Raw genomic sequence first — 115,343 nt, forward strand, 5'->3', positions numbered from 1 at the left:
CACGGTGCTGGCAATGGCAAGACAGCTAGGCCTGCATGTCGTGGCCGAGGGCGTGGAGAACGAGCAGCAAAAAGAATTCCTGCTGCGTCGCGGCTGCCATGCGCTGCAAGGCTATCTGTTCAGTGCCCCGCAATTGGTGGAGCAGTGGCTGGAGCTTATTGAGCAGGATGATGGCGCTCAACCATAAAAGCCATCAACCGCACTAAACCAGCCTCAACGCCCCTCAGCCAGTTCAAAAACTCAACCCCAGGCGAAACAGCAAATAGGACAAGAATAACGTCAATATTTGCATATCGTATAGCGATCATATACACTATACAAATGATTAAGAGCTTCCGACACAAGGGTCTTCAGGCTTACTTTGAAACCGGCTCCAAATCCGGCATTCAAGCCAAGCATGCTGTCCGCCTCCAGATTCAGCTAACAGCCTTGCACGCTGCTACTCAAGCGGAAGATATGAACGCCCCCGGATGGAAGCTCCACAAGTTATCGGGCAAAAACCCCAAAGGCCAATCTGTACAAGATCACTACACAATATCGGTTAGCGGGAACTGGCGTCTAACCTTTTACTTTGAAGGCGAAGACGCTGTTTTGGTGGACTACCAGGACTATCACTAGGAAAACACTATGCGTATGCACAACCCATCCCACCCCGGCCCAGTCTTGCGGGAATACTTGGGCGAACTCAGTGTCACAGAGGCGGCATCCCGTCTTGGCGTAACGCGTGCAGCCTTATCGCGCATCCTCAATGGTTCTGCCGGTATTTCGGCAGACATGGCCTTACGTCTGCGCGACGCGCTTGGAACCAGCGCCGAGATGTGGATCAATATGCAGTCCCACTACGATCTGTGGCAGGCAGAACAAAAACCAAGGCCCAAAGTGCTGTCCTTCCATGGCCCCCGCCCATGCCTGAGCCACGACGAGCAAAATAGGAAGTAAATCGCTGTAAGCCATATGCTTTGTCAGCCTGATATCTGCCCAATATCATCAAGCCTGCTTCTCTCACATCAAGCATCCGGCTCTTTGTCCTGAGCAGGCGCGGCCTCTTCCGGCAAGACCCAATCCAGACGCTCGTGCTCTATATCCGTATGCAAGGGCTCAATGCCAGGTTGAGTGCGTTTAGCCCTGGCCGAGAGCTCGGCAAAGCGGCTGACTTTGCCGTACAAGCCTTGCTGGCCGGCCAGTGCAGTCACCGTGCTGTTGTAGTGTTTGCCCGCCTGCCCCAAGGTTTCGCCCAGCTTTTTCAGGCGCTCGGCCAGGATGGATACCTGGTTGTAGATATCACCTGCGCGCTGACTTAATTCATGGGCTTGCTCGTTGCTGCGCACCATCATCCAGATATTGGCTACGGTACGCAAAATAGGCAGCAAGGTTGTGTGCGAGACCATCAGGACGTTCTTGCCCAGGCCGTAGTCAAACAGGCCATGATGCTGCTGCAAAGCCTGCATATAGGCCGCTTCAATGGGCACGTACATGAACACGAAGCCGGGGCTGTTCAAGCCTGCCAAGGCGCTGTAATCCTTGGAGGCCAGATCATCAATATGATTGCGTAGCGCTTGCACATGCGCTTGCAGGCTTTGTTGACGTTCCTCGTCAGTCTCAGCGCGAATAGCGCGGTCGTAATCCACCAGGGATACTTTGCAATCGAGCACCAGATGCTTGTCCTGAGGCAGGTGCACCACGAAGTCAGGGTATCGCAAGCGGCCTTGCTCGTCGCGGGCCTGCCATTGTGTGTCAAAGTGGACACCTCGTACCAAACCGGCCACTTCCAGCGTTTTTTCCAGCTGAGTTTCACCCCAGTTGCCCGTAGTCTTTTTGTCGCCCTTCAGCGCCACCGCCAGGGAGTGAGCCTCGGCACTCATGCGCAGACCCATTTCCTGCATGCGCTGCAGCTCCAGACTCAAGGCAGTCTGGCCTTTGACGGATTCATCGTGCACTTGATTCACACGCAGCTGGAATCCTGCCAATTGCTCCCGGAATGGTCGCAGCATTTCATCCAAAGTGCGCTGACTATCCTGACGCAGGGTCTGTCCTTTAGCCTCCAGAATCTGCTGGGCCAAAGACTCGAACTGCAAACGCATCTGCTCGCGGCTATGCTCCAGGTCCTCTTGTATGGCCTGATTGCGCATCTCCTGAGCCTGCAACTGGGCATCGCGGCGTATCAGCTCTTTGTCCAGCTCCACTGCCCTATCCTGCGCATCCTGAGTCTGCTCCTGTGCATGGGCCAAGTCTTGTTCCAGACGTGCGCAGCGATCCGCCAAGGCCTGCTCGACAGGCGCACTCATGCGCGCCCTCAGCCACAGCCCGATCAGCAAACCCAGCGCCAAGGTGACCAGGGCAATCAGCACATCCAAGCCCCTCAAATCCAGCTCCATCCACCGTACTCCTGCCCAGCACCGCCCGCTCAGGAATGCCCTGGCGGGTCTGTCTGGCTAAGCCTGCTATTTAACCGTATAACGCTGGTAATTTATACACCCTTTTACAGTCTCTCTCGAAAGGGAGCGGGATGATTTCATCCAATCCGCATTCACATACCACCTTCAGCCATACAGTCACATCCAGATAAAACTGGACGCTAAATCCCGTATTTGGGGGACAAATCAGAAACGTCTGCTCGTTAGGATGGGGAGGTCTCTGATTTTTCTGTCTTGTCATGAACTGGATCAGCAATGCACGGATCGTGGCGATTTTCTCTGTCGTCTGCCTGCATATCGCCGCCTATGCCGTCCTGAACGCCGAGTTGGGCACCGCCAACTGGTGGAGTGGCAACCTTTACGATGCCGCCACCCGCTGGTGTGTGCCGGTATTCGTCATGGTTAGCGGCGCACTCTTGCTGGAGCCTCGTCACCAGGAAGGCATGAAGCTGTTCTATCGGAAGCGAGCATCGCGAGTCTTGCTGCCGCTGCTGTTCTGGACCGCTTTCTACTTGGGCTGGACGGCCTTCAAGCAGCATTGGTGGACGCCGGACGCGGACCCCTATCCCTATCTGGAGCGGCTGCTACAGGGTCGGCCTTATTTCCATCTCTGGTTTCTGTACATGATTGTGTTCCTGTACCTGTTTACGCCCTTTTTGCGTCGCATGGTCCAGAACACCAACTTGAAGCAGCTGGCTGCGCTGACCGGAGCGGCCTTTGTGCTGTCCGCCCTTAGCACCCTCAGCAATCCGGACTTGAACACCCACTCTGCGCCCTTCTTTACCTGGTTCCTGTCCTATCTGCCCTATTTCCTGCTCGGTTATCTGCTGCGCAAAGTACCGGTGAATGTGCCCCGCTGGCTGACTATCACGGTGCTGCTGGGCAGTATCGTGGCAACGGCCTGGGGCTTTTATGCACTGGCTATCACGCACGATAGACAAACGGGTGCGTACTTTTATGATTACCTGAGCATCACCGTCATCCCCATGTCCATCGCGCTGATTCTGCTGCTGCGTGACTGGGATCAGCCTTTGATCAATTCGCGTATCAGCGCCCATCTGGCGGAGCTGACCTTGGGGGTGTATTTGATCCACCCCTGGCTGATCGACCTGATGTACCGCTACCTGTTCACGGCACTGGATTTCAATGCGCTGTGGTCGATTCCGGTGCTGGCGGTAGCGATTTATGGCCTATCTCTATTGTTGACGGCGGGCTTCAAAGCCATGCCAGGCTTACGAGCGACGGTATAAGAGCAAAACTTGAAAAAAATGAGCAGGCTTCCAAGAGGAAACTTGCCCATCTACAAGCGTGTAACCATCGCTACTGACTATGAGCAGCAAGCTTGGCGGCACGAATCATTCCATACGCACGCTCAGCCCCCCCCCAGCTCATGACCGGCCACTAACCATTGATCGCCAGGGACCCGTCATTTACTTCAAGGCTTAAGGACGAAATGGGGCATCATCAATAGGCGAAGCCTCGCCTGTCAGGTGAGCCGCCAGAATCGCCGCGCTGCCGCAAGCCAAGGTGAAGCCCAATGCGCCGTGGCCTGCATTCACCCACAAGCGACCGGCCAGCTTGCTGGCCCCCACAACGGGCTTGCCCGAAGGCGTAGCAGGACGCAAACCGGCCCAGGTCTGCGCCTGCTCCAGCGGCAGGCCAGGGAACAGATCCTTCACCTGTTGCTTCAAAGTTGCCATACGGGCAGCGGGAATATCCAGGCCATCAAAACCAATGTCTACCATCGCGGCCATACGCAGCACTTCACCCAAACGGGCATACACAATGCGCTGTTCGTAGTCGGTCACACTGATAGCCGGCACGGCCTGATTCAAGCCTTCCAAGGGGAGACTCAAACTATAGCCCTTCAGCGGGTAGATCAGAGGACGGCCACCCAGCTGACGCAGTAAAGGCACCGTACCCATCCCGCTAGCAACAACAAACTGATCCGCCTGAATCTCGCCTTCAGCGGTTTGCACCGCACGAATATCGCGCCCTTCCATTACAAAGCGCTGCACCGGCGTGTTCAGCTTCAACTGGTAGTCGCTGTCGTTTTGCATGCGCTCGTGCAAGGCCACGGAAAACAGATAAGCGTCGCCCGCTTCTTCGCTAGGTGTGTATATCGCCCCCTGCAAGCGCGAGCCCAACGCCTGCAAAGAAGGTTCCAGCTCCAGCACTTGGGCTGCTTCCAGCACTTGTTGTGACGATCCCATATCCGCCTGCAATTGCGCCTGTTCACGGGCATGCTGGAACGGACCAGGGCTGCGGAACACAATCAACTTGCCATTGTTTTGATGGGCAAATTCCAGATTGAAGCGCTCTTGCCAGTCGTGCAGAATGTCGCGGCTCAGATAGGACAAGGTCAGCATCTGCGCGGTGGTACGGCGCACCACATCGCTCCGGCAGGCTTTCAGAAAATGCAGCAGCCAGCGCCATTGCTGGGGGCTAAGCGCAGGCTTGAAGCGCAGTGGCGAGTCTTTATTCAATAACCAGCGTGGCAAATCCTTGAACACACCGGGATCGGCCAGGGGGGCCACATAGCTGTAGCTCAGTTGTCCGCCGTTGGCAAAGCTGGTCTGACCGGCCACTTGCGAACCAGCTTCCAGCACCGTGACCTTCACCCCTTTTTGGCGCAACATGAACGCGGTGCTCATACCAATGACACCGGCGCCGATAATACATACATGCATGGAAATACCCCCCAATAACTGGCCTCTATTGTCTTGGGGGTCGCTGTAGAGCGCCAATGAATAGTTGGCGCACTCCATAACCCAGGGTTATGGAATCAACTTTCTGCTCAGTCCGGGAAACGGCATTCCAGCAGAGCCTGCCGGATGTGATCCAGCACACGCTCACGCGAGCCAGAACCGGCATCATCATGAGCCGTCAAAATGCTGACCGGAATCGGCAAAGGCTCGGGCAAGCGGTGTATGGCAAGGCCTCGGCCTTGCATGGCTCGGGCCGTGACCAGATCCACCAAGGCCTCGCCCACCTGTTGTAAAACCAGGCCACAAGCCACGTAATGGGTCTGCACACGCATGAAGGGGGCAACATCGGGAACATAGCTTTGCAGCAGATCCTCCACCATCGCGCCAACGGGATCGTCAGCATCCAAAGCGATGAAAGCACGCTCGGCCATCTCCTCCCAATGACGCAAGGGTGCAACGCCCGGCAAGGTAACGTGCACCAGCTCGGTATGGGCCAGCACCTGCTGTTGCACGCCGGAAGACTCGCCCTGATCAAAGCTCATCACCATATCCAGGTCGCGCGTTTCCAGAGCTTGCAGTAGCTCCCCGCTATGGTGTGTGCGCAGCTCGAAACTCATGGCCGGGTGAGCCTGACGACAACGGCTCAAGGCCACCGGCAATAGCTCCAGACCAAAAGCCGGGCTGCTACCGATACGCCACAAGCCTTCATGGTGGGAGCGCAGATTACGCGCCAAGCGGCTGACGTCGTCCAGATTCTGATGCAGACGCGCAACGTAGGGAGCCAGAATGCTGGCCTCACGCGTAGGGATCAGGCGGCCGCGCACACGGTCGAACAATCGAAAGCCCAGCTGCATTTCTGCGGTCGCCAACATTTTGCTGGCCGCAGGCTGAGAGATATGCAGCAACTGCGCCGCCTGCGTCAAGGAGCCGCCACGGCAAATCGCATCAAAAATTTCCACATGCCGCCACCGCATCGACTGGCCCTCCTGCTACGCGCTGGTCTGAAAACGACTTATTATCCTGCAACTTGGCCTGACATAAAACGCGTCAGTCCCCAGTGCTTACTTGGTATCCTATAGCCCTTTGAGTCTTTTGCCGTGCGCCAGGCGCCGGGCGAGCTTATGGCTGCCAATCCTTATAAGAAACGCGAACCCAATATCCGTGAACAAGTCTACGGCATGCTGCGCCAGGACATTGCCTTGGGCAAAATCGGTTTTGATGTGCGGCTGGTGGATAACGAAATTGCCGCCAGCTTGAATGTCTCGCGCATGCCGGTGCGCGAAGCCTTGCTGCAACTGAAAAACGAAGGGGTGCTGGAAGGAACATCGCGCGGTTTTGTATTGCGGGTCTACACCGCCCAGGATATTGAAGATATTTTCTCGGTACGCCTGTTGCTGGAACCGCCTGCCGCCAAGCTGGCTTGCGTCAATCAAAGCAGAGTGGGCATGCAGGCCATGGAACAGGCCTTGAGCCGTATTGAAGCTACCCATCAGCAAGGCGATCCCATCGACAATATTCAGGCCAACTGGGCGTTCCGCAGCGCCTGGATCAGCATGGTGCCCAACAAGCAACTGGTCGATACGATGGCGCGTCTGCATGACCAGGCCGATCAGGCCCGGATTGCCTGCTTGCAAGACCCTCAATTCCGTCTGGAAACCATGCAGCGGGCCAAGGGGATTTGTCAGGCCTTCAGTGAGCGTCAGGAAGAGCAGGCAGCTCATCTGATTATGGAAAATCTGGTCATTTGCTGCTCGGCTTACTGCCTCAAGCAGGCGGAGCTGCTGGCTTGATAATTCAGCATAAGCAGGAAGCTGCAAGGCAGGCTGTGATTGCCGCCGCCGATGCTTCCTGCTTAAGCACCGGCAATATAAAGCCCCGACTGTAACCCATATACAAGGTTTAGCCCTTCAGCCCAAAACTGTCTTGTGGGCTGAAGACAGTGTCCCCTCTTGGTTCCGGAACAGCCCACGCACAACAAAAAAAGGCGCCGTAGCGCCTTTTTTCTTCAAGCCATCACGTCTTAGTCCAGCGTGATTTCCAGGGCCTTGATGGTTGGTCCCATGGCCTGAGCATCGTGCTCGATCAGATCAGCAAACTCTTTGGGAGTGGAAGGCTCGATCTGGATGCCGAAGTCCACGAATTTCTTGACCACTGCATCCTCTTTCAGGACAGCCGTCAGTTGCTCGGTCAGGCGGGCCACGTCTTCATCAGGCGTACCAGCTTTGGCCGAAATACCCCACCAGATGGTGAATGCCACATTGGGGATACCGGCTTCGGCAATGGTAGGCACATCTGGACGCAGAGGGCTGCGCTCCGTTGTCGCTGCGGCAATCGCGCGCAGGCGGCCATCTTCCAGGAAGCCACGGCTGCCCGTCAGCACGTCAAAGATAAAGTCGATCTGGCCGCTGACGGCATCAATCAAAGCGGGGCCTGCGCCCTTGTAAGGCACGTGCACCAGACGAGCGCCGGTTTCTTTGCGCAGCATCTCGCCCAAAAGATGAGTGCCCGTACCCATACCAGGCGAACCGTATGTCAGCTCCTGCTTCTGGCCAGCTGCAACCAGATCCTGAACCGTCTTGAAGGGGCTGTCTTTATTGACCAGCAGGAACACCGGCGCCTTGGCAGCCAGCGTCATGGGGATCAGGTCGGTAGCCACGTCGTAATTCAGACGTTGGTACAGGTGGCGGTTCAAGGAGTAAGCACCGCTATCGGCCAGGAACAACACCGTACCCAAGGAGCTGGGGTTGGCGTTTTTCACCACATTCATGGCAACCTGGGCACCCGCACCCGGGCGGTTTTCCACAATGACTTTCTGATCAAAGCGTGTGCCCATTTCCTGAGAAATCACCCGCGCCAACTGGTCAGCCGCACCGCCCGGTGGGTAAGGCACAACCAGCGTCACATTCTTGTTTTGAGCATGGGCCTGTGCACCCAACATCAGCGCACAACACGTTGCTAATTTAAGCCATACCTTCATTGTTCTATCCCCGTTGCCCCTGTGGGCTTATTCAAAGTCGTTGTGAAGCACATTGGCTCAAACACGTGAGCCCGGCCTGCTTGTTGCTGATCAACTGTCGTCCATAAACCTGATCAACCGTCTTGCTGGCCATCCTGCTCCGGCCTGCAAAACGCCCCCTTTTCTGTCCTTGCTCCGCCCCTGGTTTGCGCGAAATACCACTGCCTGGTGAGCTCTGCTACTTCGGGTTTTTCCGGTGAAGGACAGGAATTTCAAAATAATATATTGCAGTATACTATTTGCAGGATATTAGTAATTTCACCCATGCATATCGGCTTGCCGCCTTGATCGCGCGTTGGCCGGGAGACAGATAGATCATGCACGCCCATTCCATTCCTGCTTCTGAATTGCCGCTGTTTTCAATACCTGCCACGCAACGCACGGTACCCGCCCTGTTGCGCCTGCGCGCAGAGCGCATGGGTGATGCTCCGCTGTTTTCAGACCGCAACACTCACTACACCGGCCAGCAAACCTTGCACAGGGCCGCTGCCAGTGCCAGCCGATTGAGCCGTGCCGGTATCAAACGTGGCGACCGTGTTGCCTTGCTGTGCACCAACCGCCACGAATTCCTGGATATGGTTCTGGGTTGCGGCTGGCTGGGCGCGATTGTGGTGCCTATCAATACCGCCTCGCGCGGGGCGCAGTTGCAGCACATCTTGTGCAATAGCCAGGCCAGTTTGCTGGTAGTGGAAACGGATCTGACGCCGCTACTGGCCGATGTGGACCTTGGCGCTACCGCCGTCCAGCAAGCCTGGTTGATTCAAGGCCAGGAAGCGGCACAAACACTGGCGGTGAGCACCTGCGATCTGCCTGCTTTGGGCGATTACTGCGAGCCTGCCGATATAGGCCCCGGCGATACGCTGGCCATTCTGTACACCTCCGGCACCTCGGGCCCTTCCAAAGGCGTTCAGTGCCCGCACGCCCAGTTCTACTGGTGGGGCATTTATACCGCCAGCAAGCTGGGCATGAAGCCCGATGATGTGCTGTACACCTGCCTGCCCATGTTCCACACCAATGCCTTGAATACGTTTTTCCAGGCTCTGGTCAGCGACGCCTGCATGGTGGTGGACAAGCGTTTCTCAGCCAGCCGTTTCTTTGACAATCTGTATGAAACCGGCGCCACGATTACCTATCTGCTAGGCGCAATGGTGCCTATCTTGCTATCCAAACCTGAGACGGCGGCAGAGAAGCTGCACAAGACGCGCATTGCATTAGGCCCCGGTGTTCCCGAGCAGTTTCATAGCCAGTTTCTGGAGCGCTGCCGCATGCATCTGCTGGATGGCTTTGGTTCTACCGAGACCAACTATGTCATGGGCCGTGGCATTCAGGAACAGCGCAATGGCTATATGGGCCGTGTGTCGGAAGGTTTTGAGGCTCTGGTCGTGGATGAGCACGACAATCCCTTGCCAGACGGTGAAGTGGGCGAGCTGTTACTGCGCGCCGATGAACCCTACGCCTTCGCGCTGGGATACTACGGTCAACCGGACAAGACAGTCGAAACCTGGAAAAACCTGTGGTTCCACACGGGTGACCGCGTCGTGCGCGATGCGGATGGTTACTACCGCTTTGTGGACCGCCTGAAGGACATGATTCGCCGTCGTGGTGAAAACATTTCCTCCTACGAAGTCGAGCAGGCTTTGGCCAGCCATCCTGCGGTCCATACGGTTGCTGTCTATGCCGCCAAGTCCGAGCTGGCCGAAGACGAGGTCATGGCCATGATTGTGTTGCGTCCGGATTGCACGGTCAGCTGCGAGGAGCTGCTGCAGCATTGCGAGCGCCGTCTGCCTTACTTTGCCGTACCGCGCTTTATTGAGTTTGCCCAGGTCTTGCCCACCACGGAAAATGGCAAGATTCAGAAGTTTGCCCTGCGTGATCGCGGCATTGGTCCCGACACCTGGGATAGAGAAAAAGCAGGCTATCAGGTTCGCCGCTGATGGCTGCCACAGGAATTCAATATGACGCCTAATTTCAATCTGGACACGGTGCGCCTGCTGGGCGCAACCGAGGTCACCTACACCCGGCGTGGTCAACTTGGCACCTCCGAGCTGCTGGCCCAGGCTTTCAAGCAGTCTCTTGCCGCAGCAGGTCTGAAGGCCAGCGACATTGATGGTCTGGGGGTAGCCTCCTTTACCCATGCACCGGATCGGGCTATTGATCTGGCCTGGAAGCTGGGCTTGAAGGTAGGCTGGATCATGGATGATAGCAATGGCGGCGCCAGTGGCCTGAATATTCTGCAGCACGCTATTCGTGCGGTTCAGGCGGGTGATGCCCGCTGTATTGCGATTGTGGCCGGGGATCATTTTCAGGCCAAGGACTTCCAGCAACTGGTCGAAAACTATAACCAGACAACTTACGATCATTTGCGCCCTTTAGGGGCTGGCAGTCCGAATCATCGCTTTGCCATGCTGACGGCGAATCAAATGCGCAAGCTGGGTTTGGAGCGAGAGGACTACGCAGCGCTGGTGATGCGCCAGCGGCTATGGGCCAGCATGAATCCGGGTGCTGCGTATCGCAGTCCCATGAGTCTGGATAAGTACTTGAATGCGCCTCAAGTGGCAGATCCTTTGACGCGACTGGATTGTGTGCCGGTGGTGGATGGAGCCAATGCCTTGATTGTGATGCGCGCGGATCATCCGGCGGCGCAGAATCAGCCTGCGATTACGGTAAAGGCTTTACGCAGCTTTCATAATATTGATGATCAGCAAGGCGATGGTTTGAGCACGGGTTTGGCGGCTTTGGCTCCGGCTTTGTGGGCGGACTCGGGGCTGAGTCCGGCTGATATGGATGTCCTCAGTATTTATGATGACTACCCCGTCATGGTTCTGGCTCAATTGCAGGATTTGGGCTTCTTTCGGGCTGATAACGCCAAGCAGTTTATTCACGAGTCGATTGCGACGGGACGTGTGCCTTTGAATACCTCTGGCGGGCAATTGTCGGCTGGGCAGGCCGGGGCTGCTTGCAGTCTGCATGGACTGGTGGAGGTGATGCGTCAGTTGAGCGGTCAGGCGGGGGAGCGTCAGGTGGCGCAGGCTCGTTACGGTTTGGTCACGGGATACGGCATGGTGGAGTATCGCTATGGCATGTGTTCGACGGCGCTTGTTTTGGAGGCCTTGTGATGAGCCCTTCTGTATTTCGTTGTGTGCAGTGTGATCATCGGATGTTTCCGGCGCGGTTCTTGTGTCCGAGGTGTCATGGGGATGAGTTTCTGGCTGAGGGGTGTGCGTCTGGTGTGGTCACAGAATTGACGCGTAGTGCCATCTCTGGCGAGGAGACTGGGGTGTATATGCTGGCTACGGTTGCCAGCGATGCGGGGCCGGTGTTGATTGCTCGTGTGCTGGATGAGGCTGTCCAGCGAGGGGATAAGGTCGCTTTGGCTTTGCGGGATGGCGGGATCTATGCTGATCCTGTGCGAGAGTAAAGGCAGTTTCTCAACTGCTTTCTTTGGAATGGCTCGATTGGATGGGGTTGGGTTTAGATGCCCAGAGTGTAGAGATCAGGGTGACTCAAGGTTTGGAGTCAACCACTGTTCGACGCGATGAAGAAGGTGGCTATAAGACGCTGATTAAGGGGCTGTCCCGGTGTTGGGGCTGGCAACTTGCCGGCGCTATGCGCCGGTGCCCTGGTCAGATAATCGCTACGGGCGCACCTTGAACTCGTCCGGTGGTTTGTCCCCCGGACAAACCACAAACGTCGGACTCAAACAGCAAGGTGCTTGCACCCCTGCGCAATTATCTGCCGGCGGCAAGTCACCTGATCCGCCCCAACACCGGGACAGCCCCTCAATCAGCTCACAGCATCTTTTATCGGACGATTGCTGATCGGGGTTTGAATGCTCCGACTTAGTGTTCTTAACGGGATCGCTGATCGTAGTAAAGGTTGATCGTGGAGCTGCTGGATGAAAGGAATTGCTTGGAAAGATGGGAGTAAGCAGTCACTGTCCTAAGCCCGTACTTGCCAATGTCTGAGTGCGCTTTACTACACAGGTTAAAAACTTAGCGGCTTATGCGCTTAAGCCTTAAAAACTGACTTGAACGCTGTCGATACACACACTGCCTGCGTCCTGCTCGGCTCCAGAATCGACCTCAGCAACAGGCAGAAAAATCATTTAAGTTTTTATGCGCCGCTTCCACATCAATCACTTTGCTGCACATAAATAGGCGGCAAAAAATGGTCAGCACTATCGAGCATAAAAAAACCTCAGTTTGGCATCTGCCGAACTGAGGTTTTTTAGTTTGGAAAGCTTTTCCAGACTCCAGCTTTCTTCGCGGGACAACATCCTTATTGTCCCGCTTTCAGACTGCCTGCTCTGTCTTAGCCGATCAGTCCTGGCAGGCCCACGGCAATCCAGGGAACGAACAAGACCAGGGCCAGGATGCCGACTTCTATGACCAGGAAGGGCACGGCGGCGCTGTAGATGTGGGGCAAGCGGATAGATGGCGGGGCCACGCTTTGCATCACGATCAGCAGCAGGCCGAACGGTGGGGTCAGCAGGCCAATTTCCAGTGCGATCAGGATCATGACACCCAGCCAGACGGTATCCACACCTGCGGCTAGGGCCAGGGGCATGAAGAAGGGCAAAGCGATCATCATCATGGAAATTTGGTCCAGCACCATGCCCATGACCAGCAGCACCAGGAGCATGCAGATAACCAGCACGAAGGGCGACAGGTCGTAGTCTTTGATCATGCCCAGGAAGCCTGCGCTAGCTCCAGAGAAGCTCAGCAGCTGGGCGAAGGTGGTGGAGGCGGCCAGGATGAACAGGATCACAACCGACACTTTGGCAGTTTCGATCAGGCTCTTCCACAGTGCTTTCAGGGTCAGGGCACGGTAGGCGATGGTGGCGATCACCGAAGCCACGACGCCGATCGCGGCCGATTCAGTGGGCGATGCCCAACCGGCCAGCATCGAGCCAACCACCGCAATAAAGATACCCAGCAATGGCACGACGTTGAACACGAAGGGTTTCCACAAGGCCCAGCCTTTCAGGCGAGTGGCTGGATCTTCGTCGCTCATGGGCGCGTCTTGCGGACGCAGGCGGCTGCGCACGACCACGTAGGCCAGGAAGCCTGCTGCCATCAACATGCCGGGCAGGATGCCGCCAATCAGTAGTCGTTCGATGGAAATGCCAGCCAGGCTACCCAGCATGACTGCCAGAGCCGAAGGTGGGATCAGCATGGCGATACCGCCTACGGCCATGATGGGGCCCATGGCCATGGTGGGGTGATAGCCGCGACGCAGCATTTCTGGCAGCATCACGCCGCCCATCATGGCGGTGTTGGCAATGGACGAACCCGACAAGGTAGCGAAGGTCGTACCGCCCAGAATACTGACGATGGACAGTTTGCCCGGCACGCGCGAGATCATGCGTTCAATGGAGTCGATGGCTTTGAAGGCCAATCCAGTGTGGAACAGCACCTCGCCCATCAGGACGAATAATGGGATAGGAGTTAAGGAAAAACTGCCAATAGAGGCGGTGGTGTTACGCGCCCATTGGGCCAAACCAGCCGCCTCACCCAGAAACAGCCACGCGCCCAGCAAATTCACGGACAGGAAGGCAAAGACCACCGGTGTGCCGATGGCCATCAAGAGAAAAAGTGATCCCAGCAGCAGGATCAAGGCCATGTGCCATTCCATGCTCAGACTCCTTGCTCAACAGGACGGGAAATCAGGCGGCGCAGGAATTCCAGCGCCAACATGGATGCACCAAACAGCAAAGGCAGATTCAGCCACCACTCCGGGAACACCAGGGCTTTAAATACCATGGCTCCTTGCTCGTGAGCATCCAGAGCGACGACGGCACATTGCCAGGCCAACACACCACAAACCACCAGACCCAGCAGGTTGGAGATCAGGTCCAGCAAGCGCTGGACAGACGTGGGCAGATTGTTGAACAGCACGTCGATACGGATATGACCGCCCAGGTACAGCACCCACGGCGCTGCCACGAAGGTGGCAATGATCAGCATGTATTCGGTTACTTCCACGCTGGTGGACAGCGCGTCGTAACCCAGGTTGCGCAGTACCACGTCGGCACAAACCAGCAGGCTCATCAGCCCGAAAGTCAGCGCCGCAACGGCTCCGCAAGCGTTCATTAACAGGGCGTAAGGACGCCCCCAGGTCGTGTTGGAAGGCTGGCCTTCCGGGGCAGTTGCAGCAGACATCGCGTCTTCTCCGCAGATCAAAGTCACTGAAAGGGCGGGCATCTTGCCGCCCGTATGGCACCATCAAAAAGTGGACACTGTCCCCAAGGGCGCAATGTCCACTGTCAAAAACTACGTAATCAGCAATCTTGTTTAAGGCTGATAACCACCAAACAGTTCACGCAGTTGCGCGGCGTATTTGGGGCTGGATTTATCGATACCGGCCCAGCCTGCTTCGTAAGCCTTGGTACGCAAGGCACGAGCCACTTCAGGTTCCAGAACCAAGGCTTGCACACCGGCTTGTTCGGTGGCCGCTTTTTCATCAATTGCCATCTGGTGTTCAGTCACGTTCTGCGACTCCATCCACTCGATTTGCTTACGCATGAAGGCTTTCTGGTCTTCGTCCAGTTTTTCCCAGCTCTTCTGGTTCATGAAGAAACCCACTTCCACGTTGTAGAAGCCTGGCTCGACACGGTATTTGGTCTTTTCATGCCAGCCCATTTCCATCACACCCACGGAAGGCCAGCCATAGCCGTCAACCACGCCGCGTTCCAGCGCGGTGTAGACCTCGCCCGGTGGAATCTGCAGCGGCGTTGCGCCAATTTCGCGGAAGAAGGACAGGTACACGGGCACGCCACGCAGCTTGAAGCCCGACAGGTCTGCCGAGGTCACAGGCTTGTTGGTATAGATGTGGTATTGCAAACCATCTGTCGTACGAGCCAGCCAGGTGATGTTGGCTTTCTCGCGGTGAATCTTGTCCATCAGCTCGTAGCCGCCGTTCTGACGCAGCTCGCTCATGGGTTTTTCTGTCAGCGTCAAAGCCAATGCTTCAGGCACCAGATTGGCGTGGAATACGGCTGTGGTATTGGCAAAATCAATCACGCCGGAACGTAGCGCGTTACCTACCTCGAAAGGAGGAATGGCCTCTGGACCACCAATCACGTTGATCTGCACCAGGCCCTTGCCTTCTGCGTTGACCTTGTCCACAAACTGTTTGAAGCGCTTGGTAAAGAAGGTGTCCATCGTAAAGACAGATACCGCTTTCAGCGTTACTTCCGCTGCCTGCGCGCCAGCCATTCCCAAAGCCAGCAAGGCCGCTGCCACCACCCGAGTTGTTTTATTCACCATGACGGAACTTCCGCAGAAAGGTTTGTTATGAAATTTTAGTTTAGATATAAATATATCAATAATCAATTATTTATAAGTCGGGGTTTTCACTAAGCGCGCTACGGGCCCATAAGGTCTGGCGCCGATATTGCACCTGAATTCTGTATGCGGACGGCCTGCTGTATCATCACAGACTTCTAGTTTTGTTGGCTTAAAAGGTATTACCCATGACATTTTCCGCTGTGCTGTTTGATTGTGACGGTGTGCTGGTAGACAGCGAGCCAATCACGGTTCGTGTACTGCGGGATATGTTGCAAGAAGAAGGCTGGGTGATGACTTATGAGCAGTGCTATGACTGGTTCATTGGCAAGGCGCTACCCGATGAGCTGCCCACCGTGCGCAAGATGACAGGTAAAGATCTGGACATGGAATGGGTGATGGCCTTTCGCATGCGCCGCAACCACGCTCTAACCAATGAAGTCATGGCCATTCCCGGTATTCAGGACACGCTGGATGCGATCTTGCGCGACAAGCCCGGCATGATTGCCTGCGCGTCTGGCGCAGACCGCGCCAAATTGGTGCTGCAATTAGGCCAGACCGGCCTGCTGGATTACTTCGGCACCCATATCTATAGCGGCGCTGAAACGCCACGCAACAAGCCTTACCCGGATGTCTATCTGGCCGCCGCTCAAGGGCTGGGCGTTGACCCGCAACAATGCCTGGTCGTGGAAGACAGCGTGACTGGCGCAAGTGCAGGCTTGGCCGCCGGTGCAACCGTGCTGGGCTACTGCCCGGTTCCTGATAAGGAAGAGGAATTGCGCCGCCTGGGTGTGCGTGACACCTTCCGCCGCATGGACGAGCTACCCGCTTTGATCGCCAAGTTGGAGCAGGAACGGGTACAAGGCTGATTCATAGCCAGGCAATCGAAAAGGCGCTGTGTTTTAGGCAGTTTCTTCAAAAGGTGGGATCTCCCTCTTTTGAAGAAACTGCCTAAAACACAGCGCCTTTTTTGCCGCCAGACCGTCTTAAGACTCGGTGCCGCCAATAAAAAGCCCCCTCGGGCGGCAGCAAACCGAAAAGCGTAGTGTGGGGCCTTTTTTCTGTTGCTTAGTCTTCCAGATGGAAGGTGTGCAAGATTCTATGCAGCACAGGGGCAATAATCAGACCAAAAGTCGCGGCCAGTACCAGACTGATATACGCGCCATAAATGGCAAAGAACACCTTGCCAGCCCATGTTTCAGGCAAGGCCATCGGCCCCAGCCCACCGACCATCATGGCCGCATTCAAGGCGGCATCGTGCCAGTGCACATTCTCTTCAAACCACATATGGCCCAATGCCCCCAGCATCAGAGAAAAGGCCACGAAAACAATGCCGATAAGGGCATGCGCCAACAGGCGCTTGGCAAATTGCCACCCCGTAATCAGGGGCTCATCACGTGACTCGTACATGTCATTAAAGAGTATTAGCCTGGACCGTTAAAGAAGCTAACCATTGGCTGACCTGCAAGGACAAGGCATCCGTGGCCTGCCCAAATGCTTCAACCACCTGTGGCACGGCCGTGCCGACAACATCCTGTTGAGCGACAAAGCGACGGGTCTGAATCAACTGGCCCGAGCGCTGATCGCGCACTAACGCATCAAACTGAATCCGTACCCGTGGGGCGCCCTGAATATATTCGACCTGAAAAGCTCCCAACGTCCCGCCCACTTCCACATCAGCGATGACAGATTCGGTATCCAGCACCACCGCCCGGAACTGAGCCGAGTCACGCAAGGCATCGGCCAGTCGATTACGCAACAAGGCGGGCACATCGTCGCCCCAGCGTACGCCTTTGTAGGCACTTAGCTCGTTACCTTGAGGCAGAACCGTAATGCGCGAGCTGGCCAGCAGGCGCTCGGCGTGGGGCCGGTTCACCTGAATAATCAGGCTCTTATGCGAAGCGGGCGCTTGCTGGGCCTTCAAACTGGTAGCGGGAAGCTGATAATACGTCAGGGATTCGGCCTGAGGCAGGACCGAACAGGCGGTGGACAAGACGGCCAGACCGACTAGCGATATCTGCAAGAAACGACGCACAACAGTGGGCATCATGGTGTGAACTCCTGTAATTTGTCGCGACCCAAAAGGTAGCCTGCTGGATTATCTTCCAGACGGGAGGTGACGGCACGGAAACCGGCCAGCACCTGACGCAATTCACGCAAGGCGGGTTCGATCTCGGTCAGACCCTGAGCACCCCGGCCAATAGCGGCCGAATTCTGCTCCAACAGCTTGTTCAAGCTTTGTGTGGCACGGCTGAAATCCTCCATGGATTTCTGGATGGCATTCATGGCTTGCGTGCCCTGGCGGTCTACCAGACCTTGTGTAGACGACAGCAAGGTGGTGGCTTGCTGGCTGGCCTGGGACAACTCCTTGACCAAGGATGGCACGCCTTCGCTAGCGGTCGAGAGCTGGCCCATCAAGGCTTCCAGCTTTTGCAAACTGGCGGACAGGGACTTGGAGTTTTCGGACGACAAGAAGGTATTGGCGTTCTCCAGCAGCTTGGAAATTTGCGTCATCAACTCTTCACCACCGGCCATCAACTGGGCCAGAGGGGAAGGCGAAGCCACAATCATGGGCAGGCCATCGCCGGTGGCTTCCAGCAAGGGGCTATTGGGTGTCCCCCCGCTAAGTTCGATCACGGATTGGCCGGTAATGCCGGCCAGTGCCAGGCGCGCCTGGGTATCTTCGTGAATAGGGATCGCGGCCTGAATTGACACTTGCGCACGCACACGCTGCAAATCGTGCGGATCCAGGCGCAGCGAGCGCACCTCACCAACCCGCAAGCCGTTGTACTGCACGGCGCTGCCACGAGACAGACCACGCACACCTTCCAGAAAGACAATATCGTAATCGCGGGTCTCGGCGTCTTGCCCCGCCTTGGCCAGCCAAAGCGAGAACAGGACAGCAGCCACAGCCACTACCAAGGTAAAGACCCCGATCAATACATGATGGGCACGCGGTTCCATTAACTATGCTCCTGACGACGGTTTTGGGCCTGTTCGGCGGCTCGTCCCCGTGGACCGTGGAAATACTCCCGGATCCAGTCGTTATCAACTTGCTCTACACGCGCCAATGTGTCGTTAACCAGCACACGCTTTTGCGCCAGCACGGCCACTCGATCACAGATGGTGTAGAGCGTATCCAGATCGTGTGTAACCAGAAACACGGTCAATCCCAGCGCATCGCGCAAGGTCAAAATAAGCTGGTCAAAATCCCCCGCACCGACCGGGTCCAGCCCGGCAGTGGGTTCGTCCAGAAACAGAATTTCCGGGTCCAGCGCCAGAGCACGTGCCAGAGCGGCACGCTTGATCATGCCGCCGGACAGCTCTGCCGGATATTTGGTGGCCGCGTTGGCCGGCAAACCCGCCAGAGACATTTTCATGGCAGCGATATGTTCTGCAGAAGACCGGGACAAGCCAATATGCTCGATCAGGGGCATGGCAATGTTTTCCACCACCGTCAGCGAGGAGAATAAAGCCCCTTGCTGGAACAGCACGCCTAAACGACGCTCCAGCCGCGAACGGGCTTCGGGTGACAGCGTGCCTATTTCCTGATCAAAAATGCGTACTGTGCCGCCAGTAGGTGGGCGCAATCCCAGAATGGAGCGCAGCAGCACGGACTTGCCCGTGCCGGAGCCGCCCACCACGCCCACGATTTCACCGGGATACACATCCATATCCAGATGCTCGTGCACGACGTGATCGCCAAAGCGATTATCCAGGTCACGTACTTGAATAATGGGACGAGCGGTGGCCTCTACCATCCCATCTCCATGAAAAACAGTGCTGCCAGCGCATCAATCAGGATCACGATAAAGATGGACTGCACCACTGCCGAGGTCGTATGTTCACCCACGGACTGCGCACTACCGGTCACTTTGAAACCTTCCTGACAACCGATGACGGCAATCAAAAAGGCAAAGATCGGGGCTTTGGCCATGCCCAGCACAAAGTGCCGCAAATCAATATCCTGATTGAAGATATTGATGAACATGGTGGGTGAAATATCCAGAATCAGGGCGCAGACCAGCCCACCGCCAAAGATCCCGGCCACCATCCCCACGAAAGTCAAAATAGGCATGGCCAGCAACATGGCCAGTACACGCGGAATGACCAGAATCAGCATGGGATTCAAGCCTTGGGCACGTAAAGCGTCGATTTCCTCGTTCGCTTTCATGGAGCCGATCTGCGCGGTAAAGGCACTGGCGGTGCGACCTGCCATCAGGATAGCAGTCAAGAGCACCGCAAATTCACGCAAAAAGGAAAAGCCGACCAGGTTTACGGTGTAAATGGTGGCACCAAAGTCCGCCAGCACCGTCGCCCCCAGAAACGCGATCACCGCGCCCACCAGGAAAGTCAGCAAAGCCACGATAGGGACGGCGTTAAAGGCCGTCTCTTCCAGCTGCGCCACAATCGACGTAACGCGCCACTGGCTGGGCCGCAGCATGTTCAGAATCAGGGTTTCCAGCGTCAGGCCGATAAAGCCCAGCAGCTCGCGCACATTGCGCGAAATATGGACCATGGACAGGCCCACGCGCTCGAACAAATCTGTAATGCCCCAACGCGCCGGAACCAACTGCTCATGGTCCATGCGGCTCATCGCCTTGGCAACGGTTTGCAATAATTGATGGCGCTCTTTGGACAAGCCTTGCGCACTGTCCAGCGCCGCCTGCACACGCTCGGCACCCAGCCATTCACAGAGAACTTGAGCTCCCGTGGTGTCCAGCGACTTCAGTTCGCTGAAATCCAAAGACCAACGGCCCTGCTTGTCACTGAGCGAGCGCAAACTGCTTTGCAGCGCTTCGTAGTGACGCAAGGACCAATCGCCTAGCAATTGCAGCTGGCCGGAGGAATCTGTACGAACATACAGAGGCACGGACGTATTCATGCGCATAGTCTAATGGATTTGCTCTGAGAGCTTCCATAGCGCCGACTACTTTTTCATGCTTTGTGGACAATTAAGCAGGCTGTAAGCAGGTCAAACAATCCGGCAACATTTCCGCTATATAAATGCGCCCATCCAAACCGGCGGACAGGCCGTGCCCGTACACGCCTTGTACCCGGCAACGCCCCACCAAGGTGCCCGAATCCGGATCGAACAAGGACAGACTGGCCGTTTGGTCACTAACTAACACCGTACCGTCTGTTTGCACAGCTACCGCCATGGGCTTGTGCATGGGGCGCAGCTCGCCCAGATAACGGCCTTGCGCATCCAGGTGCTGGACACGGTTGTTCTCCCGATCAGCCACCCAGACCGAGCCGTCGGCGGCACAGGCCAGCATATGGGGGGTGCTGAACTGCAAGGGACCAGAGCCCGGCGCGCCTAATGCCGCCAGCCATTGGCGTTGCGGGTCAAAGCGATGGACCACCGTATTGCCGTAGCCATCAGTGACCCATAAGCCCCCGTCGGCGCACTCGACCGCATGCGTGGGATGGTTGAAGGGCTCTTGCCAGCGAGGCTGCTCGGGTTTGCCCACACGCCATTGCTCATTGCCTTGGGCGTCCAGCGCCAGAACCTGATGCCCGTCCAGATCCGTGACCAGCACCCCACCTTGCGGCCGGGCGCTGATATGGTGCGGACACAGGATTTCCTCCAGGGGCCAGCGCGCCGACACCTGCCCATCCGGTGCCAGCACCAGCACGCAGGCCGGGCGACGCAGCAAGGCGGCGATGCGCCCATCAGCCAGCACCGCCACACTGGTGATACTGCTGATGTCCGCCTGAGTCCAGGCGCGCTCTACCTTGTAGCGCTGAGAACCCAGAGTTACGTAAGCCATTGCCATCTCCCTTCCCCCTTACATGGCGTTGGGCAAGACCATGACGATTTGCGGGAATATCGTCACCAGGGCTGTCGCCAGAACCAGCAACAGGAAAAACGGAAACGCCATGCGCACCAGCTCAAACAGATTGCGTCCGGTAATGCCCTGAATCACAAACAGGTTAAAGCCAATAGGCGGGGTGATCTGCGCCATTTCCACTGTCAGGATCAGGTAGACACCGAACCAGATTGGATCAATACCCGCCGCAATCACGGCAGGCAGCAAGACCGATGTGGTCAGGACCACAATCGAGATGCCATCCAGGAACGCACCCAGAATCACAAAAAACACAGTCAATACGGCAATCAAGGCGTATTGGCTCAGACCCAGGGAGCCGATCCAGGCGGCCAGATTCGCAGGCAGTCCGGTAAAGCTCATGGCACTGGTCAGGTAAGCGGCACCGATCAGGATGAAGGAAATCATGCAGGAGGTCCGTGCCGCCCCCAGCAAACTCTCCACAAAATTCTTCCAGTTAAGCGATCGTCCAAACGCAGCGATGACCAAAGAGCCGATCACACCCAGCACCGCGGCTTCGGTGGCGGTGGCGATACCGCCGTAGATCGAGCCGATCACCGCCATGATCAGCAGCACCACGGGCAAGAGCAAGCGCAGACGGCGAACTTTCTCGCCCCAGGTCAAGGTTTCGACATCAGCAGGCACACGGTCCGGGTGGCGCAAGGACCAGATCGCGATGTACAGCGAGAACAGGCACATCAGCATGATGCCGGGCAGCACACCCGCCACAAACAGGCGGATGATGGAAACCTGAGCAGCAACGGCATACACAATCATCACAATGGACGGTGGAATCAACAGGCCCAAGGTCCCTGCTCCGGCCAGGGAGCCAATGCTGATGCTGTCGTCGTAGCCGCGCGCTTTCAACTCGGGCAAGGAGATGCGCCCGATGGTCGCAGCCGTTGCCGCCGAGGAACCACTGACCGCGGCAAAGATACCGCAACCAAACGTGTTCACGTGCACCAGTCGCCCAGGCAAACGCTGTACCCACGGCCCCAGGCCGCTGAACATATCTTCAGCCAACCGTGTTCGATACAGAATTTCCCCCATCCAGATAAACAGGGGCAAGGCCGTCAAGGCCCAACTGGCCGAGGAGTCCCAGGCCTTGGTGGCAAAAATAATGCCTGCAGGCGCGTCGGCATACAGAAAGATAGACAAAATACCGCAAGCGATCAGAACCAGCGCCACCCACACGCCACTGGCCAGCAAGGCAAGCAGAACAACAAACAGCACTATTGCCTGAGATAAATCAGCCATGTTCAGTTGCCTCCAGTGTTTGACCTTGCGCCGCGTGCAGCAAGCGCCGCAACAACATCAGGGTCAACAATCCCAGACCAATCGGCATACCCAGTTGCGGAATCCACAGAGGTACCGCCACCATGCCCTGGGCCACTTCCTTGTAGATAAAGGACTCATAAACAAAATGAGCCGTCTCCCAAGTGCACCAGGCGGCCAGCACCAGACCAATCGTGGTGGCCAGCAGCTCGTACGGGCGATGCAAACGCTCAGGAATCACCTGCAGCAAAAGCGTGACGCGGATATGATCCCCGCGCAACATGGCATAAGGCAGCGCCAGGAAAATAGACGCCGCCATAAACCAGCCCGCAAAGTCATCCGAGGCGGGTATTTGCATGGAAAACAGGCGCGCCACAATCTGCGCAGTCACCACAACCCCGATCAAACACAGGAAGAATGCGGCCAGTGCGCCGCAGACTCTGGCCATACGCTCCAGAACGATCATGGACGCACCCCTTGCTTATGGTTGACGGTAAGCGTCAAGCAACTTCTGACCATCTGCACCGGCTTTCTTCAGCCACTCTTCGGTCATGGTTTGACCAATCGCGTGCATTTCGCTGGACAGTTTTTCGCTGAGATTACCCACTACCATGCCTTTATCCGCCATGGTTTGCGTCAACTTGGACGTTTGCTCGCGCGACATGGCCCAACCACGCTCCTCGGCACGTGCACCCGCATCCAGCACGGCTTTTTGCACAGTTTCAGGCAGGCGCTGGAAGGCGCGCTTATTGATGATCACAAAGCTTTGTGGAATGAAGACCTGGGCGTCGTAGTAATACTTCACGTAGTCCCAAGCCTGCGAATCCACCCCGGTTGCGGGCGAAGTCAGCATGGCATCAATAATGCCGGTAGAAAACGCCTGAGGCACTTCGGGTGTTTGCACCGTGGTGGGCACTGCTCCCATCAAGGAAACCAGGCGGCTGGTAGCGGGGCTGTAGGCACGGAAACGGACACCAGCCAGATCAGAGAGCTGCTCCACCGGCTTTTTGGTGTAGATGCCTTGTGGTGGCCAGGGCGAGCCATAGACCAGCACAATGCCTTGCTTGTCCAGACGCTCGGCCAGGAAGGGACGAGTGGCTTTCCACAGTTTTTCCGACTGATCGAAGGACGAGGCCAGGAACGGCACACTATCGACCTCGAACAAAGGATCTTCGTTGCCAATGGCCGCCACCAGCATTTCACCAGCCTGGACCACACCTTGCTGTACACCGCGCTTGACCTCGGGGCGCTTGAGCAGCACCGAGTTCGACTGCACGTTGATATTCAGTTCCCCGTTGGTGGCCGCCTTGATGTCTGCCGCAAACTCACGCGCGTTTTGCGTCAGGAAGTTGTTATCAGGCTGCTCGGTACTCATGTTCCAGTTGGTCGCCGCCTGCGCGGTGCCAGCCAGCGCCAGAACGCAAGCCATGGAAAGTAGTTTTTTGATCATGATGTCGCTTCTCCCAAGAATTGAGGTGATGGCCGCCTTATGAGCGGCTTGCATTCAGATCCCGTGACTGCAGATCCCACAACAAAGAAAACTCGGATACATCGTTGGTCGCCACCCCCAGATCCTGCTGCAAACGGGCAGCCAGGGTACGAGCGGCATTCAAGGTGGTCAGATCCGCCACCAGGTAGGGGTCCAGGCTGCGCTGCTGCGTATCCTCGGACGGCAAAGGGGTCGAAAGCTCTGGGTCTGGCGTCAGCACACGCAAGGCCAGCAGGCCATCGGTCTGTTCCAGATAGGCGGCACATTGACGTGCCAGGGCTTCCCGTTGAGCCACCTCCGGCACACGCACCAGCAAGACCACGGCCCCGGTGCCAACCCCTCCCAGCAAGGACACCACCATCACGCGCCGCTGGGTATTGCTCATGCGGGCAAAGTTGGTATTGGACCAATCCGTTTGCTGCTCAAAGGCCTTCTTGTATTCCGCCGTCCCAAAAACCCGCAGGGACTCGGTGCGATACAAGGCCAGATACTTGCGCCCGGCGCCTTGACGCACATAACGGCGCGACCATTGAAAACCCGGTATGGCAGCGCGTTCAGCCATGTGCTCGCGCTCATACCATTGATTGAAATCCTGCTCATGCTCTGGGGCGATGTCTGTCCAGATGAACAGTTCCCCCGGCGCATCACGATCAGTGTGAAAAGTAGCAGACACGACAGCCCTCCCGAATCAAGGTCATTGCACACTCTTTGTGGGAGTGTCCAACGGCTGCCAAGCAGATTCCAAACGGTTTATTTCAGCCTGGGGCAATAAGAAAAAGCGATCAGATCAAGCGAATGGCGCGGTATATAGATTATCAAGCAAGCCCACGCTCAGTACACATGCGCAGGCAAGGGGAAAACCCTCAAAGGCTAAATCGCGAAGACACGCGTATCTGGCGGGGGTAAAGCCAGGCCAGGATGCTGGGCAGCAAAATGGTGCATGCGCTCCAGCGCCACGCCAATCACCGCTTGAGCGGTCTGCGTTAAAGGGTCGGGCCGCCAACTGGCGACCAGGCGCAAATCAGGCAAGGCATGTTCGCAAACAATTTCCTGGTACAGACCGCTGTCCAGCTGACGGCTGACTGCCGCCAGGGGCAAGGTGGCAATGCAAGGCTGGGCTTCGATCAATTGCGTGCTGGCGGCAATTGAAGAAACGTAGTGAATCCGGGCCTGATCCACAGGCAAGGGCTCAAGCAGCTGCACCAAGGCCAGATGCGGCTGGGAACCACGAGGGAAGGTCACCAAAGGCCAGCGTTGCACCAGCTCCTGCAAACCGCTGCGTACCGGCATGGACTCATCGGCCATGCATACCCAGCCCATGCGCATGGAGCCCATGGGCAAGTTGCGTATGCCGTCCCCCATGATGGGGTCGGTCTGCAAGGCCACATCAATGGTGCCGCGCTTGAGCAGGTCGTGAAGGCGCAAGGTGGACTCGGCGGTCAGCTCAATTTCCAGTTCGGGGTAGAGCGCATGCAGCTGACGAATCAAATCCTTGAACCAGGTATGCACAATGGACTCGACCACGCCCAGGCGTACCCGACCACTCAAGCGGCTGGAACCTGCCAGAGCTTCACGTAAATCGTGCTCCATGCCCAGCATCTGCTCGGCGTACTGCATCAATTTTCGACCTGCGGGAGTCAGGCGTAGATCGCGGTGGCCCCGCTCGAACAGGGTTTTCTGGAACTCGGCTTCCAGGGCTGCAATCCGCCCCGACACGGCGGCTTGTGTCAGATGCTGCTTGTTCGCTGCCGCACGGAAACTACCCAAACGGGCAATCCAGATAAAGGTTTCTAAAAAGCGGATATTCATGCACCTGTCCTTTCAGGCTTCATCAGGGCGGCCAGATGATATTGGCTACGCAGCTCACCGGGAACGGACACGATCAGACCGGCACCATCACCCACAAAGGCCTGCGTGGGCAAAGCATGGCAATGGGACTGACCGGCGGCAATCCGCGCATGGCGCAACAAGGACACATGCGGGCGAAAACGACGCGGCGGCTGCGTCCAGCCTAAAGCACTCAGCTTGGCCCAGATCTCATCATGCCACTGCTGCAAGGCCGCCAGTGCCTGAGTTTGCGACTCGTCCGGCCCGGCCCACACTACCCTTGGTTTCTCGAATACATCCCGTATGGTCAGATCCAACTTGATCTGCGGCACCGTCCATTGCGCCATCTGTGTCGCCAAAGTCTGCAGATCCGACACACGGCTGCCGTCCAGAAACGCCAGGGTCAAGTGAAAGTGATCAGGCTGCATCATCCGCCCGCCATAAATCGCATGTGCGTGCAGCGCCTGCTCCGCCAGCCAGGCGCGGGTTTGCGCGTCTGGCCACCAGCCAATGAAAGCGCGAAAAACGTGTTCGGCACCTGACTGCTTCAGGTCCAGAATGGGCAAGGGAATCGTCATCAGCAAACCCTCAAACAAGGCAGATCAGAAAGCGGGGCGTCTAGCCTAGGCCCTGCACAGGCGACGCGCCAGATCGTACACAATATCCAGAGCCGGCAGTTGCGTGCGACCCGACAAACGCACCAAGGCATAGTGCCCGGACAAGGAAGAAGAAAAAAAGCCCAGCGGCACCAGATCACCGGCATCAATATCGCGCCGTACCGCCGCCAGCACACTCATCAAGACCATATCGCTATCCAGTACCACATCGCGCTGAATGCTGAAGCTATCACAACAAAAGCGTACAAAGCTGTCGGGATGGCCTTGGGCGCCAAACTCGGCAATCAGACGGTCAGTCAAATCATCACTGATCACGGAGCAGGCCACGGGATACTGGCTGATCGCAGCAAAGTCCAGCGACTCCAGCTGCAACAGCGGGTGGCCTTCGCGTACCAGCATATCGCCTTCCATGGCAGGCAAATACTCAATATCCAGGCCACGCACATCAGTCACCGCGCTGACGTCCAGCACCACCATATCGTAGTGTTCCCGGCGCAAACCTTCGATCAGTTCCAGCGTGCGGCCAATCACCGCGTCCACACGCAAACGCGGGTACTCGTCGAGCAGCGCCACCATGCACGGATGCAGCAAGACCGCGGCGGGGGTCGAACTTAAGCCCAAACGCAGACTGCCCGCGTCCTCGCCCTGCAGCAAGGCCAGCTCGCGCTGCAAGGCACGGCCTTCCTGCAAAACCCGGGGGGCTCGCTCCAGCAGTACCCGACCATAAGGCGTCAAGAAAATGCGCTGACTGCTGCGATCAAACAGCGGCACACCCAGCTCCTGCTCCAGAGCCTGAATGCTACGGCTCAAGGCAGACTGGCTTAAGTGGACAGCTTGCGCGGCCCGGTGAAACGTACCGTGTTCGCAAACGGCCACAAAGTGCCGCAGCTTGCGAAAGTCCATGCTTGTCCCCTTGCTGACGCTTGAACCGGCTTATGCACAGACCGCATCAACTTGATGATTTTTTGGCGTTTGAGCCGCGCATTGTACCTGCATAGAATGGCTTGGCCACTTGGATGGCCCTACAAAAACACCGGAGACAAACATGACTGATTCCCCAACGCCGCTGGGTACACGCCGCCGCTTTTTGAAAACCACCGGACTGCTGTCGCTGGCGGGTATGGCCCCTTCCCTGGGACGTCAGGCCTTCGCAAAAACCGCTCCCGGTCCGGGCACGGCTCAAGATATCATCATGGCCGACGCGTTGACTCTGTCGGGCTGGATCGCACAACGCCAAGTCTCCTGCCGCGAAGTGATGGTGGCCTATCTGGACCACATCGACCGTGTGAACCCCAAGGTCAATGCCATTGTGTCCCTGCAAGAACGCAGCGGCCTGCTGGCCCAGGCCGACAAGCGCGATCAGCAACTGAAAGCAGGTCAGTACATGGGCTGGATGCACGGCATGCCCCAGGCACCCAAAGATCTGGCGGCCACGGTCGATATTGTCACCACCAGCGGTTCACCGATTTTCAAGGACTATCTGCCCAAACAAGATGCCATTGTCGTGGAGCGCGTGCGGCAATCCGGTGCCATTCTGATCGGTAAAACCAATACCCCGGAATTTGGCCTGGGGTCGCATACCTACAACTCCGTGTTCGGTACCACCGGCAATGCCTACCAGCCCGATCTGTGTGCTGGCGGCAGCAGTGGCGGGGCCGCCGTCGCCCTGGCCACCCGCATGTTGCCCGTCGCTGATGGCAGCGACATGATGGGCTCCCTGCGCAACCCCGGTGCTTTCAACAACGTCTACGGCTTTCGCCCCTCCCAAGGCCGCGTGCCCTATGGCCCGTCCTCCGAAGTGTTCTTCCAGCAAATGGGCTACGAAGGCCCCATGGGCCGTACCGTGTCCGACCTGGCCATGCTGCTGTCCACCCAGGCCGGTTTCGATGCTCGCGCCCCGCTTAGCATCGGTCAAGACCCACAACAATTCGCCGGGAAACTGCAACGCGACTTCAAAGGCACCCGCATTGGCTGGCTGGGCGACTACAACGGTTACCTGCCTATGGAAGCCGGCATCCTGGACCTGTGCCAAAACGCATTGAAGAGCTTTGAAGCCATAGGCTGCACCGTTGAAGCGGCCCAGCCCGACTACTCCATGGAGCAGCTATGGCAAACCTGGCTGACGCTGCGCCACTTCACCGTAGCCGGAAGCGCACAGAGCCTGTACGCCAAACCGGAACTGCGCGCCCAAATGAAGCCTGAGGCGATCTGGGAAGTAGCGGGGGGCCTGAACCTGAGCGGGGCGCAGGTCTATCAAGCCTCCATCAACCGCAGCAAATGGTACGAAAGCCTGCGCAAGCTGTTCCAGACCTACGACTATCTGGTGCTGCCTACCGCCCAGGTCTTCCCCTTTGCTGGCACCACCCACTGGCCTGGCGAAATCGCCGGGCGCAGAATGGACACCTACCACCGCTGGATGGAAATCGTGATCGGCGGCTCTCTGGCAGGGCTGCCCGTCATGAACGTGCCTGCCGGCTTTAACGAAGCCGGATTGCCCATGGGCTTGCAGATCATGGGCCCTGCACAGGCCGACATGGCGGTGCTGCAACTGTCCTACGCCTATGAGCAGGCCACACAGTGGGTGCAAAAACGTAAACCTGCCTTGCTGACTTAAACAAATCTGATTACACACCCTCTATTTACAAAACCTGACGTTTTTAACTGTTTCAAAAACGCAAAACGATAGACGCCTAAAAACTCCATACCTAAGATAAGCAGAGCGGTCCGAATCCCAGACCGACAAACACAGAACAGGAGTAGCACGATGGGTATTATCTCCATGATTATTGTGGGCTTTATCGTAGGCTTGCTGGCACGAGCCATCATGCCTGGCGATCAAAAAATGGGATGGATAATGACCACCATCCTGGGTATTGTCGGCTCCTTTGTCGCAGGCTACCTGGGACAAACCATGGGCTGGTACGTGCCTGGTGAAGGCGCAGGCTGGATCGGTTCCATTGTGGGTGCCATCATCGTCCTGTTTATCTACGGACTGGTCAGCAAGAAAGCGTAAAACGCCGTATAAATACAAAACAGCAGCCTTGCAGCTAATGTGATTGGCGATCCGAAACATCACCACACACGGCTGCAAGGCTGCTACACAACCATTTGCTAGTCTGCATGAGGCTCGATTCGCCGATACCTGTCGATACGCGACTCTGACTCACAGAAAAAATAGACAATAAGTCATTGACCGCCAGCGCGTGAACACAAAAAGCCTGACGCTCCCGGAGCCAGTCATGCCCTACACCATCACCTTGAGTCGCATTTACGACGCCGTCCATGAGCCTGCCGGCAAAGCGGCCCGGGTACTCACAGACCGCCTCTGGCCACGCGGCCTGAGCAAAGGCGAATTGGGCGACATCCAGTGGCTGCACGAGGCCAGCCCCACAAGTGAATTACGCAAAAGCTTTCATAAGGACGATATTTCGCCCGAGCAATTCCAGCGTCGCTATCAGGAACAGCTAGAGCATGATCCTGATTCCTTGCTCTCCTTGATGAAGCTGGCTCGCAAAGGCGAACTGCAATTGCTAACCGCCACCCACGACCCGCAAACCTCGTACCTGACGGTGCTCAAACAGGCTGTGATTCAGGCTTTGCTTGAAGAAGATCGCATACACGACGGCAATGAACCCAGCTCGCCGGTTTGCTATGCGCACTTAATGAAAGATGAAAAGAAATAAGCCGGGGTTTGTTATTCCTGCGCCTGCCCGACAGCGTTAGCATTCGGCCCATTACGCGCCCCCAGCAAACGCTGCACCAAGCTCTGCACACACGTCTCCCGCCGCGAATCCGGCGCATAGTCTGAACGCAAGGTAGACCAGGTCGGATGTATCCGTGCCTGCGCCAGTTCCTCCGGCAGGCCTTGCGCCCGCCAGACATTCAATTCCCGCTGCAAGGCCTGATCGAAATTCTCGGCATCAATCTCGCCCAGGCGAATCGGCGTCTGTGCGGCATGACCGCGCCGCTCCAAAGCCGCAATCAAGCTTAGCTGCCGCACAGCCAGCAAACGCAGCACGGCATCATCCACGCTAAGTTCCGTCTCGCCCCGCAACTTGCCCATCAAACGCTGGCCCCACTTATCCGCGCCTTGCCACAAACCACCGGCCAAGGCGCCCAGCACCGTCCCGGTTCCCAGGCTCAGGCCACCTGTCATCACATCCAGCGTGGCGCCTGCCATGGCACCTGCGGCCACACCCTTGCCCAACTGCACGCCAAATTCCTTCAAAGCCTGGGGATCAAACAAGTCCATGCCCCAACGGCCGCCCTCGAAATGCAGCAAATCCGCCACTACATCCTGACGGCCAAAGCTGTAGCGCTTGAGCAAAGCCTGCACACTCTTGGCCTCGCGGGCCAACACCGGCTCCCTTAGCTGCTGTGCCGCCAGCTCCATGGACTCCTTGTCCGAGGGTGTACTGACACGCCAGGCCGCCACATCAATCAACAGCTCTGCCAGCAAGCGCAAGGCATCCCGACGCCGCAATACTGCCTGCTGCGCCAAATCCACCTTCAACTGCTGCAACACCCCCGCATGCGTCTCCAGCAGCACCGCCAGCTTGTCGTACAGCAAGGCCTCGCCATCCAAAGCCGGTGCCACCGTATCGAATTCCGCCAAGGCATGCAGGCCCAAGCGTGCCAAGGCACTGCGCCATTCCTGCACCCGCGCCTGCGGACTACGAACGAAATTGAGTACAGGCAGCAAAGGCCGCCCGCTATAGGCCAGCAAGGTCAGCTCGTCCTTATGCTTGCTCAAGACCGGATCGCGCGCATCCACCACATACAAGCCTGCATCGCAGGATTGCAGCTTGCGCAACACGCGCGCTTCTTGCTCGAAACGGCCCTGTGCCGCTGGGGATTCCAGAAAACGACGTACCCGCTCTGGCCCATCAATACGTTCACCGGCTTGGCTGAGCTGATCCATGAAGTCCAGCAAGGCCATGCTGTCTTCCAGACCAGGAGTGTCGAACAACTCCACCAAAGCCTCGCCGTCCACCGTCAGCCTGGCGCCTTCCACATGCCGTGTGGTGCCAGGGCTATTGCTGACCTGACCGAACTCCGTGTCCCGTGTCAGGGTACGCAGCAAAGAGGTCTTGCCCGTATTGGTGTGACCCACCACCGCCAGCGTCAAAGCCGCAGCACTCATGATGGCTCCTTCAAAGACAAGTCAGGCCATTGATCGTGAATCTGCCCAGGCGCAAAGCCTGCCGCCACCAAACGCTCATGCCAGCTACGACGGCGCGTTTGATCCGGATCGGCCATGGCTTCATCCAGCAACACCACATCGGACTGCTGCGCCAATTGTGCCCATTCAACCAGCGTTGCCACCACCCCGCGATCCGGCGTCTGAGCGGCATCACAGACCATCAACAAATGACGAGGGCTGGCAGACTGCAAGCGGCCCAGAATATCCAGACGCTCGGCCCGCGAGTCCACCCGCCCCAGATCCTGCATCTGCGCCTGCATGAAAGCAGGGGGCCAGCTATGTTCTGGTGGCAACTCCAACCCCACCACACACAGTGCATTGGCCGCCAAAGGCGTGCTTGGCTGGTTTTGAATGCGCGCCACTCTGTCGGGCGACGCCAATTCATCCACACCCGTCGGCTCGCTAACGGGCATCAAACGAGGACGCAGCTCTGCCAAACCCGGCAAGCTGTCGTCCAGACTCAAGCGAGCCGTGTGCTTACGCCATTGCCACAGGCTCCAGGCCAAAGCCAGCACACGAGGCAGCAAACCATAAGTCACCACCGCGCCCAATAACCAGCTGGACCACAGGGCCTGAGCCTGGGCGTCCAGCATTTGCAGGCCATCGCTGCTACGTATGGTGAGGGTATCGGGCAGGGCAAAGCCCAATAAGGAGGGCAGGACGCCCAGGCCTTCAACCAGCCAGACAAAGGTATCCGGCGTCAAAAGCGTGGTTTCCCAATTGAAGTGGTAGCGGCGTGAAGCCAGCAGTAACAGCAGGGTGCTCAGAGCCGACAAAAAGGCCAACACCCACAAGCTATGGCTGATCAGGCCTGCTAGCCAGGACTGGCTGCCCCGGCGCGCCAGCACGGCGGCAAAAGCCTGGGGAACCAGACTGGCATCGCCTTTGACGAAGCGGCGACTGAGCCACCACCAGGCATCCCCGGCCCAACTGCCTGTGCCGCTACTTTTGCCCGACCAGGCCAGGCTGAACAGCCAGAAAATAAAAGTCAGTATGTGCAGACCCAGCAACGCACCCAAAGCCGTCACTACATTCACGGCTCGACTGCCATCGCCCAATGCACCCGCGGCTGTACCGGCCCCGGCCAGCAAGGCCAGCACCGCCATGGCAATCAATAGAAGGCGGGCAACACGCCACCAGCGCGTCCAGGCTTGTTCCAGCCCATCGCGTCGCGCCAGCGCCAAGGCCCGAGCCGACACACGTTGGGCAAAGGAGCCGCCTGCCGCCCGCGCACGGCGCGATTCAGACAGGTCTTCAACAGGCCCCCACAGGGTCTCGCGCAAACGTATGGCTTCAACCAGAGTTTGCTGCTGCCAGGAGCCGACGGATTCAGACGGTTTCATGGCACTGGCCATCACTTAAAGAAGTACAGGTTCGTCAGGCAAGGCATTGACTGCCGCCACGCCTGGAGTCTGCGCCGGAGCGCCTTGTTGCAAGACGGTTTCAATCGCGCTGACAGCGGCCAGCAAACCAGACAAATACTCACGCGAAGCCAGATCTTTTTCCAACTGCTGACAGATCTGTGCCCATTGAGCCTGATCGGCCTTGATGCCCCGGTCTGCAATGATGTGGATACGGCGCTGACCCAAGGCCAGATACAGCAAGACGCCGGAGTTCAAGGGTGTGTCCCAGACACGTAAACGACCGAAGACTTCAAGGGCACGCTGGGCGCTATCGGCTTCATGGGCGGGCAAAACCGCTTCAATCGCCACGACCAGTTCACCACTATGGTTCTCTTCACCCTTGCGGATCTGCTCAGCCAGATGGCCCAACATTTCGGCATTGAAATGACGACGGCGCAGCCATTGGCCTTGCACCGATGCCCAACCCGACAATTCTTTCCAATTCACACTCATGTCGCTCCCCTGTGGCCTTACCAACTACCGGAAGCGCCACCGCCTCCGCTACCGCCACCACCGCCGCCGCTGCCTCCGCCAAAACCGCCGAAGCCACCACCACTGCTGCCACCATTCCCGCCAAAACCACCGGAGGAATAACCGCCCAAGCCGCCAATGACACCACCCCGGCGCGAGGCACGCCCGGAACTGGACTTGCCGCCTGCCCCAAAGAGTCGGCCAATCATGCTCAAGCCTGCACCGACAACAGCGGCAAGCAGGGCCAGGCCAATACTGCCCGACACCACCAGCGTGAACACACCAGCAGCAAAGGCGGCAAACAAAGGCGAAGCAAAAAATACAATCGCGCCTACAGCCAGCAAAGGCTCCCAGAACACACCTTCTTCACCCGACGAGGTGACAGGGGCATTTTTAGGAGGAGGGGGAAGCTCTTCGCCGTTGACCAGACCCACCAGACTATCGGCTGCGGCCTGGATACCGGCATAGAAGTTGCCTTCGATAAAACGAGGCGTCATCTGTTCGCGGATGATGCGCCCCGCCTGCAAGTCCGTGACCGCGCCTTCCAGACCATAGCCGGTCTGGATACGCATGCGGCGATCATCCTTGGCCACCAGCAGCAAGATGCCATCGTCCACTTTCTTGCGGCCAATTTCCCACTGATCAAAGACACGCAACGCGTATTGTTCGATGGTTTCTTCGCCCGTGGTAGGTACCATCAGAATCACGACCTGCGCGCCCTTTTCCTGCTCCAATGCTTTGAGCTGCTGGTTCAGGGCGTCTTTTTGATCCTGGCTAAGGGTGCCCGTGGTATCCGTTACCCACCCCGCAATGGCAGGAACAGGTTCAGGTTTGGCCTGCGCCTGCGTCCAGGGCCAGCACAGCAATAACAAGGCCATCAACAAACCACAGGCCCAGACCAGCCTGCCAGAACGTGCAGACCCAGGCCCAGCAGTCAGTGCAAGATCGTGCACGTTCATGACTCCACCTCCAGAATTAATCAATACCCAGCAGGAGCGGGGGTCGCAGGAATATCAAACTTGACCTCGGGGTCACGCGTGATTTCGCTCTGACGATCCACACCGTAGTTTTCCTTGACCTTGTAGCCAAACAGCTTGGCGGTAATCAGGGTAGGGAACTGACGGATGAACAGGTTGTATTCCTGCACCGTCTGTACATAACGGCCGCGTTCGGTGGCAATACGGTTTTCCGTGCCTTCCAGCTGCGTCATCAAGTCGCGGAACAGGCCATCGCTTTTCAGTTGCGGGTAGTTTTCCGACACGGCGATCAAACGCGATAGCGCCGAAGACAACTGATTCTGGGCTTCCTGGAAGCGAGCCATCACTTCGGGGTTGTCCAGATCATCCACTTTCATCTGAATGGTACCGACCTTGGCGCGCGCCTCGGTAACCTGCGTCAGCACCGCGCGCTCGTTCACCATATAGGCATTGACCGAGCTGACCAGCTTGGGCACCAGTTCGGCGCGGCGCTCGTATTGATTCAAGGTTTGCGACCAAGCGGCCTTGACCTGCTCGTCCAGGCGCTGGATCTCGTTATACCCACAACCCGACAGCAAAACCGCCACGCTGCTGATAAAGACCCATCGTATCCATGATGTCATGATTTTTTTCCTGCAAAAATAAGCAGATAAACAACAAAAACGGGTTACGACCCATTTGCTCGGGCACGTGCCAAACAGAGCCCGGCGGTCCGTGCACGCCAAGCGTAAACCGCGTACCGCAGCATAACAAGTACGTCTATGGCGGCGCTTAACAATTTCTGTCAAATCCGGCAGGGCAATCCGCCTGACCGTTTACGTTTGAAGCAGGTTGTTTTAACGCTACCGCTCAAAATGATACAAGATGGTCAATGAGGATTTTTACTAATTTCACGCTATAATGGCAGATTGCGCAGCGCACCAATCACTGCGCCTCTTGCAGCAGGCGGCGTTCTTGCCCCTGCCGTGGCATTGTCGCCATAACAAAACACCTTAGCCTGGATTGGTAGGGCCCCAAAGAGGGCTTTTGGGCTAGTCACTGGAAAATTCTTGGACTCTCAAATCACTTTTGCCTCTCTTGAGCTGGCAGAACCTCTGTTGCGTGCTGTAACCGACGCAGGCTATACCCACCCCACCCCTATTCAAGCCCAGGCCATCCCCAAGGTCATTGAAGGTGGCGACCTGTTGGCTGCCGCTCAAACCGGCACCGGCAAGACCGCAGGCTTTACCCTGCCTATCTTGCACCGTCTGCTGAACAACCCTCAGCAAAACCGTAAACCAGGCCGCCCACGTGCGCTGATCCTGGCCCCTACCCGTGAACTGGCCGCCCAGGTTGAAGAATCGGTACGTTTGTACAGCCAGCACACCCGTCTGCGCTCGATGGTCATGTTTGGTGGCGTGAACATCAACCCCCAGTTCCATGCGCTGCGCAAGCCCTTGGACATTCTGGTGGCTACTCCTGGCCGTTTGCTGGACCACGTGCGTCAACGCACCGTGGACCTGACCGGCGTGGAAATCCTGGTACTGGACGAAGCCGACCGCATGCTGGACATGGGCTTTATCCGCGACATTCGCAAGATCATCAGCCTGATGCCGGTTGATCGCCAGACTCTGCTGTTCTCGGCGACTTTCTCGGACGAAATCCGTGAACTGGCCCGTGGTTCGCTGAACAACCCTGACGAAGTGGCCGTTGCTGCCCGCAACACCACCAACGAACTGATTACCCAGCAAGTGATTCTGGCTGACCAGGCACACAAGCGTGATCTGCTGAGCCACATCATCCGCGAAAGCGGCTGGAACCAGGTTCTGGTGTTCTGCCGCACCAAGCACGGTGCCAATCGTTTGGCCGAAAAACTGTCCAAGGACGGTATGGCCGCTGAAGCCCTGCACGGCAACAAGAGCCAGGCGGCTCGTACCCGTGCGCTGGCCGGCTTCAAGAACGGCAAGGTTGTGGTACTGGTTGCCACCGACATCGCCGCACGTGGTCTGGACATTGATCAACTGCCTTACGTGGTCAACTTCGAACTGCCTAACGTTCCTGAAGACTACGTTCACCGCATTGGCCGTACTGGCCGTGCCGGTAGCGAAGGCGTGGCTCTGTCGCTGGTGGATCGCAGCGAAATGCGTTTACTCAAGCAGATCGAGCGCATGACCCGCAATCCTATCGAACGCATCGTGGTGGAAGGCTGGACGCCTCCTTCGCGCGCCGCTCTGGCTGAAGAAGCCAAGGAAGACACCTACGCAGAGCGCCGCTTCAACAGCGCTCCTGGCGCTCGTGCTCCTGGTGCCCGTCGCCCTAACGGTGGTGGTCAAGGTCGCTCCGCTGAAGGCCGTGGTGGCAATGGCGAAAGCCGTCCGCGCCGTCCTGGCAACGACAACCGCCCACGTCGCAGCGCCGCTCCTGGCGGTGCAGGCGGTGGCGCAGCCCGTGCTGGCCAAGGTCGCCCCGGTGGCCGTCAAGACAGCCGCGGCCCGAACCGCAGCAACCGCAGTTCCGCACAAGCCAAAGCCTAAACCCTGCAAAGGGACTGTGCCTGCCAAAGGCGGGCACAGCGCCCGCCTTTGAACCGAGCACACCATGGCACTGAGCACCTGGCTCGCCTTTTTTGCGGCTTCCTGGGTTATTTCGTTTTCACCTGGCCCAGGTGCGATTTCCTCCATGTCCTCCGGCCTGAAATACGGCTTCAAGCGTGGCTACTGGATGGCTATAGGCCTGAATATCGGGATCATGATCCAGATATTCATCATCAGCCTGGGATTGGGCCAAGTCCTGGCGCGCTCGGAACTGGCGTTCACCACGCTTAAATGGTTGGGTGCCGCCTACCTGATTTATCTGGGCTGGAAGCAATTGCGCACCGACGCCATGCCGGTGCAGGTCACAGGTCAGGAACCCAGCGACTTTCGTATTCGCGATTTGTTGATACGGGGTTGCCTGATCAATATCACCAACCCCAAGGGTCTGGTATTTTTGCTGGCCATCATGCCCCAGTTTCTGGACTTGAATCGGCCCATGCCGCTGCAATACCTGCTGATCGCCATGACCCTGTGCTTTACGGATCTGGTGGCCATGGGTTGCTACACGTCGCTGGCCGCTCGCATGTTGCATTTGCTGCGTCAGGCCAGCCATGTCCGGCTGCTGAACCGCGTGTTCGGTTCGCTATTTATTCTGGCAGGGACGGTATTGGCCAACGTGTCGCGTTAGCCTTGTGCACGCATCAGCTTGCCCCCAAGCTCTGCTTTACGGATAATTCGCTCACTGTTTTCCACGCGCCAGACTGGCGCTGCCACAAGGATTTTCAATGTCGTCCGGTGACATACGCTCTGAAGTCAAGAAACGCCGCACCTTTGCCATTATTTCTCACCCTGACGCGGGTAAGACCACACTGACAGAAAAACTGCTGTTGTTCGCGGGTGCGATTCAGATTGCAGGTAGCGTCAAGGCCCGTAAAGCCAGCCGTCACGCCTCCTCGGACTGGATGGAAATTGAAAAGCAACGTGGTATTTCGGTGGCCTCCTCGGTCATGCAGATGGAATACCGCGACTGCGTGATCAACTTGCTGGACACCCCCGGTCACCAGGACTTCTCCGAAGACACCTACCGTGTGCTGACCGCCGTGGACGCCGCCTTGATGGTGATTGACGCGGCCAACGGTGTGGAACCGCAAACCATTCGCCTCTTGCAAGTGTGCCGGGCCCGCAATACGCCCATCATCACTTTCGTGAACAAGCTGGACCGCGAAGTTCAAGAGCCGCTGGATGTGCTGTCGGAAATCGAATCGCACCTGGGCATGGAAGTAGTGCCGTTTTCCTGGCCTATCGGGATGGCACGTCGCTTTGGCGGTGTGTTCAATCTGCGCGCCAATCATATGCGTGTGTTCAAGCCCGGTCAGGAACGTCATGGCGAGGATGAAATCATCCCCGGCCTGGACAACCCTGTGATTGCCGAACGCTTTGGCGAGCCCTTTGCAAAGGCTCAGGAAGAAATCGAGCTGCTCAATGCTGCAGCGCCCGAATTCGACCTGGACCTGTTCTTGCAAGGCAAGCAAACTCCTGTGTTCTTTGGTTCGGCCATCAATAACTTCGGTGTGCAGGAAGTGCTGGACGCACTGGTTGACCTGGCGCCTGCTCCTGGCCCACGCGCCGCCTTGCAGCGCGAAGTACAGCCCGATGAGCCCAAGTTCAGTGGTGTGGTGTTCAAGGTGCAAGCCAATATGGACCCCGCCCACCGCGACCGTGTGGCCTTTGTGCGCGTCAGCTCCGGCCATTTCAAGCGCGGGATGAAACTGAAAGTGTCGCGTACCGGCAAGGAAATCCGCCCCAATAACGTGGTGTCCTTCCTGTCGCAACGCCGTGAACTTCTGGACGATGCCTTTGCTGGCGACATTATCGGTGTGCCCAACCACGGCATCCTGCAATTGGGCGACGTGCTGACCGAAGGCGAAAACCTGCAATTTACCGGGCTGCCTTTCTTCGCCCCCGAACTGTTCCAGTCCATTGAGGTCAAAGACCCATTGCGCACCAAGCAATTGCGTACCGGCCTGACCCAGCTGGGTGAAGAGGGCGCCATTCAGGTGTTCCGTCCCCATATGGCAGGCGGCATGATGCTGCTGGGCGCGGTTGGCCAACTGCAGTTTGAAGTGGTGGCCCACCGCCTGAAAACGGAGTACGGTGTGGAAGCGCGCCTGTCGTCCAGCCGCTTCAATATGGCTCGCTGGGTAACAGCCAAAGACCCCAAGGACATGAAGAAGTTTATCGAGACCAACGCGGGCAATATTGCTTATGACGTGGTCGAGGCCACTGCCTTTTTAGCAAGCTCGCCTGCGCAGTTGCGCGTGGCTCAGGAGCTGAATCCGGGCATTGAATTCCACGCATTACGTGAACATGGTGGACACGTTTTCGGGGATGCCGTCTAATTCTGTCACAAGAGCAGGGCCGACATTTCGCTACAATGACGGCTCTTTTCTTTTAATTACGCGCATCCGGCCGACCGGATTGCCCCTGATTCAACCGAGACATCGCTTATGCCCTGGCGTTTTATCATTGCTGTCTTGCTGCTGGCCGCAGGTGCTTCAGTGTGGGGCGGCCTGGAACTGGGGAACTGGCTAATCGCGCACGGCCCTGAAAAGTCCATGGCGGTCAGCACCCCCGACCCGTCAGACTTGCCTACGCTTGATGCCGATGGCAAACCCTTTACCGCGCAACCGCCGCAGCCTTTACCCAATGGCCGCCTGGGAGTGCCGCAAGCACCCACACCGATCGCTTGGGAAATTGACACGTCTACGCTGACGGAAGAAAAGCCACCTATTGCCTTGGCCACCACGTCCATTTCGCTGGAGCAGGCCATTCAAATTGCCATGACCGAGCAGAACCGGGAGTTGCAAGGGATTGCTCGTGTAAACCTGGGTGGCTCCGAGCCTATCCAGCCGGTAGATATAGGCACGCCCCCACCACCGCCACCACAAGATATTCAAGTGGCCGGCAACAATAACGGTGCCTGGCAGGCACAGCTGCAGCAAGAGTTGAATGCCTGTAGCCAAAAAGGCTTTTTCGATCGCCCAAGTTGTTCCTGGGATGCCCGCAACAAGTACTGCGGTCCGAACAATGCCTGGGGCAAGGTGCCTGGCTGCCCAAGCAAGTCCTTCTAAGCTGTCTGTAGTCGCTTCCCAGGCTACGCTGCCTTTGCAATTGAAGGCTTCGTTTCCAGAGCAGGAAGCTGCCAAGGACAATAAAAAAGCACCCGTTAGTAACGGGTGCTTTTTTTGGTCTGACCAAACAAAGACTTATTCGTGGTCGCCCATCTGCGATTGCAGGTAGTTTTGCAGGCCCACTTTTTCGATCAGCTCCAGCTGTGTACCCAGCCAATCGATGTGCTCTTCGGTGTCGTCCAGAATCTTCAAGAACAAATCACGCGACACGTAGTCGCGGGTGGACTCACAGTACTCGATAGCCTCTACCACGGTCTGACGGGCAGCCTGTTCCAGCTTCAGGTCACAGCCCAACAGTTCAGGCACGTTCTCACCGATCATGATCTTGTGCATGTCCTGCAGGTTGGGCAGGCCGTCCAGCATGAAGATACGTTCGATCAGCATATCGGCGTGCTTCATCTCGCCGATGGACTCGTCATACTCGTGTTTGCCCAGCTTGTTAAAGCCCCAATGGTTCAACATGCGAGCGTGCAAGAAGTATTGATTGATTGCTGTTAGTTCGTTCTTTAGCTGCTTGTTCAGATGCTGAATTACCACTTTATCGCCAAACATGCTGTTCTCCTGTAAATCTGACGGCGCTCCCCCCAAGGAGCCGCCGAGCCCCCACAAATGCTGCTCACGCCACAGATCGCACTCAGGCGCGATGCAGGCAAAAACACAATGGGGGATGAATGTGACAGGCTACCATGCACGCATGTGCCATGGCTTAAAAAACAGCTAAACACCCAGAAAGCGTTGCACTTTTGGGTTAGTAACAGGACCAATAACAATCATTCCCACTAACAATAGCGGGAATGGAAAATCCTGATCAAAAACACGCGCTTAGGCGCGACAAACAAGACGGCCGAACTCAGGGGCAGGGATCAGGCTGTCGTTGGCAGCGTAATCCACCCGGGCGGTTTCAAGACTGGCAATCATGGTCTGATTGGCATAGCGTCCGCCGGGCAAATAGTCCTGAGCCGTCTCCGCGCAACAGCCACAGCAAGACGCCACGCCAAGCTGACCTTGCAGGTCTGCCAGGCTGGAAGCGCCGCCACGTACTGCTTCTTGTACTTGACGCTCGGTGATCGCGTTACATATGCAGATAAACATGAGAACTATTATTATCAAGAAACCTGAAAATATCAAGAGTCATTCTCATTAAGAACTGTCTTTCCTCGATATAGCCCTGGGAATGGCTTGCAGCCTGCCCTTGCGGTCTTGGCCTGAAAACGACAGTCGCATCAATTCTGCAATAGATGGTCCATCAACAAGCGCGCGGCGGGCGACAAGCTATAGCGGCTACGCACGCACAAGGCCACGCGACGTGAGGTCCAGGGCTCCTTGATCACGCACAAGGCCAGGCCCAGGCTTTGTACATAGGACTCGGCCACAGAACGCGGCAACATGCCAATTCCAAGCCCCGCCTCAATCATGCGGCACTGGGCATCGTAACTGGTCACCTGCACGCGGCAACGCCAGGTGCGCTCCAGTTCGCTGGCGGCACGTAACAGCAGCAAATTGGGGTGACTGCCAGTGTGCATCCCCACATAGTCGAAATCCAGCGTGTCGGCAAAGGCCAACTCCCCCCGTCCTGCCAAAGGATGGGTAGCAGGCACCAGCAACACCAGCTCGTCCTGGCGATAGTCGTAGTACTCCACCTCGGCACTGCCTACGCCTCGAATCAGTACTCCCAGATCAGCATTATTATCGGCCACCGCCTGGGCGACTCCAGCACTGATACGTTCCTCCAAGGACACCCGCACTTTGGGGTGACGCGCCATAAAAGAGCTCAAAGCCTGCGGCAAAAACTGCGTGATGGACGACAGGTTGGCCGCAATCCGCACATGCCCAGTGGCCCCGCCGGCAAAGTCGCGCATCAGCGCGCCCATGGCATCCATATCGTCCAGCAGGCGCTGGGACATGGCCGCCAATGATTTGCCCGCTGCCGTCGGATACACACCCTTGTTGCTGCGCTCAATCAGGGCTGCGCCCAGTTGCTGCTCCAGATCGCTCAGGCGCTTGCTGACCGCGGCAGGCGCAATATGAAACTGCTCGGCCGCCCCCGAGATGGTGCCGCGTTCCAGCACCAATAAAAACAGCCGTAAAGATTTGGGATCGATGTTCATAAGCCAGTATTCCATCCTAGGAAGGGCGGGTCGACAAGCACTCTGCCATCATCAATTGCGATAGCACCATCGCAATTTGACGCTGTACTCACGTCATTAGCGATGACAGACTACGCACATAATACGGAACCTGATTATTTAAGTCAGGAATAGAGAGTGAGGGGAGAAACAAGATGCGCGACAGCGACAATCTGAAAGGGGGCTTTGACGGCACCCTGCCCATGGGGCAACAGCCGGCTTTGGTCGTTATCGATTTTCAACGCGGCTTTACCGAGCCTGGCTTGACGCCACTGGCCTCGAACTGCGACAGCCAGATCGAACAAACCAACACCCTGATTCGCGCCATGCGTGGCAAGGGTCGCGTTATTTTCACCATCATCGGCTACGAAGCCCATCTGGCCGACGCCAATCTGTGGCTGACCAAGGCCTCGTCCTTGCGCTGCCTGCTGCGTGGTTCGACTGCCTGTGAGCTGGACCCACGGCTGGACTACGACCCCGAACAAGACATCATCCTGTACAAGACCCAGGCTTCCGCCTTTTACGGCACGCCGCTGCCCGCCTTGCTGGCCCATCAGGGCTGCGACATGCTGATTGTGGCCGGTGCCACCACCAGCGGTTGCGTGCGTGCCAGCGTGGTGGACAGCTTGCAGTCGGGATTTGCCCCGTTCGTGGCTGAAGATGCGGTGGCTGACCGCTCGGCAGCCCAACATCGCAGCAATCTGATCGATATGGCCAGCAAGTACGCCGAAGTCCTGCCCTCGGCAGACTTGATCGCTCATCTACACACGCTTTAAACGCGCAACAAAAAAAGAAACCACAGGAGACTCTCATGAAAAAAGCCCTGACAGCGGCGATGGCCGCCTGCACCCTGGCGCTGGGCATCTCGCCCGCCCAAGCCCAAGAAGTTGAGCTGACTTTCTCAACCTATTTGCCCCCGGCCTACGAATACGCCTGGAAACCCATCGAGAACTTCGTTCAGACCGTGGAAAAAGAAAGCCAGGGTCGCATCAAGATCAACGTGTTCCACTCCGGTCAGCTGTTCGATGGCTACGAGGAGCTGCCAGCCTTGTCGCGCGGTGACGTGGATATCGTCAACATGACCAGCACGTACCCCAGCGGCACCGTGCCAGCGCTGAACATCTTTACCCTGCCATTCCTGTTTGACAGCACGGCCCACCTGAAGCGTGCCCTGGATCAAGGTCTGTTCAAGCTGGGTGCCGAGCAGGAACTGCGTGACACCCACGATGCCGTGGTGCTGGGCCTGGCCCCTTGGGACCCGTACGAGTTTTACAGCCGCAAGGCACCGATCAACTCGGCCGCGGACATCAAGGGCAAAGTCTGGGCATCGACCAGCTCCATGGACGCACGCGCCCTGCAACTGCTGGGGGGCTCACCTACCGGCATGCCGTCTTCCGAGCTGTACCTGGCCTTTGACCGTGGCGTGATCGACGCCACCCCACGTCCCTTGCTAACCGGCATTGGCCGCAACCTGTATGAAGTGGCCAAGTACCTGTCCATCGCCAACTTCGGTATCGATGTGTCCGTGCTGACCATCAACCGCAAAAAGTGGGAATCCCTGCCACCTGATCTGCAAGAAATCATCAGCAAGGCCGCCCACCAGCGCGACGAAGAACAGTTTGAGCGCGTGAACGCCTTTGTAGGCCAGGCCCTGCAACGCTACGAGCAAGCCGGTGTGACCATCAATCGTGTTGAGCCCGCTCAACTGGCCGAAATGCGTCAGCAAACCCAAGCCGCCATTGATGAATGGAGCAAGCAGGTTGAAAACGGTCCCGCTTATCTGGAACTGATCGAAAAAACCCGCCAGCCCTGATCACGCGTGACTGCGCGCCGGACCACCAGCCGGCGCGCATCCCTCGTGTGGAGACACCATGAATCCACTTATTCATTTTCTGGGCGCATTTGCGCGCGGTAGCAACCGGCTCGCCATTCTGGTGGCCGAAGTTGCACTGGCCGCTCTGATGATTGCCTGCACCTACGGCGTCATTGCACGCTACGTCTTTAATAGCCCCAGCATCTACATCACCGAAGTGTGCGTGTACTTGCTGCTGGTCTGCTCCTGGCTGTCCATCGGCTGGGTTCACCTGGAAAACCGCCACGTCAGCGTGGAAGCCTTCCACATGCGCTTCTCGCCACGCGGCCAGCGCCTGGCCACCTGCATTTCGCAGCTGTGCATCTTGTTCTTCTGCCTGGTGCTGCTGTGGGCCGGTATTTCCGTGGTGGAAACCGCGATTGCCCGTAACTACCGCTCGGCCTCCATGCTGCGTTTCCCCCTGTGGATTGCCTACGGCATGATCCCATTGGGTGGCACCTTGCTGGGCCTGGCTGCTCTGCGCCAGCTGTTCATCCCGAACAGTGTGGAATCCAACGACAGCATCAAGGAGTTCTGACATGGATTCCATGCTCATTTTCAGCCTGATGATGGCCTGCTTTGCCATCCTGATGGTTATCGGCACCCCCATTTTTGCCGCACTGGGTGTCGCCAGTGTTTCCGGCATTCTGATGAAATCCGGCCTGGGCGGCCTGGACGTCATTCCCGCCACCTTGCACCGCGGCATGGCCAGCTATTCCCTGATCGCCATTCCGCTGTTCATTCTGATGGGTGAGGTCATCGCCCGCACCAGTATCGGCGGCAAGTTGTATCAGCTGTTCTATCTGTGGCTGAACCGCCTGCCCGGTGGTTTGGCTGTAGCCAGTGTGGGCAGCTCGGCCGTTTTCGGTGCCATGAGCGGGGTCAGCGTGGCGGGTGCCGCCACGATTGGTCGCTTTGCCATTCCAGAAATGCTCAAGCGTGGTTACTCGCCCAGCCTGTCTGGCGGCACGATTGCTGCGGCCGGTGCCCTGGCTTTGCTGATTCCACCCAGCATTGGCTTTGTGCTGTATGGCGAAATGGCTGACCAATCCATCGGCAAGCTGTTCATTGGTGCCTTGCTACCCGCCTTGATGGTCACCGTCATGATGGTGATCTATGTCGCTCTGGTTGCGATATTCAAACCAAAGTCCGCACCGCGCAATTCGGAAGTCGTTACCTGGGCACAGAAACTGGCCGCCCTGAAAGACATCTGGGCCGCTTCCTTGCTGATTCTGCTGGTGCTGGGCACGATCTATCTGGGTATTGCTACTCCGACAGAAGCGGCCGGCATTGGTGCTGCAGGGGCATTCATCATTGCCATTGCCTACAAGGAAATGAACTGGCGCACGGCCTTGCAGATTCTGCGCTCCACCGCCGTCACCAGTGGCATGATTTTGCTGATTCTGGCCGCCGCGCTGCTGTTTGGCTACATCATGACGCGTCTGATGATTCCGCAAAAGCTGGTCACGCTGATTACGGCTTCGTCTCAACCGGCGTGGGTCATTCTGATATTCGTTCTACTATTTCTTATTGTGATCGGCATGTTCCTGGATATTGTTTCTCTTATCCTGATCACCACACCTGTTTTACTGCCTGTTATTGTGGCGCTGGGCTACGATCCATTATGGTTTGGCATTGTGATGATTATTGCCTGCGAAATGGCCGTCATTACGCCGCCGGTGGGTTTGAACCTGTATGTGATCAAGGGCATTGCCCCACAAATATCGCTACAGCAGATTACACGCGGGGCTCTGCCCTTTGTGGCACTGGAAATTTTGGCGATTGTGATTTTGACAATCTTCCCCGAAATCATTCTTTGGTTACCCAGAACGCTTTAAAAAATAAAACCCGCTTCATGCGGGTTTTTTTATTTTCCATCCACGTTTTTTACGATGGCAGCATAATATTTGATTGCTTTTCTACTTTCTTTTTCTATCCCAGAATCAATAACTGGAGGAAACAGAAATGGATAAGAACAGCTTTACCGAACCCCCGCTCAAAGGCATCAAAGTCCTGGAGCTGGGTTCCTTGATTGCCGGCCCCTATGCCGGCAGCCTGCTGGCCCAATTCGGGGCCGATGTCATCAAGATCGAACCGCCCGGCAAGGGCGACCCGCTGCGCCGCTGGCGGCAGTTGCACAAGGACACCTCCCTGTGGTGGCGCGTACAAAGTCGCAACAAGCGCTCCATTGCGCTGGATCTGCGCCAGCCCGAGGGCCAGGAAATTGCCCGTGAACTGGCCTTGCAAAGCGACATCGTCATTGAAAATTTCCGCCCCGGCGTGCTGGAACGCTGGGGCCTGGGCTGGGAAACGCTGCACGCACTGAACCCACGCCTGATCATGGTGCGCGTCTCCGGTTATGGACAGGACGGCCCCTATCACCGTCGCCCCGGCTTTGCCGCCATCGCGGAATGTATGGGTGGCCTGCGTTATGGCACCGGCTATCCGGATAGGCCCCCTGTACGAGCCGGTGTCAGCCTGGGCGATACGCTGGCTTCGCTGTACGGCACGATTGGCGCGCTGCTGGCCATGCACCATCTACGTCAGGAAGGCGGGCAGGGGCAGATGATTGATGTGGCCTTGTATGAATCTGTCTTTGCCATCATGGAAAGCCTGATTCCAGACTATCAACTGAACGGTCATCAGCGCGAACGTACCGGGGCCAGCCTGCCCGGCATCGCCCCCTCCAACACCTATCCCACCGGCGACGGCAAATGGGTAGTGATTGCCGCCAATAGTGACGCCATTTTCATCCGTCTGATGCAGGCCATGAACCGTCCTGATCTGGCCAGCGATCCGCACCTGTCCGACAACGCCGGACGGGTGGAACACAGCGCCATGCTGGACCAGACGATTGGCGACTGGACAGGGGCCCGCAGCCTGGAAGAGGTGTTGAGCGTGCTGGATCAGGCTGAAGTCCCCAGCGGCAGCATCTACACCGCCGCCGACATTCTTGATGACCCGCATTACCAGGCCCGCGGCATGCTGGAGAAACACACCTTGGAGGACGGCCAGGAACTGACCATACCCGGCATCGTCCCCAAGCTAAGCCGCAGTCCCGGTGCCACCCAATGGTTGGGGCCGGAGTTGGGTGAACACACAGACAGCATCCTGCAAGAACTGGGCATGAGCCCGGAGCGCCGCCAAGCTCTGCGTGAACAAGGAATCGTGGAATGAGTACCGTTTTATTAACTGATGTCACCTTGCGTGACGGCCTGCAAATTGTGCCACGCTGGGTGCCTACGCCGGACAAGCTGCGTATCGCGCAAGCACTGCCTCGATGCGGCGTGCGCAAGATAGAGCTGACGTCCTTTACCTCGCCCAAAGCCATCCCATCCCTGGCGGATGCCGACGAGCTGGCTAGCCTGACCGCGCGCGCGCCCCAAGTCTGCTACACCGCCCTGGTTCCCAATCTGCGCGGTGCACAGCGTGCTTTAGCGGCCAATATGGACGAGCTGAACTTTGTATTTTCGGCCTCTGAAGCGCATAACCTGGCCAATCTGCGCATGAACATTGCGCAATCACTGGCCCAGCTGGAGCAAGTGCTGGAAGCGGCGGGCAAAACGCCAGTCAACGTGTCCCTGTCCACCGCTTTTGGCTGCCCCTTTTCCGGCGCCGTCGCCCCCGCGCACGTGATTGCACTGATGCAACAAGTGCAACGCATGGGAGCCAGCTCCGTCAGCCTGTGCGATACCACCGGCATGGGCTCGCCCGCCGATGTGGAACGTCTGACCCAGGCTGCCTTGAGCTTGTATGGTGAACAAGGCGTCACCGCCCATTTCCATGACACCCGCGGGCTGGCCCTGGCCAATGCCTGGGCCGCGTATCGCGAAGGAGGGCGTCGGTTTGACGCAGCCTTGGCCGGTTTGGGCGGTTGCCCTTACGCCCCCGGTGCCAGCGGCAATGCCAGCCTGGAAGATCTGGCCCATATGTTCCAAATCAGCGGTGTGGAAACAGGCTTGAGTCTGGAAGCGCTCCAGCCCTTGGCCGAAGAAATCGCAGCCCTGACGCAAGAGCCCGTTCAAAGTCGCCTGCACAAAGCAGGACCAGCCTACGCCTTGAAGGTGTGCCAACCATGAGCACGGCCCGCACCCTTTTTCAAAAGCTCTGGGATGCACATCGCGTTGCGACGGTAGACGATGAGCATGATCTGATCTACATAGACCGCCAGTTGTTGTACGAAGTCACCAGTCCGCAAGCCTTCGAGAGTTTGCGCTTGGCCGGACGCCAAGTGCGTCGCCCGGAAACTGCGCTGACCACGGTGGACCACAACGTGCCCACGCACCGCCGCAATCAGCGTCTGGAAGACCCGTTGGCGCAGGCACAGATCGACCAGATGGAGATCAATAGCCGGGAGTTTGGCCTGCGCTACTTTGGCCTGGATGACGAGCGCCAGGGCATCATCCACGTGATCGGACCCGAGCAGGGCATGACCTTGCCCGGCTCCAGCATCGTGGCAGGAGATTCCCATACCAGCACGCATGGTGCGTTTGCGGCCTTGGCCTTTGGCATTGGCACCTCCGAAGTGGAGCATGTTCTGGCCACGCAATGCTTGGCCGCAAAACGCATGCGCAGCCTGCAGGTCGATGTGCAAGGTGAATTGCCTGCCACCAGCACCGCCAAGGATCTGGTCCTGCACATCATTGCCCGCATGGGTGCGGATGGAGGACGGGACTGTGCCATCGAATTTACCGGCCCCGCCATCCGTGCCTTGTCCATGGAAGGGCGCATGACCTTGTGCAATATGGCGATCGAAGCGGGGGCCCGTATTGGTCTGGTCGCTGTGGACGACAAGACCCTGGACTATGTGCGCGGCCGCCCCTTGGCACCAAAAGGAGAGGCATGGGACAAGGCAGAGCAGTACTGGCGCACGCTGATCAGCGATGAAGGCTGCCAATACGATCAGCATTTGCTGATCGACGCCACGCAGGTTGCCCCCACAGTCACTTGGGGCACATCGCCCGATATGGCGGCGGCCATCGACCAGCTTGTACCTGATCCATTAGCCGCTGCCACGGGCAAACAAGCTGATGCCCAACGCGCCTTGAACTATATGGCTTTGCAGGCCGGGCAGCCGTTGGCAGGCATCACCATAGACCGGGTGTTCATCGGTTCCTGTACCAATGCGCGTATTGAGGACCTGCGCAGCGCCGCTGCCATGGTCAAAGGCAAACGCGTAGCCAGCACAGTGCTGCAAGCTTTGGTCGTACCCGGCTCGGGTCTGGTACGCCGTCAGGCCGAGCAGGAAGGCCTGGACCAGATATTCACGCAAGCCGGCTTTGAATGGCGCGAGCCGGGCTGCTCCATGTGCCTGGGCATGAACGAAGACCGCCTGAACCCGGGCGAGCGCTGCGCCTCCACTTCCAACCGCAATTTCGAAGGCCGGCAGGGCGCCTTGGGACGTACACACCTGATGAGCCCCGCCATGGCTGCTGCCGCTGCAATTGCGGGCCATCTTGTCGATATCCGTAACTGGGACGCCGCATGAACACACCTTTTACTTCCGTGCGCTCGCGCCTGATTGCGCTGGACCGTGCCAATGTAGACACCGACGCTATCTTGCCCAAGCAGTACATGACATCCTTGTCGCGCACTGGCTTTGGACAATATGCCTTCGACAACTGGCGGTACGCGGACATTGGCTACCCCGGCAAACCACTGGACGAGCGTGAACCCATCAACAGTTTCTGCCTGCATCAGCCGCACGCCCAGGGAGCCCGGATTCTGCTCGGACGCGAGAACTTCGGCTGCGGGTCCAGCCGCGAACACGCAGTTTGGGCACTGAAGGATTTGGGTATTTCGGTGCTGATCGCCACTTCATTTGCAGACATCTTTCGCAATAACTGCTTTAAAAACGGTCTGTTGCCATTACAACTCAACACCGACCAGGTAGATGCCCTGTTTGTCACCGCCACCAATCATCCCTGGGCTGAATGGATGGTCGATCTGGAGGCGGGCATGTTGATCGGCCCCGATCAGCGCATTCACTTCCAGATAGAACCGGAACGCCGACGCCGTTTGCTGCTAGCGCTGGATGACGTCAGCGTGACGGAGCAAAAGATGGAAACTATTCGGGCTTACGAACAGCAGCGCAAGAAGCAGGAGCCTTGGCTATTTAATTGAACGGAGCAGATGGCTGCAAAGGAGGGCTTTTGCAGGGCCTGTTCATATGTGCGCGCAGGCCCTGTTTGTTTATTGTTTTGACGTCCAAGGCTGCGAGTTGCTCGGCCAGGCTCGCCAGGAACCTTTGACCTGCTGTGGCCCGTTTTCCTAGACCCCAGCCGCCGCCCGCATCTTGCGTTGTGAAGCCGGTGCCAAACCTTCCGCTTCCCGGTACTTCGCCACCGTACGGCGCGCCAAAGTCAGGCCCTGAGCCTGCAAGAGATCGGTAATCTGCTGATCCGACAAAGGCTTGGCTGGCGACTCGTCACGAATCATCTGTGCGATCTGTGCCCGTACCGAAGCCGCCGACAGATCAGCCTTGCCATCAGCACTGGCCAAGGCCACGGTAAAGAACTGTTTAAGCTCCATCACCCCATGCGGTGTTTGCATGTACTTTTGCCGCGTTGCACGAGAAATCGTGGACTCGTGCAAATCCAGCTCGGCTGCCAGATCGGCCAATTGCATGGGTTTGAGCGCCGACACACCTTGCGTGAAGAAGTCCTGCTGCATCTGCACAATCGCTTGAGCCACCCGCAAAATCGTCACGAAACGGCTGTTAACGCTGCGCAGCAAGCCGGTCGCTTTTTGGCGCTCTGCCAGCAAGGCAGGGTGCGCTTCAATTTCGTAATCGTGCAGATTCACCAATTGCAGGCGTGGCACAGCCAGGGGATTCAAGGCCGCCTGCCAATTGTCCTTGCCGCGAATCAACAGCACATCGGGTACCACATAAGCCGAGACGTCCTGCGTCCAGGCCCGCCCCGGCTTGGGGTCCAGCTTCAAGACCAGATGATGGGCGCGCTCGACCAGCTCGGCCGAATAGCGGCCGGCACAGCGCTGACGCAACTGACTGGGAGAGGCCAGAATTCCGACATGCTCGCGCACCAGATAGCGGGCGCAGTCGAGCAAGGCAGGTTCCAATTGCTGAGCCTGTTGCATCAGTTGCAAGTCCAGGCACTCGGCCAGATCCCGCGCACCGACACCGGCCGGGTCCAGAGACTGCACCTGGGCCAGCGCACAGCGCAAGTCACTTTCATCAATATCCAGCTCGTCGGGCAGGCAGTCCAGCACCTCTTCCAGCGAGACGGGCAGGTAGCCGTTATCGTCCAGCTCATCGATCAATAACTGGGCCAAAGCGCGGTCACGGTCGCTCAAACGCAACAGTCCCAGCTGCTCGCTTAAATAAGCAGCCAGGTCCTGGGCAATGGCCGATTCGGGAGTCCAGTCAGGGTCGTCCGAATCTCCCTGATGTTTGGGAAACTCAAGGCTCGCCCACGAGGATTCCGCCTCGCCCGAAGCGGCTTCGGGCAATGGCTCGGCGGCGACATCCGTCTGCACGTCCAGACGTTCCAGCAAGGGGTTATCCAGCAAAGCTTGAGCCAACTCCTGCTCCAGCTCGGCCCCCGATAGCTGCAACACTTTAATAGACTGTTGCAATTGCGGCGTCAAAACCAGCGTTTGCTGCTGGCGTAAATCTAGTGACTGACGCGTAAGCATAGGTACAATCGTTTCCATGAAAACTGACAACGCCCAGACACCCACCGCCAACGATAGTCAGGCTCTGCGCAGCACACTGTTCAAGCTGTGCGCCACGGCCACTATTATCTGCACCGTAGTCACTATCGTGGTCGCCATTATCTGGTGGGACCTGCTCAACCGTCTTATCAGCTTTGGGCGTGGCCTGGATTACTCCGGCCTGCAGGCCTTGAGCATTCAAAACCTGGCGCTGATCAAGCAGTACAACCCGTTTTTCTGGTGGACGGTAGTGGGCGTCATAACCCTCATTATTGCCTATCTTTTGTATGGCTTCGTACAAGGGGTCATGCGACGCAACCAGCAACGCATTATCGACGAGTCCACGGTGGCTCAACTGGCCCGATCGCTCAGCCGTCCGGCCCGTGAAGTGATTTTGTGGTGCTGGCCCGACCAGCGCAGCCCGTTGACTGTGGGCGATTTACAACGAGCCCATAGCGAGTTGCGCTCCGGACGTTTTAGCAAAATCGAACTGGCCGAGCAGCAAAGCCGCCTGCTGCAAGCCGACTACGAACGTCACGAGCCACAAGCCTAAAGCTTGCCTTCCTGTTTTTTTTGTGTTTGACTAACGGTCATGACTCACGCACGCCAATTCTCCTACGCCTGCCAAGGTTTCAGCCCCGCCGCTGAAGCAGCCTTGTCGCGTTCCGTGCGTGAAGGCCGTTCTTCGGCCCCTGCCTCCAGCCTATCCCAGCTGCTACTACTAGCGTCCGGTTGCCGGGCCTAGTGTCCCGTGGCAGTTCGGCAGCCAATACTCAGCCACATCTACGTCATTTGTGCCGCCACCGGCCTACGTAAATGCTGCAATCGCTGGTGACGGCAAGAAGTAATCAACACTTTTTGTCCGACAGGTATCCCCATGGCAATGCTGAAAAACCCCTCTCAAAAGTATCGTCCTTTTGTCGCCTTTGATCGCGACTTCGCTGAACGCACCTGGCCTTCCAAGCGCATTACCAAAGCGCCCATCTGGATGAGCACGGACTTGCGTGACGGCAATCAGTCCCTGATCGAGCCCATGAACGTGGCTCGCAAACTGCGCTTTTTCGAGCAACTCGTCAAAATCGGTTTCAAGGAAATCGAGGTCGGTTTCCCATCCGCATCGCAGACCGACTTCGATTTCGTTCGCAAGCTGATCGACGAAAACCGCATTCCTGAAGATGTCACCATCATCGTCCTGACGCAGTCGCGCGAAGACCTGATCAAGCGCACGGCTGAAGCGGCTGCCGGTGCCAAACGCGCCATCATTCACTTGTACAACGCTTGTGCCCCCGCCTTTCGCAAGATTGTTTTCAACTTGAGCAAGGACGAGATCAAGGAAATTGCCTTGACCGGTACACGCTTGGTCAAGAACGAAGTGGCCAAGTATCCGCAAACCCAATGGGGTTACGAATACTCGCCCGAAGTGTTCAGCACTACCGAGCCCGAATTTGCTCTGGAGGTGTGCAACGCCGTCGTGAAAGCCTGGGGTCCAGCCGCCGACGAACGTGTCATCCTGAACTTGCCCGCTACGATTGAGGCCACCACGCCCAATATGTACGCCGACCAGATCGAATGGATGCACAACAATCTGGAACAGCGCAACAACGTCACCTTGAGCGTGCACCCGCACAACGACCGTGGCACTGCGGTCGCTGCCGCTGAACTGGCTGTGATGGCTGGCGCGGACCGTATCGAAGGCTGCTTGTTCGGTAGCGGCGAGCGCACCGGCAACGTTTGCCTGGTGACCTTGGCCCTGAACTTGTACACCCAGGGCGTGGACCCTGAACTGGACTTCTCGGACATCGACGAAGTGCGTCGCACCGCCGAGTACTGCAACCAGTTGCCCGTGCACCCACGCCACCCTTACGCAGGCGACCTGGTCTTTACCGCGTTCTCCGGCTCCCACCAGGACGCCATCAAGAAAGGTTTGGCTCAACAAAAAGCCGACGAAATCTGGGAAGTCCCTTACCTGCCTATCGACCCGGCCGATCTGGGCCGCAGCTACGATGCGGTGATCCGCGTCAACAGCCAGTCGGGCAAGGGCGGTGTGTCCTACTTGCTGGAACAAGAGCACGGTCTGGTCTTGCCACGCCGCATGCAAATCGAATTCAGCCGCGCCATTCAGCGCGTCACCGACTCTTCCGGCAAGGAAGTGACGCCTGCAGATGTGTACGGCATTTTCGAATCTGAATACCTGAACTGCAAGAAGCACTACAAGCTGCTCAAGCACAACATCATCAGCCAGCCTCACGCTGACAGCGGCCAACAATTCACGATTGAAGTGGATGTGGAGCACGACGGCCAGGTTCGCACCTTGAAGGGCTCGGGCGAAGGCGCGATCTCTGCCTTTGTGAATGCCTTGGATCTGTCTATCAAGATCATGGACTACAACGAGCACGCCATCGGTTCCGGTGCTGAAACCCGCGCTGCCGCTTACGTGGAAATGCGTATCGGCGACAGCCCATCGGGCTTTGGTGTGGGCATCCACGCCGACATCGTGACTTCCTCCTTCCTGGCGATCTTGAGTGCGGTTAACCGCCACACCATCGCCCAGCAAGAAGCTGAAGCCACCACGGCTTAATACCGTCTTCATGTCGCGACTTGGGTGGTGATCCCACCCAAGCGCCCGCCCGGTTCACCATAACCGCGCCTGACCCGCTTTCGCAGCCCGGCTTATCGTCGCTCTGCCCGCAACCCGCCCACAAGGCGGGTTTTTCGTGGGCGGGCCATTAGATTGTGGCCCCCCGCCGTAGGTAAACCGGACTGGGCCAGGTCGGACTGGACCTGGTCAGTTTGAATAGCCCGGTTGGTTCGGCTGTTCGGCTGTTCGGCTGTTCGGCTGTTCGGCTGTTCGGCTGTTCGGCTGTTCGGCTGTTCGGCTGTTCGGCTGTTCGGCTGTTCGGCACCAGAGCGTAAAACCAATGCTCGTGGCACAGTACAAATGGCTGTGCCAATATGCCTCTAAACGGCCAATCTCACCACACGGAGCTTGCCCCCTGTTTAGCCGCAATCCACTTGAAGACGGCTGAAGTCTTTGGCGCGCAGCTTGTCCTCTTCAATAAAGGCCATCAAGCGGGCACCATCTTGCCAGCACCAGTTCAAATCATCATGGGACTGCAAGGTCAGCAGTGAACGCCATGGCGACTGACTGGGATACTCGTCCTGCGTCGGCGTAGGGTCATAGCCCAAACTGTCCCAAGAGGGACGACCCAGCAGATAGTCGCGCGGCAAGTCGCCGCTTTCTTCCAGCTCCTCAAACCAGTCATACAGCTCGTCCATATCCACTGGCCAATCCTTGCGCAGCTCTTCATGGCGAGGAATATCAATGCAGTTTTCGAACAGCACTTCCCGACTTGCTGTACCCCAGTCATGAGGGGCCTGAAGCTCGTGAAAATCAGTGGTGTCCGGCCAGTAAAAAGCCTTCAGATAGTCCTCATCGCGCCAGAAAATGACGTCTTCCTGATCCATACCGTAAAACAGCGACAGCAGCCCGCTCGTGGGCAAGTCCGCTGGGCGATCCGGTCCTTCCGGCAGCTCCGCAAAATTGATCTGGCCGACAAATAAATATTCACCGTCCGGATGCTCGGGCCAAGTAAAGCCTGGAGGAACCATAGGTTGACCACCAAAGCGGCTTTGCAAAGGCTGACCCTGGCCTTGCCCCAAACGGATGGCAACCGCCGGTTGTGCCAGGTCCAGGAAATACTGTTTATGCTCTTGCAGCACAGGTGAGGCATCAAGGTACTTTTCTAGCGTGTTCAGATCCATGGCGCTGGGAAGGAAGAAGTTGAAGATGGTGCAGGCAAGGATAAGAGTGTCACAGCACACACGGCAACCCTTGCCGAAGAATCAGAAAGAAAAAAAACCGGCCCAAGAGCCGGTTTTCGTTTGCCTTGCCGCAGATCAGTACGTGACCGCCAAACCCGGCAAATCCACAGTAACTTGCATGGAGCCCACCGCTTGCAAGCAATGGCGTGCAAATTCCTGGGCGCGCTCATCGTCTTGCGACAGCAGCGTGTAACCCAGGGCATCGGCCACGCCCATAATCTTGTCCAGCAACAGCACTTTGCCGCTGGCCCGCAGGGGTTCACAGCCAAGCTCTTGCCAGGTGCGATCAAACCAGTCACGCGATTGCTTGCCGCTGTCCGCGTCAATGGTTTGTATAGGAGTGACCAGCTCTATGTGCTGGCGAGGACTAAAGATCACAAGCACCATAGCGCTCATAGACGATCTCCGAAAAAAAATAGATCAACTTTGGAGCTTAAGCAAAGAAGGCCTGCCAAATTGTCGGCAGGCCGACATTCCAGGAACTACCAGGAGCTATCAGCCGGTTCCCACATCACCGGCACGCCAGTGTTATTCGCCTGGCGCAACATATCCAGCAAAGGATAGGCGCGTTGGCTGAAACTCACAGCCTGTGAAATCGGGTGTTCCTTTTCATCGTCTTCGTCCTCGTGGGGCGAATGCTTGTTTTCCCGGTCCTGCCCGATCGCTCGCTCAATATTGCCAATAGCTTCGGACAGTTGCTCTGCCGTGAACACGCCACGCTCGGGCAAACCATCAGGATAGGAACGCCCCGCGGCCCGGAGAATAGGCATGGCATGCTCAGAGAACATCAGAACATCGGCGGCGGCTTTGCTTTTAAAGACGACTAGCATACGGTTTCTCCTTATGGATCTTTGTGTTTCCGATTCGACTTTCAGGATACACACCCCTGCAAGATAGCAGGATTTTCCCCGTCTTGGAGAGTCCTTCATGCCTGCCGCGTTTCTGCCATGGTTAATCTTGCTCTTGACCACCTTGCCGTCCCTGGTCTGGTCACAAAGCTCGCTTGAATGTCCATTGCCTCCATCTTCCACCCGCTGCGCACCAGCGGCCGCCTTGGGAGAACAGGCCGAGCCCGCAACGGATATGGGTTTGCTCAATCCCGTGGATTTGCTCAGCGGACAAAAATACCAAAGTGATACAGACCTGCCGCTAAGCCAGGCCTGGCCTTTGCTGCAATTACAGCGTCATTGGAATGGGCAGGGGCAAAACCCCACACCGACACTTGGGCAAACTGGCTGGGCCTTGAATTACGACCTGCAATTGCGGCAGCAAGGCCATGCCTTGTTCATGCCGGATGGAAGACAAACGCGCTTGTACCCACCTGCACAGCGGCAAAGTTCGGGCTGGTTCTGGCAAGGGCCGAATGGTTTGATTCTGCGGTTTGATGAGCAGGGCTGGTTAATCCATGTGCGTATATCTACTCAGCAGTGGCTGGATATAGAACGTTTTGCAGGTACGCATCCACAGGCGTATGCGGTTAACACTGTGCGTAATCATTTGGGCCAAGCGCTGGTGTTTGACTGGGAAAGCCAAGCGCAAAAGACGGTGTTGCTACCAGGGCTGGAACAGAGCAAAGAACCAGGACAAAACCAAACTCAAATTCAGGTTTCAGGACAGGTTCTATCCCAAACTAAAACCAGTTCCCTGACCCATGTCACAAGGGCGGTAAGGGCAGCGGGAACGGCCGCAGTAGCAGCAGCGACGACGGAGGCAACTACGGCTACGGCTACGGCTACGGCTACGGCTACGGCTACGGCTACGGCTACGGCTACGGCTACGGCTACGGCTATCAATATTAAAACCCCGGCCGGGCCGTTTCGCTTGCTTCTGGAACAGCAGGATCAACAAATCTGGCTGGCCAGCGTCAGCCGTCCGGACGGCATGCAACGCCTCTATCATCCAGCCCCCGCAGCTTGGTCGCACCGTTTGGGTGGCAGCAGCCTGCAAGCACCGGGGCAAGCCCCTCAGCCAGTCCAACAATGGGAGTACGACGCCCAAGGCCGAGTCAATAGGTTGATCTCCCACGCCTTCAAGCAAGACTGGACGGCACGCTATGAGCCGGGTCTGAGCGAATGGTCCATAGGTACGGAGCGACATCGCTTCCATTACCGAGACCATCAAGGCCTGCAGCGGCTACAAAAACTGGAAAGCCGCTTGTGTAGGGACTGTCCGGCCCACAGCACGGAATGGCAATATGACCCACAAGGGCGCTGGTTGCAGGCCGGACCTTGGACAGCGCAACGCCGGGCAAATGGAACGCTCTCTCGACTGGAGAAAAGGCAGGGCGGCTGGGGAGCATTACGTTTGGAGCTGAATGAAAAAGGGCGCTTGCAAAGTTGGGCAACCAGCCAGCATGGAAGCGAAACACGGCGCTGGAACCCGAATGGCAAACTGACGCACCTCGAATATGCCGAAGGAGGCGCGCTCCAAATTCAGTACGACCAACAGGGACGCCTGAGCAGTCTTGAACATCAACAAGGTCAGGACACTGAACGCAGTGAGCTGGACTGGCTCGGGCCTGGCGCGCTGCGCATTCTTCATCCAACAGAAACGCAATGGCTCAAATTGCGGGCCGGTTTACTACAAGAGCGCCGCTTGGAACGCCGCCATAGTCCCGGCCAACGCTGGACCGAGCGCTTTGAGTACGACGAGCAGCGCAAGCTGACGCGGCACACCCTGCCGGAAGGTGGCCAGCTACGCTATCACTGGGACAAAAACGGACGATTGCTGTCTCTGGAGTGGATCAAGCAAACCGGGCAAAGCCAGACCGTGATCCACGCACAAGAGGTGGGCTATGCCTGGGGCAATGGCCTTCAACTGATCAGCCATGCGAACAGTACCGGGCAAGCGGTGGATTTGATGCTTTTGCAGCCGGATGGCAAACCTGCCTGGACACAAGCCCGCCGTCTGGATGCCCAAGGCAGGGTGCTGGAGGATCGTCATGAATACCCGCTGCTACAGCAAACCCGTCATTGGCTATTGCACTACGACGCCCAAAGCCGGCTCATCGCTTTCCGCCAGGACCAGACAGAACCCGAACAGTGGCTGGCCTGGAGCCACAACGGTGGCCTTGCTGCACGCCACCCGAAGCCAGCCGCCTCCATTCAGCGTTCTTCCTCCGGCACGGCGAAAGCCGTCGGAAACCTGAATCTGGACTACGGCCCCAACCGTCGCTTGAAGCGTGTGCAAACAGCAAGCTCCACACTGGTCGAATACCGGCACGATGCCTTTGGCCAACGCATCTGGCGCCAGCAAGGCAATCAGGAGCGTGCCTTCTTCTTTCACGGCCAGCAATTAATGGCTGAGCTGGATTTACCAGCTACACCCGGCCAGCTCATCTCCCGGCGCTATCTGTATGCCGGGCTAACACCAATAGGCATGATTGTTTATCAGCCAGACGGACAAGGGCAGCTGTATTACCTGCATAGTGATTTGATGGGAGCTGTGCGGCTGATTAGCGATCAGCAAACCCAGCCGGTTTGGGCTGCCGACCTGAACCCTTTAGGACAGGCCGAACCTTTGCTTGAAACCCTGGAATTCAATCTACGTCTGCCGGGGCAGTACGCGGAATCGGCTACCGGCTGGCACGACAATCTCTTGCGTACCTATCTACCCGATCACGGACAGTATCTGGAAGCGGACCCGTTGGGGCCCTGGCCACAAACCCAGGCCGTGGGTTACGCACAGCAACAGCCTTTGCGTCATATTGATCCCACCGGCCTGCTCCTGTTCGCCTTTGATGGCACACGACAGGCTCCTATTACCAATAGCAATGTGTGGAAACTGTCGCAGTTGTATCAGGATGGGGCGGTGCATTATGCCGCAGGGCCGGGTGATCCAGTCACCCTGAACTGGGATGCACTGACTGCTTGGCGAGCAGGGCAGATTCTGGAGTCGCAATGGAACAATTTTCTGAATCGCATGCAGGAACAAGGCCCGGCTCCTAGCGCTGTACCCGTGGACTTGCTGGGTTTCTCTCGGGGAGCGGCACTGGCACGAGACTTTTCCAATCGAATTCTGGACCACGTGCAGCAGGGCTGGTTTGTGCTGAATGATCCGCAGCGCGGCGCCATCCGTGCCTGCATCACGCCCCGTTTTTTAGGGCTGTTCGACACCGTGGCCCAGTTCGGGCTGGGAGGCGGCAGCAACTCCCAATACCGCCTGGGCGTGTCTGACGCCTGGAGCTGGGTTGCTCATGCCGTCGCCATGCATGAACACCGCGCCTACTTCCCTTTAAGCGCCCTGGCAGAGGCCATGAATACCGTGGAAATGCCTTTTATCGGCGCGCACAGCCAAATTGGCGGCGGTGTGCTGCCTGATGAAGACGAAGAAACCATCAGCGATCTGGATAAGGTAGCGCTGGCCTGGATGCATTGGCAGGCCAGGGCGACGGGTCTGACGCTGGCGGAACTGGCGCACACAGACCTTAGCGTCCTTCACCCTGTATTACTGGACATGCGCCTGCCTGGGCTGCGACTGACTAAAGGCAGTTTGCGGGGTGTGGACTATCACGGAGCGGGTCGAAACCTGATGTATCAGGACCTGCATCCACGTCTGGGGCAGGCTACCCAACAATCCATTGAAACCGTGATCAAACGCCATAACAGCTGGCGCATCCGTCCCGGAAATCAAGTGGGTTGGGTAGACATGGATGCTTACGATACGTGGTTACATAACCACCTGGGATGGGAGCGACAGGCTTCTTGAAAAGAATTTGGCGTCAAATCACGCTATCATGTGGGGCTATCCGGCGGGCCAATGTCGCGCCTTCCATCTGGGGCGTGTTCCACACGCCGCAGTTGTCTTTCTACCAATCCAGACCTTTCCTATGCTTGCTGAGCAACAATCTCAATTAATCGCCTGCCTCCAGGCTGCCGTCCGTGCCATCTTGCCCCAGGCTGAACCCAACATCACGCTGGAGCGCCCCAAAGTGGCTGCGCACGGTGATGCTGCCTGCAATATTGCCATGCAACTGGCCAAACCAGCCGGTCGCAACCCGCGCGAGCTGGCTCAGCAAATCGTCGATACCCTCCTGGCTGATCCGAACGCCGCCGCTTTGCTGGCAGGCGCGGAAATTGCCGGTCCGGGCTTTATCAACTTTCGTCTGTCCACCGCCACGCACCAGGCCGTCCTGAAGACCATTGCCGAGCAAGGCGATCGCTTCGGTCACCTTGCTCCTACTCAGGAAAAGCTGATGGTGGAGTTCGTGTCGGCCAACCCGACCGGCCCCTTGCACGTGGGCCACGCCCGCCAAGCCGCGCTGGGCGACTCGCTGTGCCGCGTATTCAGCTCCCAAGGCTACGACGTAACCCGCGAGTTCTACTACAACGACGCCGGTAACCAGATCGACAACCTGACCACCAGCGTGCATGCCCGTGCCCGTGGCATCGAGCCCGACAGCGAGCAATTCCCTGCTGACGGCTACAAAGGCGACTACATCCTGGACATCGCCCGCGACTACCTGGCCGGCGCAACCGTTCAGGCTGCCGATGGTGCTTCCGTCACCGCCAGTGGTGATCTGGACAATCTGGAAGACATTCGCCGCTTTGCCGTGGCCTATCTGCGCCGCGAGCAGGATCTGGACTTGCAAGCCTTCGGCCTGAAGTTCGACAACTTTTACCTGGAAAGCTCGCTGTATACCTCCGGCAAGGTTGAAAAAACCGTGCAGGCCCTGATCGACGCCGGTCACACCTATGAGCTGGACGGCGCGCTGTGGCTGCGCACCACGGAACTGGGCACAGGCGACGACAAAGACCGCGTAATGCGCAAATCCGAAGGCGGTTACACCTACTTCGTGCCGGACGTGGCCTACCACGTGGCCAAGTGGGAACGCGGTTTCCACCACGCCATCAATATTCAAGGCTCCGACCACCACGGCACCATTGCCCGTGTACGCGCTGGCCTGCAAGGTCTGGGTCTGGGTATCCCCAAGGAATTCCCGGCCTACATCCTGCACAAGATGGTCAAAGTCATGCGCAATGGCCAGGAAGTGAAAATTTCCAAGCGCGCAGGCAGCTACGTCACCTTGCGTGACCTGATCGAATGGGTAGGCCAGGACGCCGTGCGCTTCTTCCTGATCCAGCGCCGTGCCGACTCCGAATTTGTATTCGATATCGATCTGGCCCTGTCCAAGAGCGAAGAAAACCCGGTTTACTACATCCAGTACGCCCATGCCCGTATCAACTCCGTGTTGAACCAGTCGGCAGAACTGCTGGATCAGGTTCCTCAGGCCGACATCACGCCTTTGACCGCCCCCACCGAAATCGCCCTGCTGCAACGCCTGTCCGAATACCCCAATGTGCTGGCCCAATCCGCTCGCGAATTGGCTCCTCACCACATTGCCTTCTGGCTGCGCGACTGCGCGGCGGACTTCCACTCCTGGTACAACGCCGAGCGCGTGTCGGTAGACGACACCACCTTGCGTCTGGCCCGTCTGCGTCTGGCCCAGGCCTGCGCCCAAGTCATTCGCAATGGTCTGAACCTGCTGGGTGTGTCCGCACCCGAACGTATGTAAACCCATAGGCAGATATGGCAAGAGCACGTAAAAAATCCAGTAGTTCCGGCGGTACGTATACCGGCATTCTGATTGGCCTGATTCTGGGTCTGGGCGCGGCGGTCGCCGTTGCCCTGTTTGTCACCAAAGTGCCCATGCCCTTTGTGGACAAGGCCAGCCGGGACAAACCTACCGTTGCCTTGCCTGAAGGGCGAGACTTGCTGGACCCGAACCGGGACCTGTATGGCAGCTCCAGTGGACAAACTCCTCCGCCGGGCGACACCATTCCCGGTTTGACCTTGCCCCCCGTGAATTTGCCCAGCATCCCGTCCAAGCCTGCTGCACCGGACGCCTTGGGTGATCTGATCGCCACCTTGCCCGCCATGGGTACGGAACCAGCTCGCCAGCCAGAGACCCGCAATACCGCTCCTGCGGTAACGCCTCCGGCCACAACGCCTGCCGCTCCAAGCACCCCGGCACCGGCCACCAGCAAACCCGCCACACCAGCTCCGGCTGCGCCCCCGGCGGCGACCAAGCCAGCCACCACCTCCACCCCCTACTACCTGCAAGCAGGCGCATTTCGCAACAATGCGGACGCCGAAGCCATGAAGGCCCGCTTGTTGATGCTAGGCTTTGACGCTTCAGTGCAAAGTGCACAGGTCAATGGCAGCACGGTGAACCGGGTACGCATGGGCCCCTTCAAGGGCATAGACGAAATGAACCGGGCACGCAGCCGTCTGGCCGAGGAAAAAATTGATACTTCGGTGGTCCGGCCCTAAGCAATTTGTGCCAAAGGCAGCCCCAAGGTGAACTTTTCCGCCATTGCACAGGTCATAGACCTCATCTTCCCCATTAAGGAAATTGATTCATGAAGCTGAACGCATTGTTTGTACGATCCCTGGTCGGTGCCAGTCTCTTGGCTGGGGCGACCTTGTTGCCCGCCACCAGCGCGCTGGCTCAACAAGCCGACCAAGGCTACGTTACCCTGCCTGCGGCTCAGCCCTCGGACAGCGTCGGTAAAACCGAAGTGCTGGAGTTCTTCTCCTACAGCTGCCCACACTGCGCCATCCTGGAACCCAAGGTCGAAGCCTGGTCCAAAACCCTGCCAGACAACGTCGTACTGCGCCGTGTGCCTGTTGCCTTCAATGCCGGCATGACTGATCTGCAAAAGCTGTACTACACCCTGGAAGCCATGGACCGTCTGGACCTGCATCCCAAGGTGTTTGAAGCCATCCACCAGAAACGTGAGCGCATTTTTGATGCCAAGACCATCACGGCCTGGGCAGCCGCACAAGGCGTAGACAAGGCTCGCTTCGAGCAGACCTTCAACTCCTTTGGTGTGCAGACCAAGGCCAATAAAGCCAACGAACTGTCCAACACCTACCAGATCCAGGGCACACCTAGCCTGGCCGTGGGCGGCAAGTTTGTGACTTCACCTGCACTGGCCAATGGTTACGACGAAAGCATCACCAAAGCTCAAGAGCTGGTGAAGATGGTCACTAATCGCTAATTAGCGATCTGGCAGAGCCATACCGCCAAGGGCCCTCAAGACTGGATTCGTTCCGGTTTTGAGGGCCCTTGGCGTTTCCGCTTGCGGTTCCCAGGCATAAACCTCAACCTCGCCCGATCAAGCGCGTAGTCGTCTCCAGAGCATCGCCAGAACACCGCTCAACAAGGCCAGGATCGCCGCCGTTAACACAGCAGCCAGCAAACCACTTTGCGCAATCATCGCTCCACCCAGAATCGCCCCAAAACCGGTTCCCGCATTGGCTGCCGCCACATTCAAGGTTCCTGCCAGGGCTTCAGCCTGCGGCGCAGTCTGCATGACTCGTACCTGACACACCGGAAACAGCGCGGTATACGCTAGCCCCCACAAGGCCAAGGCAGGTACCCAAAGATACAAGGACGAAGCCCCCATCACCGCGAGACTCATCGCCACGCCCAACAAGACGACAAACAAAGCCGTACTGCGCAAGGCACTCCGATCCACCAGACGTCCGCCCCAGTAATTGCCCACCAGCCCTATCGCGCCAAAGCCCATCAAGCACCAACCCACCCAAGCGGCAGGCACCTGCATGACACGCTCCAGCACCTCGGCCAGATAGGTATAGGCGGTAAACATGGCGGTAAAGACCAATACCGACAAGGCAATATGTGCCATGACTCGGCTATCGCGCAGCAAGCGGGCTTGTTCAGCCAAACGCACGCGTGCCGTTCCCGGTACTGCTGGCATCCACGCGGCCAGTAACAAGGCCATCAACAAGGACAAGGCCGCCAACATCCAGAACGCTCCCCGCCAGCCCATTGTGTCAGCGGCCAGCGTTCCTAAAGGAATGCCAAACAGCAGGGCGGCTGAAATGCCCAAATACACTTTGGAGACGGCTCGCCCCGCGGCTTCCGGTCCCGCCAGACGGCCCGCTGTTTCACTGGCCATGCCCCAGAATACGGGCAAGGCCATGGCTGGCAAAAACCGCGCCAAAGCCAGAACCCAGATATTGGGGGCCACAGCGGCCAAAGCGTTCGCTGCCGCAAAGAGCAGCAAGATACTGATAAACAAGGGTTTGCGCGCCACATGCGCCAACAGGGCCGTCAGGGGCGGCCCAAACAGCATCACGGTAAAGCCAAACAGGGTCAGCAACTGCCCTGCCAGGGAGATTGAGATTCCCAAATCTCGGGACAAGGCGGGCAACAGGCCAACAATCAAATATTCGGTGGTGACAATAACAAAGGCGGCTGCAGCCAGAATCACGACTGCCAAGGCACTGCCTGCATGGGCAGGCCGGCTTGAGTGGACCAGGGTAGACATCTTCAACTTCCAGCAATCAAGGAAACCCCAGTCTATTCAAGACTATAGATCCTATCTCTGGTAAATTTTCCTCCTATTAATGACAAATATTCCAGAATAGATTCGCCATGATCCCATCCGAACGACTGAAAGGCATCGCCGCTTTTGTCGCCAGCGTTGATGCCGGCAGTTTTACCGCCGCCGGGCAGGCGCTGAACTTGAGCGGTTCAGCCATCAGCAAAAGCGTGGCTCGTCTGGAAGAGCGCCTGGGTGCACGCCTGCTGGAGCGTAGTACCCGGCGCTTGGCGCTGACCGATGCCGGTACGGCGTTCTATCACAGTTGCGTACGCGTTCTGTCTGAACTGGAACAGGCCGAGCAATCCTTGGCCTCTCGTCATGAGGCCCCGCTAGGCAAGCTGCGTATTGATGCCCCGGCCACATTCGGGCGCTTGAAGGTATGGCCCTTGTTGCTGCAGCTCCGACAGCAATACCCGCGTCTGGACATGCACCTGTCCTTGTCAGACCGCTTTGTGGATGTTGTGGAAGAAGGCATCGATCTGGCCGTGCGCATTGGTGGTCCGGCACCGGACTCACCCCACCTGGGCTATCAGCATCTAGGCCGCGAGCGCCTGATTTTCTGCGCCTCACCCACTTATTTGAACCGTGCAGGGGTCCCCTCAGCCTTAGCCGACCTGCAGCACCACGAAAAGGTTCTATATGGTCGGGCCGATGGCAGTACCGGCCCCTGGCGCATCCTGCATGACAACGGCCTGACAGAACGACAGGAACAAAGAGGGGGGTTGGTCGTAGGCAATGCCGAGGCCCAGATCATGGCTGTATTGGCACACGGCGGCATCGCTCAGCTAGCCACCTGGCTGGTGCAGGAGCATTTGGATAACGGTGAATTGATCGCCGTGCTGCCGCAACTCGATACCGAGGGGCTACCGCTGAGTCTGATCTGGCCCATAGGCCGACAGCTGCTGCCCAAAGTCAGTGCAAGCCTGGCTCATTTAAGCCAGGGTTTGTGCATTGCCTGACTAGTCAGTTAAAGCGTTAAACCTGCGCCGCCGTCTCAAAAGCCTGCGTCAGGTCAGCGCACAAGTCTTTGGTCGATTCCAAACCGATATGCAGGCGCACCAGACTGTCCTGGCTGTCCTGCCAGTAGCTATGACCACTTAGAAACGCCGTATCCACCAACTGCACCAGGCTTTCAAAACCACCCCAGGAAAAGCCGATACCAAACAGGGTCAGGGCATCTACGAATGCGCGTGCCTGCGCATTGTTCAGTCGTAGCTGCACCGACAACATGCCGTTAGAGCCGGTGCAGTCACGTTGCCACAAGGCATGGCCAGGATCTTGTGGCCAAGCGGGATGATAGATACGGGTAACTTCAGGGCGACTATCCAGAAATTGGCACACGGCCAGCGCATTGGCGGCGCTTTCACGCATACGAATAGGCAGGGTACGCACACCGCGCAAGGCCAACCAGGCGTCATCGGCACTGATGGAAAAACCCAGCGCATAGTGGTTGTCGTGCAAGCGTTTGTTGATTGCTGGATCTGCAGACATGACAGCACCCAACATCAAGTCGGAGTGGCCTGCCACATACTTGGTCCCAGCCACGATAGACACGTCAAAACCCAATTCCAAGGGACGGTAGATATAGCCCGAGCCCCAGGTGTTGTCAGTAACCAGCAGCAAATCGTGCTTGCGACCAAACTCCGCCAAGGCGGGCATATCCAGCATTTGCATCAACAAGGAGCCGGGTGACTCCACGTACACCATGCGGGTATTGTCCTGCAGATGACGGGCCATTTCCTCGGGGGTCGGTGCACAGAACGTGGCCTGTATGCCCATCCGGCGCAACACGGTCTTTTCCAGATAACGCACCGGACCATAAGCACTGTCAGCAATCAGCACGTGATCGCCAGAATCCAGCAGTGCCAGCAAACCCAAGGTAATCGCTGCCATGCCGGACGGTGCCAGCAAAGCCTGGGTGGCAGATTCCAGCTGACAGAACACCTGCTCCAGTGCAGCGTGGGTATCCATGCCCGAGCGCCCGTAGGTAACCGAGCGTTTTTCAGGATCTGCCTTGTCCGCCTGGGCTCGATCCAAAGCGTCCAGATTGCGAAAGCGCACCGTACTGGTGCGCATGATGGGCACGGCCACCGGCGCCGCATCGGTATGCGGATCGAACGGGGCCAGACCCGTATGTTGCAAGGCGGTGTCCAGGGCGAGATCAGAGCTCATAGTGTTGGCAGGCGGTAGCAAGAAAAGCTCTACGCTACCACAGGCCAGCGGGCCCGGTCGCCTCTGCCAACAGTCGCTATATTGCCCCTTCTTATTAAGAGGCGCCCCAGTGTTTAAATGCGCTGGAAACGGTAAACCCCATCCTCGCCCATCTCACGACGCAAACGATCATCAAAATACAAGGCGTGCAGGTGAGCAATGGCCTCGCCCATGGCAAAGGTCATCTGATGCGAGTCCAGCTTGCGATGAAAGAGCACAGGCAGAATATCGGCGGCGGTACAGGGCTGGGCACAGGCTTCCAACACTTCTTCCAGACGCTCGGCGTGATGTTCCTGCTGCTGACGAATGCGCTCGTGCATGCCACGGAAAGGCTTGCCATGCGAAGGCAACACCAAAGTATCCGGGGCCAGATCCTGATAGGACAGCAGGGAGTTCAGGTACAAAGGCAAGGGATTCGCAAAGGGCTCGGTATCGAACACGCTGATATTGGTGGAGATACGCGGCAAAAGCATGTCACCGGAGATCAGCACCTTCAGTTCTTCACAATACAGGGACATATGCTCGGGAGCATGGCCGTAGCCCACGATCAAACGCCAGGGGCGACCGGCAATCACCACACGCTGACCATCCATCAAGCGCACAAAACGCTCGGGCACCGAAGGCACCATCGAAGGGTAGTAATCCCCACGGCTGCGAATCTGTTCACGGGCTTTCTCATCTTGCAGGCCGTGACGGACAAAATGCGCTTCTGCCGCCACACCATTCGGGCCACCGGCCTCCGCGCCAGTCTGGCGTCCACCTGTCCCCGACCACAGCCTGGCGGTCGCGTAGTCCGTCATGCTGATCCACAAAGGTGCATTCCAGCGCTGGCACAACCAGTCCGCCAAACCGACATGATCCGGGTGCATGTGAGTAACGATCACGCGCAGCACGGGCAAGCCTTCCAGCTCGCTCTGGAAGACCTGTTCCCACAGTTCGCGCACTTCGGGACGGGCGACGCCACAATCCACAATGGTCCAGCCCTCGCGCCCCTCGATTTGGTCGCGCAATAGCCACAAATTGATGTGATCCAGCGCAAAAGGCAAAGGCATACGCAGCCAACGCACCCCCGGCGCGACTTCCAGGCTGCCACCCGCTGGGGGCAGGGTATCTGCCCAGGGATAATTCAATTTTTGTTCGTTAGGATTCATGCTCGCTCCAATGAATGGCTCTTGTAGGGCGTAAGGGCTGTCCATACTAAAAGGCCCTAGTTCCCTCTCTAGCTCTATGGCATGATAGTTTACGTTTACGTAAATCACACTAAAAATGACAACGACAACCTGGACAATATCGGATCTGGCGCACGAGTTTGGCATCACGCCTCGTACCCTGCGCTTCTATGAAGACCAAGGGATCTTGAGCCCGCTGCGCCAAGGTACACAGCGCATTTATCAGCCCCGCGATCGTGCCCGCCTGAAGCTGGCTCTGCGTGGCAAGCGCCTGGGGCTGCAGTTATCGGAGATTCTGCGGCTGATCAATATGTATGAATCCCCGATGGACACGGCCTCCCAGCTTAAGCACTATCAGGAAGTCCTGAACGAGCACCGCCTGCGCCTGGAGCGTCAGCGGCAGGACCTGGATCAGACCTTGCAGGAGATTCAGGACCAGCTCGACATCTGTCACACCATGAGCGAACAGTTGAAGTTGGAGTCCCGATAAGGGAAAACCCATATATATGACGTTTACGTAAACGTAATATAAATACAATTCCACAACCCATTTATTTCCACGGAGTGTCTCATGAGCCTGCCCGGCCTGAATTTCGATCTTGGCTCCGACCTGGACATGCTGCGCGACGCTGTCGCCGACTTCTCCCAGGCCGAAATTGCCCCCTTAGCGGCTCAACTGGATCACGATGACCAGTTCCCCATGCACTTGTGGAAGAAGTTCGGTGAGATGGGTTTGCTGGGCATGACCGTTAGCGAAGAATACGGTGGTGCGAACCTGGGCTATCTGGCTCACATGATCGCGATGGAAGAAATCTCCCGTGCCAGCGCCTCGGTGGCCCTGTCCTACGGCGCGCACTCCAACCTCTGTGTGAACCAGATCAACCGCAACGGTACAGAAGCCCAGAAGCAGAAATACCTGCCCAAACTGATCAGCGGCGAGCATATCGGTGCTCTGGCCATGAGTGAGCCCGGTGCCGGTTCGGACGTGGTCAGCATGAAGCTGCGCGCCGAAAAGAAGGGCGATCGCTACGTGCTCAATGGCTCCAAAATGTGGATTACCAACGGCCCGGACGCTGACACCCTGGTGGTGTACGCCAAGACGGACCTGCAAGCCGGCGCACGCGGCATTACCGCCTTCCTGATCGAAAAGAATTTTGCCGGTTTCTCCGTTGCCCAAAAGCTGGACAAGCTGGGTATGCGCGGCAGCCACACAGGCGAGCTGGTGTTCCAGGATTGTGAAGTCCCTGAAGAAAACGTGCTGGGCCAACTCAATGGTGGCGTCAAAGTGCTGATGTCCGGCCTGGACTACGAACGCGCCGTGCTGGCCGGTGGTCCGCTGGGCATCATGCAAGCCGTCATGGACGTGGTGATTCCTTACATCCACGACCGCAAGCAGTTCGGCCAGGCCATTGGCGAATTCCAGCTGATTCAAGGCAAGGTGGCCGATATGTACACCACCCTGCAAGCCAGCCGCGCCCTGTGCTATGCCGTGGGCAAGAATCTGGACCGTCTGGGTGCAGGCCATGTACGTTCTGTGCGTAAAGACTGCGCAGCCGCCATCCTGTACAGCGCTGAAAAAGCCACCTGGATGGCTGGTGAAGGTATCCAGATTCTGGGCGGCAACGGCTACATCAACGAATTCCCCACAGGCCGCCTGTGGCGCGATGCCAAGTTGTACGAGATCGGCGCGGGCACCAGTGAAATCCGCCGCATGCTGATCGGCCGCGAATTGTTCGCCGAAACCGCCTAAAAAGGCAAAGGCATGTCCAACCCTGATTTTGGCGAAACCACCGTCATTACCCCGGTTCAAAAACCGGGGATGACGGCTATCCAGGTGGCCCAGGCCATGCTGGATGGGTTCAATCGCCACTATGCGCTGTTTCGCTACAGCGCCCAGCGCGCCAAGTCTTTGTACGAATCAGGCGACTGGCATGGTATTCAGCAGCTCTCGCGCGAACGTATCGAGTACTACGCGACACGGGTGCGCGAATGCGCGGCCATGCTTAGCCAGAATCTGCGTTTGCATCAGCCCACGCCTTCCGATCCGGCCCATCTGGACGAGGCCCAGCAGCAGTTGTGGTTGCAGGCCAAGGCGGAGTTTGTACGCCTGCTCTCGGGTCACCGTCAGCCAGAATGTGCGGAGACCTTTTTCAACTCCGTCTCCTGCCGCGTGCTGCATCGGCACTACTTCCGCAACGAATTCATTTTCGTGCGCCCAGCCGTTGCCACGGATTATCTGGACGGCGCGCTGCCTTCGTATCGGGTCTATTACCCCACCGAAGAAGGTCTGGAAGCCAGTCTGACCAGTATGCTGGCCGACTTCGGTCTGGCCGCCCCCTTTGCCGACCTGCCGCGCGATGTGCGCACGCTGGCTCGTATGGCCGTGCGTCAACTGTGCCGCCGTCTGCCACGTGGCTATGGCTCGCGCATTGGCTCGGACTGCCAGATTCAGGTGCTGAACTCCCTGTTCTTTCGTAACAAGGGCGCCTATGTGGTGGGCCGCCTGATCAATCAGGGTGAAGTGCTGCCGTTTTCGATTGCCATTTTGCATCGCCCATCAGGACACTTGTATATAGACGCCTTGCTGCACACCACGGACGACCTGTCCACGCTGTTCAGCTTTACCCGCGCCTATTTTCTGGTCGATATGGAAGCACCGTCGGCCTATGTGGACTTCCTGTCCAGCCTGCTGCCCCGCAAGCCCAAGGCCGAGCTGTACACTGCCATCGGCCTGCAAAAGCAGGGCAAGACCCTGTTCTACCGCGACTTTCTGCACCACTTGTCGCACTCGCACGATCACTTTGATCTGGCACCCGGTATTGCCGGTATGGTGATGACGGTATTCACCCTGCCGTCCTACCCCTACGTCTTCAAGCTGATCCGTGACCGCATTCAAAAGCAGGGCATGGACCACGCTACGGTACGCAGCAAATACCAGCTGGTTAAAAAACATGATCGTGTCGGGCGCATGGCCGACACCTGGGACTACGCTCAGGTGGCCTTGCCCAAGGCACGCTTTTCCGAAGCCTTGCTGGAAGAACTTCGCCGCGAAGTGCCCAGCCTGCTGGAAGAGTCCGAGGACACCATCCTGCTGCGCCACGTCTACATTGAACGACGCATGACCCCGCTGAACCTGTATCTGAACAAAGCCAGCGACCCCGCCCTGAATGCCGCCGTGGAGCAATACGGCAAGGCGATCCGGGAACTGGCCGCCGCCGACATCTTCCCCGGCGATATGTTGTTCAAGAACTTTGGTGTGACTCGTCTGGGCCGCGTCGTCTTCTATGACTACGACGAAATCCAGCACATGCGCGAGATGAACTTTCGCGCCATTCCGCCTGCACCAAATGAAGAAGCCGAAATGGCCAGCGAACCCTGGTATCCCATCGGCCCGAACGATGTATTTCCCGAAGAATTCGGCTACTTTCTATTGACCGACCCTCGTATTCGCAAAGCCTTCATGGCCCACCATGCAGAACTGCTGGAGCCTGAATGGTGGACTCAGTGCCGCTTGCGAGTGACGCAAGGTCGGATCGAAAATATTTTTCCGTATAACAAAGATCGGCAGCTGCACGAGTTTGCCAAACGCGGGCCGGTCTCCTCTTTGCAACCAGGAGTCTTTCATGACTAATTCCGTTGTCATCGTCTCGATCGCCCGCACCCCTATGGGCGGCATGATGGGTAGCCTGTCCGATCTGGCCGCCCACGAACTGGGCGCCGTCGCCATCAAGGCGGCCATGGAGCGCTCGGGCATTCAGGCCGACAAGGTCGACGAAGTGATCATGGGTAACGTGCTGCAAGCCGGTCAGGGCCAGGCTCCTGCACGCCAGGCTGCCTTGGGCGCCGGTCTGCCCCAGGGTGTAGCTTGCACCACCATTCACAAGGTTTGCGGTTCCGGTCTGAAAGCCGCCATGTTTGCCCACGACCTGCTCAAGGCAGGCAGCGTGGACGTGGTGGTGGCTGGCGGTCAGGAAAGCATGAGCAATGCTCCCTACCTGCTGCTGAAAGGCCGCGAAGGTTACCGCTACGGTCACTCCACCGTGTATGACCACATGGCCCTGGACGGCCTGGAAGACGCGTACAGCCGTGGCACCGCCATGGGTGTATTTGCCGAAGATTGCGCCAGCAAATACGAGTTCAGCCGCGAAGAGCAGGACGCCTACGCGCTGGAGTCGCTGCGCCGCGCTCGCCAAGCCAGCGATGACGGCAGCTTTGAATGGGAAATTGCGCCAGTCACCATCGCTGGCCGCAAGGGTGATGTCGTTGTTGCCAAGGACGAAGCCCCCACCAAAGCCATGCCCGAGAAGATCCCCACGCTGCGTCCCGCTTTCAAGAAAGACGGCACAATTACCGCTGCCAACGCCTCGTCCATTTCGGACGGTGCCGCCGCCATGGTGATCACCACCGAAGAAAAAGCCAAGGAATTGGGTGCCACACCGCTGGCCCGCATTGTGGCTCACACCCAGCACGCGCAAGAACCGGCCTGGTTCACGACCGCTCCAGTCGCTGCTATCCAGAAACTGCTGGATAAAACCGGTTGGAGCGTGGCTGACGTTGACCTGTTCGAGATCAACGAAGCCTTTGCCGTGGTGACCATGGCTGCCATGAAAGAGCTGAACATCCCGCACGACAAGGTCAACATCCACGGTGGTGCTACCGCCCTGGGTCACCCCATCGGTGCATCGGGTGCTCGCCTTCTGGCAACCTTGATCGGCGCACTGCGCAAGACCGGCGGCAAGCGCGGTATTGCCTCGCTGTGCATTGGCGGTGGCGAAGCTGTCGCCCTGGCCGTCGAGCTGGTTTAAAACAAGCTCATCAGCCGGGCTGCGGCCCGGCTGATTTTATGGGCTTTTCTCTGTTCTCTTTCCAGGCACGCCATGTCAGTTATTGAATCCCGCATCAATCCGCGTTCCCAAGACTTTCAGGACAACGCCTCGATCATGCAGGCCCTGATCCTTGATCTGCGCCAAAAGCTACAGAAAACCGCCTTGGGTGGGTCCGAATCCTCCCGGCAACGCCATGTGGGTCGCGGCAAGCTGCTGCCCCGTGAACGCGTCGAACGTCTGCTTGATCCCGGCACCCCTTTCCTGGAGCTTTCGCCTTTGGCTGCCCAGGATGTCTATAACAACGAATCCCCGGGCGCAGGCATCATCACCGGCATTGGCCGCATTGCAGGCATTGAATGCGTGGTGGTCTGCAACGACGCTACGGTCAAAGGTGGTACTTACTACCCGCTGACCGTCAAAAAGCATTTGCGTGCCCAGGAAATTGCCCAACAGAACAATCTGCCCTGCGTGTACCTGGTGGACTCGGGCGGGGCCAACCTGCCCAATCAGGAAGACGTGTTCCCGGATCGTGACCACTTTGGCCGCATCTTCTACAACCAGGCCAATATGTCGGCCCAGGGCATTGCCCAGATTGCGGTCGTGATGGGTTCGTGTACCGCTGGCGGTGCCTACGTTCCAGCCATGAGTGATGAATCCATCATCGTGCGCGACCAGGGCACCATCTTCCTGGGTGGCCCTCCACTGGTCAAAGCCGCAACCGGTGAAGAGGTCAGCGCCGAAGACTTGGGCGGTGGCGATGTACACACCCGTCTGTCCGGCGTAGCTGACCATCTGGCGGAAAACGATCTGCATGCGCTGGAGCTGGCGCGCCGCTGCGTAGGCCGCCTGAACCGCGAGAAAAAACTGCCCTGGCCGCTGAAAGAAGTGCGCGAGCCACGCTACGACCCGCAAGAGCTGAACGGCATCATCCCTGCCGACACCCGCAAACCCTACGATGTGCGCGAAGTCATCGCCCGCATTGTGGATGACTCGGATTTTGATGAATTCAAGGCCCGCTTTGGCACCACGCTGGTGACCGGCTTTGCCCATATCCACGGCATGCCTGTAGGCATCATTGCCAACAACGGCATTCTGTTCTCCGAAGCGGCCCAGAAGGGCGCCCACTTCATCGAACTGTGCTGCCAGCGCAAGACGCCTCTGGTGTTCCTGCAGAACATCACCGGCTTCATGGTGGGCCGCAAGTACGAAAACGAAGGGATCGCTCGCCACGGAGCCAAGCTGGTGACTGCTGTCTCTACCGCGGCCGTGCCCAAATTCACCGTGATTCTGGGCGGCTCCTTTGGTGCCGGTAACTACGGCATGTGTGGCCGCGCCTTCAGCCCACGCCTGCTGTTCCTCTGGCCCAATGCCCGTATCTCGGTCATGGGTGGTGAACAGGCGGCCAGCGTGCTGGCTACCGTACGCCGTGATGGCCTGGAAGCCCGTGGTCAGACCTGGAGTGCCGAGGAAGAAGAAGCCTTCAAGGCCCCCATCCGTGAGCAATACGAACATGAAGGCCACCCCTACTACGCCACCGCGCGTCTGTGGGATGACGGCATCATCCAGCCTTCGGATACCCGGCGCGTTCTGGCCCTGGGCCTGTCCGCCGCCTTGAACGCCCCTATTGAAGACACCCGCTTTGGCGTGTTCCGCATGTAAGACAAGGAGACACTGTGTTTCAGACCCTGCTGATAGCCAATCGCGGTGAAATTGCCTGCCGGGTGGCCGCCACTGCCCGCAGCCTGGGGCTGCGTACCGTTGCGGTTTACTCCGACGCGGACGCCGACGCCCAGCACGTACGTGCTTGTGATCAAGCCGTGCGCATCGGTGGCCCCGAGCCACGCGACAGTTATTTGAAGATCGACGCCATTCTGGAAGCCGCCCGTGCCACTGGCGCGAATGCCATCCACCCTGGCTACGGTTTTCTGTCCGAGAACGAGCACTTTGCTCGCGCTTGTGAAGAAGCCGGCATTATTTTTGTAGGCCCGCCCGCTCAAGCCATTGCGGCCATGGGCAGCAAGTCCGCCGCCAAATCCCTGATGGAAAAAGCCGGTGTACCCTTGGTGCCCGGTTACCACGGCGACAATCAGGACCCCGACTTTCTGCACAAACAAGCCGACCAGATCGGCTACCCCGTGCTGATCAAGGCCAGTGCCGGTGGTGGCGGCAAGGGCATGCGCATTGTGGAAGAGTCCGGCGCGTTCCTGGAAGCCCTGCGCTCTTGCCAACGCGAAGCCGCCAGCAGCTTTAGCGACGACCGCGTACTGATCGAGCGCTACGTCACCAAGCCACGCCATATCGAAATTCAGGTCTTTGGTGACCAGCACGGTGGCTACGTCTACCTGTTCGAGCGCGACTGCTCGGTACAGCGCCGTCACCAGAAAGTGATTGAAGAAGCTCCCGCCCCCGGCATGACGCCCGAGCGTCGCCAGGCCATGGGTGAAGCGGCCATTGCAGCAGCACGCGCCGTGAACTATGTGGGTGCAGGCACGGTGGAGTTCATTGCCGAGCAGGACGGACGTTTCTACTTCATGGAAATGAATACCCGCCTGCAAGTGGAGCACCCCGTCACCGAACTGATTACCGGCCACGATCTGGTGGAATGGCAGCTGCGTGTGGCCGATGGCCAACCTTTGCCTGCCAAGCAGGAAGAACTGAGCATCAATGGTCACGCCATTGAGGTTCGCATTTACGCAGAAAACCCCGATAAGGACTTCCTGCCCTCCATCGGTACACTGCGCAGCTTGCAGTACCCCGCCCATGCGTCCTTCACCTCCGGTGATGTGCGTATCGACAGCGGCGTGCGTGAAGGCAGCGTCATCAGCCCCTTCTACGATCCCATGATTGCCAAGGTGATCACCCATGGTGCTGATCGTGAGCAGGCCCGTCGTCGCCTGATTCGCACGCTGGCCGATACTCAAGTGGCCGGCGTACACACCAACAAGACTTTCCTGCAACGCCTGCTGGGCGATGAAGCCTTTGCCCAGGCCGATCTGGATACAGGTCTGATCCCACGCCGTCACGATGCGCTGTTCCCCAGCAATCAGGACGTTCCAGCGTCTGTGCTGGCCTTCGCCGCCTGCGCCGTGCTGACTCACCAGGGTCTGAGCGGACAAGCCTCCAACTCCGACCCCTGGGCGGTGCATGACGCCTGGCGTCTAAGCGGAGACTACGATCAGAAAGTAGCCTTGCAACTAGGCGAACAAACTCACGAAGTACTACTACAACGTCGTGAAAACCAGTGGCAGATCACACTGGGCGAAGCTCAACACGTGCTGCGCTGGCAAGCCGAGACAACCGCTGGTCTGGCCAAAACCCTGACCTTACGTCTGTGGCTGGATCAGGTCGAATATCGCGCCCAGGTGCTGCAAGATGGCGACCATCTACAAGTTGCCCAGGCCGGTTCGGACTGGACTCTGGCCGTGATCGACACCTTGGCCAGCGCCGGCACCAACAGCCAGGAAGCCCACGGCGGCCGTCTGACCGCTCCCATGCCCGGCAAGATCATTGCCCTGAACGTGGGCGCTGGTGACAGCGTCAAGCAGGGTGATGTGCTACTGGTCATGGAGGCCATGAAGATGGAACATTCCATTCAGGCACCGGCTGATGGCACCGTGGCCGAGCTGTTCTTTGCCGTGGGAGATCAAGTGCCCGAGGGCGCAGAACTGGTCACCATGGAGAGCTGAAACTCCTCCCTTCCAGCCCGTGTAAAACGCATTGCCGGGCTGGAAAAATAGGCGTAAAGTCGCACTAACAAGAGCCCCCGTCCAGGGGCTCTTGCCGTTAAGAACGACTCATGACCGCCCAGCCCCTTACCCCTTACTGTGGTCGCTTTGCGCCTAGTCCCAGTGGTCCCTTGCACGAGGGTTCACTGGTGGCCGCTATGGCCAGCTACCTGGATGCACGCGCCCAGAACGGGCGCTGGTTACTGCGCATTGAAGACATAGACACGCCACGCGTGGTCGCAGGGGCTGACCAGATCATCATGCAGCAGTTGCAAGGTCTGGGCATGCGCTGGGATGGCGAGGTGCTTTGGCAAAGCCAGCGGCTGGCACGCTACCAGGAAGTGTTTGATGGCCTGCGCGAGCGAGATCTTGTCTACGGCTGCGCCTGCACCCGTCAGGAAATTCTGGCGGCTTCCCTGCCAGTCGCGCCGGATTCGCACGAATATCCCTATGCAGGCACCTGCCGCCACGGCATCCCGGTAGACCGTGCCATCCGTGCTTGGCGGCTGCGTGTCCCGGAAGGGGTGGAACACTTCACCGATCGCTGGGCCGGGCCGCAGCAACAGGACGTAGCCAAAGAAGTAGGGGACTACATCCTTAAGCGCGCCGACAAGCTCTGGGCTTACCAGTTTGTTGTGGTCATTGATGATGCAGACAGCCAGATCACCGATGTTGTACGCGGTGCCGACTTGCTCAGCTCCACCGCCCGCCAACGCGTACTGCAAAAAGTCCTGGGCCTGCCTGTACCGCGCACGTTGCACGTGCCGCTGGCCTGCGATGAGCAAGGCCGCAAGCTCTCCAAACAGAACCATGCCCCGGCCTTTGACCTGGAGCATCCTATGGAGACACTGCAACGCGTCTGGGCCTTTCTGGGGTTTGCTCCCGTGGCTGCGAACACCCTGGACGAGTTCTGGAGCCAGGCCATCAGTGCGTGGGCGCAGCGCTTCCCGCTGCCTGCGGAGCCAAGCCCGAACAGTTGAGCCACGAGCCGAGGCTGGATGCGGATGCGGATGCGGATGCGGATGCGGATGCGGATGCCAGCTAGTTTAGTGGCCTTTCAACCGCTGCGGTCCCACTTGCAGGGTTTCAAATAAACGACAGTTTCTGCCCCAACAATCGATTTATGTTTCAATCATAAAGACGCCCCGCCGCAAAGGGCGTCTGCCAGAGCAGACCCAGGCAAAAAGCAGTCTGGATGCGCAAGGCAAGACCCATCCATCCCCTGAACACCCCATTTGCCCCCTACCGCAAATCAGCGTAAAGTTTGGTCACTGGTTACCGAAATCACGCAGTTTTTTTAATCACTTAGGACGGCAACCTTATACCCATGTTTGATATCCTGGTTTATCTATTCGAGACGTATTACAACCCCCAGTCCTGTCCCAAGGCGGAGGTTCTGGCCCACAAATTGGCCGCTATTGGCTTTGAAGACGAGGACATCAACGACGCACTGGGCTGGTTACATGCACTGGGCGAGACCTCGCAGCAGTGTCAGCCTACGGCTCAACTCAGTCCCAACAGTCAGCGTATTTTTTCTGAGCACGAACAACATGTGCTGGGCGCTGATGCCATGGGTTTCATCACCTTTTTGCAGAATTCCGGCGCTCTTACCGCCCACCTGCGCGAAATCCTGATTGAAAGCGCCATGACGGTGGACGAAAGCCCGGTCTCGTTGGACAAAATAAAAATTGTCGCCCTGATGGTTTTGTGGAGCCACGAAGCCGAAATCGATCACCTGATCTTTGAAGAGCTGCTCAGCGACGACTCCACCCGTCAGTCCCACTAAGCTGATACACAGGAACCTATTTTTTGTTCAAGAACCGGCCCCGATAAAGAGGGTCCTTCAACACAAAAAGCCAAGGCCCGAATCCGACGCCACATCGGACTCGGGCCTTTTTGATTAGGCTTGCTGCTGACTGGCTCTGGCTTGGCTGCCTCTAGCGAAACAAACCCCAGATACAAAAAAGCCGGATTGTCTTTATTAGAGACAATCCGGCTACAGGCTATTGAACGCAGTTGTTCAGCTCAGGCTTACTTGATTTCCTTTCTGTCCTTGTCCAGCATCGCGCGCAGCAGGCTTTGGCCATCCTCGACCACCGCAAACTCGCCATAACGGGCGGCATCGAAGCGATCTGCCGAGCCTTCAGCGAAGAACCAGGCATCTGTTCCAGGCGTCCAGTTACTGCGGTGACGACGCATGCGCAAGCGCATCACATCGGAAGGTTCAGCCACAGGGCCTTCTTCGCTCCACAGACGCTCCTGGCCGTCCTGCTCCAGATAAACACCCTTGAACTGCGCCACCTTGTTCTCATCCAGCTGCACCGCCACAACAACCCATTGCTGAGCGTCCATCTTGGCAAGCGCATCCTTGGGCAAGCCCCAGGACAGGGCAGACAAGTTCTGCGACAGGGCAAAGTTCAAGGACATATAGTCGCCCTGCATCAGCGAACGGGGGTCCACCGGAGCCAGTTCCAGCAACACCGTCTGACCATCGCTCAAGATACGTTCTTTTTGCACGATGGCCACGTTGGCCACACCCAGCACCAGCATGGTCCCCAGCAGAACGCTGGCAACCATACCTTTGGGCGCGTCCTGCAAGCTTGCTGCCGTCCCTGCCTTCTTGCGGCTCAACTGACCCAAATAGGCAAAGACCAGACATCCCACCCCGGTTGCCAGCAACAGCTCGGCCTTGTCCAGCAAACTGATATTCAGGATGTAATACAGACGCCAGAGGCAGAACAGGCCCATTGCCACGGCCACCGCCAACAAGCTGAGATAACGCCAGGCATAAGCTACCAGAATCCAGCTCAAGGCCAGGGCCACCGGCGGATAGGGAGTCCAGACTGCGCACAAAGCGGCCATCCCCAGCAAGGCAATGCCATAGACAAGGGGTTGGTCACGCCAACCGCGCCAATAAAACGCCAGTATTGCCAGAGGAGCCATGGCCAGCAGAAAGCCAGCTACGGTCAGGTACGGCCGCGACTCGTCCCAAAAGGGCATGGAATAAAACAGTGTGCCCGCCCAAATAAGATGAATCTGGGAAGCGAGCAGCAAGGACCAGAACAAGGGCAGCCAGAAATGCGGCTTGCGCTCACCACGCAAATAAAGATGCCCCAGCCACAAGGCGGCAAAAAACATGAATGCCGCGGGCATTTCCAGCACCCAATAAGGCATCATGGTCCAGCGATCAAACAAGCGCTCGATCACCAGAAACTCGATCGCGGCCAGTGCCCAAATCACCAGCAACATGCGCAATACGAACTGGCCTTTGGCAAGCCTGTACAGCAAGGTACTGATCACGACGGCTATCATGGCGCTGGCCTCAAGTGGCCAGGGGTAGCGCAAGTCCATAACCGGCACGCTCAGCAAGAGCAACGCACACGCAACCCAGCCGCCGACCAGATCCTGGCTGGGTACTGTGTGAGCCTTGGCAAACAGCACGGGGGACACCAGAGCCATGATGCCGCCCAGTACACCCAACGCTTCCAGACTCAATTCCAGAGAAACACCCAGGTACAGCAGAATAATCAGTGGTAACAGCAGGTATAAGAACAGCTTGATCACGCGCAGATACCAGGGGTGATGCTCGTCACTATCCTGAGCGTCAGCTTGAACACTAGCCTGTGCGTTGGCCAGGATCTCTGCTGTTGGGGCGGCAGGACTTGTTGTCCTTGCTGCGTTCACTGGTACTTGGGTTGCAGCCGCTTCAGCTCCAGCGTGAGTCCGTCGCCAATGGACGACCTGTTGCTGCAGGAAGCGCAGCAAGCCCAGGCCCAGACCCACAATAACCACCACGATCAGCAGGAACGCATCGCCTGCATACTCGATAATCAGCATGCTCAAGGAGCCATACGCGCCGAACGAGGCCAAGGACATGATCAGCAAATCCGGGCGGCGGTAGTGATAAATACCGTACAGCACCAGGAACAGGACCAGTCCCAGCAAGGAGTTGCCTTCCATGACCTGGGCACCGATGAAAAAGCCCACCGCAATTGCTGCCACACGCGGCACGATGCGCCACGGGTCATGACGCGCACGCCAGATGGTTTCGGCTGCCAGCAACAGCAGCACATTGACTGCCAGAGCCAGCAAGGTCTGCGTGGTGTAACTGCGCCCGAACCAGCCCAAGCGGGCAACATCTATCCATAAGTACAAGGCGGTATTGATCAGTACCAGCCACAGCACCGACAGAAAGACACTGCGCACTGTGAATACCCAAGGTATGATCAGCACAGTCCACAATGCGAAAAGCTGCCAAGGGTCTGCGCCGGTCTGATAAGTCTGGCCAATCAGCGCCAGCAAACCGCCCGTGGCCACGGCGGCCAGGCCGGTCAAGGCAGCCGGCACTCCCAGATCATGACCCCAGCCACCGGAACGTCGGCGAAACAGCAAGGCCAGCCCTGCAGAAACCAGCACGGCGCCTTGAGCCAGGGCAAATTTGGCTACGTGCCCCCAGTTTTCCCAATTGGCCGCAATCCAGGTCACCAGACCACTAGCGAGCAGCAAAACGGCCAAACCCCAAGCCAGTTTTGTCAGAAACACTCGCCAGTCTGTGGGCCATACGTTAGTCTTGTCAGGTCTCATAACTTGCATAGAGGGATAAGCACCTCGTATCATTTCGCGCATTGCAGCGCAGTTGCTGTCACTGGAATCATATGGATAAAACACTAATCATTGCCGAGAAACCTTCAGTCGCCGTAGATATCTCGCGGGCATTGGGCGGTTTCACTCGAGAAGGTGATTATTTCGAAAGCGATCGCTATGTGCTGGCCTCCAGCATCGGCCATCTGCTGGGCCTGGTGGCCCCTAATGATCCGGTCCGCGGCAAGTGGAGCTTCACACATCTACCTGTTATTCCCCCTCAGTTTGAGCTCAACCCGACTGACAAGAAATCGACTGAGCGCTTGAAACTGCTGGTCAAGCTGATCAAACGAAAGGATGTCACCGCTGTTATCAATGCCTGTGACGCGGGGCGCGAGGGTGAGCTGATTTTTCGCTACATTATGCAGTACGCCGGTGCGAAAAAACCGGTAAAAAGGCTTTGGTTACGTTCGATGACACAATCGGCGATCCGTGAAGCATTTGAAAACCTGCGCGACGATGAAGACATGAAACCGCTGGAAGCGGCTGCCCGTTCGCGCGCCGAAGCGGACTGGCTGGTGGGCATTAATGGCACGCGTGCCATGACGGCTTTCAATAGCAAGGATGGCGGTTTTTTCAAAACCCCCGTGGGCCGTGTGCAAACCCCCACGCTGGCTATCGTGAACGAGCGCGAGAACCGCATTCGCCAGTTCGTGTCGCGCGATTACTGGGAAGTACACGCGGACTTTATTGCCGCTGCAGGCCTGTACACCGGCCGCTGGTTCGACCCCAAGTTCGTCAAAGACGAGCATGACCCCGAGAAAAAAGACTCGCGTCTGTGGTCCCTGACGGCTGCCCAAACCATTGTGGCCGCGTGCCGCGAGCAACCCGGCGTAGTCACCGAGGAATCCAAGCCCAGCACGCAGATGTCGCCCGCCTTGTTTGATTTGACCTCGCTGCAACGCGAAGCCAACTCGCGCTTCGGCTTCTCTGCCAAGACCACCTTGTCCTTGGCGCAGACGCTGTACGAACGCCACAAGGCGCTGACTTACCCCCGTACCGATTCGCGCTATCTGCCTGAAGACTATATAAGTACAGTGCAAGAAACCATGCGTGCGCTGGCTGACAGCGGCACGCCTGCCAGCGCTTCGGTGCAACCGTTTGCGCAGGAAGTGGTCGAGCAGAAATGGGTCAAGCCCAACCGTCGGATTTTCGACAACAAGAAGGTTTCGGATCACTTTGCCATCATCCCCACCTTGCAGGTGCCTCGGGAGCTGAGCGATGCCGAACACAAGATTTACGAGCTGATCAGCCGTCGCTTCCTGGCCGTGTTCTTCCCGGCTGCGGAATTCCGCGTCACCACGCGTATTACGCAGGTGTCCGGTCACCACTTCAAGACCGAAGGCAAAGTGCTGGTCAAACCGGGCTGGCTGGCTATTTATGGCCGCGATGCCCAAGGTGAAGATGCGTCCCTGGTGCCGGTTGCCGATGGCGAGAAGGTTCGCACTGAAGACGTGAGCACCAAGGCCCTGGCTACCAAGCCACCTGCACGCTTTACGGAAGCGACCCTGCTGTCGGCCATGGAAAGCGCCGGCAAGCTGGTGGATGACGAAGCCTTGCGCGAAGCCATGTCCGAGCGCGGTCTGGGTACGCCAGCCACTCGTGCTGCCATTATTGAAGGTCTGCTGAACGAAGCCTACTTGCGTCGTGAAGGCCGCGAGCTGGTGCCTAGCGCCAAGGCGCGTCAGCTGATGACTTTGCTGTCCGGCCTGGGTGTTAGCGAACTGACTTCGCCCGAACTGACTGGCGAATGGGAGCACCAGCTCAAGCAGATCGAGCAACGTCAGCTGGATCGCGACGTATTCATGCGTGAAATCGCGCAGATGACGCAAGTTATCGTCAAGCGTGCGAAAGAGTACGAACGCGACACGGTTCCTGGTGATTACGCGACCTTGCAGACGCCATGCCCTAAATGTGGTGGCGTGGTCAAAGAAAATTACCGTCGTTATGCCTGCACGGCTTGCGATTTCTCTATCGGTAAGCATCCGGGTGGTCGCACCTTTGAGCTGCCTGAGGTTGAAGAGCTATTGGCCAAGAAAGAACTGGGCCCACTGCCCGGTTTCATCAGCAAGATGGGTCGTCCCTTTGCGGCACTTTTGCGCATTACCGACGAGTACAAGCTGGAGTTCGACTTCGGCCAGAACGATGACGATGATGACGAAGCCCTGGATTTCAGCGGCCAGACCCCGGTCGGCCCCTGCCCCAAGTGCCAGTCTCCCGTCTTTGAGCACGGCTTGCGTTACTTGTGCGAGAAGTCGGTCGGCCCATCCAAGAGCTGCGACTTCCGTAGCGGCAAGGTGATCTTGCAGCAGGAAATTACCCGCGAACAGATGGCCAAGCTGTTGGGCGAAGGCAAGACAGACCTGCTGGATGGTTTCGTGTCCTCGCGTACCAACCGCAAGTTCAAGGCCTTCCTGGTGCGTCAGGCAGACGGCAAGATCGGCTTTGAGTTCGAGCCGCGTCCAGAGAAGCCAGGTCGCAAAACAGCCGCCAAGAAAACGGCCACTAAAGCAGCGGCTAAAAAGACAGCAGTGAAGAAGACGGCGGCCAAGAAGACGGCAGCTAAAAAAACAGCTGCTAAAAAGACGGCCAGCAAGGCGGAGTAAAAAGCTCGGCTTGTTTGAAAGAATGGCCTCCCTTTTTTGGGGGGCCTTTTTTTATGGGTAGTCGTGTAGAGCTTGCAGGCTGGGGAAGAGAGTCTCTGTGAAAACGCCATTCAGGGACCGGGTTTGGGTCTCCGGGCTGCGCACCGGTTCCCTTGTCGAGTACAGGATCCGGGCGCACCCTGAACTCGCCCGGTGGTTTGTCCCCCGGACAAACCACAAACGCCGGGCTCAAACAGCAGGGCGCTTGCATCCCGGATCCCGCACTCGCCTGCGGCAAGTACTCTGAACCGCCCCGAGACCCAAACCCGGTCCCTGAACGGCTCACAATAGTTCTTTGCCCAGAAGCTGTAAGGCTTCTTACCCTTATGACCTCAATTCCACCCAAATACTTATGTACGCCCCTGGGCATGGCATAAAGAAACGAGCGAAACATAGGCTGCTAAGCAAGCATAAGCATCGAAAAGCTAACAACAACAACAACAACAACAACAACAACAACAACAACAACACACACACATAGTGCAAAGCACACGACACCCTGCACGCAGCCACAGCCAATGCAAACCCAACCGAAACAGTGTTGCAAGGCCGAGGTATTAGAACGGTGTGAAGGCTCGAGTCCGTGGGGCGTTGGGGGTGGGCGGGTCAGAGTACTTGCCGCGGGCAGGAGATAGCGCAGGGGTACAAGCATCCTGCTGTTTGAGCACGACGCTTATGGTTTGTCCGGTGGACAAACCATCGTGCGAGTTCAGGATGCGCCCTGCGCTATCTCCTGACTAGGGAACCGGTGCGCAGCACCGGCAAGTGCTCAGCCCACCCCCAACGCCCCACGGACTCGAGCCTGGCTTTTAATCACCTCTCCTATGCCAAGCTCCGTTCCAAGCACTACTCCAGAGCCAAAACCCTTCTAAACCACAATGCAGCAGCATCAAAACCGCAACTAAAGCGGTAAGTAAAACAAAGCCTTAGCAAGCACCACAATCAGCAGGACGTGTGCAAAAACACTAAGGTGGATAATCCGTGAACGCCGCGCCGTCATGGTCTTGCGTCGGCTCATCACCATTACAGATAGAAAATGCCCGAATACGCTTAGCGCCAGGGTGATCTTTACACCCAGTATCCAGGCACGAGCGCCGCCGACCTCAAACAAGGCCCGATGCTGCCAGGCCAGACTCAAGCCAGCACAGTAGAGCAACAACAGAACCCAAGGCATGATGCGGCGCGCGCGACGCCCCAGGGCATACTCAAACTCCCGCATCGATGGCCGGGAAACCTGACGCGCCAAAGGCGACAACATCAGCACCTCGAAAAATACGGTGCCAATAAAGAAAATCGCAGCCAGAAGGTGAACCAACAACAGGAGGAAATAGCTCATGAACAGCGCTCAGGAAAGCAGACGATTCTTCAACGGTACACCAGGTCTCGCGCCCACAAACTGACTTCTGGCACATAGCTGATCAGCATCAAGCAAGCCAGGATGACGACTACAAAAGGCAGCAGGGGACGTATCAGTTTTTCCAAAGAAATCCCGGCCACTGAACAGGCGGCAAACAGGTTCACGCCAAAGGGCGGAGTCACCATTCCCAGCGCCAGATTGACCACCATGATGATGCCAAAGTGCGCCGGATCAATGCCAAACTGCATGGCCACCGGCAGCAAGAGCGGTGCCAGCACCACAATCGAGGCCGAGGTCTCGACAAACATGCCCACCACAAACAAGGCCACGTTCACACCCAGCAAAAACATCATGGGGCTACTGAACAATTCCCCCAACCAGATCCCCATGGCAGCCGGAATGCCGGTGCGATTGAGCAGGAAGCCAAACACACCCGCATTGGCGATGATGAACATGATGACCGCCGTGGACACCACGGAACGATGCAGCACCTTGGACAAGTCGCCCCATTTAACGCTGCGATAGACAAACATGCTCACGATCAAGGCATAGACTACCGCCACCGCCGAAGCCTCGGTAGGCGTGAAAATACCCCCGTAAATCCCGCCGAGAATAATCACCGGCATCAACAAGGCCAACCACGCCTGACGGAATGCCGTCCAGACACCCAAACGACCCACGCCGTCCTGCAAACCCAGACCATGGCGACGTGCATACAGCCACACATAAAGCATCAAGGCGCCGCCGATCAGCAAGCCAGGGCCAATACCCGCAACGAACAGCTCGCCTACCGACGTGTCCGTGGATACGGCAAACAGAATCATGGGAATGGACGGCGGGATGATCACCCCCAACTCCGCCGCTGAGGCCTGCAAGGATGCCGCGAACGGTGCCGGGTAGCCATGCCGGACCATGGCAGGGATAAGAATTGCCCCGACCGCAAAAGTGGTTGCCACACTGGAACCGGCCACTGCCGCAAAAATCATGCAGGTCAGCACACAGCTACAAGCCAGGCCCCCTTGAACACCCCCCACCAGGCTTTTGGCAAACTCCACCATACGGTTGGACATGCCGCCCGACTCCATCAGGTTGCCTGCCAGAATGAAGAAGGGCACAGCAACCAGAGGATACTTGTCCAGAGCTGCATACAACTGCTGGGCGATGACCAGAAAAGTCATGCGCCCCTCCCAGGCTACCCCCGCCATATTGGCCAGCCCCACGGCAATCGCCACGGGCACCGTCAATACAAAAAACAGCAGCATGGACACAAGCATGATCTGGGACACGATACGGCCTCCGGTCTAAACAGATGCCCGTAAGGCATCGAGAGTTCGGTGGTGCTTTACAGGCACGGAATCAGGTCTTGAATTAGAGCTGCGTGTTATCGACCACAGCAGGCGCAGGTTTCTCCAGCCAACGGGCCAGCAGGCCCAAAATGGCCAGCACGGCACCAATCGGGATCGCGATATACACCCAGGAAATGGACCACTCCAGACTAGGCATGGTCTGAAAGCGCACCCGCCAGGTCATTTGAATGCCGACCCAGGTCAACAGGCCGAAGAAAGCCAGACACGTAATCAGCACGGCCACATCCAGCCAATGCTGCGTCCGCTTGCCGACCCAGAGCCGCAGCACATCCACGCTTAGCATGGCACCCTGACGCAAGGCCAGACACAGACCCAGCATGACTGTCCAGATCAGAGCGGCACGTGACCAGGCCTCGCTCCAGTCGGCGGGCGACTGGAGCACGAAACGAGCGATCACTTGATAGAACGCAGCCGCCACTGCCGAGAGCAGCAGCAACTGCGTCACCCAGGACACCAGACGAAACAGGCCCTTATCCAGAACGGACAACAGAGCTTTCATGATGAATGCCGTTTACTGAGTCTGACGGATAGATTCGACCAGTTCCTGGCCGAACTGTTTGTAGTACTGGGGATAGACAGGCTCTACCGCTTTGGCAAACGCGGCATGGTCAACTGCATTGACCTGCATGCCTTCAGCCTTGACGGCATCCACGCCGGTTTTCTCGATGTCGTCCACGTAATCACGCATGGCCTGGGCAGCCGTTACGCCGGCATCTTTCATCAACTGCTTGTCCTGATCGGACAAGCCGTCATACACCGCCGGAGACATCAGCACCAAGGCCGGGCCATACACGTGAGCAGTCAGCGACAAATACTTTTGCAGCTGCGGCAGCTTGGCCGACACAATCACGGACAAGGGGTTTTCCTGACCGTCGATGGTGCCCTGTTGCAGTGCGGTTGCCACTTCCGGCCAGGCCATAGGCGTAGCCAGAATACCGATTTCACGGAAAGCGGCAATATGGATGGGGTTCTCTGTGGTGCGAATCTTCAGGCCCTTGGCATCAGCCGGGGTGGTGACAGGACGCACATTATTGGTCAGGTGACGGAAACCTTGCTCGCCCCAGGCCAGCGCCACAATCCCGCGTTTGGGAAATTCAGCCAGCATGTCCTGACCGATCTTGCCATCAAGTACATGGCGGGCATGCTGCAGGTCGCGGAACAGGAAAGGAATATCGAACACGCCGGTCTTGGGCACAAAGTTCAGGGTTGCGCCGGTAGAGACAATGGCCAGATCAATCGTGCCCAATTGCAAGCCTTCAATAACTTCACGCTCGCCGCCCAAGGCACTGTTGGGAAAGGCCTCGATGGTGTAGTTGCCGTCCTTTTCCAAGGCACTGGCAAAGGCTTTTGCACCCGCACCATAGTGAGAGCTGGTGGACAAAGCGTAAGCCAGCTTCAAGGAAGTCTGGGCCGTGGCCGCTCCCGCCGCCAGGCCCAAGCCCAGCATCAAACCTGCGGCCAAAAGACGGTTCTTCATGTGACGGTACATCATGCATGCCCCTCCTGTCTGAATGGATCAGTGTATTTAATGCGTAGTGCTCGGGCTGGGACATAGGGGTTTTTACGCCTGTGTCCCAGCCGGGCACCTTATTCTTCTACGTACCAGTTATCTTCGGACAACATGACCTGTTGATGGCCATAGCCTGCTGGCATCATGGGGAAACAGTTTTCCAGCGCCAGCACTTCCACGTTCAGAAAGAACGGGCCATCGTGGGCCAGACAACGCTCCAGCGCCGCATCCAGCTGATCGGGATGCTCCACGCGTTCGGCTTCCCAACCAAAGGCGCGCGACAAGGCCACAAAATCGGGCATGGCTTCGTTGTAGCTGTGGCTGTAACGACCATCGTGAATCAGCTCTTGCCACTGGCGCACCATGCCCATGTGGCGGTTATTGCACAGAATCACCTTGATCGGCGTGCGATGCTGCACAGCGCTGGCCAGTTCCTGAATATTCATCAGTACCGACGCGTCACCACTGACACACACCACCAGCTTGTCCGGATGCGCAATCTGCGCCCCAAACGCAGCAGGTACGCCGTAACCCATGGTGCCGGCTCCACCCGAAGTCAGCCAACGGCGAGGACGATCAAACTTGATGTACTGCGCAGCCCACATCTGGTGCTGGCCCACATCGGTAGAGACGATGGCATCACGGCCTTCCAGATGCGCGTCCAGACGTTGCAGCAAGTGCTGCGGCAAGATGGCGTCGCTATGAGGCGTCACTTTCAAGCACTCTTGAGCACGCCACACGCCAATGCGCTGCCACCAATCTTTCAAGCGACCTTCGGGCAATTCGTGATGCGACAGCTCTTTGCGCAGGGCGCGCAGTAGGGGATAGCAATCACCCACCAGAGCCACATCAGCACGCACCACCTTGTCGATGGAACCGGGGTCGATATCAATATGAATCTTGCTGGCATGGGGGCAGAAATCGGACAGACGGCCGGTAATGCGGTCGTCGAAGCGAGCGCCCACACAGATAATCAGATCCGCATGGTGCATGGCCAAGTTGGCTTCCAGCGTGCCGTGCATGCCCAACATGCCCACGAACTGCTCATCACGTGCAGGGTAGGCACCCAGGCCCATCAAGGTCAGTGTGCAAGGTGCGCCAGTTTCCTGAACCAGGCTGGTGAAGGCGTGGCTGGCATCGGCCCCGGAGTTGATCAGGCCACCACCACCGTAAAACACGGGGCGGCGAGCGTGCGCAATCATGGCGGCGGCGCGTTTGATCGCCGCTTCCTGGGCAGAGGCCGGAGCGGCAGGAGCCAAGAGGCTGTCAGCCTCGTCCTGGGCCGGCGCGTCGCTGCTGGCAGCGGGCAGGGTGGCGATCTGAATATCTTTGGGGAAGTCCAGCAGCACCGGACCGGGGCGGCCCTGGGTACACAGGCGCAAGGCCTTGGCCGTCAGGGAGGCCACGTCTTCAATACGACGAACCTGGGCATTCCACTTGGTCACAGGGCGGGAAATGCCAATCGCATCGCACTCCTGGAAAGCGGCGGTACCAATTGCGGTGGTCGCTACTTGACCACTAATACACAGGACAGGAATAGAATCACACAAGGCATCGAGCAAACCGGAGGTGGTATTGGCCATACCGGGGCCTGATGTCACCAGCACCACGCCAGGTTTGCCGGTGCTGCGGGCATAGCCTTCGGCCGCATGTACGGCAGCTTGCTCGTGACGAACCAAAATATGACGAATTCGCGGCTGGGCATGAAGAGCATCATAGAGCGGTAACACCGCTCCGCCAGGATAACCAAAAATGGTATCTACACCCTGAGCGATCAAGGTTTCGAGCAAGATTTGCGCGCCGTTGTGGGCGGTCGTTTCAAGTGACATGGTTGCGTAGCCCTGCATGTTTTGTAAGATAGAGATCGCCGTCCAGTTTATCCCCTTTTACAGGCTGATTCCCCATGGTCACTCAACGCCAACCCTGGCACGTCGTCAAACCATCCAAACTGCATGGCAATGGCGTCTTTGCGCTACGCGATATTCCAGCCGGAACGCGCATCCTGCAATATGCTGGCAAGCGGCTTACGCCGGAACAGGCCGATGCCTTGTTCCCCGTCAATCCGGATGAGCCTTTCCACACTTTTTTCTTTGCACTGAGCAATGGCAAAATCGTGGACGGTGGTCAGGGAGGCAATGATTCACGCTGGATCAACCACTCTTGCGCCCCCAACTGTGAAGGTCACGAGAACGCCGATGGCTCGCGTGTCTTTATTGTGGCCATGCGCGATATTCCTGCCGGGGAAGAGCTTTTGTATGACTACTCGCTGGTCATCGACGATGAAATTACCGAGGAGCTCAAGCAGAACTACCGCTGCCTGTGTGGCGCTCCCCAGTGCCGTGGCACCATGATTGCCCTGCAATCAGATCGCTCCCAGGCTGTTGCCGACGAGCTACGCGAAGTGGCCGCAGAATTGGATGCGGAAATGGAACAGGCCCGCAAAACGCCGGTTTCATCCAAACAAAAAGCCGCTGATCTGAAGGCCACTGCCATTAAGCAGGCAGAAAAGGGCGAGTCCGATCAGGATAAAGATGAGGACGCGGATAACGATAAAGAATCCTCAAGCGAGAAAGGCAAAAAGGATAAGAAGAGCAAAAAGAAGAAAAAAGAAAAAGCCAAAAACAAGGATAAAAATAAAGACAAAAAGCCTTCCAAAAAGGACAAAGAAGGCAAAAAAGGGAAAAAGGACCGTAAAAAAGAGTAAGCTGTCCCCCAGCTTGCATTAGCCCAGGCTGCCTCACCGGCAGCCTGCACCCTTGCTAATCACCCGCACAGCAAGCCCGGCAACACCCCAGCCGGGCCTATCAGAGCGCCACACACAGGCCCATCTGTCGTGCCGGGCCAGGTTTCAGACCTCATCAGCTAGGCGAAGCACCAACCCCCATATTGCGTGTGCCCTCGCCCCCATCCCTATCGTCTCTCCCCAGGCCAATGATGGCCCGCGGGTGCTATTGCACCGGGGGAAATTACTCACTGCCAGCCCCGTCTTTGACCGCTAGCATGTAGCTTTATTGCCAAATCTGACAGACCTCATGGATTCAAGTTCTACAGATACACCCGATAATCCCGCCGCCTCGCCCGCCGAATCCGGCCCGCGTATTCCTTTGCAAATAGAGGACTGGGCTTCGGTCCTGATCATGGCGACCCTGGCTTTAATTACCTTTGCCAACGTGTTTGTGCGCTATCTGACCGATAGCTCCTTTGCCTGGACCGAGGAAATCTCCATCTTTCTGCTGGTGGTCCTGACCATGAATGCCGGTGCCAGCGCCTGTGTGCGCCACTTGCACATTCGTATTGAAGTCTTTGCCGATGCGGGCACGGTGCGTCGTCAACGCCGCCTGGCCCTGTTTGGCATTGGCATGAGCCTGCTGTTCTTTGTCGGCATGGCCATTCTGTCCGGCCGCATGGCCCTGGACGAGTTCGAGTGGGGCGATACCTCGCCCTCCATTGGTGTCCCGACCTGGTGGTACAGCATGTGGCTGCCCATCCTGTCCACTACCCTGAGCCTGCGTTTGCTGGGCATGTGGGTGCGTCGTTGGCAGGCTAAATCATGATTGCAACCTTGCTGTTTGTCATCTTCATCGGCCTGATGCTGGTGGGCGTGCCGGTGGGCGTGTCTCTGGGTATAGGTGGTGCCTTTGCGATTTTGATGTCCAACCTGGATACGCACTGGTTTGGCCTGATGGCCGTGCCGCAAAGCTTTTATGCCGGTCTGGCCAAATACCCCTTGCTGGCCATTCCCATGTTCGTGTTGGTGGGTTCCATTTTTGACCGCTCGGGCGTAGCCAGCCGTCTGGTGAACTTTGCGGTAGCGCTGGTTGGCCGCGGCCCTGGCATGCTGCCCGTTGTTGCCATTGGCGTGGCCATGTTCCTGGGTGGCATTTCCGGTTCCGGCCCGGCCTGCGCCGCCGCCGTGGGCGCGGTCATGATCGGCGCCATGAAACGTGCGGGCTATCCCGGTCCTTTTGCGGCCAGTATTGTGGGCGCGGGTGCTGCCACCGACATTCTGATTCCCCCCTCCATCGCCTTCATTATTTACTCGGTGCTGGTGCCCGAAGCCTCCGTACCCGCGCTGTTTGCGGCTGGTATGTTCCCCGGCATTCTGGCGGGGATTGGCCTGATTATTCCGGCCATCTGGCTATCGCGCCGTCACAAGCTGGGATTGGCCGAAGCCGAGCTGCCACGTCCGCCATTCTGGCGCAGCCTGCGAGAAGCCGCCTGGGGCCTGATTGCCCCGGTCATCATTCTGGGCGGGATGCGCCTGGGTCTGTTCACTCCCACAGAAGCGGCTGTTGTGGCCGTGTTCTACGGCCTGTTCGTGGGCATGGTCATCCATCGCACCATCAAGTTCCGCGATCTGTTTTTGATCCTGCGGGAAGCCGCCGAATTATCAGCCGTCATCATGATGGTTGTGGCACTGGCCGGTATTTTTGCCTGGGCGCTGTCCACCCTGAGCATTATTGACCCCGTCACCAATGCCATCATCAATTCCGGTCTGGGCGAGTACGGCATTCTGGCGCTGATGATTGTCATGCTGATTGTGCTGGGCATGTTCCTGGATGGCATCTCGATCTTCCTGATCTTCGTGCCGCTGTTCATGCCTATTGCCTACAACTTTGGCTGGCACCCCGTCTGGTTCGGGGTCCTGCTGACCTTGAACGTGGCTCTGGGCCAGTTCACTCCACCCGTCGCCGTCAACCTGATGGTCGCCTGCCGTATCGCGGGCGTCCCCATGGAAAGCACCCTGCGTTGGGTAGGCTGGCTGCTACTGGGCATGGGCTCGACCATGCTGCTCGTTATCGCACAACCCGAGATTGCCCTGTGGCTGCCGCGCTACCTGGGCTTTAACTAAAACCACAAGACTGAAACAGAACTCATAGAAAGGGAGACCTGACCCATGAAATTACGTCACATTCTGGCCGCTCTGGCATGTACAGCCGCCACCCTGGCCGTGGTTCCCGCTGCCCAAGCCGCCTACAAATCCGAGTACAAGCTGTCCATCGTGGTGGGTACCACTTTCCCTTGGGGCCAAGGGGCGGTGATCTGGTCCGACCTGGTGCGCGAGCGCACCGATGGCCGCATCAATATCAAGATCTACCCCGGCACCTCGCTGGTACAAGGCGACCAGACACGCGAGTTCACTGCCATTCGCCAAGGCATGATTGATATGGCCGTGGGCTCCACCATCAACTGGTCCCCCCAGATCAAGCAGTTGAACCTGTTCTCCCTGCCATTCCTGCAACCGGATGCCAAAGCCACCGACGCTTTGATCAACGGCGAAGTGGGCAAGGATCTGTTCGGCTACATCGAGAAAGCCGGTGTGGTGCCTCTGGCCTGGGGTGAAAACGGTTTCCGTCAGCTCAGCAACTCCAAACACGAAGTGACCAAGCCTGAAGACATGAAGGGCCTGAAACTGCGCGTGGTCGGTTCGCCGCTGTACATGGACACCTTCAGCGCCCTGGGTGCCAACCCCACGCAAATGAGCTGGGCAGATGCACAACCCGCACTGGCTAATAAGGCTGTAGACGGCCAGGAAAACCCCCTGTCCATTTACGCCGGTGCCAAGCTGTACGACGTGCAGCAGCAGTACCTGACCCTGTGGAACTACGTGTCTGACCCACTGGTGTTTGTGGTGAACCGCGACGTGTGGAAATCCTGGAGCGAGGAAGACCAGAAGATCGTACGTGAAGCCGCTATTGAAGCCGGTAAACGTGAAATCGTGATTGCCCGTACCGGCATCACGGCGGAAGATCCTACCTTGCTCAAAGAGATCGAAAGCCACGGTGTGAAGGTCACCAGCCTGACTCCAGAGCAACATGCTGCCTTTGCCAAGGCAACCGAAGGCGTGGTCGAGAAGTGGACCAAGACCATTGGTGAAGATCTGGTGAAGAAAGCACGCGACGCGATTGCTGCCAGCCGCTAATTAGCTGGGTTTGAAAGACTGAAAGCCGGGCCTGAATGGGCCCGGCTTTTTTATTGTCTGGCTGCCCCGCACAAAACAAACCTCATGAAAGCAGCAGCCTACGAGCGCAGCGTGGGGATACTTTCAACCTCCGGGTTACCCTCGAAGAAAGAAATGCCATAAATCGGCGGCACAACCTGAGGGCATTCTTTACAGCCTACACATATCAAAAACCAGCTTCCTTCTGAGCGATCAGCAAGTCCAAGACACCGTGTCAAAGCACGTTGACCGCTGAGCCCCAAAAAAATCCCGCTTATTCCTTGAAGCGTATCGCCAGCATTTCACCCGTCGCACAAACTTCGCCATTCGCGCTAAGCGACAGGTCCACCCAGACCTTGCGTCCATCCAGCTCACGCAGCTTGCCTTGTACCGTCAGCTCTGTCCCCATTGGAGTGGGACGCCGAAACTCCACTTTCAGGGAGGCTGTCACGCAACGGATCGGCTCCTCGCTGGTGCCCATCTCGATATTCAGATCCCTATAGATGAAGGCTGCCGCAGAAGCGGTGCCATGGCAGTCCAACAAGGAGGCAATCAAACCGCCATACACATGATTGGGCACGCCACCGCTGTAAATCGGCTTGGGGGTGTAGCGGGCCACGGTATCGTCGCCGTCCCAATAGCTCTTTAGCTGATGCCCGTCGGGATTATGTTTGCCGCAACCGTAGCAATGGCTGAAGTTGTCGGCATAAAAATCTTGAAACGCTTTAACCATATGAGTATCTGCTGTCCTCAAAGAAACCAAGAGGCCGTGCTCCACTTGGTAGCACGGCCTATTTCTTAAGCCACTAAAGGTAATTTGTCAGCGCTACGAGCCAACAACCCACCCAGGAGCGTAGGCACTAACAAGGCCTGCAATATCTTATTGAAACGCCGTTTCCAGAAAGCTGCGCAGCTTGCGCGAATGCAGCCTTTCTTTGGGCATCTCGCGCAGCAGTTCCAGCGCCCGGATGCCAATATGCAGATGCTGGCCAACCTGACGTGCATAGAATTCGCTGGCCATACCCGGCAGTTTCAGCTCGCCATGCAAAGGCTTGTCCGACACGCACAGCAAAGTGCCATACGGGACACGGAAACGGAAGCCATTGGCAGCAATGGTGGCGGACTCCATATCCAGCGCAATCGCCCGCGACTGCGACAAGCGCCGCACCGGCTCGTGGTGGTCTCGCAACTCCCAATTACGGTTATCAATAGACGCCACCGTACCCGTGCGCATGATGCGTTTCAGCTCCCAACCTGACAGCCCGGCCACCTCGGCCACGGCTTGCTCCAGGGCAACCTGAATTTCCGCCAGAGGAGGGATGGGCACCCAAGTAGGCAAATCCTCGTCCAGCACGTGATCCTGACGTACATAACCATGTGCCAGTACGTAATCACCCAGACGCTGGGTAGTACGCAAACCGGCGCAATGGCCCAGCATCAGCCAGGCAGCAGGGCGCAGAACGGCAACGTGGTCGGTAATGGTCTTGGCATTGGATGGCCCCACGCCGATATTGATCAGGGTGATGCCGGAATGATCGGCACGGCGCAAGTGATACGAGGGCATTTGCGGCGCGCGAGCCAAAGGCGAACCGGTTGTCGATGCATTCGCACCCGCCGGAGTGATGATATTGCCCGGCTCCACCAGATCTATATAGCCTTGATCATCCGCCTGCAGCACTTCACGCGCCCACTGGCAGAACTCGTCCACATAAAACTGATAATTGGTGAACAGCACAAAGTTCTGAAAGTACTCGGGACGAGTAGCGCTGTAGTGCTGCAAACGATGCAAGGAGTAATCGATACGCGGCGCAGTAAAAGGCGCCAGCGGCAAGGGTTCGTTATGCATGCGCTCCCACGTACCGTTGACGATGGCATCGTCCATATACGCCAGATCGGGTACATCGAAGTGATCGCGCAAGGTGTCACCGGGCGATTCAGGCACGGTTGTCACCGTGGACTGCACACCATTATTCAGGGCGAAATGCAGCGGGATAGGCACGGAGGATTCCCCCACTTCCACCTGCACACCGTGATTGCGCAGCAGCAGTTCCAGTTGCTCCAGCAAGTAATCGTGATAGAGGCCAGGAGCGGTAATGGTGGTCATGTACACGCCAGGCTCGACCACATGCCCATAAGACAGGCGGCTATCCACTTCCTGATAGGTATCGACGCGCAAACGCACGGCAGGGTAGCAGGCTCTGAAGCGCTGCCCGCGTGGAAATCCGGTTTTCAGACACTGGGCAAAAGAGTCGCGCAAAAAAGCGGTGTTGCGGTCGTAAATATGGCGCAGCTGCTCCAAAGCCTGGCCGGCATCCTGATAGCCATTGAATGGAATCAGCTCCGGCGTGGACGTGATACGAGAAAAACCGCTGGGATCAGACATAACAAGTATTCCAAGGGGAAACAAAGACAAGCAGATCTGCAAGCATCATAAGCTGTTTATTGTTCCGCCTCCTACACGACTCCATGACAAGTTCAGCCGCCTGATCCTGACGCTCATGCACCAGCCGAACAGACAGGCCTGACCGTCTGCCGCTTTCGCGGACCATCGCTCCCCAATACAGATGTTCGGCTATCGGTTTCGCCTGCGCTTAAAGCCATCAACCATATACCTTTGCAATGGCTCGCCTAGCGCCCCAGCGTCTTGCCATATCCGAGCAAGGCAACCCAGACCCAGTCCCACTCAAAGCAAATGTCGTTACTGGTTTTTGACTGAATCACAAGCCCTACTGTCCACACAATGGACACGACTATCGTTGGTTTTGAGACTGAATTTACTCACAGGCCCCATTTAAACAGGCAGCTTTACCCCGGTTTTGGGCAAATTCCATTTTTCCGGGATCAGGCAGGTCGAGCCCTGGCGCAAGCCCTTGACCCAAGACCCTGTTTTTATGCTAATGGCGCTAGACAAGCGGCTTGGCGGGCATATCAGGTATTTCAAGCGGGACCAGATGAGGCAGCTTATGATGGCAAGTGGAAGTCAGGCACGTCTTCTACCTCATATATAAGACTTGCCCAAATCCAGTAAATACATTAAGTATGTAGTCTTAATACTTTTAGTATTAAATCCAGCTAGCGTCAGTCCTTCATAATTTAAGTTATCCAACCTGGCAGTGTGCTCGGCATGCGTGTGAGACATAGCTCGTCATCGCGCAAATTAGCTTGTATTTAGGCTAATTTACAATGGGTTAGCGTATTTTAATGATTTTCGCTTCAAGCATTTGCTCGCCCTCTGATGTCATTTGTGTCTTGGCGCCGCGTGGGTCTTGTCACCCGCGATTTCAGCAAGATCTGAAAGTGCTCTTGACCAGGTAATTGCAGTTAGCAAGGCCGTTTTGGCCTGCCACTGTACCGAATCACTTTTAACTATCAGCAAGGGTACACATGACCACTCGAATCTCCTGCCAGCGACTGCAAGTCGCCGAGGTGCTTCATCAGTTCATCGAACAAGAAGCCCTGCCCGGCACAGGTATCTCCTCCGAAGCCTTCTGGGCTGGTTTCGATAAGCTGGTCCATGATCTGGCACCTAAAAACCGCGCCTTGCTGGCCGAACGCGACCGCTTGCAAGTCGAACTGGACAAGTGGCACACGGCCAACCCAGGCCCCATCACCGATATGCCTGCCTACAAGAGCTTCCTGAGCTCCATCGGCTATCTGAAAGAAGCGCCTGCCAACGTCAAGGTCAACACGGCCAACGTCGACACCGAAATCACCGAACAAGGTGGCCCTCAGCTGGTTGTGCCCATCATGAACGCACGTTACGCGCTGAACGCCGTAAACGCACGCTGGGGCAGTCTGTACGACGCGCTGTACGGCACGAACGCCATCCCTGACACTGACGGTGCTCAGCGTGGCGGTGGCTACAACGCCGTGCGCGGTGCCAAGGTTATCGCCTTTGGCCGTCAGTTCCTGAACGACACCATTCCTCTGGCTCAAGGCAGCCACGATCAGGCTACCTCCTACACCATCGCTGACGGCGCTTTGCGTGTCACCCTGGAAAACGGCGGCACCACCGGTCTGAAAGACGCCTCGACCCTGCTGGGTTACCGCGGTCAGCCCGATGCGCCTGAAGCCATCGTGTTCCTGCACAACGGCCTGCACTTTGAACTGCAGATCGACCCCAACAGCCCCATCGGCAAGACCGACCCGGCTGGCGTGAAAGACATCGTTCTGGAAGCCGCACTGACCACCATCATGGACTGCGAAGACTCCGTGGCTGCCGTGGACGCCGACGACAAGGTCCTGGCATACCGCAACTGGCTGGGTCTGGTGACCGGTTCGCTGACCGAAGAAATCAAGAAAGACGGCAAGGTCTTTACCCGCCGCCTGGCTGACGATCGCCAGTACACCGACCTGAAAGGCGCTACCCAGACTCTGGCTGGCCGCTCCCTGATGTTCGTGCGTAACGTCGGTCACCTGATGAGCAACCCTGCCATCATTGACGGCGAAGGTCGCGAGATCCCTGAAGGCATTCTGGACGCCGTGATCACCACCCTGATCGGCATGCGCGATCTGAAACTGAAGAAAAACTCGCGCAGCGGCTCGCTGTACATCGTCAAACCCAAAATGCACGGTCCTGACGAAGTGGCGTTTGCCAGCGAGATCTTTGACCGTGTGGAAAGCCTGCTGGGTCTGGCTCCCAACACCGTCAAGCTGGGCATCATGGACGAAGAGCGCCGCACCAGCGTGAACCTGAAAGCAGCTATTGCCCAGGCCACCGAGCGTGTCGTGTTCATCAACACCGGCTTCCTGGACCGCACGGGCGACGAAATCCACACTTGCATGCAAGCTGGCGCCGTAGTGCGCAAGGCCGACATGAAACAAGCTGACTGGCAGCCTGCCTACGAGCGCAACAACGTTCAGATCGGCCTGCAATGCGGTCTGCGTGGTCGTGCCCAGATCGGTAAAGGCATGTGGGCCATGCCTGACCTGATGGCTGAAATGCTGGAGCAAAAGATTGGTCACGTGAAGGCCGGTGGCAACACCGCCTGGGTACCATCGCCTACCGCTGCCACGCTACACGCCTTGCACTACCACCAAGTCAATGTGGTCGACGTTCAGAAGGGTCTGGAAGGCGACACCAACGACTACCTGGACAGCATCCTGACCATTCCTGTGGCCACTGACACCAGCTGGTCCGCCAAGGAAATCCAGGAAGAACTGGACAACAACGCTCAGGGCATCCTGGGTTACGTGGTTCGCTGGATTGACCAGGGCGTGGGCTGCTCCAAAGTGCCTGACATCCACGACGTAGGCCTGATGGAAGACCGCGCTACCCTGCGTATCTCCAGCCAGCACATCGCCAACTGGCTGCTGCACGGCATCGTCACCCACGAACAAGTGGTTGAAACCCTGCAGCGCATGGCTGCTGTGGTGGACCAGCAAAACGCGGGTGACCCAGCCTACCAGAACATGGCCGGCAACTTTGAAGGCTCCTTTGCCTTCCGCGCTGCTCAAGATCTGGTTCTGAAGGGTCTGGAACAGCCTAACGGCTACACCGAGCCTTTGCTGCACCAATGGCGTCTGGCTTTCAAAGCCGCTCAAGCCTGAAGCACACCATACTGCCCGGAGTTCACCTCCGGGTAACAGTACCCCCAAAATCCCCATCTTGCTGGTTCAGGATGGGGATTTTTTTTCGTCTCCTGTTTCCAGCTTTGCGGCAAAGAGGAATTTGAATCGTCGCTCGGCACAAGCAGCATTTCCAAGTTTTCAAGCAGGTTTGAGTCTCGGGGCTCCGGCTTCGGAGCTTGGCGAACATCCCTGTTTGCCTCATCTCGTTATAAACTCGAACTCATAACGATTTTGACCGACAGGAAACCCCATGAAATCTTTGCTGTTTTCCGCCGCTTGCCTGCTGGCCATCACCACCACCGCTCACGCTTCCGACCTGCTAATCGCTACTGGCGCAGGCTACCGCAAGCCCGTCACGGAATTGATGGAAGCCTTCAATAAAGAAACAGGCCTGACGGTAGAGAGCAGCTTTGGCAATATGCAGCAGGTCCGCGCCCAGAGCGAGCAAAATCCAGACATTGCTGCCATTATTGGCGACCGCTTTTTTCTGGAGCCCATGGGCATTGCCCAGCAGTTCGTGAACATCAGCCAGGGTGCCCTGATGCTGGCCGTGCCCAAGGGCAAGACCATTGATTCCATCCAGGACTTGCAGCAGCCCAGCTATGCCCGCATTGCCATTGGTGATGCCAAGAAAACTGTCTACGGCCGCGCCGCCACCACCTGCATGGAACGCGAAAAAATCCAGGCCGAGGGTCGCAGCATTGAAGTCGCCATGCTGCCGCAGGTATCCACCTACCTGCTCAATGGCGAGGTGGACGCCGGTTTCATCAACCGCAGCGAAGCGCTGGCCCACAAGGACAAGCTGGGTACCATCCTGCCCATGCCAGCCCAATGTCACGACCCGATTGATCTGAGCCTTGCCGTGCTCAAGGACCGTCCTGCAAGCCCTGCCTTGCAATCCTGGACCCAGTTCCTGGGCTCGGACAAGGCCAAGTCCATTCTTGAGCGCCACGGCCTGTGATGTCCGCCTGGATGAGCTGCTCCAGTAGCTCGCTGGGCCTGAGTGTATATGTGCTGACTGCCACCTTGGTGGCTCAATTGGTTCTGGGGGTAGCGCTGGCCTGGGTACTGGCCAGAAAGCGCTTTCCAGGCCACGGATTACTCGATTCGCTGGTGAGCCTGCCGCTGGTTTTCCCACCGATTGTTATCGGTTACTTGCTGCTGCTTGCCTTGGGTAGACAGGGCTGGTTGGCCAGTGCCACCGGCTGGTCACCCAATATTGTTTTTCAGCCTGCGGCCTTGTTGATTGCTGCCTTTATCGCCGGGCTGCCATTGATGGTCAAACCCGTGCAAAACAGCATGAACAGCCTGTCGCCACGGCTGCGTGAAGCGGCAGCCACACTGGGCCACGGCACCTGGTCCTACTTCTTCCGGGTGGAATTGCCCTTGCTGCGTCCTGCCTTGGCCACCGGACTGATTCTGTCAGGCGGACGGGCCATGGGAGAAGTGGGCATTTCGCTGATGTTGGGTGGCAATATCGCGGGTCGTACCGAAACCCTGTCTTTATCTATCTACAACGCCGTCCTGGATGGCAACACAGACTGTGCCAATGCGCTGTCCTGCTTGCTGGGGCTGACGGCATTAGCCTGCTTTTGGGCGCTGCGGCGCTACGGGAATCAAAAATGACGGTTTTTTTTGAACAAAGCCAAATCGACCAATGGATTGGCGAGGATGCCTCCTACCTGGATCTGACCAGCCACATGCTGGGACTGCACAACCAGAACACCACACTGCGTTACGTCGTGCGTGACCATATCCGCGTGGCAGGCACTGAGGAGGTGGCCGAGATTGTGCGCTCTTGCGGCGGCCAGACTCAGCACTACACCCCCAGCGGCGTGGCAGCGATGCCCGGCCAGACCATTTTGCTGGCACAAGGCCCCGCCAAAGCCTTGCTGCGCGCCTGGAAGGTCGGCCAGAACCTGCTGGAGTTTGCCTGCGGCATCGCCACCCTGACACATCAAGTCGTGCAAGCCGTGCAAACGGTAAATGCCTCGGTGGCTGTGCTGACCACTCGCAAACATGCGCCTGGGGTACGCAAGCTGGCCTTGAAAGCCACACTATCGGGCGGAGCCATGCCGCATCGGCTGGGACTGGGCGAAACCATTTTGATCTTCCCCCAGCACCGCGCGCTGATGGGTGGCTGGGAGGAGGTGGGCCGGGCGATTGCCCGTCACAAATACGCCTTGTGCGAAAAGAAAATCGTGATCGAAGCGGCAGATCTGGATGAAGCCTATAGCGCGGCTCAGGCGGGCGCGGACGTGGTGCAGTTCGACAAAGTCCCGCCCGAGACCCTGGCACAAATTGTGCCTGCGCTGCGCAAAGCGCATCCCAACGTCACCATTCTGGCAGCGGGCGGGATTCATGCAGGTAACGCAGCCGCCTATGCCGCAACAGGTGTCAATGCCTTGGTGACCAGCAGCCTGCACTACGCGAAACCGGCCGATATTGGAGTGAAGATCAACTTGGCAGAGCCAGCAGAATCGCAAGAGCCGCTTGTTGCCAGCAAACTGGAAGGGCTGGAATAAAATCACCGGCCGCTCACTATTTGTCAGCCTGGCCCACTAGGGTGTTAAGCGAAAACAAGGAAGGTGAGCTCCAGCATTAGAGCCAGTCATCAAACGACAGAGTTGCAAAGCACCACCAATAGAAAAACAGATCGCTGAATCCGACAAAAAATGCGGGAATCAGCATGAACCTTACGCCTGGCATCTGCCCCCTGGCGGTTTGGAAAGCATGCAGCTCCGTGAACAAGTGTCCACAAAAAATGTGAACTCAGACAGTCTCCTTAGACCCCAAATGCTGCAACAAGCGCTGCATGGGTTTGGATAGGGCGCCCCAGTCCTGATAACACAGGCACAAGGAGCGCTTGGCCCAGGCGTCACTCAAAGGCCGCGCCACAAAGCCATGGCGACGCCTGTAGCGGCTGGCCACGCCTTGCGGCACAATCCCCAGGCCCACACCGTGGGCCACCATCTGGCACAGCCCTTCGAAGGTTTTCATACGGATGCGCTGCACCCAAGCATGGCCTGCTGCGCGAGCATGTTCGTCCAGATGGTCTTGCAGGGCATTACCCGGCATCAGGCCCACGAAGGGCTCATGCAGAACATCCTGCAAGCTCAATTTGCTGTGTGCCACCAAGGGGTGAGCCGCAGCCATAATCAGCACCAGATGATCCTTGGCCACCGGCTCCAGCACCAGCCCCGGTGCCTGCACTGCATCCGACACCACACCGGCCTGGGCCAAACCGGCGGCAACCGTACGCACAATATCTGCGCTGGTACGCTCTTTCAGCTCGATATGCAGATTCGGCCGTTGTGCCAGCCAGGGAGCCAGACGGGATGGCAGAAAGTCGGTTAAGGCCGCCGTATTCGCATACAGGTGCAAAGTCCCCCGCGCTCCAACAGCGAAATCCTGCAATTCGCCTTTCAGCAGATCATGCTGACGCAGCATCAGCCATTACCACTGTGAAATCCAGGGAGAAGACGGCAAGATGATTGCGACAGTGGAAAGCGCCGTCATGACCTTGAAAGGGGATCGGGCCCAGGGGCGTTAAAACTCCTGCTGCAGACTTCTTCAAGCCTCAACCACAGCACCAAGAAGCAGACAGCTTCTTTTAAACTTAAATAAAATAGAAAACTGGCTATCTATCTGTAAATAAATAATATTCTGAAACCGACCAGCCCCGATCAGGGATAGCCCCCATGCCCACCCAGCCGCTCAACTTTTACACTAGGCGCTGGTCACGCGCATCCTTATGCTCTGGAACAAGGGGTTCCCAATGTCGGCAGAAAATGGCTTGGATCTGTCGGTGTTGTACCGCCATCCAATCTTTCATTCGCACAGCGCCGAGCTGTCTCATCAGCCGCTTAGCCGGGCCATTTCCCGGCATGCCCTGCATTGGGGTCGCGGGCGCATCAACACCAGCCTGTACCGTCGCGATATTGATCAGATCAGCCTGATGCGACTGGGCTACGGTGCCGAAGTGGAAATCCAGGCCGATGCCTTCGGGGACTTCTGTCTGGTGCAAATGCCTTTGCAGGGTACGGCCGAATTCATCAGCGATGGTCATCACAAACTAACGGCCTATCCCGGCGATATTGCGGTGGTGTCTCCCCGCCATCATGTGCGCACCTTGTGGCAAGCCGGTTGCGAACAGCTGATCGTGAAAATCCCCTACAGCCTATTTGACGGTGTGGGCCATCAGACGCTGACACAAGAGGGCATGACCCGAGGCTGCGTCTACAAGCTGGACCCCTGTATGGGCCCACAATGGGCCAACCTCATCCAGCATCTGCTTCTGCTACCGACGCAACATAGCGACCGTCCAGCCAACTGGACACAGCATATTGAAAGCAGCCTGGCCTTGTTCCTGCTGTGTCATCCTGCCGATGAACAAGCCGTGCAGACTCTGGTGGATGAGTCCATGGGAGCGGCGGCCCGAGCAGGGCAGATGCGTCTGCTCCAAGCTAAAAACTATGTATTGGCGCATTTGCACAGCAACATCTCACTGGATGATCTGGCGCAGGCAGCGGGTGTGAGTCCCCGCTTCCTGCATCTGCTGTGCCGTCGTCACTACAAACAGTCCCCCATGAGCTGGGTACGCAATCTGCGTCTGGACGCCGCCCATCAGGTGCTGCAAAGCCGACCCCGCCCCAACGTCACCGAGGTGGCACTGGCGCATGGTTTTGGGCATCTGGGGCGGTTTTCTGCCTACTACCAGCAACGCTTCAAGGAACTGCCCCATCAAACGGGGCAGACACGGCACACAAGCATCAAACAGTCTTAGATGAACATGGACTTGTTGATGGGCAGATTGTGCTTCTTACAGTAGCTGGTGTAGTGGTCGATCATCCAGAACACATCAATGATTTCCAGGATGTTGTCGTTCTCGTCCAGGAACTCGATGGGCGTGCCCAGGTGGAACAGGGTTTCCATGCCTTCGTCGGACACCAGGGTGTGCGTGCGACCGGGGCTTTCGTGGATGTAATGACCGGCGCGGGCCACCCAATCGTATTCCTCGTAGCGCAGGCTGCCGGACAGAATGTAGCCGGTCACCACAGCGCGGTGGCGATGACGCCCCAAAGAACCACCTTTGTCAGCGCGCATGATGTGCACCGAGGTGTTGTTGCGAATATCAAAGCTCAGGTGACGCAGCCAGATATTGGGGCCGAAAGGAATCCAGGGGGAGGTTTCCTCGGACGTATCGAAGTGGCCTTCAACCAGCGCGTATTCGTCGCGTACCTTGTCGATGCGTTTTTCAATGTCGATATAGGGTGGGGTGCTGTTTTGAGTCATGACTTGTCTCTCTCATAGAAATAAAAGCCGCTGTGTTTCCCACACAGTCGGATGCCAATCCCCCCGGATTGACCTGGTTTCATTCTATGAAGCCATTTGGCGCCGAACTATCCAGCTTTGGCACAACGTAGCGGCGCACTATCCAGTTCTGGCACTCCCGTCCCGATCGCTTTATTTGACCCCGAAAAAGACCGGCGACGAACTCCTGACACAGTTCATGCCCATGCCATTTGGCAGCTCATTTTTTCACATTCAACAATACTGATTTTCATAAGCAAATCAAAAGAGTAAGGACACTTATCGACCATAAACACATGAGCGAATTGTCTTTCGTGGCCGCGGCGATCAGGCATGTAATACAAGGCATTGACTCGCACAGGTGCCCCCGTTTTCTGGCGGCACCTTGTTCTGATTTCACTGCAAGGAATTGCCATGAGCCGCCCTCTGAAAACCGTTATTGTGAATGGGAGCCTGCACCGTCCCTCCCGCACGCAAGTGCTGCTGGATGCGCTGCGCGACACACTGAACGACCAACTGGCACTGGACGTGCAAAACATCGAGCTGGTCAACCTGCTGCCCGAACTGGGTGCGGCCCTGTCCACCGATGCCTTGCCCGCCCATGCGCATCAGGCCATCACCGCCATTGAGCAGGCCGACTTTCTGATCGTGGGCTCGCCCATCTTTCGCGCAGGCATTCCGGGCTTGCTCAAGCACCTGTTCGATCTGCTCGACATGAATGCCCTGAACGGCACTCCCGTGCTGTTGGCCGCCACTGGCGGCAGCCAACGCCATGCCCTGGTCATCGAACACCAGCTACGGCCCCTGTTCAGCTTCTTCCAGGCGCTGACCCTGCCCATCGGGGTCTATGCCACTCCCGAGGAGATTCAGGACGGCGAAGTCACCAGCGCCGCCCTGCAACAGCACATCCAGCGCACCGTTGATCTGGCCATACCGGTACTGCACAGTATTCAAACGCGTTTGCCGCTGCGAAACTCTGTTCTGGAGGCGCAGGCAGCATGAGCCAAATCACCTCCACCACACCCGATATTTTCTGGTTCCTGCCCACCTCGGGCGATACCCGTTATCTGGGCAAATCCGACTTTGGCCGCGCGCCCACCAACGAGTATCTGCGCAGCATTGCCGTCACCAGCGAGAACCTGGGTTATGACGGCTTGCTGATTCCCACCGGCGCCTCCTGCCTGGACCCCTGGGTAGTGGCGGCCAGCCTGGTTCCTGTTACCCAGCGCATCAAGCTGCTGGTGGCGCTACGCACCTCCTTGGGCGCTCCCGTCTCCAGCGCACGTCAGGCAGCGTCCCTGGACCAGGCCCTGCATGGCCGTTTGCTGCTGAATGTAGTGCCTGGCGGCGATGCCACCGAATTGGCCGCCGAAGGCGTGTTTCTGGACCACGATGCCCGTTATGAATACGCCCATGAATACCTGACGATCTGGCGTCAATTGCTCTCTGGCGACACCGTGAATTTTCAGGGCAAGCATTTCAAGGTAGAGAATGGCCGCAACTTTTTCCCGCCTGTGCAAAAACCCTATCCGCCCTTGTACTTTGGCGGCTCCTCAGACGCCGCCCATGAACTGGCTGCCGAGCATGTCGATGCTTACCTGACCTGGGGCGAACCACCGGCTGCTGTGGGCAAGAAATTTGAGGACATCCGCCGCCGTGCCGCCGCCCGTGGTCGCAAATTGAGGCTGGGGGTGCGCTTGCACGTGATCGTACGTGAAACCAATGAAGAAGCCTGGGCCGAGGCGGATCGTCTGATCAGCAAATTGACGGACGAGGACATTGCCAAAGCACAGGCCAACTACGCCAGCATGGACTCGGTAGGCCAGAAACGCATGGCGGCCTTGCATGGTGGCCGTCGCGATCAGTTGGAAGTCTCGCCCAATCTGTGGGCAGGGGTGGGGCTAGTACGGGGCGGGGCAGGCACCGCACTGGTGGGCGACGCCCAAACCGTGGCCCAGCGCTTGCAGGAATACATAGACCTGGGTGCGGACTCCTTTGTGCTCTCGGGCTACCCCCATCTGGAAGAATCCATACGCTTTGCCGAGCTGGTGTTTCCACTTCTGGGCAAACGGGCCGTCACCGTCAGTGATCGCGCCCAGACCGGCGGTGCCTTTGACGCACGCGGTGTTCAAAATCAGCAACTTTCCTCTGCATCATGAGCCAGAAAATAATCGATCTACGCTGCCGACCTGCCTTTCTGCACAAGTTTTTCGGGGCCGAACCTGGTACGCCAGAACATGCCACCGCGCGTTGGCTGAATCGCCGCGTTGGCACTCGTGGCAGCGATACTCACTTTGAAAAGTCACTTAGCCAGGAAGGCTTTCTGGAAGAAGTGCGCCAGGCCGGACTAAGTAAAGCGGTCGTCGTAGGCCGCCACACACCGTCGCAACATTTGCCCAACGACACCATTCATCAGATCGTGCACGGACACGATGAATTGCTGGGCATTGCCGGTATTGATCCGGCTCTGCAAGGCGAGCAGCAAGCCCTGGCCGAGGCAGAACGCGCCATCAAGGAGCTGGGCTTGTCCGGCATTGATATCGAGCCGGGTTTTGGTGTTCCAGCACGTCACCCCGATGACCCGGTTTACTGGCCCGTTTACGAACTGGCGCGCCACCTGAAAGTACCCGTCTTTTTGATGAGTGGCCCCACCACGCCGGACCCGCGCTACAACGACCCGGCCGGGCTGGCCAAAGTGGCCAAAGCCTTCCCGGATCTGCCTTTAGTGGTCTATCACGGCTATTGGCCCAATGTGCAACAGGCCATAGGCCTGGCCTTTCTGCACGAGAACGTGCATCTGGTGCCGGATATGTACATTTTCCAGCCGGGAAACGAGGGCTATGTGCAGGCAGCCAATAGCTTCCTGTCCGAGCAATTGCTGTTTGGTTCGTCCTATACCTTCCGCCCGATTCGCCAGAGTATTGAGGACTTCCAGCAGCTGGGTTTCAAGGATGTAATTCTGGACAAGCTGTTTTATGACAATGCGGCCAGGCTGTTTCAACTCTCGTAATAATTTCGATCTGAGGAACCAGGCCTTGAAATCCCATTCTCGATAACTTACCGTTTTGATGAGTTTTGATAAGAAGGGATGACCATGCGTCCATCTGTTGTGCTCGACATGAACCGAGATGCAGTGCGTGAAGCCGTAAGCCGCTTTCGCACGGCGAATCCACGCGTCTTCGGTTCGGTACTACATGGCACCGACCAGGATGGCAGCGACATTGATTTGCTGGTTGACGCACTGCCTGGTGCGACGCTGTTTGACCTGGGAGGCCTGCAAGACGAGCTGGAATCACTGCTCGGTATTCACGTCGATTTGCTGACGCCCGGTGACCTACCACCTAAAGTCCGTGCCCAAGTGCTTGCAGAGGCGCAACCAGTATGAGCAAGTACCGTCTTCCGGATTACCTTGACCTCGAGTTCGCTCAGGCTCATGGACAAGTACCGTGGCGTAATATGCGCGGTATGCGCAACCGCATCGCCCACGGCTACTTCGACGTCAACCTCGATGTCGTGTGGGACACCGTGCAGACAGCACTACCGGAATTGCTTCAACAGTTACTTGCCGTTCGTCAGGATGCAGACGGCGACACGCCATGCTGATCGGCTATGCGCGCGTCTCGACGCAAGATCAGAACCTTGAATTGCAATGCGAAGCTTTGATTCAGGCTGGGTGCCAGAGGGTCTTTGAAGACAAGGTAAGTGGCACGCGAGCAAATAGTCCAGACTTGGTCAAAGCGCTCGAAATGCTGCGCGAGGGCGACACATTGGTGGTCTGGAAGCTGGACCGCTTGGGCCACTCAGTCAAGCAACTGGTCGATCTGATCAACGAACTGCGCACACAAGGTATCCAGTTCAGAAGCCTCACCGACTCCATCGACACCAGCACGCCGTCTGGTCGGTCCTTCTTCCACGTCATGGCCAGCCTGGCCGAGATGGACCGCGAACTGACAGTCGAACGTACCCGTACCGGGCTGGAAGTCGCCAAGCAGCTTGGCCGCAAGGGTGGTCGCAAACCCAAGATGAACGACAACAAAATCAAGTCAGCCAAGAAGCTGCTGGCCAGCGGTGTACCACTCAAGGACGTGGCCAAGAACCTGGACGTATCCGTTCCTACGCTTTATCGCTGGGTGCCAGCCTCATCACGCGCTTAACGTACTATTTTGTCGTTGATTTACCCTGAGAGGCTGCGCGCTCACGGCTGACAACATAAAGGGCACGATTAATTCGTGCCCTTTATGTTTTCAAGAGGCGGCCCCGCCTCTGGCCGCATCAGCTCAACTCCCCTTGGTCCCCACATGCCAGTAGTACACAGGCTCGGCCTCGTTCAGCAAAATATCCCCCACCGACCGAGCCTTGTAGATCACCGGATTGTGCGAGGCCAGGGCTCGCGCATTACGCCAATGTCTATCCAGACGACGGGACTCCTCCAGGGCCGTAGAGCCACCCACATCAAACAAGCGCGTGGCCGCCCGCAAGACAGGTTCCACTACAGCCACTTGCGCCTGTGCCGTTCGCAGTTCCAGGGCATCCAATGTTTCGCGGGAGACCTCCACACCCGTCTGCCGCTGATCCGCAATGCTTTGCAAATGAGCCGCCACATCACGTACCGCCAGTTGGGCAATATAGGCCGTGCTGGCCAGCTCTCCCACAATATGCTGCACCAAGGGGTCGTCCTTGGGCAGCGCGGCACTGCCGTGGCTAAAGACACGTTTGCGCGCCTGTACATAGGCCACTGCATCACGCTGCACGGCTTGAGCAATACCTGCCAGGGTCGCCAAATGCACCAGCTGAAAATAAGCCACCAAGGGTGTGGGCTCCTGGCGCGGAAAACGGATGATGGCGCTCTCGGGCACAAGCACATCCGTCAGCACCGTCGTGCCAGATCCCGTCAGCCTTTGGCCAAAGCCATGCCAGTCATCCAGACGCTCCACGCCGTCCTGATCGGTGGCAACGACCGCATGTACCGTTTCATCTTCCTGTTCCGTTCCTGTGCTGCGAGCCACCACCGTGACCCAATCAGCGTACAAGGTGCCCGTGCTGTAGAACTTGCGGCCATTCAGACGCCATTGACCGGCCTGCTCTGGATCGGGCTCCAGCGTGGTTTGCAACTGGCCTACAGCGCCCAAACCAGTCTCGGTCGTGGCATTACCAAAAATCGCCCCTTGGCCTGCCAATGGCAGCCACTGCGCTTGCGTGGCCTCATCCCGATCAATCAACAATCGGTCGATGAAACCGAAATGAGGGCGCAGAATTTGGGCGACATTTGAATCCGCCGCAGCCAGCTCCTGAAACAGCTCAAAGAACACCGGGATGGAGACACCGCTGCCACCCCATTGAGGCGGCACACGCAGAGCCGTAAAACCGCTATCTTTCAGCCACAGAATGGGCGCATAGGCCAAGGTACGGGTATGCTCGCGCTCCGCCGCAGTATCGGCAATGCGCTGAAAGAGGGCGCTGAAACGGGCACGCAAGGCGCCCAGATCGGAAGCTCGTGCACTTGCTGGCGCTGCCCTTTCTGGCACAGTCCGGCGTGGCGCAACATCAGAGGTCAAAACGGCAGTGTCAGTCATCATGATGTGCAGCCCTCAAGGAACCTGCGTAATGGAGGCATGACCCGCCGTCTTCCACGGCAAGGCATACAGCTTCTTGTCTCCCGCAAAAGACGTGTCGATCTGCGCGGCCACGGCAGGGGAGTTTTGATAAAGATCCACAAACTGGCGTATGCGCGGATCATCTCTATGGCCGCTTCTAGCCACAAAGCGAATCGCGTAGTACAGATCATCCACCGTGGAATACTGCAAGGCCTTGCTGGCCAGCTCGGCCTGCCCGGCGTTCACAAAATGGGCTGGATAGCCTTGGACCAAGGGCAGGTCATCGGCTGCGCGCACCAATTGCGGCCCTTCGACTTCCACAATGCGCAGCTTTCTGGGGTTGGCCGTCACATCATGAATCGAGGCACGTGCCTCCACACCCTCTTGCAGCTGAATCAGGCCAGCCGTCTGCAAAAGCAGCAGGCCGCGCGCCTGATTCACCGGGTCACTCGCCACCCCAACAGAAGCGCCTTCGGGCAGCGCATCCAAGGACGAATACTGCTTGGAATACAAGCCAATATTAGGCAATAAACCATAAGCCACACTTTCAATGGCATAGCCGCCTTCCTTGACGGCATTGTCCAGGAAAGCCTGATGCTGGAAGTAATTCAAATCCAGATCCCCGGAGGCCAAGGCCGTATTGGGCGTGGTCCAGTCGGTGAACTCAATCACCTCGACCTCCAGGCCCTGTTTCTTGGCCTCCTTGGCTGCCACGGCAACAGAATCGGCCAAAGAGCCGGGCGTGACGCCGATTTTCAATGCAGCAGCAGACACATGACCCGCTAGGCTCAAAGCTGCCAAGGCAAACACGGCACGAATAGAAAAACGGGCAAACAACATGATCCTGACCTTAAAAAAGGGGTCGTAAAAAATGATCCAACGCAGCAGATACTGGCTCTTTCTCGCCTTAATCAGCTTGCCTGCAAGGCAGAGGTAGCCGCCTCATCCGATCCCGCCTCCGGGGTCGAACCGGGCACCAAATGCCGCCACTGCGCGGCAGGGTGCGTGGCAGATACCCGATCTCCTTGTCCAAACAATTGCTGGCGCAGGGTTCCACCTTCATAGGCCGTGCGATAGCGGCCCCGGTTTTGCAGCTCGGGCACGATGTAGCTGGCAAAGTCTTCCCAGGTTTCAGGCACAACGATGCGGGTCAGATTGAAACCGTCGATCTCGCCTTCATCAATCCAGGTGCTTAGCGCATCCGCCACTTGCTGCGGGTCGCCCACAATGGTTTTGTAGCGGCTACCCAGCGTGAATTGCTCCAGCAGCTTGCGGCGCGTCGTCCAGCCTTGTTTCTGGGCTGCGGCCGCTGCGGATTGAATCGCGTTGCTGGGGCCAAAGCTGATGGGTTCATCCAGGTCATACTGGGCAAAGTCCACGCCGGTACTGGCCGCAAAATGCGCCAGGCCGCCCTCGGAACTGGCATGGGCCAGATAGTCGGCATACTTCTCTTTAGCCTCGGCTTCCGTAGCACCCGTAACGACCGCTACACCCGCATAAATCTTCAGGTCCTGCGCTTGCCGTCCCGCATTGACCGCTGCCTGACGCAGCTTGCGGGACGAGTCCCTGGCCGCTTCCGGGTCCCGCGCACCGATGAAAACCCCTTCAGCATGTTGCCCGGCAAACTGCAGCCCCCGCGCCGAAGTGCCTGCCTGGAACAGCAGAGGCGTGCGCTGAGGAGAGGGCGCGCTCATATGAATTGCATTGCTGCGATAAAACGGCCCTTCGTGATGCACGGTATGCACTTTCTCGGGCAGAGCATGGATACGACGCTGCTTGTCGGCAATCAGCGCGCCATCTTCCCAGCTGCCTTCCCACAGCTTGTAAGCCAATTGCAGAAAGTCCTCGGCCCGGTCGTAACGACTATCGTGTGCATCCAGACCATCCTGCCCCAAACCCCGCGCCCCGCTATCCACATAGCCAGTCACGATGTTCCAGCCTATGCGGCCATTGCTTAGCTGATCCAGCGTGCTGACATCGCGTGCGAAGGTGTAAGGGTGATGCGCCGCCACTGACGCTGTCAGACCAAAGCCAATATGTTGCGTGACGGCTGCCATGGCCGAGACCAGCAGCCAGGGGTTGTTCACCGGTAGTTGAATACCCTCGCGCAGCGTCAAGTCCACACCTTGCTGGTAAACGTCGTAATAGCCGACCACATCCGCCAGAAAGATGCCGTCGAACAAGCCTTTTTCCAGCGTTTGGGCCAGATCCGTCCAGTTCTTCAGAGTGTGATACTGCGTGGATTGATCACGCGGATGCGTCCACAAACCATGGTGGATGTGGCCGACGCAATTCATGTTGAAAGCGTTGATATGGATGTGTTTCTTGGGCTGCGTCATGGGGCATTCTCCTTGCTTAATGCGGCAACCAGGTCAGGCGATACAGCTTTTTCTCGCCCTGGTAGAACTGATCGATTGCCTCGCGCACCGCAGGCGATGTTTTGTAGACCTCCAGGAACTGGGCAATGCGCGGGTCTTTCGTCTTGTCGCTACGGGCCACAAACTGAATCGCCCAGGAGTCGTCCTCGTAACTGGTCAAGGACAAGGCTTTCGTAGCATCAAAGGCTTTGGAGGCCAGGATGAAATACGGAAAGCCTTGAGCCAGATCCACGTCCTGCGTGGCACGTGCCAATTGCGGGCCTTCCACTTCTACAAACTTCAGGTTCTTGGGGTTGGCAACAATGTCATCGGGAGTGCCCAGCAAGCCGGTTTCGGGGCGCAGCGTAATCAAACCTGCATGCTGCAACAGGCGCAGCCCACGGCCTACGTTGACGGCGTCACTGGCAATTGCCACTTTTGCGCCATCGGGCAAATCAGCCAACGTGGCATGCTTGAGGGAATACAGGCCCAGGTAAGACAAAATGCCCGGCTGCACGCTGACCAGCTTGAAGCCCTTGTCGCGCACGGCATTGGCCAGGTAATTACTGTTCTGGTAGTAGTTCAGATCAATATCGCCCGCATCCAGCGCCACATTCGGTGTGGCCCAATCGGTAAATTCGATCACCTGCACATCCACACCCTGCTTCTTGGCCTCCTGCGCGGCAACGGCTACCGAGTCCGCAAAAATGCCGGGAACAACGCCGATTTTCAATGGCGCAGCGGTCGCTGTGCTGCTCAACAAAACAGCAGTAGAAACCAGGCTAAACGCCGTCAGTTTTTTCAAAATCTTCGAGATAGTCATCAATCAACATCCAGATAAAAGAGAAAGATCTGTGGCCTGGAAAACAGGCCATATCGAAGCGCATATGTGTCTTGCTGGAACGTATTTACTGACATGCTTTGAGCCATACTGCGCAACGCTTCCTCACCCCTGCAGCCATGCCCAAACACAGCTTTCCAGGTGGCATCACAAAGCACCATGGCGCGGCGGGCGCACTCCATTCAGGGCGTAATTGCCAATGGCGTGGTACTTCCAGCGCACCGGGTCATGCAAGGTATGGACTCGGGCGTTACGCCAGTAGCGATCCAGCCCATGCTGGGCCTGCGTAGCGCTGGTGCCTGCCAGTTCAAATAACTTGCTGCCTGCCAGCACACTGGCACTGGTCGCCAAAGCCTTGGCCTGCGCAACGGCAATGGAGGCCTGAGCGACACTGTCCTCATCCGGTGCTTGCTGGGCGGCGTCCACAAAGCGGGCGGCGCGGGCCAGTAGCGCTTGCGCGGCACGCAAACGCACATGCACATTGCCCACCTCCTGCAGCAGCAAGGGGTCCTGTGCGGCGCTGTCCACGCCAGCGGTAATCCAGGGGCGGCTGTGCTCGCGGATAAAGGGCAAGGTGGCCGCAAAAGCCCCTTGGCCTATGCCCAAATCCAGTGCTGCATGGATGATCTGGGCATAGGGGCCAATGGTGGTCGGACGCTCGAAGGAATCCGTGAACGGCACAACCCATTGCGGCTGCACAGGAACACGCGTGAACTCCACCGACCCACTGCCTGTGACACGTTGGCCAAAGCCGTCCCAATCGTCTGTCAGCATGACGCCTGCAGCCCCACGCGGTACAAAAACCAGATACAGGCGGCCATCATCAGGCGAGGTCGTCAGCGTGGGAATCCAGTGTGCAAACAGCGAGCCCGTGCAATAGAATTTGCGGCCATCCACAAACCAGCCATCGGGTTCTTTCAGCAACTGCGTGCGACGGACAAAGTCCTTCTTGCCGATCTCTGCCAATGCATTGCCAAAGCGTTTGCCTTGCAGCACTTGATCGTAGAAAAAGGCTTTTTGCTCGTGCGTCGCCCCCACGCGCAACACTTCCAAGGCGTAGTAGTGGTTTTGCGGGATATGGCCAAAGTTGCCGTCGGCCTGGGCAATGCGCTGCACGACACGGGTGAGCACATCGGCGGAAACGCCCGCGCCGCCGTATTCTTTGGGGACCGTAATGCCCCATAAGCCACTTTGACTGAATTGCTCCACCTCTCGATGCGGCAA

106 protein-coding genes (2 of these 106 running past the window's edge) are annotated in these 115,343 nt (G+C 57.6%); 56 read left to right on the plus strand and 50 right to left on the minus strand.

Annotation, left to right across the window (positions count from 1 at the left end):
• From MID00_RS07020 to MID00_RS07030, 3 genes are all read left to right on the plus strand, one after another.
• Positions 1-187, plus strand: partial view of an EAL domain-containing protein gene (locus tag MID00_RS07020; RefSeq protein WP_250756475.1) — the end only. Its footprint begins 2,363 nt before the window's first position; the window shows 187 of its 2,550 coding nt (coding positions 2,364-2,550); its start codon lies off the left edge, out of view; it ends in the stop codon at positions 185-187.
• Positions 188-321: 134 nt separating this feature from the next.
• Positions 322-618: a type II toxin-antitoxin system RelE/ParE family toxin gene (locus MID00_RS07025; protein ID WP_250756474.1), complete on the plus strand. Its 297-nt coding sequence runs from the start codon at positions 322-324 to the stop codon at positions 616-618.
• 9 nt (positions 619-627) lie between these two features.
• Positions 628-939 carry a HigA family addiction module antitoxin gene (locus MID00_RS07030; protein WP_254500079.1) on the plus strand — a complete coding sequence of 104 codons (312 nt, stop codon included), beginning with the start codon at positions 628-630 and terminating at the stop codon, positions 937-939.
• A gap of 68 nt (positions 940-1,007) precedes the next feature.
• Here MID00_RS07030 and rmuC read toward each other — a convergent pair whose 3' ends face one another.
• Positions 1,008-2,375 carry a DNA recombination protein RmuC gene (rmuC, locus tag MID00_RS07035; protein WP_251196990.1) on the minus strand — a complete coding sequence of 456 codons (1,368 nt, stop codon included), beginning with the start codon at positions 2,373-2,375 and terminating at the stop codon, positions 1,008-1,010.
• Positions 2,376-2,653: 278 nt separating this feature from the next.
• On the opposite strand from rmuC, the gene MID00_RS07040 reads away from it, so the two are divergent.
• On the plus strand, positions 2,654-3,664 hold the full coding sequence (locus MID00_RS07040) for an acyltransferase (protein ID WP_254500080.1): 1,011 nt from the start codon (positions 2,654-2,656) through the stop codon (positions 3,662-3,664).
• A gap of 192 nt (positions 3,665-3,856) precedes the next feature.
• On the opposite strand, the gene MID00_RS07045 is transcribed toward MID00_RS07040, so the two are convergent.
• Positions 3,857-5,104, minus strand: a complete 1,248-nt coding sequence (locus tag MID00_RS07045; protein ID WP_254500081.1) for a D-amino acid dehydrogenase — start codon at positions 5,102-5,104, stop codon at positions 3,857-3,859.
• A gap of 107 nt (positions 5,105-5,211) precedes the next feature.
• Positions 5,212-6,096: a LysR family transcriptional regulator gene (locus MID00_RS07050; protein ID WP_042484657.1), complete on the minus strand. Its 885-nt coding sequence runs from the start codon at positions 6,094-6,096 to the stop codon at positions 5,212-5,214.
• A gap of 147 nt (positions 6,097-6,243) precedes the next feature.
• On the opposite strand from MID00_RS07050, the gene MID00_RS07055 reads away from it, so the two are divergent.
• Positions 6,244-6,912, plus strand: a complete 669-nt coding sequence (locus MID00_RS07055; RefSeq protein WP_009460173.1) for a GntR family transcriptional regulator — start codon at positions 6,244-6,246, stop codon at positions 6,910-6,912.
• A 230-nt stretch (positions 6,913-7,142) separates the two neighbouring features.
• Here MID00_RS07055 and MID00_RS07060 read toward each other — a convergent pair whose 3' ends face one another.
• The gene (locus tag MID00_RS07060; protein ID WP_026483815.1) at positions 7,143-8,099 is read right to left on the minus strand and encodes a tripartite tricarboxylate transporter substrate binding protein; all 957 of its coding nucleotides are present in this window, start codon (positions 8,097-8,099) and stop codon (positions 7,143-7,145) included.
• 356 nt (positions 8,100-8,455) lie between these two features.
• Here MID00_RS07060 and MID00_RS07065 point away from each other — a divergent pair, with 356 nt between their 5' ends.
• The 3 genes from MID00_RS07065 (at position 8,456) to MID00_RS20615 (ending at position 11,556) form a co-directional block, all read left to right on the plus strand.
• A complete protein-coding gene (locus MID00_RS07065; RefSeq protein WP_021447105.1) occupies positions 8,456-10,072 on the plus strand; it encodes an ATP-dependent acyl-CoA ligase in 1,617 nt (538 codons plus the stop codon).
• Between the two features lie 21 nt (positions 10,073-10,093).
• A complete protein-coding gene (locus tag MID00_RS07070) occupies positions 10,094-11,254 on the plus strand; it encodes a thiolase family protein (RefSeq protein ID WP_254500082.1) in 1,161 nt (386 codons plus the stop codon).
• 167 nt (positions 11,255-11,421) lie between these two features.
• Positions 11,422-11,556, plus strand: a complete 135-nt coding sequence (locus MID00_RS20615) for a hypothetical protein (RefSeq protein ID WP_274984788.1) — start codon at positions 11,422-11,424, stop codon at positions 11,554-11,556.
• Positions 11,557-12,449: 893 nt separating this feature from the next.
• Here MID00_RS20615 and MID00_RS07075 read toward each other — a convergent pair.
• From MID00_RS07075 to dctP, 3 genes are all read right to left on the minus strand, one after another.
• Complete coding sequence (locus MID00_RS07075) at positions 12,450-13,772, minus strand: TRAP transporter large permease (RefSeq protein WP_009460177.1); 1,323 nt, start codon at positions 13,770-13,772, stop codon at positions 12,450-12,452.
• Between the two features lie 2 nt (positions 13,773-13,774).
• Entirely contained in the window at positions 13,775-14,299 is a 525-nt protein-coding gene (locus tag MID00_RS07080) for a TRAP transporter small permease (protein WP_035268608.1), read from the minus strand.
• Positions 14,300-14,431: 132 nt separating this feature from the next.
• The gene (dctP, locus tag MID00_RS07085; protein ID WP_035268610.1) at positions 14,432-15,406 is read right to left on the minus strand and encodes a TRAP transporter substrate-binding protein DctP; all 975 of its coding nucleotides are present in this window, start codon (positions 15,404-15,406) and stop codon (positions 14,432-14,434) included.
• 206 nt (positions 15,407-15,612) lie between these two features.
• Here dctP and MID00_RS07090 point away from each other — a divergent pair, with 206 nt between their 5' ends.
• A complete protein-coding gene (locus MID00_RS07090) occupies positions 15,613-16,293 on the plus strand; it encodes an HAD family phosphatase (RefSeq protein ID WP_247966140.1) in 681 nt (226 codons plus the stop codon).
• Between the two features lie 199 nt (positions 16,294-16,492).
• Here MID00_RS07090 and MID00_RS07095 read toward each other — a convergent pair whose 3' ends face one another.
• The 13 genes from MID00_RS07095 to MID00_RS07155 all read right to left on the minus strand — a co-directional run bounded on the left by MID00_RS07095 (position 16,493) and on the right by MID00_RS07155 (position 27,366).
• Positions 16,493-16,834 (minus strand): hypothetical protein, encoded by a 342-nt coding sequence (locus tag MID00_RS07095; RefSeq protein ID WP_009460191.1) that lies wholly within the window; start codon positions 16,832-16,834, stop codon positions 16,493-16,495.
• Between the two features lie 4 nt (positions 16,835-16,838).
• Positions 16,839-17,474, minus strand: a complete 636-nt coding sequence (locus tag MID00_RS07100; protein ID WP_254500083.1) for an ABC-type transport auxiliary lipoprotein family protein — start codon at positions 17,472-17,474, stop codon at positions 16,839-16,841.
• Positions 17,471-18,388 carry an MlaD family protein gene (locus MID00_RS07105; RefSeq protein WP_009460195.1) on the minus strand — a complete coding sequence of 306 codons (918 nt, stop codon included), beginning with the start codon at positions 18,386-18,388 and terminating at the stop codon, positions 17,471-17,473. Before MID00_RS07105 ends, MID00_RS07100 begins: the two co-directional genes overlap by 4 nt.
• Positions 18,388-19,185, minus strand: a complete 798-nt coding sequence (locus MID00_RS07110) for an ABC transporter ATP-binding protein (RefSeq protein ID WP_009460197.1) — start codon at positions 19,183-19,185, stop codon at positions 18,388-18,390. The genes MID00_RS07105 and MID00_RS07110 overlap by 1 nt, the downstream gene beginning before the upstream one ends.
• Positions 19,179-20,315 carry an MlaE family lipid ABC transporter permease subunit gene (locus MID00_RS07115; protein ID WP_009460199.1) on the minus strand — a complete coding sequence of 379 codons (1,137 nt, stop codon included), beginning with the start codon at positions 20,313-20,315 and terminating at the stop codon, positions 19,179-19,181. Before MID00_RS07115 ends, MID00_RS07110 begins: the two co-directional genes overlap by 7 nt.
• A gap of 64 nt (positions 20,316-20,379) precedes the next feature.
• Positions 20,380-21,198, minus strand: coding sequence for a PQQ-binding-like beta-propeller repeat protein (locus tag MID00_RS07120; protein ID WP_254500084.1), 819 nt, complete (start codon positions 21,196-21,198; stop codon positions 20,380-20,382).
• A gap of 18 nt (positions 21,199-21,216) precedes the next feature.
• Positions 21,217-22,512, minus strand: a complete 1,296-nt coding sequence (locus MID00_RS07125; RefSeq protein ID WP_250756467.1) for a TRAP transporter large permease — start codon at positions 22,510-22,512, stop codon at positions 21,217-21,219.
• A complete protein-coding gene (locus tag MID00_RS07130) occupies positions 22,505-22,996 on the minus strand; it encodes a TRAP transporter small permease (protein WP_035268627.1) in 492 nt (163 codons plus the stop codon). The genes MID00_RS07125 and MID00_RS07130 overlap by 8 nt, the downstream gene beginning before the upstream one ends.
• Positions 22,997-23,011: 15 nt before the next feature.
• Positions 23,012-23,980 carry a TRAP transporter substrate-binding protein gene (locus MID00_RS07135; RefSeq protein ID WP_009460211.1) on the minus strand — a complete coding sequence of 323 codons (969 nt, stop codon included), beginning with the start codon at positions 23,978-23,980 and terminating at the stop codon, positions 23,012-23,014.
• A 37-nt stretch (positions 23,981-24,017) separates the two neighbouring features.
• A complete protein-coding gene (locus MID00_RS07140) occupies positions 24,018-24,692 on the minus strand; it encodes a DUF4286 family protein (protein ID WP_254500085.1) in 675 nt (224 codons plus the stop codon).
• 197 nt (positions 24,693-24,889) lie between these two features.
• Positions 24,890-25,828 carry a LysR family transcriptional regulator gene (locus MID00_RS07145; RefSeq protein ID WP_009460222.1) on the minus strand — a complete coding sequence of 313 codons (939 nt, stop codon included), beginning with the start codon at positions 25,826-25,828 and terminating at the stop codon, positions 24,890-24,892.
• Complete coding sequence (gene thpR / locus MID00_RS07150) at positions 25,825-26,424, minus strand: RNA 2',3'-cyclic phosphodiesterase (RefSeq protein ID WP_250756465.1); 600 nt, start codon at positions 26,422-26,424, stop codon at positions 25,825-25,827. The genes MID00_RS07145 and thpR overlap by 4 nt, the downstream gene beginning before the upstream one ends.
• Before the next feature lie 45 nt (positions 26,425-26,469).
• The gene (locus MID00_RS07155) at positions 26,470-27,366 is read right to left on the minus strand and encodes a LysR family transcriptional regulator (protein ID WP_250756464.1); all 897 of its coding nucleotides are present in this window, start codon (positions 27,364-27,366) and stop codon (positions 26,470-26,472) included.
• A gap of 142 nt (positions 27,367-27,508) precedes the next feature.
• On the opposite strand from MID00_RS07155, the gene MID00_RS07160 reads away from it, so the two are divergent.
• The 3 genes from MID00_RS07160 to MID00_RS07170 all read left to right on the plus strand — a co-directional run bounded on the left by MID00_RS07160 (position 27,509) and on the right by MID00_RS07170 (position 30,146).
• Complete coding sequence (locus tag MID00_RS07160; RefSeq protein ID WP_254500086.1) at positions 27,509-29,077, plus strand: amidase; 1,569 nt, start codon at positions 27,509-27,511, stop codon at positions 29,075-29,077.
• A 150-nt stretch (positions 29,078-29,227) separates the two neighbouring features.
• Positions 29,228-29,476 carry a GlsB/YeaQ/YmgE family stress response membrane protein gene (locus tag MID00_RS07165; protein ID WP_009460226.1) on the plus strand — a complete coding sequence of 83 codons (249 nt, stop codon included), beginning with the start codon at positions 29,228-29,230 and terminating at the stop codon, positions 29,474-29,476.
• A gap of 226 nt (positions 29,477-29,702) precedes the next feature.
• Positions 29,703-30,146 (plus strand): DUF488 domain-containing protein, encoded by a 444-nt coding sequence (locus MID00_RS07170; RefSeq protein WP_254500087.1) that lies wholly within the window; start codon positions 29,703-29,705, stop codon positions 30,144-30,146.
• An 11-nt stretch (positions 30,147-30,157) separates the two neighbouring features.
• On the opposite strand, the gene MID00_RS07175 is transcribed toward MID00_RS07170, so the two are convergent.
• From MID00_RS07175 to MID00_RS07195, 5 genes are read right to left on the minus strand one after another with little or no spacing between them, the layout of a single operon-like run.
• Positions 30,158-31,606 carry a DUF3482 domain-containing protein gene (locus MID00_RS07175; RefSeq protein WP_254500088.1) on the minus strand — a complete coding sequence of 483 codons (1,449 nt, stop codon included), beginning with the start codon at positions 31,604-31,606 and terminating at the stop codon, positions 30,158-30,160.
• Entirely contained in the window at positions 31,603-33,009 is a 1,407-nt protein-coding gene (locus MID00_RS07180; RefSeq protein ID WP_254500089.1) for a DUF2868 domain-containing protein, read from the minus strand. Before MID00_RS07180 ends, MID00_RS07175 begins: the two co-directional genes overlap by 4 nt.
• A gap of 15 nt (positions 33,010-33,024) precedes the next feature.
• Positions 33,025-33,522, minus strand: coding sequence for a TPM domain-containing protein (locus tag MID00_RS07185; protein ID WP_250756459.1), 498 nt, complete (start codon positions 33,520-33,522; stop codon positions 33,025-33,027).
• Between the two features lie 17 nt (positions 33,523-33,539).
• Positions 33,540-34,499, minus strand: a complete 960-nt coding sequence (locus tag MID00_RS07190) for a YgcG family protein (RefSeq protein WP_254500090.1) — start codon at positions 34,497-34,499, stop codon at positions 33,540-33,542.
• 20 nt (positions 34,500-34,519) lie between these two features.
• The gene (locus tag MID00_RS07195; RefSeq protein WP_009460247.1) at positions 34,520-35,140 is read right to left on the minus strand and encodes a LemA family protein; all 621 of its coding nucleotides are present in this window, start codon (positions 35,138-35,140) and stop codon (positions 34,520-34,522) included.
• Between the two features lie 426 nt (positions 35,141-35,566).
• Between MID00_RS07195 and MID00_RS07200 the strand changes: the two genes are divergently transcribed.
• The 4 genes from MID00_RS07200 to MID00_RS07215 all read left to right on the plus strand — a co-directional run bounded on the left by MID00_RS07200 (position 35,567) and on the right by MID00_RS07215 (position 40,161).
• On the plus strand, positions 35,567-37,030 hold the full coding sequence (locus MID00_RS07200; RefSeq protein WP_009460248.1) for a DEAD/DEAH box helicase: 1,464 nt from the start codon (positions 35,567-35,569) through the stop codon (positions 37,028-37,030).
• Positions 37,031-37,094: 64 nt separating this feature from the next.
• The gene (locus MID00_RS07205; RefSeq protein ID WP_254500091.1) at positions 37,095-37,718 is read left to right on the plus strand and encodes a LysE family transporter; all 624 of its coding nucleotides are present in this window, start codon (positions 37,095-37,097) and stop codon (positions 37,716-37,718) included.
• A 97-nt stretch (positions 37,719-37,815) separates the two neighbouring features.
• Positions 37,816-39,429, plus strand: a complete 1,614-nt coding sequence (locus MID00_RS07210; protein WP_254500092.1) for a peptide chain release factor 3 — start codon at positions 37,816-37,818, stop codon at positions 39,427-39,429.
• 108 nt (positions 39,430-39,537) lie between these two features.
• Positions 39,538-40,161 (plus strand): hypothetical protein, encoded by a 624-nt coding sequence (locus MID00_RS07215; protein ID WP_250756458.1) that lies wholly within the window; start codon positions 39,538-39,540, stop codon positions 40,159-40,161.
• A 135-nt stretch (positions 40,162-40,296) separates the two neighbouring features.
• Here MID00_RS07215 and bfr read toward each other — a convergent pair whose 3' ends face one another.
• From bfr to MID00_RS07230, 3 genes are all read right to left on the minus strand, one after another.
• The gene (bfr, locus tag MID00_RS07220; protein WP_009460252.1) at positions 40,297-40,773 is read right to left on the minus strand and encodes a bacterioferritin; all 477 of its coding nucleotides are present in this window, start codon (positions 40,771-40,773) and stop codon (positions 40,297-40,299) included.
• 270 nt (positions 40,774-41,043) lie between these two features.
• Positions 41,044-41,331, minus strand: a complete 288-nt coding sequence (locus MID00_RS07225) for a (2Fe-2S)-binding protein (RefSeq protein ID WP_223253970.1) — start codon at positions 41,329-41,331, stop codon at positions 41,044-41,046.
• A 113-nt stretch (positions 41,332-41,444) separates the two neighbouring features.
• A complete protein-coding gene (locus MID00_RS07230; protein ID WP_009460254.1) occupies positions 41,445-42,329 on the minus strand; it encodes a LysR family transcriptional regulator in 885 nt (294 codons plus the stop codon).
• A 173-nt stretch (positions 42,330-42,502) separates the two neighbouring features.
• Here MID00_RS07230 and MID00_RS07235 point away from each other — a divergent pair, with 173 nt between their 5' ends.
• The 8 genes from MID00_RS07235 (at position 42,503) to leuD (ending at position 50,322) form a co-directional block, all read left to right on the plus strand.
• Positions 42,503-43,123, plus strand: a complete 621-nt coding sequence (locus MID00_RS07235; RefSeq protein WP_009460255.1) for an isochorismatase family protein — start codon at positions 42,503-42,505, stop codon at positions 43,121-43,123.
• A 35-nt stretch (positions 43,124-43,158) separates the two neighbouring features.
• Positions 43,159-44,160: a TRAP transporter substrate-binding protein gene (locus tag MID00_RS07240; protein ID WP_009460256.1), complete on the plus strand. Its 1,002-nt coding sequence runs from the start codon at positions 43,159-43,161 to the stop codon at positions 44,158-44,160.
• Between the two features lie 58 nt (positions 44,161-44,218).
• Entirely contained in the window at positions 44,219-44,737 is a 519-nt protein-coding gene (locus MID00_RS07245) for a TRAP transporter small permease (protein WP_250756457.1), read from the plus strand.
• A 1-nt stretch (position 44,738) separates the two neighbouring features.
• Positions 44,739-46,037, plus strand: a complete 1,299-nt coding sequence (locus MID00_RS07250; RefSeq protein ID WP_021447114.1) for a TRAP transporter large permease — start codon at positions 44,739-44,741, stop codon at positions 46,035-46,037.
• Positions 46,038-46,164: 127 nt separating this feature from the next.
• Positions 46,165-47,376, plus strand: coding sequence for a CaiB/BaiF CoA-transferase family protein (locus MID00_RS07255; RefSeq protein WP_254500093.1), 1,212 nt, complete (start codon positions 46,165-46,167; stop codon positions 47,374-47,376).
• Complete coding sequence (locus MID00_RS07260) at positions 47,373-48,278, plus strand: hydroxymethylglutaryl-CoA lyase (protein WP_254500094.1); 906 nt, start codon at positions 47,373-47,375, stop codon at positions 48,276-48,278. Before MID00_RS07255 ends, MID00_RS07260 begins: the two co-directional genes overlap by 4 nt.
• A complete protein-coding gene (gene leuC, locus MID00_RS07265; protein ID WP_009460260.1) occupies positions 48,275-49,687 on the plus strand; it encodes a 3-isopropylmalate dehydratase large subunit in 1,413 nt (470 codons plus the stop codon). Before MID00_RS07260 ends, leuC begins: the two co-directional genes overlap by 4 nt.
• A complete protein-coding gene (gene leuD, locus MID00_RS07270; protein ID WP_250756455.1) occupies positions 49,684-50,322 on the plus strand; it encodes a 3-isopropylmalate dehydratase small subunit in 639 nt (212 codons plus the stop codon). Before leuC ends, leuD begins: the two co-directional genes overlap by 4 nt.
• A gap of 147 nt (positions 50,323-50,469) precedes the next feature.
• Here the strand turns inward: leuD and rpoN are convergent, their stop codons facing one another.
• Positions 50,470-51,855: an RNA polymerase factor sigma-54 gene (rpoN, locus tag MID00_RS07275; RefSeq protein WP_009460262.1), complete on the minus strand. Its 1,386-nt coding sequence runs from the start codon at positions 51,853-51,855 to the stop codon at positions 50,470-50,472.
• Positions 51,856-51,871: 16 nt separating this feature from the next.
• Between rpoN and MID00_RS07280 the strand changes: the two genes are divergently transcribed.
• From MID00_RS07280 to leuA, 3 genes are all read left to right on the plus strand, one after another.
• A complete protein-coding gene (locus tag MID00_RS07280; RefSeq protein WP_009460264.1) occupies positions 51,872-52,426 on the plus strand; it encodes a hypothetical protein in 555 nt (184 codons plus the stop codon).
• Positions 52,427-52,465: 39 nt separating this feature from the next.
• Positions 52,466-52,618 (plus strand): hypothetical protein, encoded by a 153-nt coding sequence (locus MID00_RS07285; protein ID WP_155624357.1) that lies wholly within the window; start codon positions 52,466-52,468, stop codon positions 52,616-52,618.
• 138 nt (positions 52,619-52,756) lie between these two features.
• Positions 52,757-54,451, plus strand: a complete 1,695-nt coding sequence (gene leuA, locus MID00_RS07290; protein WP_031232806.1) for a 2-isopropylmalate synthase — start codon at positions 52,757-52,759, stop codon at positions 54,449-54,451.
• Positions 54,452-54,870: 419 nt separating this feature from the next.
• Here the strand turns inward: leuA and MID00_RS07295 are convergent, their stop codons facing one another.
• The 3 genes from MID00_RS07295 to MID00_RS07305 form a co-directional block, all read right to left on the minus strand.
• On the minus strand, positions 54,871-55,635 hold the full coding sequence (locus MID00_RS07295) for a YwqG family protein (RefSeq protein WP_254500095.1): 765 nt from the start codon (positions 55,633-55,635) through the stop codon (positions 54,871-54,873).
• A gap of 135 nt (positions 55,636-55,770) precedes the next feature.
• Entirely contained in the window at positions 55,771-56,091 is a 321-nt protein-coding gene (locus MID00_RS07300) for a hypothetical protein (protein WP_009463574.1), read from the minus strand.
• An 86-nt stretch (positions 56,092-56,177) separates the two neighbouring features.
• Positions 56,178-56,525 (minus strand): DUF1840 domain-containing protein, encoded by a 348-nt coding sequence (locus MID00_RS07305; RefSeq protein WP_009463576.1) that lies wholly within the window; start codon positions 56,523-56,525, stop codon positions 56,178-56,180.
• Positions 56,526-56,622: 97 nt separating this feature from the next.
• Between MID00_RS07305 and MID00_RS07310 the strand changes: the two genes are divergently transcribed.
• From MID00_RS07310 to MID00_RS07325, 4 genes are all read left to right on the plus strand, one after another.
• On the plus strand, positions 56,623-60,402 hold the full coding sequence (locus MID00_RS07310) for a DUF2235 domain-containing protein (protein WP_254500096.1): 3,780 nt from the start codon (positions 56,623-56,625) through the stop codon (positions 60,400-60,402).
• 121 nt (positions 60,403-60,523) lie between these two features.
• Positions 60,524-62,209 carry an arginine--tRNA ligase gene (argS, locus tag MID00_RS07315; RefSeq protein WP_009463578.1) on the plus strand — a complete coding sequence of 562 codons (1,686 nt, stop codon included), beginning with the start codon at positions 60,524-60,526 and terminating at the stop codon, positions 62,207-62,209.
• A 14-nt stretch (positions 62,210-62,223) separates the two neighbouring features.
• The gene (locus tag MID00_RS07320; RefSeq protein ID WP_021447119.1) at positions 62,224-62,967 is read left to right on the plus strand and encodes an SPOR domain-containing protein; all 744 of its coding nucleotides are present in this window, start codon (positions 62,224-62,226) and stop codon (positions 62,965-62,967) included.
• Positions 62,968-63,056: 89 nt separating this feature from the next.
• The gene (locus MID00_RS07325; protein WP_009463582.1) at positions 63,057-63,698 is read left to right on the plus strand and encodes a thiol:disulfide interchange protein DsbA/DsbL; all 642 of its coding nucleotides are present in this window, start codon (positions 63,057-63,059) and stop codon (positions 63,696-63,698) included.
• A 117-nt stretch (positions 63,699-63,815) separates the two neighbouring features.
• On the opposite strand, the gene MID00_RS07330 is transcribed toward MID00_RS07325, so the two are convergent.
• A complete protein-coding gene (locus MID00_RS07330; protein ID WP_250756447.1) occupies positions 63,816-64,994 on the minus strand; it encodes an MFS transporter in 1,179 nt (392 codons plus the stop codon).
• A gap of 107 nt (positions 64,995-65,101) precedes the next feature.
• Between MID00_RS07330 and MID00_RS07335 the strand changes: the two genes are divergently transcribed.
• Positions 65,102-66,010 (plus strand): LysR family transcriptional regulator, encoded by a 909-nt coding sequence (locus MID00_RS07335; protein WP_250756445.1) that lies wholly within the window; start codon positions 65,102-65,104, stop codon positions 66,008-66,010.
• Between the two features lie 16 nt (positions 66,011-66,026).
• Here MID00_RS07335 and metC read toward each other — a convergent pair whose 3' ends face one another.
• Positions 66,027-67,223, minus strand: coding sequence for a cystathionine beta-lyase (gene metC, locus MID00_RS07340; protein ID WP_254500097.1), 1,197 nt, complete (start codon positions 67,221-67,223; stop codon positions 66,027-66,029).
• A 113-nt stretch (positions 67,224-67,336) separates the two neighbouring features.
• Positions 67,337-68,413: an MBL fold metallo-hydrolase gene (locus tag MID00_RS07345; protein WP_035269270.1), complete on the minus strand. Its 1,077-nt coding sequence runs from the start codon at positions 68,411-68,413 to the stop codon at positions 67,337-67,339.
• 115 nt (positions 68,414-68,528) lie between these two features.
• Here MID00_RS07345 and MID00_RS07350 point away from each other — a divergent pair, with 115 nt between their 5' ends.
• From MID00_RS07350 to MID00_RS07385, 8 genes are all read left to right on the plus strand, one after another.
• A complete protein-coding gene (locus MID00_RS07350) occupies positions 68,529-68,921 on the plus strand; it encodes a MerR family DNA-binding transcriptional regulator (RefSeq protein ID WP_009463587.1) in 393 nt (130 codons plus the stop codon).
• An 81-nt stretch (positions 68,922-69,002) separates the two neighbouring features.
• A complete protein-coding gene (locus MID00_RS07355) occupies positions 69,003-70,181 on the plus strand; it encodes an isovaleryl-CoA dehydrogenase (RefSeq protein ID WP_254500098.1) in 1,179 nt (392 codons plus the stop codon).
• 69 nt (positions 70,182-70,250) lie between these two features.
• The gene (gene aceK / locus MID00_RS07360) at positions 70,251-72,062 is read left to right on the plus strand and encodes a bifunctional isocitrate dehydrogenase kinase/phosphatase (RefSeq protein WP_254500292.1); all 1,812 of its coding nucleotides are present in this window, start codon (positions 70,251-70,253) and stop codon (positions 72,060-72,062) included.
• Positions 72,055-73,236 (plus strand): acetyl-CoA C-acyltransferase, encoded by a 1,182-nt coding sequence (locus MID00_RS07365; protein WP_250756441.1) that lies wholly within the window; start codon positions 72,055-72,057, stop codon positions 73,234-73,236. The genes aceK and MID00_RS07365 overlap by 8 nt, the downstream gene beginning before the upstream one ends.
• Positions 73,237-73,308: 72 nt before the next feature.
• Positions 73,309-74,916 (plus strand): carboxyl transferase domain-containing protein, encoded by a 1,608-nt coding sequence (locus tag MID00_RS07370; RefSeq protein ID WP_021447122.1) that lies wholly within the window; start codon positions 73,309-73,311, stop codon positions 74,914-74,916.
• Between the two features lie 14 nt (positions 74,917-74,930).
• Positions 74,931-76,943, plus strand: a complete 2,013-nt coding sequence (locus tag MID00_RS07375) for an acetyl/propionyl/methylcrotonyl-CoA carboxylase subunit alpha (protein ID WP_250756440.1) — start codon at positions 74,931-74,933, stop codon at positions 76,941-76,943.
• 110 nt (positions 76,944-77,053) lie between these two features.
• Positions 77,054-77,962, plus strand: coding sequence for a tRNA glutamyl-Q(34) synthetase GluQRS (gene gluQRS / locus MID00_RS07380; RefSeq protein WP_009463595.1), 909 nt, complete (start codon positions 77,054-77,056; stop codon positions 77,960-77,962).
• Between the two features lie 347 nt (positions 77,963-78,309).
• The gene (locus MID00_RS07385) at positions 78,310-78,768 is read left to right on the plus strand and encodes a DUF494 family protein (protein ID WP_009463598.1); all 459 of its coding nucleotides are present in this window, start codon (positions 78,310-78,312) and stop codon (positions 78,766-78,768) included.
• 245 nt (positions 78,769-79,013) lie between these two features.
• Here MID00_RS07385 and MID00_RS07390 read toward each other — a convergent pair whose 3' ends face one another.
• Positions 79,014-81,524 carry a GDYXXLXY domain-containing protein gene (locus MID00_RS07390; protein WP_254500099.1) on the minus strand — a complete coding sequence of 837 codons (2,511 nt, stop codon included), beginning with the start codon at positions 81,522-81,524 and terminating at the stop codon, positions 79,014-79,016.
• 113 nt (positions 81,525-81,637) lie between these two features.
• Here MID00_RS07390 and MID00_RS07395 point away from each other — a divergent pair, with 113 nt between their 5' ends.
• On the plus strand, positions 81,638-84,229 hold the full coding sequence (locus MID00_RS07395; protein ID WP_009463602.1) for a DNA topoisomerase III: 2,592 nt from the start codon (positions 81,638-81,640) through the stop codon (positions 84,227-84,229).
• A gap of 940 nt (positions 84,230-85,169) precedes the next feature.
• On the opposite strand, the gene MID00_RS07400 is transcribed toward MID00_RS07395, so the two are convergent.
• The 5 genes from MID00_RS07400 to ilvB all read right to left on the minus strand — a co-directional run bounded on the left by MID00_RS07400 (position 85,170) and on the right by ilvB (position 90,349).
• Complete coding sequence (locus tag MID00_RS07400) at positions 85,170-85,604, minus strand: CopD family copper resistance protein (RefSeq protein ID WP_254500100.1); 435 nt, start codon at positions 85,602-85,604, stop codon at positions 85,170-85,172.
• A 29-nt stretch (positions 85,605-85,633) separates the two neighbouring features.
• Positions 85,634-86,911, minus strand: coding sequence for a TRAP transporter large permease (locus MID00_RS07405; RefSeq protein ID WP_009463605.1), 1,278 nt, complete (start codon positions 86,909-86,911; stop codon positions 85,634-85,636).
• An 82-nt stretch (positions 86,912-86,993) separates the two neighbouring features.
• On the minus strand, positions 86,994-87,491 hold the full coding sequence (locus MID00_RS07410) for a TRAP transporter small permease (RefSeq protein WP_009463607.1): 498 nt from the start codon (positions 87,489-87,491) through the stop codon (positions 86,994-86,996).
• Between the two features lie 12 nt (positions 87,492-87,503).
• On the minus strand, positions 87,504-88,469 hold the full coding sequence (locus MID00_RS07415) for a TRAP transporter substrate-binding protein (protein ID WP_247966903.1): 966 nt from the start codon (positions 88,467-88,469) through the stop codon (positions 87,504-87,506).
• A gap of 110 nt (positions 88,470-88,579) precedes the next feature.
• Complete coding sequence (gene ilvB / locus MID00_RS07420) at positions 88,580-90,349, minus strand: biosynthetic-type acetolactate synthase large subunit (RefSeq protein WP_009463611.1); 1,770 nt, start codon at positions 90,347-90,349, stop codon at positions 88,580-88,582.
• Between the two features lie 56 nt (positions 90,350-90,405).
• Between ilvB and MID00_RS07425 the strand changes: the two genes are divergently transcribed.
• From MID00_RS07425 to MID00_RS07440, 4 genes are all read left to right on the plus strand, one after another.
• Positions 90,406-91,206, plus strand: a complete 801-nt coding sequence (locus MID00_RS07425) for an SET domain-containing protein (protein ID WP_250756435.1) — start codon at positions 90,406-90,408, stop codon at positions 91,204-91,206.
• A gap of 328 nt (positions 91,207-91,534) precedes the next feature.
• Positions 91,535-92,056, plus strand: coding sequence for a TRAP transporter small permease (locus tag MID00_RS07430; RefSeq protein ID WP_254500101.1), 522 nt, complete (start codon positions 91,535-91,537; stop codon positions 92,054-92,056).
• Complete coding sequence (locus MID00_RS07435) at positions 92,053-93,354, plus strand: TRAP transporter large permease (RefSeq protein WP_009461177.1); 1,302 nt, start codon at positions 92,053-92,055, stop codon at positions 93,352-93,354. The genes MID00_RS07430 and MID00_RS07435 overlap by 4 nt, the downstream gene beginning before the upstream one ends.
• Positions 93,355-93,399: 45 nt before the next feature.
• Complete coding sequence (locus MID00_RS07440) at positions 93,400-94,425, plus strand: DctP family TRAP transporter solute-binding subunit (protein ID WP_009461178.1); 1,026 nt, start codon at positions 93,400-93,402, stop codon at positions 94,423-94,425.
• 292 nt (positions 94,426-94,717) lie between these two features.
• Here the strand turns inward: MID00_RS07440 and MID00_RS07445 are convergent, their stop codons facing one another.
• Together MID00_RS07445 and MID00_RS07450 are read right to left on the minus strand one after the other, a co-directional pair.
• On the minus strand, positions 94,718-95,176 hold the full coding sequence (locus MID00_RS07445) for a PaaI family thioesterase (RefSeq protein ID WP_203145230.1): 459 nt from the start codon (positions 95,174-95,176) through the stop codon (positions 94,718-94,720).
• A gap of 147 nt (positions 95,177-95,323) precedes the next feature.
• Complete coding sequence (locus tag MID00_RS07450; protein ID WP_254500102.1) at positions 95,324-96,826, minus strand: AMP nucleosidase; 1,503 nt, start codon at positions 96,824-96,826, stop codon at positions 95,324-95,326.
• A gap of 1,001 nt (positions 96,827-97,827) precedes the next feature.
• Between MID00_RS07450 and MID00_RS07455 the strand changes: the two genes are divergently transcribed.
• The 4 genes from MID00_RS07455 (at position 97,828) to modD (ending at position 102,539) form a co-directional block, all read left to right on the plus strand.
• A complete protein-coding gene (locus tag MID00_RS07455) occupies positions 97,828-99,993 on the plus strand; it encodes a malate synthase G (RefSeq protein WP_254500103.1) in 2,166 nt (721 codons plus the stop codon).
• 271 nt (positions 99,994-100,264) lie between these two features.
• Entirely contained in the window at positions 100,265-100,975 is a 711-nt protein-coding gene (gene modA, locus MID00_RS07460) for a molybdate ABC transporter substrate-binding protein (protein ID WP_021447124.1), read from the plus strand.
• An 11-nt stretch (positions 100,976-100,986) separates the two neighbouring features.
• Entirely contained in the window at positions 100,987-101,640 is a 654-nt protein-coding gene (gene modB, locus MID00_RS07465) for a molybdate ABC transporter permease subunit (protein ID WP_254500104.1), read from the plus strand.
• On the plus strand, positions 101,637-102,539 hold the full coding sequence (gene modD / locus MID00_RS07470) for a ModD protein (RefSeq protein WP_009461185.1): 903 nt from the start codon (positions 101,637-101,639) through the stop codon (positions 102,537-102,539). The genes modB and modD overlap by 4 nt, the downstream gene beginning before the upstream one ends.
• A gap of 247 nt (positions 102,540-102,786) precedes the next feature.
• On the opposite strand, the gene MID00_RS07475 is transcribed toward modD, so the two are convergent.
• Positions 102,787-103,464: a LysR substrate-binding domain-containing protein gene (locus tag MID00_RS07475; protein ID WP_254500105.1), complete on the minus strand. Its 678-nt coding sequence runs from the start codon at positions 103,462-103,464 to the stop codon at positions 102,787-102,789.
• 328 nt (positions 103,465-103,792) lie between these two features.
• Between MID00_RS07475 and MID00_RS07480 the strand changes: the two genes are divergently transcribed.
• Positions 103,793-104,800: an AraC family transcriptional regulator gene (locus MID00_RS07480; RefSeq protein WP_226349720.1), complete on the plus strand. Its 1,008-nt coding sequence runs from the start codon at positions 103,793-103,795 to the stop codon at positions 104,798-104,800.
• Here MID00_RS07480 and MID00_RS07485 read toward each other — a convergent pair.
• Positions 104,797-105,309, minus strand: a complete 513-nt coding sequence (locus MID00_RS07485; RefSeq protein ID WP_009461189.1) for a 2,4'-dihydroxyacetophenone dioxygenase family protein — start codon at positions 105,307-105,309, stop codon at positions 104,797-104,799. The two genes, MID00_RS07480 and MID00_RS07485, sit on opposite strands and share 4 nt — an antisense overlap.
• Before the next feature lie 432 nt (positions 105,310-105,741).
• Here MID00_RS07485 and msuE point away from each other — a divergent pair, with 432 nt between their 5' ends.
• The 6 genes from msuE to MID00_RS07515 all read left to right on the plus strand — a co-directional run bounded on the left by msuE (position 105,742) and on the right by MID00_RS07515 (position 109,481).
• The gene (msuE, locus tag MID00_RS07490; RefSeq protein ID WP_254500106.1) at positions 105,742-106,329 is read left to right on the plus strand and encodes an FMN reductase; all 588 of its coding nucleotides are present in this window, start codon (positions 105,742-105,744) and stop codon (positions 106,327-106,329) included.
• A complete protein-coding gene (ssuD, locus tag MID00_RS07495; protein WP_021447128.1) occupies positions 106,326-107,486 on the plus strand; it encodes an FMNH2-dependent alkanesulfonate monooxygenase in 1,161 nt (386 codons plus the stop codon). The genes msuE and ssuD overlap by 4 nt, the downstream gene beginning before the upstream one ends.
• Positions 107,483-108,337, plus strand: a complete 855-nt coding sequence (locus MID00_RS07500; RefSeq protein ID WP_021447129.1) for an amidohydrolase family protein — start codon at positions 107,483-107,485, stop codon at positions 108,335-108,337. The genes ssuD and MID00_RS07500 overlap by 4 nt, the downstream gene beginning before the upstream one ends.
• An 84-nt stretch (positions 108,338-108,421) precedes the next feature.
• On the plus strand, positions 108,422-108,712 hold the full coding sequence (locus tag MID00_RS07505) for a nucleotidyltransferase family protein (protein ID WP_254500107.1): 291 nt from the start codon (positions 108,422-108,424) through the stop codon (positions 108,710-108,712).
• Complete coding sequence (locus tag MID00_RS07510) at positions 108,709-108,930, plus strand: DUF86 domain-containing protein (RefSeq protein ID WP_009461193.1); 222 nt, start codon at positions 108,709-108,711, stop codon at positions 108,928-108,930. The genes MID00_RS07505 and MID00_RS07510 overlap by 4 nt, the downstream gene beginning before the upstream one ends.
• Positions 108,924-109,481, plus strand: a complete 558-nt coding sequence (locus MID00_RS07515) for a recombinase family protein (protein WP_254500108.1) — start codon at positions 108,924-108,926, stop codon at positions 109,479-109,481. Before MID00_RS07510 ends, MID00_RS07515 begins: the two co-directional genes overlap by 7 nt.
• Positions 109,482-109,604: 123 nt before the next feature.
• Here MID00_RS07515 and MID00_RS07520 read toward each other — a convergent pair whose 3' ends face one another.
• The 5 genes from MID00_RS07520 to MID00_RS07540 form a co-directional block, all read right to left on the minus strand.
• Positions 109,605-110,903 (minus strand): acyl-CoA dehydrogenase family protein, encoded by a 1,299-nt coding sequence (locus MID00_RS07520; protein ID WP_254500109.1) that lies wholly within the window; start codon positions 110,901-110,903, stop codon positions 109,605-109,607.
• 12 nt (positions 110,904-110,915) lie between these two features.
• Complete coding sequence (locus MID00_RS07525; RefSeq protein ID WP_254500110.1) at positions 110,916-111,761, minus strand: MetQ/NlpA family ABC transporter substrate-binding protein; 846 nt, start codon at positions 111,759-111,761, stop codon at positions 110,916-110,918.
• A 71-nt stretch (positions 111,762-111,832) separates the two neighbouring features.
• Positions 111,833-113,260, minus strand: a complete 1,428-nt coding sequence (locus MID00_RS07530) for an LLM class flavin-dependent oxidoreductase (RefSeq protein WP_254500111.1) — start codon at positions 113,258-113,260, stop codon at positions 111,833-111,835.
• Positions 113,261-113,276: 16 nt separating this feature from the next.
• On the minus strand, positions 113,277-114,101 hold the full coding sequence (locus tag MID00_RS07535) for a MetQ/NlpA family ABC transporter substrate-binding protein (protein WP_254500112.1): 825 nt from the start codon (positions 114,099-114,101) through the stop codon (positions 113,277-113,279).
• 165 nt (positions 114,102-114,266) lie between these two features.
• Positions 114,267-115,343, minus strand: partial view of an SfnB family sulfur acquisition oxidoreductase gene (locus MID00_RS07540; protein WP_254500113.1) — the 3' portion only. The gene runs 123 nt beyond the window's last position; 1,077 of the gene's 1,200 nt are visible here — the last part of the coding sequence; its start codon lies off the right edge, out of view — the gene reads right to left on this strand; it ends in the stop codon at positions 114,267-114,269.

Origin of the sequence: Alcaligenes sp. NLF5-7, from assembly GCF_024266725.1 — a bacterium.
GTDB classification, from domain to species: Bacteria; Pseudomonadota; Gammaproteobacteria; order Burkholderiales; family Burkholderiaceae_B; genus Alcaligenes; species Alcaligenes phenolicus.

Bases quoted from the DNA above. Each gene is read 5' to 3' on its own strand.
- MID00_RS07415 (WP_247966903.1), bottom strand. From the start codon at position 88,469: ATGAAGAACCGTCTTTTGGCCGCAGGTTTGATGCTGGGCTTGGGCCTG.
- MID00_RS07300 (WP_009463574.1), bottom strand. From the start codon at position 56,091: ATGAGCGCTATGGTGCTTGTGATCTTTAGTCCTCGCCAGCACATAGAG.
- ilvB (WP_009463611.1), bottom strand. From the start codon at position 90,349: ATGCAGGGCTACGCAACCATGTCACTTGAAACGACCGCCCACAACGGC.
- MID00_RS07530 (WP_254500111.1), bottom strand. From the start codon at position 113,260: ATGACGCAGCCCAAGAAACACATCCATATCAACGCTTTCAACATGAAT.
- MID00_RS07245 (WP_250756457.1), top strand. From the start codon at position 44,219: ATGAATCCACTTATTCATTTTCTGGGCGCATTTGCGCGCGGTAGCAAC.
- MID00_RS07110 (WP_009460197.1), bottom strand. From the start codon at position 19,185: ATGGTAGAGGCCACCGCTCGTCCCATTATTCAAGTACGTGACCTGGAT.
- modD (WP_009461185.1), top strand. From the start codon at position 101,637: ATGACGGTTTTTTTTGAACAAAGCCAAATCGACCAATGGATTGGCGAG.
- MID00_RS07155 (WP_250756464.1), bottom strand. From the start codon at position 27,366: ATGGACTTTCGCAAGCTGCGGCACTTTGTGGCCGTTTGCGAACACGGT.
- MID00_RS07505 (WP_254500107.1), top strand. From the start codon at position 108,422: ATGCGTCCATCTGTTGTGCTCGACATGAACCGAGATGCAGTGCGTGAA.
- MID00_RS07355 (WP_254500098.1), top strand. From the start codon at position 69,003: ATGAGCCTGCCCGGCCTGAATTTCGATCTTGGCTCCGACCTGGACATG.
- thpR (WP_250756465.1), bottom strand. From the start codon at position 26,424: ATGACGATTCCCTTGCCCATTCTGGACCTGAAGCAGTCAGGTGCCGAA.
- gluQRS (WP_009463595.1), top strand. From the start codon at position 77,054: ATGACCGCCCAGCCCCTTACCCCTTACTGTGGTCGCTTTGCGCCTAGT.
- MID00_RS07535 (WP_254500112.1), bottom strand. From the start codon at position 114,101: ATGACTATCTCGAAGATTTTGAAAAAACTGACGGCGTTTAGCCTGGTT.
- MID00_RS07345 (WP_035269270.1), bottom strand. From the start codon at position 68,413: ATGAATCCTAACGAACAAAAATTGAATTATCCCTGGGCAGATACCCTG.
- MID00_RS07310 (WP_254500096.1), top strand. From the start codon at position 56,623: ATGCCTGCCGCGTTTCTGCCATGGTTAATCTTGCTCTTGACCACCTTG.
- MID00_RS07075 (WP_009460177.1), bottom strand. From the start codon at position 13,772: ATGGAATGGCACATGGCCTTGATCCTGCTGCTGGGATCACTTTTTCTC.
- modA (WP_021447124.1), top strand. From the start codon at position 100,265: ATGAAATCTTTGCTGTTTTCCGCCGCTTGCCTGCTGGCCATCACCACC.
- MID00_RS07135 (WP_009460211.1), bottom strand. From the start codon at position 23,980: ATGATCAAAAAACTACTTTCCATGGCTTGCGTTCTGGCGCTGGCTGGC.
- MID00_RS07370 (WP_021447122.1), top strand. From the start codon at position 73,309: ATGTCAGTTATTGAATCCCGCATCAATCCGCGTTCCCAAGACTTTCAG.
- MID00_RS07045 (WP_254500081.1), bottom strand. From the start codon at position 5,104: ATGCATGTATGTATTATCGGCGCCGGTGTCATTGGTATGAGCACCGCG.
- MID00_RS20615 (WP_274984788.1), top strand. From the start codon at position 11,422: ATGCTGGCTACGGTTGCCAGCGATGCGGGGCCGGTGTTGATTGCTCGT.
- MID00_RS07080 (WP_035268608.1), bottom strand. From the start codon at position 14,299: ATGTCTGCTGCAACTGCCCCGGAAGGCCAGCCTTCCAACACGACCTGG.
- bfr (WP_009460252.1), bottom strand. From the start codon at position 40,773: ATGTTTGGCGATAAAGTGGTAATTCAGCATCTGAACAAGCAGCTAAAG.
- MID00_RS07485 (WP_009461189.1), bottom strand. From the start codon at position 105,309: ATGACTCAAAACAGCACCCCACCCTATATCGACATTGAAAAACGCATC.
- MID00_RS07325 (WP_009463582.1), top strand. From the start codon at position 63,057: ATGAAGCTGAACGCATTGTTTGTACGATCCCTGGTCGGTGCCAGTCTC.
- MID00_RS07195 (WP_009460247.1), bottom strand. From the start codon at position 35,140: ATGACATCATGGATACGATGGGTCTTTATCAGCAGCGTGGCGGTTTTG.
- MID00_RS07070 (WP_254500082.1), top strand. From the start codon at position 10,094: ATGACGCCTAATTTCAATCTGGACACGGTGCGCCTGCTGGGCGCAACC.
- rpoN (WP_009460262.1), bottom strand. From the start codon at position 51,855: ATGCTTACGCGTCAGTCACTAGATTTACGCCAGCAGCAAACGCTGGTT.
- MID00_RS07295 (WP_254500095.1), bottom strand. From the start codon at position 55,635: ATGGATCTGAACACGCTAGAAAAGTACCTTGATGCCTCACCTGTGCTG.
- MID00_RS07430 (WP_254500101.1), top strand. From the start codon at position 91,535: ATGGATTCAAGTTCTACAGATACACCCGATAATCCCGCCGCCTCGCCC.
- MID00_RS07510 (WP_009461193.1), top strand. From the start codon at position 108,709: ATGAGCAAGTACCGTCTTCCGGATTACCTTGACCTCGAGTTCGCTCAG.
- MID00_RS07130 (WP_035268627.1), bottom strand. From the start codon at position 22,996: ATGATCGTTCTGGAGCGTATGGCCAGAGTCTGCGGCGCACTGGCCGCA.
- MID00_RS07320 (WP_021447119.1), top strand. From the start codon at position 62,224: ATGGCAAGAGCACGTAAAAAATCCAGTAGTTCCGGCGGTACGTATACC.
- MID00_RS07455 (WP_254500103.1), top strand. From the start codon at position 97,828: ATGACCACTCGAATCTCCTGCCAGCGACTGCAAGTCGCCGAGGTGCTT.
- MID00_RS07055 (WP_009460173.1), top strand. From the start codon at position 6,244: ATGGCTGCCAATCCTTATAAGAAACGCGAACCCAATATCCGTGAACAA.
- MID00_RS07170 (WP_254500087.1), top strand. From the start codon at position 29,703: ATGCCCTACACCATCACCTTGAGTCGCATTTACGACGCCGTCCATGAG.
- MID00_RS07095 (WP_009460191.1), bottom strand. From the start codon at position 16,834: ATGTACGAGTCACGTGATGAGCCCCTGATTACGGGGTGGCAATTTGCC.
- MID00_RS07060 (WP_026483815.1), bottom strand. From the start codon at position 8,099: ATGAAGGTATGGCTTAAATTAGCAACGTGTTGTGCGCTGATGTTGGGT.
- MID00_RS07480 (WP_226349720.1), top strand. From the start codon at position 103,793: ATGTCGGCAGAAAATGGCTTGGATCTGTCGGTGTTGTACCGCCATCCA.
- MID00_RS07515 (WP_254500108.1), top strand. From the start codon at position 108,924: ATGCTGATCGGCTATGCGCGCGTCTCGACGCAAGATCAGAACCTTGAA.
- msuE (WP_254500106.1), top strand. From the start codon at position 105,742: ATGAGCCGCCCTCTGAAAACCGTTATTGTGAATGGGAGCCTGCACCGT.
- MID00_RS07520 (WP_254500109.1), bottom strand. From the start codon at position 110,903: ATGATGACTGACACTGCCGTTTTGACCTCTGATGTTGCGCCACGCCGG.
- MID00_RS07235 (WP_009460255.1), top strand. From the start codon at position 42,503: ATGCGCGACAGCGACAATCTGAAAGGGGGCTTTGACGGCACCCTGCCC.
- MID00_RS07090 (WP_247966140.1), top strand. From the start codon at position 15,613: ATGACATTTTCCGCTGTGCTGTTTGATTGTGACGGTGTGCTGGTAGAC.
- MID00_RS07125 (WP_250756467.1), bottom strand. From the start codon at position 22,512: ATGGCTGATTTATCTCAGGCAATAGTGCTGTTTGTTGTTCTGCTTGCC.
- MID00_RS07205 (WP_254500091.1), top strand. From the start codon at position 37,095: ATGGCACTGAGCACCTGGCTCGCCTTTTTTGCGGCTTCCTGGGTTATT.
- MID00_RS07330 (WP_250756447.1), bottom strand. From the start codon at position 64,994: ATGTCTACCCTGGTCCACTCAAGCCGGCCTGCCCATGCAGGCAGTGCC.
- MID00_RS07210 (WP_254500092.1), top strand. From the start codon at position 37,816: ATGTCGTCCGGTGACATACGCTCTGAAGTCAAGAAACGCCGCACCTTT.
- MID00_RS07305 (WP_009463576.1), bottom strand. From the start codon at position 56,525: ATGCTAGTCGTCTTTAAAAGCAAAGCCGCCGCCGATGTTCTGATGTTC.
- MID00_RS07185 (WP_250756459.1), bottom strand. From the start codon at position 33,522: ATGAGTGTGAATTGGAAAGAATTGTCGGGTTGGGCATCGGTGCAAGGC.
- MID00_RS07425 (WP_250756435.1), top strand. From the start codon at position 90,406: ATGGTCACTCAACGCCAACCCTGGCACGTCGTCAAACCATCCAAACTG.
- MID00_RS07065 (WP_021447105.1), top strand. From the start codon at position 8,456: ATGCACGCCCATTCCATTCCTGCTTCTGAATTGCCGCTGTTTTCAATA.
- modB (WP_254500104.1), top strand. From the start codon at position 100,987: ATGAGCTGCTCCAGTAGCTCGCTGGGCCTGAGTGTATATGTGCTGACT.
- MID00_RS07285 (WP_155624357.1), top strand. From the start codon at position 52,466: ATGACTCACGCACGCCAATTCTCCTACGCCTGCCAAGGTTTCAGCCCC.
- aceK (WP_254500292.1), top strand. From the start codon at position 70,251: ATGACGGCTATCCAGGTGGCCCAGGCCATGCTGGATGGGTTCAATCGC.
- MID00_RS07475 (WP_254500105.1), bottom strand. From the start codon at position 103,464: ATGCTGCGTCAGCATGATCTGCTGAAAGGCGAATTGCAGGATTTCGCT.
- leuA (WP_031232806.1), top strand. From the start codon at position 52,757: ATGCTGAAAAACCCCTCTCAAAAGTATCGTCCTTTTGTCGCCTTTGAT.
- MID00_RS07115 (WP_009460199.1), bottom strand. From the start codon at position 20,315: ATGCGCATGAATACGTCCGTGCCTCTGTATGTTCGTACAGATTCCTCC.
- MID00_RS07450 (WP_254500102.1), bottom strand. From the start codon at position 96,826: ATGTCTGATCCCAGCGGTTTTTCTCGTATCACGTCCACGCCGGAGCTG.
- ssuD (WP_021447128.1), top strand. From the start codon at position 106,326: ATGAGCCAAATCACCTCCACCACACCCGATATTTTCTGGTTCCTGCCC.
- MID00_RS07445 (WP_203145230.1), bottom strand. From the start codon at position 95,176: ATGGTTAAAGCGTTTCAAGATTTTTATGCCGACAACTTCAGCCATTGC.
- MID00_RS07335 (WP_250756445.1), top strand. From the start codon at position 65,102: ATGATCCCATCCGAACGACTGAAAGGCATCGCCGCTTTTGTCGCCAGC.
- MID00_RS07525 (WP_254500110.1), bottom strand. From the start codon at position 111,761: ATGTTGTTTGCCCGTTTTTCTATTCGTGCCGTGTTTGCCTTGGCAGCT.
- dctP (WP_035268610.1), bottom strand. From the start codon at position 15,406: ATGGTGAATAAAACAACTCGGGTGGTGGCAGCGGCCTTGCTGGCTTTG.
- leuD (WP_250756455.1), top strand. From the start codon at position 49,684: ATGAACACACCTTTTACTTCCGTGCGCTCGCGCCTGATTGCGCTGGAC.
- MID00_RS07260 (WP_254500094.1), top strand. From the start codon at position 47,373: ATGAGTACCGTTTTATTAACTGATGTCACCTTGCGTGACGGCCTGCAA.
- MID00_RS07385 (WP_009463598.1), top strand. From the start codon at position 78,310: ATGTTTGATATCCTGGTTTATCTATTCGAGACGTATTACAACCCCCAG.
- MID00_RS07215 (WP_250756458.1), top strand. From the start codon at position 39,538: ATGCCCTGGCGTTTTATCATTGCTGTCTTGCTGCTGGCCGCAGGTGCT.
- MID00_RS07190 (WP_254500090.1), bottom strand. From the start codon at position 34,499: ATGAACGTGCACGATCTTGCACTGACTGCTGGGCCTGGGTCTGCACGT.
- MID00_RS07230 (WP_009460254.1), bottom strand. From the start codon at position 42,329: ATGAACATCGATCCCAAATCTTTACGGCTGTTTTTATTGGTGCTGGAA.
- MID00_RS07145 (WP_009460222.1), bottom strand. From the start codon at position 25,828: ATGAATATCCGCTTTTTAGAAACCTTTATCTGGATTGCCCGTTTGGGT.
- MID00_RS07025 (WP_250756474.1), top strand. From the start codon at position 322: ATGATTAAGAGCTTCCGACACAAGGGTCTTCAGGCTTACTTTGAAACC.
- MID00_RS07410 (WP_009463607.1), bottom strand. From the start codon at position 87,491: ATGAAAGCTCTGTTGTCCGTTCTGGATAAGGGCCTGTTTCGTCTGGTG.
- MID00_RS07435 (WP_009461177.1), top strand. From the start codon at position 92,053: ATGATTGCAACCTTGCTGTTTGTCATCTTCATCGGCCTGATGCTGGTG.
- MID00_RS07030 (WP_254500079.1), top strand. From the start codon at position 628: ATGCGTATGCACAACCCATCCCACCCCGGCCCAGTCTTGCGGGAATAC.
- metC (WP_254500097.1), bottom strand. From the start codon at position 67,223: ATGAGCTCTGATCTCGCCCTGGACACCGCCTTGCAACATACGGGTCTG.
- MID00_RS07500 (WP_021447129.1), top strand. From the start codon at position 107,483: ATGAGCCAGAAAATAATCGATCTACGCTGCCGACCTGCCTTTCTGCAC.
- MID00_RS07240 (WP_009460256.1), top strand. From the start codon at position 43,159: ATGAAAAAAGCCCTGACAGCGGCGATGGCCGCCTGCACCCTGGCGCTG.
- MID00_RS07255 (WP_254500093.1), top strand. From the start codon at position 46,165: ATGGATAAGAACAGCTTTACCGAACCCCCGCTCAAAGGCATCAAAGTC.
- MID00_RS07050 (WP_042484657.1), bottom strand. From the start codon at position 6,096: ATGCGGTGGCGGCATGTGGAAATTTTTGATGCGATTTGCCGTGGCGGC.
- MID00_RS07365 (WP_250756441.1), top strand. From the start codon at position 72,055: ATGACTAATTCCGTTGTCATCGTCTCGATCGCCCGCACCCCTATGGGC.
- MID00_RS07120 (WP_254500084.1), bottom strand. From the start codon at position 21,198: ATGGCTTACGTAACTCTGGGTTCTCAGCGCTACAAGGTAGAGCGCGCC.
- MID00_RS07040 (WP_254500080.1), top strand. From the start codon at position 2,654: ATGAACTGGATCAGCAATGCACGGATCGTGGCGATTTTCTCTGTCGTC.
- MID00_RS07180 (WP_254500089.1), bottom strand. From the start codon at position 33,009: ATGAAACCGTCTGAATCCGTCGGCTCCTGGCAGCAGCAAACTCTGGTT.
- MID00_RS07350 (WP_009463587.1), top strand. From the start codon at position 68,529: ATGACAACGACAACCTGGACAATATCGGATCTGGCGCACGAGTTTGGC.
- rmuC (WP_251196990.1), bottom strand. From the start codon at position 2,375: ATGGAGCTGGATTTGAGGGGCTTGGATGTGCTGATTGCCCTGGTCACC.
- MID00_RS07105 (WP_009460195.1), bottom strand. From the start codon at position 18,388: ATGGAACCGCGTGCCCATCATGTATTGATCGGGGTCTTTACCTTGGTA.
- argS (WP_009463578.1), top strand. From the start codon at position 60,524: ATGCTTGCTGAGCAACAATCTCAATTAATCGCCTGCCTCCAGGCTGCC.
- MID00_RS07175 (WP_254500088.1), bottom strand. From the start codon at position 31,606: ATGAGTGCTGCGGCTTTGACGCTGGCGGTGGTGGGTCACACCAATACG.
- MID00_RS07160 (WP_254500086.1), top strand. From the start codon at position 27,509: ATGACTGATTCCCCAACGCCGCTGGGTACACGCCGCCGCTTTTTGAAA.
- MID00_RS07280 (WP_009460264.1), top strand. From the start codon at position 51,872: ATGAAAACTGACAACGCCCAGACACCCACCGCCAACGATAGTCAGGCT.
- MID00_RS07400 (WP_254500100.1), bottom strand. From the start codon at position 85,604: ATGAGCTATTTCCTCCTGTTGTTGGTTCACCTTCTGGCTGCGATTTTC.
- MID00_RS07395 (WP_009463602.1), top strand. From the start codon at position 81,638: ATGGATAAAACACTAATCATTGCCGAGAAACCTTCAGTCGCCGTAGAT.
- MID00_RS07440 (WP_009461178.1), top strand. From the start codon at position 93,400: ATGAAATTACGTCACATTCTGGCCGCTCTGGCATGTACAGCCGCCACC.
- MID00_RS07100 (WP_254500083.1), bottom strand. From the start codon at position 17,474: ATGATGCCCACTGTTGTGCGTCGTTTCTTGCAGATATCGCTAGTCGGT.
- leuC (WP_009460260.1), top strand. From the start codon at position 48,275: ATGAGCACGGCCCGCACCCTTTTTCAAAAGCTCTGGGATGCACATCGC.
- MID00_RS07250 (WP_021447114.1), top strand. From the start codon at position 44,739: ATGGATTCCATGCTCATTTTCAGCCTGATGATGGCCTGCTTTGCCATC.
- MID00_RS07165 (WP_009460226.1), top strand. From the start codon at position 29,228: ATGGGTATTATCTCCATGATTATTGTGGGCTTTATCGTAGGCTTGCTG.